Genomic DNA, 115,343 nt, shown 5'->3' with positions numbered 1-115,343 from the left:
GTCGTGCTGCACGCCCACCTGCGGCACGAGGTACGCGTTGTCGTTGGTGCCTTCGTCGATGCGCGCGCGCACGAACATGCCCGGCAGCAGCACACGGTCGGGGTTCGGGAACAGCGCGCGGATCGTAACCGAGCCGGTGGTCTGGTCGACCGTGACGTCGGTGAACTGGAGCTTGCCCTGCTGCGCATAGGTGCGGCCGTCTTCGAGCACGAGCGAGACCTTGGCCGCATCCGGGCCATTGGTCTTCAGGCGCCCGGACTCGACGTCGCGGCGCAGCTTCAGGCCGTCGAGGCTCGACTGCGTGAGGTCCACGTACATCGGGTCCATCTGCTGCACGGTGGACATGAGCGTCGCCTGGCTCGCCTGCACGTAGGCGCCCGGCGTGACCTGCGAGATGCCGACCTTGCCGGTGATGGGCGAGAGCACATCCGTGTAGCCCAGATTGATCTGCGCGGTGTCGACCGCGGCCTTGCCCGCATCGACGTCGGCTTGCGCCTGGCCTTGCGCGGACACCGCGTTGTCGTAGTCCTGCTTGCTGACCGCATTGGCCGCGACGAGCACCTTGTAGCGCGCGACGAGTGCATTCTGCGTGACGAGATTCGCCTTCGCCTTCGCAAGCGAGGCCTTGGCGTTATTGAGCGTGGCGATGTACGGCGCCGGATCGATCTTGTACAGGCGCTGGCCCGCCTTCACGACCGCCCCTTCGGTGAACTCGCGGCGCAGCACGATGCCGTCGACCCGAGCGCGCACTTGCGCGACGAGGAAGGCATTGGTGCGGCCCGGCAGCTCGCTCACGACCGGCACCGAGGTGGGCTGGACGGCGACGACGCCGACTTCGGGGGTTTGCGGCGGCGGCGCGGACTGCTTTTGCCCGCACGCTGCGAGCACTACGGCAGCCGTCGCGAAGGTAATAAGGCGGAATGGAACCCGTTCGACGCGCATGGAGCGACCTCTGTCTATAACTGACAATAAAAGCAGCGTGCGGCACCCTTCCCGAAGAAGGACGACGACGCACGCCAGCATCTGGCGATACCTGACGGAAAACCCGGCACTTCTGGAATGGCGCGAGACCGGTCAGCAACATCCGTCCGGGCGACTTCTCAGCGCGCAACGTTAGTGAACAGCGCGCATTGGGGTTTCTACGACCATTTGGCCAGTGACGGATATTAACCGGACATCAATTCTTGAGGTGCCCAGGTGGTGGGGTGGTATTATAGATACATTCGCGAATGAATGTATAAGAACGAATCATTCCGCTAGAACGTTCACTCAAGGGCCTTCGGCGCACGGCGTCCCTATTACAAATCAACGCTTTGCCGATCTGGCTCTTAAATGATTTCCAACCCTCATAACCCACATACTGAGCAGTAACCCGCCATGGTCCGACGCACGAAAGAGGAAGCGCTGGAGACGCGCAACCGCATTCTCGACGCCGCCGAGCACGTCTTTTTCGAAAAAGGCGTCTCGCGCAGCTCGCTCGCCGATATCGCCCAGGCAGCTGGCGTCACGCGCGGGGCGATCTACTGGCATTTCGAGAACAAGGGCGATCTCTTTACGGCCATGTTCGACCGCGTGATCCTGCCGCTCGACGAGATGAAGGCGGCCACGGTCGACCCGGACGAGCCCAACCCGCTCGGGCGCATCAAGGAGCTCTGCGTGCTGTGCCTGCGCGACACCGCCACCGACGCGCGGCGGCGCCGCGTGTTCGAGATCCTGTTTCTGAAGTGCGAGTTCGTGGAGGAAATGGGGCCCGTGATGGCGCGCCATCAGGGCAACATGCGCGAGGGTCTCATGCGCATCGAGGAAGGCTTGCGCAACGCGATGTCCAAGGGGCAACTGCCGCCCAATCTCGATGCCCCGCGCGCGGCGCGCGTGCTGCATTCGTTCATCACGGGCGCGCTGCGCGACATGGCGACCCTGCCGGACATGTTCGACGTGGCGCACCACGCGGAGCAGCACGTCGAGGCCATGCTCGACGCGCTGCGTTACAGCCCGGCGTTGCGCGTCGATCCGGCGGCGCAGGAATAGTGCCGCGAGGCGCGGCGCAGCGCGTGAGCCCGCGAAGGCGGCCGCGCTAGCGGCCGCCGCCCGGCCGGCATCAAGCCGTTACGTGACTTGCGCGTGCGCGCTGATTCGAGGCGTAGATGTTGTCGCGCTGCAGCGGCACGCCCGCTTCGAGCGCGGCAATCCATGCATCGGTGCTCGCGACCGCGGCGAAGCGCGAGTGCATCACCACGCTGAACACGCGATGGATCTCCGCGGCGCTCGCGGCGCCCGCCGCGTTCTCGTAGGGCACAGCGCCGGTCGCGTCCTCGAGGAACTCGACAGCGAGACCGGCGTGCGTCGCATCGAACACGGTCGACGCGTCGCAGTTGTGCGTCATGTAGCCGGCGACGGCCAGCGTGTCGATGCCGCGCGCGGTGAGCCATGCGGCGAGATCGGTGCCCGCGAAGGCGCTCGGCAACGCCTTTTCCACGTAATGATCGCGTTCGCGCGAGGCCACCACAGGGTGCAGCTCGGCGCCGACGCTGCCGCGCGCGAACAGCGGCGAGTCGGCGGGCGCGAAGTTCTGCACCACCACGACCGGCACGCCGGCGGCGCGCGCCGCATCGATTGCGCGGCCTACGTTGGCGAGCGACGTCTGGACGTCCGGATATTCGATCGGCAGATCGCCGGTGACGTACTCGTTCTGCACGTCGATGACGACCAGCGCACGGCGGGGGGTTGCGGACATGGCGATACCTCCTTCTTCGATATGAGCCTGGCGGGAATCCGGGTGGGAATCCGGTGGAATTCGCGGCTGACCAGGCGGCTCGGCTGCGATGGAGGCATTGTTGACCGGCGCGCCGCACGCGCACAGTGGCCCAATTGACAACTTTCGCTAGAATTGGGCCAAATGTGTGCAAACGCTGCACGCCCATGCCCTCTCTACTCGCGAGGCGATCGATGTCTACCGTTCCCCGTGCCCTGCCGCCAGCTTCCACGCCCCGTGCCAGCGCCGCAGCACAGCCGGCACCTGCCGCACCGACGGCACAGACGACCCCGGTCGCGCGCCGCATTGCCGTGGTCGCGTTCGATCGCGTCATCCCGTTTCATCTCTCGGTGCCCTGCATCGTGTTCGGCGAGCCGCGCCCGGAAGGTGGCGTGCCGCCGTTCGAGCTGATCGTTTGCGCGGCCGAGCCGGGGCCGCTCGCCACGACCGCGGGCTTTACGATCGGCGCGCCCTACGGCCTCGAAGCGCTCGAAGGCGCCGATGTGGTCGTCGTGCCGAGCTGGCGTGACGCCGAAGAAGTGCCGCCCGATGCGCTATGCGATGCGCTGCGCGCGGCACACGCGCGCGGCGCGGTGCTCGTGGGCCTGTGCTTCGGTGCATTCGTGCTCGCGCACGCGGGCCTGCTCGACGGCCGCCCGGCCACCACGCACTGGGCCGCCGCCGACACCTTCGCGCGCCAGTTCCCGCAAGTGCGCTTCGACCCGGACGTGCTCTATGTCGACGACGGCGACATCCTCACTTCGGCGGGCACGGCGGCGGGGCTCGACTGCTGCCTGCATCTGCTGCGGCGACTCGCCGGCACGCAGGCGGCGAACTACGTGGCGCGGCGGCTCGTGGTGCCGCCGCATCGTCAGGGCAGCCAGGCGCAGTACGTTCAGCAACCCGTGGCGGCGCGCGGGCGCGGCGACCGGCTTTCGAGCCTGCTCGACTGGATCCGCGCCCATCTCGACACGCCGCATACGCTCGACTCGCTGGCGCGGCGTGCGCTCATGAGCCGTCGCACCTTCACCCGCCAGTTCCGTCTGACGACGGGCGCCACCGTGAGCGCGTGGCTCCTCGGCGAGCGGCTCGCCCGCGCACAGCAGTTGCTCGAGACCACCGACCAGCCGATCGACGCCATCGCGCAGTGCGCGGGATTCGGCTCGGCCACGTCGCTGCGTCAGCATTTCGTGGAGGCGTTCAGAACCTCGCCGTCGGCATGGCGGCGGGAATTTCGCGGGACGTGATTGCGCGCGGACTCAGCCTTCCGCGAAGTGCCGCGCCACGTAAAACAGCAGGGCGACGAAGAAGATCATCGCGGCCCAAGCCCAGCTCGGCATGGCGTGCGGCGCGGGTTCGTGATGCAGCGTGCTTGCGGCGCGGCCCGACAGCGTGCCGCCCGCATGCGGGAGCAGATGCGCGCGCCGCGCGACCGCCGCGAGATTGATGGGCCGCAGAAACACATGCTGGCGCCGCGGCGTGTCCCCGCGCACGCGGTTCGGCGCCTGCCCGTGCTTGGCCGCCACTACGGCGCAAAACTCGGTGAAGAACTCGTCGGCGAGCTCGTGCAGGGCGTTTTCGATCTGGCGCGGCGGCAACTCGCCCAGCGGCCCGGTCAGCGTGGCCCAAACCGAATAGTCGATGCGCGTGCTCGCGCCCTCGCCCGCCCCCACGGGCTCCTCCTCGCGCAGCGCCACGTCGATCTGGCCGCGCAGCGAGCCGATGCCATCGGCACGCGCGCGAAAGCTCAGCACGCGGCGCGGCGTGAGCGGCACCGTCGCGACATCGCTGGCGATGTGAGCGCGCACTTCGTAGCGCGCGCGCAGCGGCCCGAGCGGCACGGTGAGCGTGAGCGCGTATTCGCCGGCGCCGAGCCGCCGGAACGACTCGCAATGCTCCAGACTCGCGCGCACGAGCGTGGCGTCCTGCAGCGCCTGCCAGACGGCAGACGGCTCAAGCGGAATCCTCAACGCGTCGTTCAGTTCCATGGCAGCTCCCCGGTGGCAGTTCGAGAAGTTCGATTGCGTCGCTCAGGTGACTCAGTTTGCCCGGGTCGTTCGGTTCGTTCGGTACGTCAGCACATCTATCGGCTGTCAATTTCGGTTCTTGAGGCTGCCGCGCGATGCCGGGCGAGCAGCGAGCCGGGGGCCGGGCGCGCTCCTGCCCCGGCACGCGGGCCGAGGCGCTCAGGAGGTCTGATCGATGCGGTCCACGAGCCCGAAGTGGAACGCCAGATAGCCCTTGATGCCGCGCACGGCATCGAGCGGCGCCTCGTAGCTCCAGGCCACGTCCTCGATGCGGCCGTCCTCGGTGTGCAGGTGGTAGTAAGACGCCTCGCCCTTGTGCGGGCACGCCTCTATGCGCGCGGAGCGTTCGAGCCGCGCCATGTTCACGTCGGCGCGCGGGAAATAAAAGACGTCGGGATTGCCGGTTTCGATGAGCGTGAGCGCCGCGAGCGTGTCGGCGATGGTGATGCCGCCGTGGATCACGCGCACGCGGTGACGGTTCACGACAATGTCGATGCGATGGCCGGCATCCGGTTCGACCGCCATAGTCTGCTCCCTGATCGATGGGCGCCGCCGCGCTCAAAAAAAGCCACGGCAGCCCCGTGGCTTCATTATCGGCGAAACTCTGGCGGCTTGCGCGAATTCGAAACGCCGCGCGCCGCCCGGGCTCACCAGACGAAGGACGCGCGGGCGCTGCCGTTCGACCCAACGGTCACAGCACTGGTCTTGTCGACGCCGTTATGGCTCACGTGCACGGTATAGCGCCCCGGGCGCACGCGCACGAGCATGTACGGTCCGCGCGAGGTCGCATCGAGCACGCTTGCGCCGTGGGCGTCGACGATCTGCACATGCACGTCGGCGAGGAACTCGGCATTGCGGCCCGTGAAGCGCAGCGAGAGCGGCCATTGCGAGCGCGCGGCCTGCAGCGCCTTCGACTCGTCCTGGCCAACACCGCCCGACACGAATTCGACGCCGCCCTGTTGCTGCACTTGCGGCATGCCGCCGCCATTGGTGTTGCCGGCGCTCGAATTATCGGCGGACGTTCCGCCCACCGTGCCGTTCGTGGGATTCATGCCGTTCATTGCGCCATTGGCGCCGCCTTGCTGCTGCATCGGCATTTGCTGCATCGGTGCGCCGCCTTGCTGCTGCATCGGTACTTGCTGTACCGGTGCGCCGCCTTGCTGCTGCATCGGCACTTGCTGTACCGGCGCGCCGCCTGGTTGCGGCGGCACCTGTTGCCCCGGTGCGCCGCCCTGCTGCATCGTCGGCACGCCGCCTTGCTGCACCGGCGCGCTGCCTTGCTGCGCTGCCGCGCCGGCCGCGAAACCGAGTGCCAGGGTAGCCGCGAGCGCGACGCTCGAAACGACGGGACGCGTTTTACGGAACCTCTTCATCGTGACTGCTCCTTACAAGTTGCTTCGGTATACAACCGGCGCAAACCGCATGCCCGTTTGATCGGACAACAGCGGACGAGAGCAGCACCCAAAAGACCCCGCAGATCCCGCAGATCCCGCAGATCCCGCAGAAAAGAAAACTGCCGCCGGGGCGCAAAGCCCACGGCGGCAGTGAAAAAGCGGCCAGGAAATCCCGGTATGCGAACGAAGCAAGGGCCTGTTCCCGCTAATAACAGGCCCTCGGCCGCTGGAGCGATTCGAGACTTCGATCAGCCGAGATCGACCGGCACGAAGATCTGCGCGTCGTCGCGCTGGATCAGGAGTGCGATGCTGTTGCCCGCTTTCGCGATCATCTGCTTGAGCTGATCGGCGCTCGTCACCGGGCGGCCGTTCACGGCGAGGATCACGTCGCCGGGCTGGATGCCGGCGTTTTCCGCCGCGCCGGCCGCCTGTTCGACGAGCAGGCCGTGATCGACCGAGCTGTTGCTCTTCTCTTCCGGCGTGAGCGGACGCACCGCGACGCCCAGGCGTCCCTGCATCTGCGACTGCGGCGTGTCGTTCGAGGCGACCTTGCTGTCGGTGAGCGCGCCGATCGTCGCCGAGAAGTCCTTGGTCGACTTGTCGCGCCACACCTGAATGTCGGCCTTCGTGCCCGGCTTCATGCCCGCGATCAGCGAAGGCAGGTCGGACGAGTCGCCCACTTGCTCGCCGTTCACGGCAAGAATCACGTCGCCGGGCTTCAGGCCCGCCTTGGCGGCCGGGCCGTTCGAATCCACCGAGCTCACCAGCGCGCCGCGCGGCTTGTCCATGCCGAACGAGTCGGCGAGCGTCTGGTTCATCGACTGCACCGCGACGCCGAGGCGCCCGCGGTTCACGTGACCGGTCTTGACGAGATCGTCCTTGACCTTCATCGCCTCATTGATCGGGATGGCGAACGAAAGGCCCTGGAAGCCGCCCGTCTGCGAGTAGATCATCGAGTTGATGCCGATCACTTCGCCCTGCAGGTTGAAGAGCGGGCCGCCCGAGTTGCCGGGGTTCACCGGCACATCGGTCTGGATGAACGGCGTGTAGTTCTCGTCGGGCAGCGAGCGCGACTTCGCGCTGATGATGCCCGAGGTCACGGTGTTGTCGAAGCCGTAGGGCGAGCCGATCGCCACCACCCACTGGCCGACCTTGCTCTGGCGCGGGTCGCCGATCTTCACGGTCGGCAGATCCTTCGCGTCGATCTTGAGCACCGCGACGTCGGACTGCTTGTCGGCGCCCACGACCTTGGCCTTGAATTCGCGCTTGTCGGTGAGCTTCACGGTCACGACGTTCGCGCCGTCCACGACGTGCGCGTTCGTGAGGATGTAGCCGTCCGGGCTGATGATGAAGCCCGAGCCGAGGCTCGTGCTCGGCGTGTCGGGCTGCATGCCGCCGCCGTCGCCGCCGCCCATGCCGGGCATGCCGCCGTAGAAGTGCTTGAAGAACTGGTAGAACGGATCGCTCGGATCGATCGGCAATTGCTGCGCACCGCCGCCGCCACCGCCGCGCAGGGCCGTCTGCTTCACCACGTGCTTCGCACTGATGTTGACGACCGCCGGGCCGTAGGTTTCGACGAGGCCTGAGAAGTCAGGAATGCCGGTCTTGGCCGCGGCTTCGGCGGGCATCAGCGCGGCGGCCTGCGCCTGCGTGATGACCTGCGGCGGCGGCACGTCGCGGCGCCCGGCCACGTAGCCCGCCGACAAAGCGACGGCAACGGCGATGGCCACGGCACTGCGGGTAAAGACTTTGGTATTCATAGCGGACTCCTTGCGCGGGATACTGTCACGACGTAACGAAGGTTAAGCGCTATCGCTTAAAGGAGTCTTAAGCGGGGAACCAAACCGCAAAGTCCCGTGCGCAGGGCGTTTGCGGGGGCTTTCGGGATGCGCCGCGAGGGCCGCGGCGCGCCCGTCACGCGCGTATTGAAAGCAAAAAGGAAGCCTTGATGCACGCAACGCTCAAAACCGCACATCCACCTGCAAGCCGCCCGCCGGCGAATCGCCGAGCGTGATCGTAGCATCGTGCTGATCGGCGATGCGGCGCACGATTGCAAGACCGAGCCCCGTTCCCGATACATCCGTGCGCGCGCGGTTCGCATTCGCGCCCACGCGATAGAAGCGGTCGAATACGCGCGGGCGCTCGTCGACGGGAATGCCCGGTCCGCTGTCCTCAATGCGCACGAGCGGATGCCCGTCGTTCACGATGAGCCTCACGTCCACGCGTCCGCCCGCAGGCGTGTATTTCGTCGCGTTGTCGAGCAGGTTGTTGAACATCACGCGCAGCGCGTCGGCGTCGCCGTGCACGTGCGCGTCGACGCTCTCCTCGATGCCGAGGTCCACGCCGCGCTGCTGGGCGAGCGGCGCATAGTTGAGCACGCAATCATCGAGCAGCGCATGCAGGTCGACGCTTCGCGCGCGCGCGTGACCGTCGGGCTCGGAGCGCGCGAGCGCGAGCAGCTGCTCAGCCAGGCGCGTGGCGCGCGTCACGCCCGCCTGCAGGTCGCCGATCGCCTCGCGCCGCGTTTCGTCATCCCTTGCGCGCGCAACGAGTTGCGCCTGAATCTGCACGGCCGCAAGCGGCGTGCGCAATTCGTGCGCGGCGTCGGCCACGAAGGCCCTTTGCGTATCGATCGCCTGGGCAAGGCGCTCGAGCAGCGCGTTGAGCGCATGCACGAGCGGCGTGACCTCGCGCGGCAGGCGCTGCTCGGGCAGCGGCTCGAGCGCCTCGGGGTGGCGCGTGTCGAGTGCGCGCGCGACGCGCGAGAGCGGCTTCAGGCCCCGCCCCACCACCATCCATACAGCCAGGCCGAGGAACGGCAACAACACGATCAGCGGCCAGAGCGTGCGCAACGCGACGTTCGCGGCGAGCCGGTTGCGCACCGTCATCGGCTGCGCGAGCTGCACGACGTTGTCGCCGACGATCGCGCCATAGACGCGCCAGTCGCCGCGGTCGGTGCGCTCGGTCGAAAAGCCGAGCTCCGCGCGCGGCGCGAGCGGCGCACGCGGATGCGAGTAGTACATCAGCACGCCATTGCGGTTCCAGATCTGCAGGACGATGCCTTCGGTGCCGGTGTCGCGCGAGCTGAGGATCTCGTTGAACGGCTCGGAGGGCAGCGCTGCGGCAATCTCCTGCAACTGGTAGTCGAACAGCTCGTTGGCTTCGGCCAGCGCCTGGCGATAGATCAGCCAGCCCGCGAGGCTCACGCCCGCGACCACGATCGCGAGCAGCCAGAACAGCAGTTGTCTGCGAATCGAACTCATCGGGCGGCGCTCGTCCTCACGCGTCTTTCGCGATCATGTAGCCGAGGCCGCGCACGTTGCGGATCAGATCGGCGCCGAGCTTCTTGCGCAGCGCGTGGATATAGACCTCGACCGTGTTGCTGCCGATCTCCTCGCCCCAGCCGTACATCTTTTCTTCGAGCTGGGTCTTGGAGAGCACCGCGCCGGGGCGCGCGAGCAGCGCCTCGAGCAAGGCGAACTCGCGCGCGGAGAGCGCGACGGGCGAGCCGTCCTGGGTCACCTGGTGCGAGGCGGGATCGAGCGTGATCGAACCGTGGCGGATCGTGGAATCGCTGCGGCCCGACTGGCGGCGGATCAGAGCGCGCATGCGCGCGCCTAGTTCGTCGAGATCGAAGGGCTTGATCAGGTAGTCGTCGGCGCCGGCGTCGAGGCCCTTTACGCGGTCGGCGATCGCGTCGCGCGCGGTGAGGATCAGCACGGGCAGCGCCACGCTGCGTGCGCGCAGGGTGCGCAACACGTCGAGGCCGTCGCGCTTGGGCAACCCGAGATCGAGCAGCATCAGATCGTAGGATTCGCCGCTCGCGGCCGAGAGCGCGGCCTCGCCGTCCTCGACCCAGTCGACCGCGAAGCCTTCGCCGCGCAGCGCTTTGCGCACGCCCTCGGCAATCATGCGGTCATCTTCGACTAGCAGTATGCGCATCGTAATGAATTGGCCAGGCGGCACGCGCGGCGCCGCGCCTGAAGTGAATGACGATGGCTGCATTCTAGCGCCTCGACACGCGCCGCACGGCGTCCGGGCTGACGCCAGGCGCCGCGCGCCAGGCTGGAGCGGCCGCGCGCGCAGGTGCGAACAAGGTGCAAGCGAGGCGCAATCGAAGTCCAGGCGAAGTGCAAACGGTTGGCGCACGGACGCGCCCCGCCGTGCGCTGACGCGACCTTTTCCCACATTTCTCGCCGTCGATACGCGCACGCCACGCGAGGTCTTTACAATGTGCGCTTTTGCGGCGCGCGGCGCCGCGATGCGAACGCGCCCTTTCAGTTGTCTCCGGTTGGCCTGCAAGGCGACGCGCGCATCGCGAAAGCCACGCGCCAGCCGTTTTCCGCGTCCGCGCACGACACTCGCGAAAAGCCCGCCCGGGCGAGCAGCGCCGCGCGCGGCCCCCGCATTGCCTGCCCTCGTCCAACGCTCTTCATGCCGCCTGTTTCGCTGTCCCGACTTCGTACCCTGTTCCGCCCGAACACACCGCGCGCCGCGCGCGCGGCCGTGGCCACCGCAAAGCCCCCCACCGCCATCTCGGCCGCCGCCCCGACCGCCATCGTCACGGCCGCAACCATCGGCGTCGACGCGCGCCGCCGCCGTGCGCCGCGCCCCCTCGCGCTCGCGCTCGCCTGCGCGGCGCTCACGGCGGCCTTTGCCGGCGCGCCGGCCTGCGCACAGCCCGCAGGCGCGCGCGTGCCCACGGTCAACGTCAGCACCGTCTTGCCGCCCAGCGTGATGGCCGGGCTCGAGCGCGCGCACGTGCCGCTTTCGTCGGTGAGCGTCGTGATCGAAAAAGTGGGCGACCGCCAGCCGAGCGTCGCCGTCAACGCGGGCCAGCCGATGATGCCCGCCTCGACGATGAAGCTCGTCACCACATGGAGCGGCCTCTCGATGCTAGGGCCCGACTACCGCTGGAAAACCAGCGCCTACACCGACGGCGACGTGGACGCGAGCGGCACGCTGCACGGCAACCTCTACATCAAGGGCACCGGCGACCCGAAGCTCGTCCCCGAGGAGCTGATCGATCTCGTGCAGAAGATCCGCGCGACCGGCATCGTGCGCATCGAAGGCTCGCTCGTGCTCGACAAGAGCGAGTTCGACGCCTCCACACGCGACCTGCCCTCGTTCGACGGCGACAACAGCGCGCCCTACAACGTCGGCCCCGATCCGCTGATGTACGCGTTCAAGGCGCTCTCGTTCACGTTCTCGCCCTCGCGCGACGGCGTCTCGATCGGCGTGGTGCCGCCTGTCGCGCAATGGCAGATCGACAACCAGATCCGCGAGCGCCCAGGCAAGTGCGGCGGGCTGCTGCCGAGCCCGCAGGTCACGCCGGGCGCGAACGGCATCGTCACGGCGAGCTTCGCGGGCAACTACGCGTTGCGCTGCGGCGACCGCACGCTCAACATGGCCGCGCCCGTCGATCACAGCACCTTCTTCGCCGACGGCTTCCTCGCGCTCTGGCAGCAAGCGGGCGGCACCTTTGCGGGCACGACGCGCGAAGGCGTCGTGCCGCCGCGCGCGCGTCTGCTGGGCGTGCATCAGAGCCCGCCGCTCGCGGACGTCGTGCGCGACATCAACAAGTTCAGCAACAACGTGATGGCGCGCAACCTGTTCCTCACGCTCGGCGCCGTCGAGGAGAAGCCGCCCGCGACCACGGCGAAGGCCTCCACTGCCGTCACGGCGTTCCTGCGCAAGAGCGGCCTCAACATGCCCGAGCTCGTGCTCGACAACGGCTGCGGCCTCTCACGCGAGGAGCACATCAGCGCGCTCTCGCTCGCGAGTCTGCTGCAAGCCGCCAACGCGAGCCCGGTGGCGCAGCCGTTCATCGACTCACTGCCGATCGCGGGCGTGGACGGCACCATGCGCAACCGCTTGAACAACGCGGGCGTGGACGGCAACGCGCACATCAAGACTGGCACGCTGCGCGACGTGCGCGCGATCGCGGGCTATGTGGCCTCGCAGCACGGCGAGAGCTGGATCGTCGTGAGCCTCATCAACGACCCGCGTGCCGAAGCCGCACGCGCCGCGCATGACGCGCTGCTCGAATGGGTCTACCAGGGCATGCCCGAGGAGAAACCCGTGTACGTCGACCCGCATCCGAAGCGCGCGCCGAAGGCGGCGCGAGCCGGCCACGTGACGAAGGCGGAAAAGACGAGCCAGGCCGCCGAGCGCAAGGCCGTGAAGAAGCAGCGCGGCGCGCATTGACGGCATGGGCGCGCGGGACGGGCGGCGCGTCGGCAACCTGCGCCGCTCGTTCGGGGCGCAGGCCTGGACTTCCAGCTTGCCCTCCCATCCTCGCCGCTTAGTCTGCCCGCTTAACCTCCCCGCTTGACCTGCCCGCTTACTCCCCACGCTCTCCACTCACGATCTCCCGTCGCGCTCGCGTGCCCTCTTCCGTGCGCGCCACTCACACGGATCTGCTTGCTGATCTGCGCGCACTTCGCGCCGCCAGGCAGCCCGAACGTGCCTGTCGAGCCGCTGCCCGGATCCTGCTCAAAGCCGCGCCGCTCGAAGATTTCCTCTAGCAAAGCCCCGCGCGCCGCATGCGTCGGACGTGTACTCTGACGGGCAAAGTCGGGTAGCGCGCAAGAATATGCGCACACCCACGGCTAACCGCACCATGTCTGGACCCACATCAACGCGCATGTTGACGAGCTGTGTGTGGGGTCCCGCCTGGTGCGATCGACAAAACACAACAATGCCGCGCTGACTCGCCAGTGCCGCTCACGGGACAAGGAGGACGACATTCGTGCAGTTCGACGCTGAATGGCTGTTGCTCGCCCTCGCTCCCGTCTTTCTCGCCTGCATCGGCTGGGAGGCCTGGCATCTCGCCCGCAACCGTCCCGGCGCCGCGCTCTATAGCTGGCCCGACACGCTCTGCAACGCCGCGCTCGCGCTCATGCACCAGGGCACCGACAAGCTCGCATGGCTCGTGGCCATCCCCGTCTACGCGTACGTCTACCGCCATTGGCGCATCGTCTCGTGGCAGCCCGGCCTTGGCGCATGGCTCGCGCTCTTCGTCGCCCAGGACCTGCTCTATTACGTGTTCCACCGCGCGAGCCACCGCGTGCGGTGGCTCTGGGCCGCACACGTCGTCCATCATTCGTCGGAACGGCTCAACCTCTCCACCGCGTTCCGCCAAAGCCTCATGTACCCCGTCGCGGGCATGTGGATCTTCTGGATCCCGCTGGCCGTGCTCGGCTTTCCGCCGAAGCAGATCGTCGGCATCGTGCTCGTCAATCTCGCGTTTCAGTTCTTCGTGCACACCCAGGCCATCGGCAAGCTCGGCTGGCTCGAATACGTGCTCAACACGCCGTCGATGCATCGCGTCCATCACGCGCGCAATGCGCGATACATCGATCGCAACTATGCAGGCGTGCTGGCGATCTGGGACCGCCTGTTCGGCAGCTACGTCAAAGAGGACGCGCACGAGCCGCCCGTCTACGGCATCGTCAAGCCGCTCGACACCTATAACCCGCTCAAGGCGAGCTTTCACGAATGGCTCGCCATGGCGCGCGATTTCGCACGCATGCCCGACTGGCGCACGCGGCTTGCCGCGCTATTCGCGCCGCCGGACTGGTGCGCGCGCCGGGACGCGGCACAGGTTGGCTCGGGCTCACGTGGGATACGAACATGCGTGTCGGAAAACAACACCAAGGGTGACATCGGGTCGCACAAAACATGACAGATTGCGTAGGCTGATGGCGAGGACCTTGGGGGACCACGCCACTTCGACTCAACAACGAGCGGCAAGACCTGGCGACACAGGCATCAGAAGCATTGGCAGCATCAGAAGCTGGCATCAGGCAATGGCAACACAAGCCACAAACAGAGGAGATGAAGTGAATATGAAGCAACAAGGACCGAGACACCGTACGCTCGTGCGCGCCACCCAGATCGCTCTCGCGAGCGCCGCTTTCGCGCTCCTCGCCGCTTGCGGCGGCGGTAGCGGCAGCAGCAGCAGCGCGAGCACGCCGCCGCCGTCCGGCGTCAACCTGCAGGTGGTGGCATTCGGTACGAGCCTCACCGACGCCGGCACGTATTCGGAGCAGATTCTGCCGGGCTTCGGTGGCGGCCGCTTCACGACCAACCCGGGTGAAGTCTGGGCGCAGAAGGTCTCCGAGTATTTCGGCAATTCGCTGACGCCGGCCTTCGAAGGCGGCTTCGGCGTGCCGTTGACGGCAACGGGCGGCCTCGACTACGCACAAGGCGGCGCGATGGTCTCGACCGGCGGCGTGGCCAATACCAGCGCCGTGATTCCGGGCCCGAGCGAGCAGCCGCTGACCTGGCAGGTCAGCCAGTATCTGGCGCAGCACGGCAGCTTCAATGCGAATCAGCTCGTGCTCGTCGAAGGCGGCGCGAACGAAATCCTGGCGCTACTGGACAACAAGGGCGCAGGACTCACCGCGTTCGCCACCGGGCTCGCCAAGGCCAACTTCGCGGCGGCCGCCAGCGACCCCGCGACCCAGCAAAAGGCCCTTCAGCAACTGGAGGCGGAAGGCTTTACGGCCGCCCAGGCCCAGGCGCTGGTGCCCGCCGCCATCGCGCTGACCATCGTCACCACGGACCCGAACGCCAGCACGGACTTCGCGTCGGTCCTGCCGATCATCACCGCTGCCGGCACGCTCGCCAACCTCGTCAACACGCAGATCGCGGGCACGGCCAAGGTCGCGGTCGCGACGGTGCCCGACATCGGCAAGGCGCCGGCGGCGCTGGTCGCCGATTCGAGCGTCGGTGCTACGCCGGGCTCCGCGAACGCGCCCGACCAGGCACTCTCGCTCGTTTCGGCCATGTACAACCTTGCGCTGCTGCAGGGTCTTCAACCGTCTCTCGCGGCCAAGAAGGTCGTTCCGATCGATACGTTCTCGTGGTTCGACCAGTCGATCCAGAACGCGGCTAGCCTCGGCTTCACCGTGACGAACACGGACACCGCCTGCAACCTCACGCAGATGGAAACCGACGCCACCAACTATGCGCTGGCCAACCCGCAGGCCACGCTCGGGCTGCCGCCCACGACGCCGCAACCCATCCTCGACGCAGCGGCACAGCAATACGGTCAGGCCTTCGGCTCGTCGCTGTTCTGCTCGCCGCAGACGCTGAAGGCGGCCAACGCGCCCACGACTTACATGTTCGCGGATCTCTTCCACCCGACCACCGCGCTGTACGCGCAATTCGCCACGTTCGTCGAAACGCAGCTGGCTGCCGCAGGCATCGGCAAGGCACCGCAGTAAGCCCCACGCACCGGGAAACCCGGTGCAAAACAAAACACCCCACGGCCCGCCAGGGTCGTGGGGTGTTTTCATTGAGCAAGCGAAATCTTGCTCAGCCCTGCTGCGCCTCGAAGGCGGCAGCCGCGCGGCCGAGGCGGTCGTTCACGGCGATCCACTCGAGGGTCTCGGGCAATTTTTCGATGAGGATGCGCGAGACGTTCGCGCGGTCGAGCGCGCGCAGCAGGCTGTAGAGCTCGCGCGCATAGACCTGCGGCTCTTCCGGCGCGGCCACGAAATGCACGTTCGCCGCGCTCGCCCATGCGCCGGCGCGCGAGCCGCGCGCCACCAGCGCCACCGTTTCGCCCGCGTCGCGCGCGGCGGCGAGCAACGGCTCCAGCGCCTCGAACGGCAGCAGCGCGAGCGGCGTGCGCGGCGCGTAGTGCGCCTTGAGCGTGCCCGATGCGCGCGGCGCCGTGGCGTCCGAGCCGTCGGGCAGACGCGGCGCCTCGCCCAGCACGCGCGCGATATCGAGCGGGCTCACATGGCCCGGTCGCAGCAATGCCGGGAAGCCGCGCGAGAGATCGAGAATCGTCGACTCGATGCCGACGTCGCATGCGCCGCCATCGAGCACGTGCACCGTCGCGCCGAACTCGTCGCGCACATGCTGCGCCGTGGTCGGGCTCACGTGGCCGAAGCGGTTCGCCGAGGGCGCCGCTACGCCGCCATGCCCGCCGCGCCGCTCCGAGAACGCGGCCAGCAGTTGCTGCGCCACTGGATGCGAGGGACAACGCAAGCCCACCGAATCCTGGCCGCCGCTCACTGCGTCGGGAATGCGCGCATGGCGCTTGACGATCAGCGTGAGCGGGCCGGGCCAGAACGCATCGACAAGCTTCTGCGCGGCCTCTGGCCACTCGGCGGCCCAGTACTGCGGGTCGCCGCCCGGCGGCAGATGCACGATCACCGGATGATTCGCGGGCCGGCCCTTCGCGGCGTAGATGCGCGCGACGGCTGCGGGGCTTGCCGCGTCGCCGCCGAGTCCGTAGACCGTCTCGGTGGGAAACGCGACCAGCTCGCCTGCGTCGAGCAATGCGGCGGCCTGCTCGATGTCGGCTGCGGTCAATTCAGGCGTGCCGGCGTGGCGGCCTTGCTGCTGATCGGACATGATGCGACCCAACTCAGCTCGTAGCGATGTGCAACAGGCGCGCGCAATCGCGTGCGGCCGCGCGCGCTTCGTCGAGCGTCGGCGCGGTGAAGTTCACGTGGCCCATCTTGCGGCCCGGGCGCGCCTCTTCCTTGCCGTACAGGTGCAGGCGCGCGGAGGGCATCGCCGCGACCTGGTCCCACGGCGGCATGACGGGCGCGGCACCTTTGGGCGCCTTCGCGCCACCGGCCCCGGCGGGGAACCACACGTCGCCGAGAATGTTGAGCATCACGGCTGGCGAGTGCTGGCGCGTGTCGCCGAGCGGCATGCCGGTCATCGCGCGCACCTGCTGCTCGAACTGGCTCGTCGCGCACGCATCGGTCGTGTAGTGGCCCGAGTTGTGCGGGCGCGGCGCCATTTCGTTGGCCACGAGCGAGCCGTCTTCGAGAATGAAGAACTCCACGCACAGCACACCCACATAGCCGAGCTTGGCCGCAATTTGCAGCGCAGCCTGCTGCGCCTGCTGCACGAGCGCCGCGCTTGCATCGGGCGCGGGCACGATGGTGTGCGAGAGCACGCCGTTGCGGTGCGTGTTCTGTGCGAGCGGATAGACCACGCTCGCGCCGCTCACGCCGCGCGCGATGAGCGCGCTCACCTCGAACTTCAGCGGCAGGCGCTTTTCCAGCACGCACGGCACGCCGCCAAGCGACGCATGCGCCTCGCGCACTTCTTCGGCGTTGCCCACGCGGATCTGGCCTTTGCCGTCGTAGCCCATGCGCGCGGTCTTGAGGATGCCCGGCAGCACGGCGGCAAGCGCTTCGTCGCCGATGGCGGCGAGCGCCTGCGACGACTCGATCACCACGTGCGGCGCGACCGGCACGCCCGCAGCGGCGATGAAGCGCTTCTCGGCGATGCGGTCCTGCGCGACGGCCACGCAGCGGCCAGCGGGGCTCACGAAGGTCGACTTCGCGAGCGCGTCGAGGCTCGCCGCGGGCACGTTCTCGAATTCGGTCGAGATGGCCGCGCACAGGCGCGCAAGCTCGATCAGCGCGGCTTCGTCGTCGTAGGGTGCGCAGATATGGCGGTCGGCGACGGTGCCAGCCGGGCTCGTCGCGTCGGGATCGAGCACGGCGACGCGATAGCCCATCGCCTGGGCGGCAAAGCAGAACATGCGGCCGAGCTGGCCGCCACCCACCATGCCCAGCCAGGCGCCGGGCAGAATCGGTGAAACCGGAGAGTTGTCAGGAGTCATCTTCGTGGTCGGTCGGGGCTGGCCGCGGCGCGCAGGGGACGTCGCGCGGGCCAGACCGAGGTTTAACGTCGCAATGGAAACGGGCGGGAACGCGCTGCCCCGCCAGTTTCCGCCTCGACGATGTCACTTCATGCGCTTATCGCGCGCCGCAATCACAGCGCCGGCAGCACCATCGCATGCGCCGCTTCGTTCTGGCGCACGCGGAAGGCCGCGAGCTTGTTCGCGTATTCGGAATCGGTCACGCTGAGCATCGATACGGCGAAGAGCGCCGCATTGGCCGCGCCCGCCTCGCCAATGGCGAAGGTCGCGACCGGCACGCCCTTGGGCATCTGCACGATCGAGTGAAGCGAGTCCACGCCTTTCAGATACTTGCTGACCGCGGGCACGCCGAGCACCGGCACCGTGGTCTTGGCCGCCAGCATGCCCGGCAGGTGCGCCGCGCCGCCCGCGCCGGCGATGATCGCGCGCAAGCCGCGCTCGCGCGCTTTTTCCGCGTACTCGAACATTTCGTCGGGCATGCGGTGCGCCGAGACCACCTTCGCCTCGTACGCGACGCCGAACTCCTGCAGGATCGCGACCGCGTGCTTCATCGTGTCCCAGTCGGAGCTGGAGCCCATCAACACGCCGACGAGCGGCGCCGCATGCTGGTGAGCCGTCTGAACTTCACTCATTGTGCTTCCTTCTTCCCTCTTTGCGCCGACTTACGCCAGCCTGTTTTATGCCAGCTTCTGACCTGTCAGGCGCTCGAGCGCCTCCTGATACTTCGCCGAAGTCTTCGTGATCACGTCGTCGGGGAGCTTCGGCGCCGGCGGCTCCTTCTTCCACGGCTGGGTTTCGAGCCAGTCGCGCACGAACTGCTTGTCGAACGACGGCGGGTTCGAGCCCACCTGGTACTGATCCGCGGGCCAGAAACGCGACGAATCGGCTGTGAGCGCCTCGTCCATCAAATAGAGCTGGCCGTTGTTGTCCAGACCGAACTCGAACTTGGTGTCGGCGATGATGATGCCGCGCGTGGCCGCGTAATCGGCGGCTTCCTTGTACAGCTTGATCGAAATCTCTTTGATGGTGCGCGAGAGCTCGGTGCCGATGCGGCGCTCCATCTCTTCGTACGTGATGTTCTCGTCGTGATGGCCCATTTCGGCCTTGGCTGCCGGCGTGAAGATCGGCTCGGGCAGCTTTTGCGCGTTTTGCAGGCCCGGCGGCAGCTCGACGCCGCACACCGCGCCCGTCGCCTGATAGTCCTTCCAGCCGCTGCCGGCCAGATAGCCACGCACCACGGCCTCGACGAGGATCGGCTCGAGGCGCTTGACCACCACGGCGCGGCCCTTGACCTGCTCGACTTCGTCGGCGGCCACGACGGTTTCAGGCGCTACGCCCGTGAGGTGGTTCGGCACGACGTGCTTGAGCTTCTCGAACCAGAAGTCGGCCATCTGGTTGAGCACCTCGCCCTTGCGCGGAATCGGCTCGCCCATGATGACGTCGAACGCCGAGAGGCGGTCGGTCGTGACGATCAGCAGCTTGTCGTCGCCCACGGCATAGTTGTCGCGGACCTTGCCGCGGCCGAGAAGCGGCAGCGAGCGGAGCGTGGATTCGTAGAGGGTAGACATCGTCGTGATTCGCTAAAAGGACAATCGAAAACGGGCAAATCCGGAAACATCGCGGCTGCGCAAAACGCGGCGTCAATCCGCGGCGGGGAGCCGGATTCTGAAGGTACTGCGAGGGTAAACCAAAAACTGGCCAAAAACCCAGAAAAGCCCATCGCCGTTCCCCCAAAACAGGCGGAAACGGCGATGTTTTTACTGCTTCGACGCGGCCGGACCCAGCCGGCGCGCCTGGCACAAAGGCCCGCTTTAGCGGACGATCTGTGCGAGTTCGCCCGACTTGTACTTCTCAGCGATCTTGTCGAGCGAGACCGGCTTGATCTTGCCTGCCTGGCCTTCGCAGCCGAACGCGAGGAAGCGGTCCACGCAGACCTTCTTCGCGGCTTCGCGAGCCGGCTTCAGGTAGTCGCGCGGGTCGAACTTCGACGGGTTCTCGTACATGTAGCGACGGATCGCGCCCGTGATCGCCAGACGCAGGTCCGTGTCGATGTTGATCTTGCGCACGCCGTGGCGGATGCCTTCCTGGATCTCCTCGACCGGCACGCCGTACGTTTCCTTCATGTCGCCGCCGAATTCGCGGATTTCCGCGAGCAGCTCTTGCGGCACCGACGACGAGCCGTGCATCACGAGGTGCGTGTTCGGAATGCGCGCGTGGATTTCCTTGATGCGCTGGATCGACAGGATGTCGCCCGTGGGCTTCTTGGAGAACTTGTAGGCGCCGTGCGAGGTGCCGATCGCGATCGCCAGCGCGTCGCACTGCGTGAGCTTCACGAAGTCGGCGGCCTGCTCCGGATCGGTCAGGAGCTGCTCGCGCGTCATGGTGCCTTCGGCGCCGTGACCGTCTTCCTTGTCGCCCTTCATCGTTTCCAGCGAGCCGAGCACGCCCAGTTCCGCTTCGACCGTCACGCCGATCGAGTGCGCCATTTCCACAACCTTGCGCGAAACGTCGACGTTGTACTCGTACGAAGCGACCGTCTTGCCGTCGGCTTCGAGCGAGCCGTCCATCATCACGCTGGTGAAACCGCTGCGGATCGCGGCCATGCAGACTGCCGGCGACTGGCCGTGGTCCTGGTGCATCACGACCGGAATATGCGGATACGACTCGACCGCCGCTTCGATCAGGTGACGCAGGAACGGCTCGCCCGCGTATTTGCGCGCGCCGGCCGAGGCTTGCATGATCACCGGCGAGCCGACCTGGTTGGCCGCTTCCATGATCGCCTGAACCTGTTCGAGGTTGTTCACGTTGAACGCCGGCAGACCGTAGCCGTGTTCAGCCGCGTGGTCGAGCAGTTGACGCATTGAAACGAGAGGCATTGTTGCTACTCCTATGATTTGAAACGAATTGCTGCGTGCCGCCGGCCGTCTTGCGCGACCGGTCGAGGGTGGCCTGGCGGCCACCGCCCGCGTACCAAGCGCAGGCTCAATTTCGTGATTTTATCGCGAAGCCGCTGCGTTCCCGCCGCCAAAAAAATGAACTGGCATGAAATTAGCGTATCAGGACGTCAATTCGGCGAGAAGATGCAAAAAGGGTTGACAGCCCGCGCGCTGCCTCTAGCCTGCGCGGGCCGCAATTGCATCGAAAAGAGGCCTAACTGGCACCTATCCGGCACCGATCGGATACCAATATGATACCAATCGATGCCGGCGGTCATTCACGCCTTTAGGCACCACCAGGCGCCAACCCCACGATTCCGCGAGTCTCAAAAATAAAGCGAAAAAAACTCCGCGAACTTAGAAGACGTCGCCAACCCGTACGATCTTCAGCGTGTTGGTGCCGCCCGGCTGGCCCATCGGCTCGCCCACGGTCAACACGACCATGTCGCCGCGCGCGGCGTAGCCCTTGCTCACCACGGCTTCGATCGCCTGCTGAAGCGCCGTGTCGCGGTCGTTGCTGGTGTCCAGATGCAGCGGCGTGACATTGCGATACAGCGACATGGCGCGCTCGCTGCCCACGCGCGGCGTGAGCGCGAAGATCGGCACGTGGGTCCAGTGACGCGACATCCACAGCGCGGTCGAGCCCGACTCCGTGAGCGCCACGATCGCCTTCGCGCCCAGGTGGTAGGCCGTGAAGAGCGCGCCCATCGCGATCGACTGGTCGATGCGCGTGAAGGTGCGGTCGAGGAAATCCTTGTCGAGCTCGGACTGCTCCGACTTCTCCGCTTCCACGCAGATCGCGGCCATGGCCTCGATGGTCTGCACCGGATACTTGCCCGCCGCCGATTCGGCCGAGAGCATCACGGCGTCGGTGCCGTCGAGCACCGCGTTGGCGACGTCGGAGACTTCGGCGCGCGTGGGCACCGGCGCGTGGATCATCGACTCCATCATTTGCGTGGCCGTGATCACGAGCTTGTTCGACTCGCGCGCCATGCGGATCATGCGCTTTTGCAGCGCCGGCACCGCCGCGTTGCCCACTTCCACGGCCAGGTCGCCACGCGCGACCATGATGCCGTCCGACGAATCGAGAATCTCCTGCAGCGCCGGAATGGCCTCGGCGCGCTCGATCTTCGCGATCATCTTCGGCTTGACGCCGTAGGGCGCGCCCGCGATGTTCGCGAGCTGGCGCGCCATTTCCATGTCGGTGGCGTTCTTGGGGAACGACACGGCGACGAAATCCACGCTCAGCGACATCGCCGTGCGGATGTCTTCCATGTCCTTGGCCGTGAGCGCAGGCGCCGTGAGGCCGCCGCCCTGGCGGTTGATGCCCTTGTTGTTCGAGAGCTCGCCGCCCACACGCACCGTCGTGTGAATCTCACTGCCGATCACGCGCACGACGTCGAGCACGAGCAGGCCGTCGTTGAGCAGCAGCACGTCGGCGGGCTTCAGGTCGCGCGGCAGGTCCTTGTAGTCGAGGCCGACACGCTCGTCGTTGCCGAGCTCGCACTCAGCGTCGAGGATGAAGGGCTTGCCCGGCTCGAGCATCGTCTTGCCGTTCTCGAACTTGCCTACGCGGATCTTCGGGCCTTGCAGGTCGGCCATGATGGCAACTTCGCGGCCAGCCTGGCGGGCACAGTCCCGCACCATTTCGGCGCGCTGACGGTGGTCATCGGCGGTGCCGTGCGAGAAGTTGAGGCGCACCACGTCCAATCCCGCACGGATCATTTTCAGCAGGATGTCCGGCGTGCTGGAAGCCGGACCGATGGTGGCAACAATCTTGGTGGCGCGATGCATGAGTCTCCTCGTCTGGAAAGGATCGCTGGAAAAACCATTGCTGCGAGATGTGCTGGCCGGCTCAGGCGCCGATACGGCGTGGCCGGAACGCGCACCGGTCATACCCGGCGTCGCTTTCTTCGAGGGCGCGGCGTCAGTCGGCGAGACTGGCGCGGCGTTTCCGATGCTTGTGTCCGGAGCCGCGGCGGGCGTCGCGTTCGCCCGTGCGGCATCTGCGAGGGGCGCTGCGCGCCCCTGCTCGTTTGCGTCTTTTACGTCACTTACGTCTTTTGCGGCCCCGGCCGCGCTGGCGCGAGCAGGCCTGACGGTAGCGGCCTTTGCCACCTTGGCTACCTTTGCCGCTTTACCGGCCGGGGCGCGCGGCGCCACTTAACCAGCCGCCCGGGCTTCGAGCACTTCGACTGCCGGCAGCTTCTTGCCCTCGAGGAATTCGAGGAACGCGCCGCCGCCAGTCGAGATGTAGCTGACCTTGTCGGCAATGTTGTACTTCGCGATAGCTGCGAGCGTGTCGCCGCCGCCGGCGATCGAGAACGCGCCCGAATTGGCGATCGCGCTCGCGAGCGTCTTCGTGCCGTTGCCGAACTGGTCGAACTCGAACACACCGACCGGGCCGTTCCACACGATCGTGCCCGCTTGCGCGAGCTGCGCCGCCAAGGCGTTGGCCGTGACCGGGCCGATGTCGAGAATCATGTCGTCGTCGGCCACATCGGCCACATTCTTCGTCTCGGCCTTGGCCGTCGGCGAGAATTCCTTGGCGGTCACGACGTCGGTCGGGATCGGCACCGAGGCGCCGCGCGCGCGTGCCGCTTCGATGATGGCCTTCGCCTCTTCGACGAGATCGGCTTCGGCGAGCGACTTGCCGATCTTCAGGCCCGCGGCCAGCATGAACGTGTTGGCGATGCCGCCGCCGACGATCAGCTGGTCGACCTTCTCGGCCAGCGACTTGAGGATGGTGAGCTTGGTCGAGACCTTCGAGCCCGCGACGATCGCCACGAGCGGGCGCTTGGGCGCGCCGAGCGCCTTGCCGAGCGCGTCGAGCTCGGCCGCCAGCAGCGGGCCCGCGCAGGCGATGCCCGCGTACTTCGCGAGGCCGTAGGTGGTGGCTTCGGCGCGGTGCGCCGTGCCGAAAGCATCGTTGACGTAGATGTCGCAGAGCTTCGCCATTTTCTGCGCAAGCTCGTCCGAATTCTTCTTCTCGCCCTTGTTGACGCGGCAGTTTTCGAGCAGGACCACGTTGCCCGGCTCGACGTTCACGCCGTTTTCGACCCAGTTGGCGACGAGCGGCACGTCGCGGCCCAGCAGCTCGGAAAGGCGCCTTGCGACGGGTACGAGCGAGTCTTCCGGCTTGAATTCGCCTTCGGTCGGGCGGCCCAGGTGCGAGGTGACCATGACGGCCGCGCCGGCGTCGAGCGCCGCCTTGATGGCCGGCACGGAGGCGCGCACGCGAGTGTCTTCGGTGATGTTGCCCTGGTCGTCCTGCGGCACGTTCAGGTCGGCGCGGATGAACACCCGCTTGCCCTTGAGCTTGCCTTCGGAGATCAGATCGGAGAGACGCAGAACCTTGTTCATGGACATGTCATCTTGATGGTGGGAAGGCGGTGGCAACGCGATGCGCGCAACGAGGGCGCGGGCGGCGAAGGCGCGGTGGGCGCGGCGCGGGATCCGCGCGGCTGCCCTTTCCTCACCCTGCTGGCGCCGCTGCGGGTCGCTGCTCGGCGCCGGGCGCGAGGCCAGCATCGAATTGCGAGATCGGTATTTTAGCCGATAGCCAGGATGATCTGAGGCGTGCTCAGCGAATCTCGCGTATTTGCGCGAACGCCGCGCCGACCTTACGCGACCTTACAGTTGCGGCACCCGCATCCGGCCCCGATGGCGGAGCAATCTGCCCCAACGCCAGGAGCGCGTCCCGAAACCCCGCCGCACGCGCCCGCGAGCGCCCGTAGGGTCCTGAAATGACGTTAAAATGATTCTCTTTGCCTTGCGCGCGCGTCAGTGACGCGTGCAGCCTGGCATGGCGCGACAGACAACGAGAAATGCGCGCACTGGCGCGCGCTGGTCTGACGGCCCGCCGCCTGCGCCCCATTGATACACAGAGAATCATCCTCATGAGCGAACTCAAGGAAATGCCGCTGGTCGAGTTGAAGGCCAAGGACCTGCCCGCGTATTGCCCGAATCCGTCGATGCCGCGCTGGAGCAATCATCCGCGTGTCTTTATCGACGTGACGCACGGCGAAGCGAAGTGCCCGTACTGCAGCACCCGCTACAAGCTGCGTGACGGCGAGGTCGTGCACGGCCACTAAGCCGGCCATTAAGCCGGCCACTTCGGCTACTCGAGGCGCGCCTGCGGGCCAGCACCGGCTTCGGCCGGGGCGCGTGCACGCCGGCGATGTTCTGGATGCCTCGCGTTGTGTCGCAGCGCACGCCCTGGCCGCGTTCCTGTCTCCCCTAACCGCGTTTCGCCCGCACGCACTGGCCCGAAGTAGCCAGAGCGCGCACGAAATCCTTGCCCTTTTTCCGGACCCTGACTCCCGATGCGCCGCGCGCTGGTAATTGCACCGAACTGGATCGGTGACGCACTGATGGCGCAGCCGCTCCTTTCGCGGCTCGTAAAACTGCATCCGCGTATCGATATCGATGCGCTTGCGCCCACCTGGGTCGCGCCCGTGCTCGAGCGCATGCCCGAGATACGCGACGTCTACGCCACCGACCTCGCCCACGGCAAGCTGCAGCTGCTGCGCCGCTGGCAACTGGCCGGCGACCTGCGCGCCGAGCGCTACGACGCGGTCTATGTGCTGCCGAATTCGCTCAAGTCCGCGCTGATCCCGTGGCTCGCGAACATTCCGCTGCGCATCGGCTACACGGGCGAGAGCCGCTATGGCTTGCTGAACGTGCGCCACACGAATCCGCCCAAGGACGAGCGAGCGCCCATGGTCAGCCACTACGCCGCGCTGGCCTACGCGCCCGGCGCCACCGTGCCCGACGACCTGCCGATGCCGCGCCTCGAGGCGGATCCGAACGAGGCCTCGCGCGTCTCGGCGCGCTTCAATCTCGACACGCGCGTGCCGTTGCTGGTGTTCTGCCCGGGTGCCGAATACGGTCCCGCCAAGCGCTGGCCGCCCGAGCACTTCGCGGCGCTCGCGCGCATGGTCGGACAGTCGTTCCCGTATACGCAGATCGTCGCGCTCGGCTCGCCCAAGGACGCGCCGCTCGCCCAGGCCATCGCCGACAAGGCCCCGAACGTGCGCAACCTGTGCGGCCAGACCGCGCTCGGCGAAGCCTGCGCGCTCATCGCGCGCGCGAGCGCCGTGGTCACCAACGATTCGGGCCTCATGCACGTGGCCGCGGCGCTGCGCCGGCCGCTGGTCGCGCTCTACGGATCGACGGATCCGCGCCACACGCCGCCCTTGTCCGAGCTTGCAAAGGTACAATGGCTCCATCTCGACTGCAGCCCATGCTTTGCGCGCGAGTGTCCGCTCGGGCATCTGAACTGCCTGCGCGAACTGAGCCCGGAACAGGTCTTCGACGATTTGCGCGGTATGCTGGTCGCCCAGCGCTAACCGCGCCGAGCCCGGCGCGGGAGGCGTGCCGCGCGTGCCCTGCCCGGTTTTTGCCTTCAGCCCGCCTGCTGGCTGGCTGACAACACCTGGCACCCGGCACGCCTCACGCGCTTCGCACTGCGGATGTGCGGCACGCCACCGACGCGGTGCCTCGAGCGCGCGCCCAATTCAGGTAACGCGCAACGAAACGGGGCGTCACAGGCCTGTCTCGCGATCGCGGCATGCTCGCGGCTGCCAGCCGTAGCGCATGTCTCGCGCATCGCAACTGAAGCCATCGCCGAAGCAAACGCCAACCCGCGCAAGTAGCGCATCAGATCAACGAGCCATGCCACGTTTTGCCCACATCTTCGAAGCCGCCGCGGACACTCTCAACGCGTACTATCAGGCCATCGCGGAGGTCAATATCGACGCGTTGATGGGTCTGTGGATCGACGAGGAGTTCGTGAGCTGCATCAGCGCCGAAGGCGCGCATCTGCACGGCCTGTCCGACATTCGCGCCGGCCTCGCCGCGGAGTTCGAAGCGGCGCCCGTGTCGATCGAGCCGCTCGACATCCGCGTCTACGACAGCCTTGGCACGGTGGTCTATGCAATCGTGGAGGCGCATCGCCCCGTGGATCCGAACGCGATTCCGGCGATGGTCTTCACAACCTATGTGATGGTGCACGAGCGCGGCGAGTGGCGCATCGCGCACATTCACGCGAGCCGCATGCCCGACGACGCAGCCAGCCAGTTCTCCGCGAAGCTGCGCCACGGTCAGGGCGCGCTGCACTGATAGAAGCGTGGCGGCGCGCCACGAAGCAGGACAGCAGTCGTAGAAAGTGAAAGCGCAGTAACAAGCAACAAGTTGCACAGGACCAGAGTCAGAGCGCTGCATGGGGCTGGAGCAAGTGCCAAGGCACTCACGCCAGCCAACAATGAAACGCCTGCTCTGATCGACAGGGGATGGCCATGAGCACGACTGGCGACGAAGCGGCGATGAGCCCAAGAAGCGACGAAGCGGCAAGACGCACCGCTTCGTCTGTCCTGAACGGTGCGGGCAGCTACGCCCAGGCCGGCTCGACCTATCGCGCGCCCTTCTGGCTGCCAGGCGCGCACATCCAGACCATCGTTCCCGCGCTGTTCTCGCACCTGCCCCTGCCCGCCTATCGGCGCGAACGCTGGGGCACGCCCGACGGCGACTTCATCGAGCTCGACTGGGTCGACGCGCCTCGCGGCGCCACTGCGGGCGCCAATGCAAGAGCGACGGCGGGCGCCCCGCCCGATGCCCCACTCTTCGTGCTGTTCCATGGCCTCGAAGGCAGCTCCGGCTCGCACTACGCCCGCGCGCTCGCGGCGGCCGCGCATGCGCGCGGCTGGCACGCGGTGATCCCTCACTTTCGCAGCTGCAGCGGGCCGATGAACCTCCTGCCGCGCTTCTACCATCTCGCCGACGCCGCCGAAGTCGACTGGGTTCTGCGCCGCCTCGCCGCGCGTCACGCGGGCCCGCTCGTGGCGGCAGGCGTTTCGCTCGGCGGCAACGTGCTGCTGCACTGGCTCGCGCAACAGCGCGAGGACGCGCGGATCATTGCCGCCGCGGCCGCGATCTCCGCGCCGCTCGACGTGCACGCGGGCGGCAAGATGCTCGCAAGCGGCTTCGGCATGATCTACACGCGCAGCTTCCTGAAGACGCTGAAAGTGAAGGCGCTGCAAAAGCTCGAGCAGTATCCGGGCCTGTTCGACGCGCAAGCCGTGCTGGCGACCCGCAACATGTACGAATTCGACGACGTCGTGACCGCGCCGCTGCATGGCTTTCAGAGCGCGCACGACTACTACACCCGGGCGACGGTCCGCCCGAAGCTCGGCGAGATCGTCGTGCCCACGCTGCTCATCAATGCGCGCAACGACCCGTTCCTGCCCGGCGACGTGCTGCCCGCGCGCCACGAAGTGAGCGCCGCAGTCGAGCTCGATCAGCCCGAAGGCGGCGGCCACGTCGGCTTCATGACGGGACCGTTTCCGGGCCGCAGCGACTGGCTCGCGCAGCGCGTCACCCGCTATCTTTCGCCTCACCTCCCCACGACTCATGGATGACATCGTCAAGCAGGCGCTCGCGCGCTGGCCCAACGTTCCTCATTGCACCGGCTGGCTGCTGCTCGATGCGCGCGGCCACTGGCGCCTGCGCGACGAAGCCGACCAGGCTCAAGGTGCGCCCGGCACGCCGATCCGGCACGAAGCGCTGATCGGCTTCATCAACCGCAATTACGAGCGCGACGCAAACGGCCAGTGGTTCTTCCAGAACGGGCCGCAACGTGTCTATGTCGAGCTCGAATACACGCCGTGGGTCGTGCGCCTCGCGCGCGCGAACGGCGGCGCGCTGACGCTCACCGATCAAACGGGACAGCCATTCGAGCCGGCCGCCGTGTACGTGGACGAGCGCGGCAGCGTGCTGTTCGAGCGCACTTTGCCGGGTACGGCAGGCGGAAGCGCCGATGTGGCCGATGCCGCCGAAGTCGCCGAAGTCGCCGCTCCCGCGCATGCGAGTGTGGCACTGCTGCACGATCACGATCTCGACGGCTTCACGGACCACGCGACGCTCGCGGATGACGGCGAGAGCGGCGTGTTTCACTGGCGCGCCGGGAGCGCGCTGCCATTGCAACCCATCGCACGCGAAGACGTGCCGGCGCGCTTCGCGTTCGTGCTAAGTCCGGAGCAAGCGGAAAAGGCTGCGCGCTGAGCGCTGCGTTGAGGCACGGCCTGGCGCTGCGCCGAGTGGCCCGGGTCATGCGGGCGCGGCGATCGGCTGAGGCGATCGCCTGAAAGCGCCGTCACCTATCGACGCTCAGACGCGATGAGCTGAGGCGGCAAGTGCTATGCGCCAATCGGCCCGTACCGCTCATCCGCTGTCCTTGTCCTCCGCGCGCTCTTCCTTGTAGCGCGCCTCGAATTCGTGCAGGCGCGCGTCGATCGTCGACAAATCGTAGAACCCCACCGACTTCATGTCGCGCGCCTCCTTGAGCTGCCGGATCGCCGACGGCCACGCCCCGTCGAGCGCGAACTTCTCGGCAAGCGCGCGCCGCTGTGTGAGCAGATCGCCCAGACCCGCGCTCGACTGCGCGAGATACTGCCACCACGCCCCCTGACCCGGCTCGGACTCGGTCTCGCTGCGCGCGAGCGTCTGCGCCTCCTTGAAGCGGCGCGCGGCGATCAGCGCCTGCAACAGAGCGTCGGTGGCCGCGTGCGACGCGGGCCACGCCGCATGCGCGGCCTGCGCGAGCCGCACGGCTTCGTCGGTGCGGCCCGCGCGCCGCGCGATCTCGGCGGCCAGCACGTCGAGGCTCGGCGAACTAGTCGGGGAACCGCTCGGCAAACCAGCCGGCGAACTAGTCGAAGAACTACGCGGCGAACCACGCGTCTTGCCGCCATCCCCCGCCTCGAACCGGGCGAATGCCGCGCGCGCATTGGCCAGCGACGCCGCTGCATCGTCGTTGCGCTCGACCTGTAGTTGCGCAAAGGCGATGCCGTACCAGTTCGCCGCCACGTTGAGCGCGACGCGATCGTCAATCTCGGCGCGCAGGCGTGAAATCTCGTCGAGGTAGTCGCCGCGCGAGCGGTCCTGCAGCACGCGCACACGGGCGCGCACGAAACCATATTCGGGCGACTGGCGCGGCTGCCGATAAGCCGCACGGCGGGCGCGATCCTGCATGTCGGCGATGCGCGAGACGGTGAGCGGGTGGGTGCGCGCATAGGCCGGCACGCCGGCGTCGCTCATCGACGCACGGTCGAGCCGCTCGAAGAACGCCACCATGCCCCACGGATCGTAGCCGGCGCCGGCCAGCAACTTGAAGCCGACGCGGTCCGCCTCGTGCTCGGCGGCGCGCGAGAAGCGCAACTGGCTGTCCACGGCATAGGCCTGGCTGCCGATGGCGATCGCACTGCCGAGGTCGCCGCTTCTCGCCAGCACGCCCGCGAGAATGCCGAACAGCATGCCCGCGAGCGCGGCATAGCCGCTGCGCTCGTTTTGCGAGAGCATGCGCGCGATATGCCGCTGCAAAACATGGCCCATCTCGTGGCCGAGCACGGAGGCAAGCTCCGACTCGGTCTGCGTGGCCACGATCAGCCCCGTGTTCACGCCGATAAAGCCGCCCGGCAGCGAGAACGCGTTGATCTGGCCATCGCGCATGGCGAACAAGTCGAAGTCCGGCCGATACCCGCCGATGAACTGCGCCGATGCCGATGCCGCGAGTCGCGCCGCAACCGAATCGAGATAGTCGCGCACGAGCCAGTCGCCGATGTAGTCGGGGTCGCGCCGGATCTCGCGCATCACGCGCTCGCCGATGCGACGCTCGGCCTGCGGCGTGAGCGCGCCGCCTGAGCCGTCACCGAGATCGGGCAGTTGCGGGACCCAGGCCGGCGAGCGTGAGCTGGCGTTGCCGGAGGTGCCGGCAGTGCCTGACGGATTTGCGGATTGCCCCGTTCCGGACGCGCCGAAGCGGCTCTGCGCGCCGCCATAAGTGCCGAATACGCCCTGTGCGATCGAAGGGGGAATGACGGGGGCGGCCACGTCGTCGAGCGGGCCGCTCACGAGCGCGGACGCATTGGGTGCGGGCGTAGCGACGCCCGGCGCCTGCGCGTACGCTTGCGGAGGAATGGCGAGCGTTGCGCATAGCGAGGCAGCAAGCAGCCGTTTCAGATGCATCGATGACAGGATCGAGGAATGCAGGACGCCGGCCCGGCGACCTGAACACATCGTATGCCGCCTGCGCCGACAGGCTGATTGTAAGCCGGCGCGGCAACCCGCGAACGCTGCGCTATCTGGACGAATGCACCCGCTCTTTCGCCACGGTCTTGCGCATTGGCTAGCGGTTGCCCAAGTCGAACGACGGGGTCGGCCCACTCGGCTCGCGTTCGGACGCCAGCCATGCTTCGAGCGCGAGTCTCACACGCTCGACCACCTCGGCCCAATCCTCCGGCTGCGCCTGGCGAAACAGCCGGGTGCGCGGATACCAGGGCGTGTCGTCGCGATCGAGCATCCAGCGCCAGCAGCCGTTATAGCGCGAGAGGAGCCACACGGGCTTGTCGAGCGCACCCGCGAGATGGGCGACGGAGGTATCGACGGTAATCACCAGGTCAAGTTGCTCGACAATGGCCGCCGTATCGGCAAAATCACGCACGTCGTGCATCGGATCGAACGGACGCAGCGCCGCCGGCAGTGTTTCGATCTGGGGTTGCGTCGTCTCGCCTTTTTGGAGACTGACGAACGTCACGCCCGGCACGCGCAGCAATGGCAAAAAGGCGGATGCGGCTAGCGAGCGGCGTCGATCGACTCTGTTCAACAACAGGTCATGGGCGCGCGGATCGCCGGCCCACACGAGCCCGATTTTCCGCCCATGCGGCAAGCGCCCCCGCCACTGCGTCCGGCATGCTCGCGGTACGTCGAGATACGGCATCGACGCGGGGATGGTCTCGAGCGTCGTACCCATCCAATGAGGCAAGCTCAACATTGCGCAGCCATAGTCGTGGTGGGCAACCGCCTGCCCGCTCATCTCGATACAGGCATCGACCCCGTCAATCCGCTCGAACAGCCTGCGCAATCCCGGCTGGACCACGACCGTGACCTTCGCCGCGCCAAGGCGCTTGAGCATCGGCAAATAGCGGCAAAACTGGAGGCTGTCGCCGTAACCCTGTTCGGCCCACACGCTGATGGACTTGCCGGCCAACGGCTCGCCTCTCCACTGTGCGAACGGCAGCACAACGGCCGCACGTTCGAGGCGTCTTTCGTACAACGCCCAGCCTTCGGCGAATTGCCCCGTCCTGAGCAAGACGTGCGCTAGATTGAATTGGGCCTCCAGATCGCCGGGGGCGTGTTTCAGGCAATGGCGATAAAGCTGCTCCGCTTCGCTATCCCGCATGCGGGTTTGCATCGCGATGCCAAGATTAAAACTCGCTTCGGCAAAATCCGGCCGGATAGCCAGCGCCTCGCGCCAATGCGCGCTCGCCTCATCCATGCGGCCGAGCGCTTGCAACGCGGCGCCCAGGACGTTGTGCGCTTGTGCGTCGTCCGGCCGGAGCTCGAGCAGCGCGCGGCAAGCCTGCTCCGCCTCGGCCCAGCGCGCCTGCACTTTGAACAGGCACGCGAGAGCGAATTGAGCACCGGCGTGACGCGGCTCGATTGCCAGCGCGTCGCGATACGCGCGCTCGGCCTCCTCCCAGTGCCCGAGTTTTTCCAGCACGACACCGAGATTGTTATGGGCGTTGCAATGCCCGCGATCCATTGCAACGGCACGGCGAAAAAAAACCTCCGCGTCCGACCAATGGCCACAGGCAAACGAGAGGCCGCCAGCGAGATTCAACGTCTGCGCCGACGGATGCCCCGACGCGATCATCGGCTGCAATATTGCGAGGCCTTCCGCATAGTGGCCGCCCTTGTAAAACGCGACGGCGGCTTCAATGCGCGCCTCGTCTGTCGGTTCCCGGCCTAAGGCACGACGTTGCGCAAAAGCGTCGTCATGGCCTTCAGACATCGCCGCCCCATTCTTCACCGGACGGCCAAGCAGCGCCTGCACGCGGGCCAGGTTTGCATGGATGCCCGCGCGATCCGGCGCGATCGATAGCGCCCGACGGTAGCAAGCCTCGGCCTCAGTCAAGCGGCCGACCTCTTGTAGTAGAGCACCGAGGTTGTTGTGCGCATCACAGCTGCCAGGGTCGACCTCGATCGCGCGCCGCCAATGCGCTTCAGCGTCGTGCAGGCGTCTCATCGAGAAACAGCACGCGGCGGCCAGATTCAGTATTCGCGCATCCGGCCGTGGGCCAGTCAGCAATGGCTCTATCAGCGCGAGCGCCGCTTCGCAGCGACTCGCGCCGTACAGCGCCGCTGCACTCGCATAAAGGCCGATGGCTTCGTTGAGCTTGTGCGGATCGTCGGACGTCACTTGAACTACCCAAAAATAAGGCTTCTTGCGGCTTTCGGAATACAGCGGCGACCCCATCAGCGCCTCACATTGCCATGCTCGTAGATTGACCGAACACTTCCGTGGCGCGAGGGTGTGCTTGAATATTTCCCGTAATATATCGCCGCGAAACGCCGGATCCCCGCTTACAATTTCTGAACCTTGGGGCAACATCAAACTCGATAGCAAAATCCACACGCCCTGACCGGCACGTCAGAGACCGATATCTGTCGTCAGGCCGCTGGCATGCCGGAACGCCCGAGCCTCGGCGAACAGTCGGGCGTGTCGATCGAGAACCCGGCGGCATTTGCGACAGCACACGCTGCAAACTCGGCCCCAAGGACATTCGAGATTTTGTGAAACCTCGCTACACTGAGGTTGTGCTGTTCACTGGGTAACGCCAGGCGCGACGCCGCAGCCAGCATTCTGGCGAGCCGGACCATCCGATGTCATCGGGCCTGCAAAGCAGCCCCCTCACGAAAGAATTCACCATGCCCGAACTCACGCATTTCGACGCCGCAGGCGACGCGCACATGGTCGACGTCGGCGGCAAGGCCGAGACCAAACGCATCGCCGTAGCGAGCGGCACGATCCGCATGCTGCCCGCCACGTTCGCGCTGGTGCGCGACGGCAACGCGAAGAAAGGCGACGTCATCGGCGTCGCGCGCATCGCCGCCATTCAAGGCGCCAAGCGCACCTCCGATTTGATTCCGCTGTGCCATCCGCTCGCGATCACACGCGTGAAGGTCGACTTCGCGCTCGACGAGACACTGCCGGGCGTGCATTGCACGGCGCAGGTGGAAACGCTGGGCCGCACGGGCGTGGAGATGGAAGCGCTGACCGCCGTGCAAGTGGGCCTCTTGACGGTCTACGACATGTGCAAGGCAGTGGACCGCGGCATGACGATCACCGATGTGCGCGTGCTGGAGAAGCACGGCGGGAAGTCGGGGGATTGGGTGGCACAGGGTTAAGGCGTTGTTTCGTAAGCCATAATTCGACGCTTCACGAATTCTGCATCACAGTCCCGCCCTTGTCGCGTTTCGGGAACTCCACTCGCTTGCGGTGCGAAAAATCGATCTTGTCCAAATTCTGTCCAAGTGGAGACAGGAAATGGCATCAATCAGACGCCGGGGCGACAAGTGGCAGGCACGGGTTTCGCGTATCGGCTTCCCAATAGAAACGAAGACTTTTGCTTCCCGACAAGACGCAGAACGATGGGCGCGATCCATCGAAACAGAGATGGATCGGGGAAGCTTCGTCAGCCGCAGTGAAGCCGAAGCCAACGCCCTGCAAGACATCATCGAGCGTTACATCGATGAGGTTTGCCCCACGCAGCGCGGGGGAGCGGACGACATAGTGCGACTTCGGGCAACCTGTCGCACCAAACTCGCGAAACTTAGCATGGCCGCATTGACTCCCAAGGCAGTTGCGGCTTATCGGGACGAACGTCTGAAGAAAGTCAAGCCAGCTACGGTGACGCGAGAACTAGCGTATCTGTCGGCAATCATCAATCACGCGCGTCGCGAGTGGGACATCAACGTCACAAACCCGGTCACGCTGGTTCGCAAGCCACAAGCGCCGCAAGGCAGAGATCGTGTATTGTCCGCCGACGAAGAAACTCGCCTTCTTGCGGCCATGGCCCCGACCGGACGGCGAAGTATATGGCTGCTTCCTGCGGCCATTCTCAGCTTGGAAACGGCCATGCGACGCGGCGAACTGCTTGAGCTACGATGGATAAACGTCAACCTTGAAGCGCAAACTGCGCATTTGCCGATCACGAAGAATGGGGCTGCGCGAACCGTCCCACTGTCCCAAAGGGCAATCAGTACCTTGACTGACCTGCCCCGTTCGATTGATGGTCGCGTTATTCCGGTCAAGGGCAACACATTACATGCAGCCTTCAGAAAGGCGTGCAAACGTGCGGACATCAGAGACTTCCACTGGCACGACCTACGGCACACCGCGATCACCCGATTGGCGAAAAAGCTGCCGAACCTGATCGAACTGGCCGCAGTCTCTGGGCACCGGAACTTGGGGATGTTGAAGCGGTACTACCATCCATCCGCCGCAGAGTTGGCACGAAAGCTAGGCTGACCAGTTTTGGGGGCGACATGTGCGAATTGTCGCCCCCGAGAGTCAAAACGGAAGGGCGTCATCCATGGCTTCGAAACCGCCCTTCTTCGGGGCCGCCAAGTGAAACGTGAACTTATCCTCATTTGCTTCGATCCACTGCCACCCCAGATCGGTTACTTGAATACCGGAGTATGGTTCACCGCGTTCGTCCTCAATCTCTACCGTGTCAACGAACTTCTTGCCCTTCAGTCGCCGTAACCCAAGGTTGAATCCGAGGTTGTTCAGTCCCGCGCGCTCGCAATCGTTCCTAACCGACCACACGGACGTGGCTTGGTCGTCCTGAGAGACACTGCCCGCTGTCACCGCGAGAACGTTCAGTTCTTGGGATGAAAGGCCGTCAACAGCGGCGACACCGACTTGATCCGCCATCTCTTCCAGGACCTCGCCCTGCTCAAGCATGGCCTTCAGCCGTTCTGTCAGACTGCCCTTGAACGCCTCAAAGTCGCGTGAGGATTCTGTTTTGTAGGTGACGATGGCCCGATGCTGGATGTCGAACGGAAACCGCTTCCCGGCCTTTTGGCGCTCATCGGAACAGACCATCACGACGGGCCGCCCGGCAGCATAAGCGAACCCAAGTTCATACCATACGTTGGGGTTGTCTTCCGTGATGTCTGCGAGGCACACAGCAGCGCGCTTGATATTCTTCTCGATTGCCTCAACCAGCACCGTCGCGGACGAATCTTGATCGACCCGATAAGCCGTCATTCCAGCGGCCTCAATTGCGGGCTTGTACAGATCGTCGAAACGCTTGTTGTAGAGGTCGCTGAACGGTTGGATCACGAAGCATGTCGGCATGGGTACCCTCAGTTGTTTGCCGGAATTCTGGACAATTTTACCGATACTCTGCCCAAAAGAATCCCCGCCCGATCTAGGTGTACAACTCGTCCCAGTCCTCACCGAGCGCCCATCTCAGCGCCGACAGCTTGCCGTTAATCATTCCCCACTCGAAGTCCGACCAAGGACCATAGTTACCCTCGCCTAGCTTTCGCTCCGCCTTCTTCGCCGCCTTCAGCGCACCATTCCAAATTTCCTCGACGGTATGGGTCTGGCCGTTCAGCTTCTTTTTGGTCCATTCCTCTCGACTGACGATCTTATGTTTGCCTTTCTCAACCTGCCAAGCAAGGTACTTGTGCCGGTTGTACCAGACTTGCGTTGTCAGCCGGTCCATAGCATCTAACATCTCCGTAAGACTTCTCGGCTCTTGGTCCCATTCCTGCTCCCACATCGCATAGGTAACGCGCATAGGGTCGATACGCCGCAAGCACTCGGCCAAGTTGATGAAGTACATTGACTTGATCTTCGAAAACGAACCGGCCAAGTCAGGGTGTGGCAGCTTCTGATTGCCGTTGGCGATGCTGAAGTCGTGCTTGTTATGTGTGACGAAGGCGAACCGCTGTCCCGCGCCACCCATCGTCCGCACACACTCGAAGTACGTTTCGATCAGCACGGCGTCAGCCATCGAGTTCTTGTTTTCATGATGACATGGAGCATTTCGATGCAGCGCACGGTCTGCCGCCCGAAGCTTTACCGCATCACTTGCTTCGATGATCGCTGATGCGGACAGGACCGCCGCGATCCGCGTCAGTACGCTTTCTGCGGCACCACCCAAGATGGGAATACGGTGATCCAAGTCTGACAGGTAGTCCAGCACCCGGCCCTTTTTCCGCTTATCGCCATCAGCCTTGCGGATGGCGCTCTTCACTTGATCGAAGTGTGCCGAAAGGCTCTTCGCGCTTGATTTGGCGACCCGGCCACGGTTTTTATGGAATTCATCGATAACGATGCGCGGTACTAGCAGCGTCACCCGTCCATCCGAAAGAAGCCCCTCTAGCAGGTCCAGCAAAGGAGTCTGCTTTGCGTCTGCCGCAAGGTCCAGCCAAACGCTGGTGTCGATGAGCACATTAAACATGGCTGGGGAGCGTTATTGAAAGCGGCGGATCGGCGACAAGATCATTTCCTCGCGTCGTTGGTCACAACGATGCCAGTTCGATTGACGCCGGACCGACGACTCTCACTGTTACCGGTTGCATCTGTTCGAAATTCGCTTGAAACCAGTCCCTCAACGGCGCGTATCCATAAACGCGCGGCGTGCTGTTGGAGTTGGTCGTCCTGTCGAATCTCCCCTGAACGAGTGCCTTCTCAGGACCGCAGTAGATGTCGATCCCAGACCCTTGTGGTCCGAATAGATGCTGGTTCTCGACAGTGACGTTGAAGAACCCGTTCTTGTAGTACGTCGGCTGTAGAACGAACTGGAACGACGGCGCAGACGCGGACATTTCGGCGTCAATGTCGGACGCGGCATCATCGGCATCAAACTCGAACTGGTCCTCGTCATCCCCATCGTCTTTCGTGCTCTTGCTACGCATCCCGTTCCACGGCGGGGACAGCGTTTGAATGATGCTGTCTTCCAGTGCCGCAGCGAAGTTGATATTGAATTCGCCATAACGGTGCAAGCCGAGGTCTGGAAGAGCCAGAATATCGACCTCCAGACCGGCAGACAGCAAGGCACGGATCGCGTCGTTGTTCCGCCTGTTGGTACGTTGCGATTCGCTTGGTTTCAGGTACGACGCGAGACGGCCCCGCAAAGTCTTGGTTGTCTTCCCAACGTACATCACCTCGTCACCGCTGATGAAGGCGTACAGGACGTTTGCATGATCCACCTTGTCGGCAAGCTCAAGGTGAAGACTTCCATCTCGCAATCGCCAGCAGCCAACTGGCGCAAACCCTATTTCGAAAAGGCGTTTCATCGCCCCTCCATCGACAGATCGGCCACCGGCTGGATCGCCTCTCTTGCTTCCAGATCGTACTTCGCCGCTATGAGCGAAGCCCATCGCCGATGCTCGTCGTTCGATTCATGGAAATGAATCTCTGTTTGATAGCGCGGCCACTGACCGGCTTGCCGAATCAGGTAGACGACTTCAGCTTCAATCGTTTCGATGTCGAGACAGCCGCGCTGCTCTGTTGGATCACGATGACACCAGATGTCTAGATGCGCCTCTGAGAACGCGTGTCGCCAAGCGTAGCCGTAGTAACCATTTTTCCCGGTTGCCCGCCAGCCTTGCCGCAGCCGGTCTCTGATCGGAATGGTTGCCTTGCCTACATAGATTGGCTCACCGCCAACGCTGACGATGTATATCTTGGGGAGATTGGATGCCGCTAACCCCGAGAATCTGTCGGTCCCTCCAGGACATCGCACCGTGAATCGATTCGCGTCGAATGACAGCTTGTAGCGCGCAATCTCCTCAATTTCCATAGTCCCCGCTCCCGCCGCTCACTTGGGATCAAACGCCAGTTTCGATCTATGAACCGGCGCGGACACGTCGTATTTCTGCACCACATCGCCCACCAAGTTAACGAACCACTGCGCAGCCTCAGGCGACACGACTATGCTTCGAAGCAATGTCTGCAAGGGTACGAGCGCCGACATGCCATCAGGTAGATCATTGGCGTCAAAGTCCTCATGGAAGCGATCAATAATGACTCGCACTTCCTTTTCATACTCATACGCCTTCAGCTTGTATGCAAACACGTTCGAATAGGGCTTGAAGACTAGCTCCGGGTCGCGCCAGTGTTTGACGTATTCGACCTTGGCAATGTTGATTGCGTATTGCAGCTTTGCGACCTTGATCGAGTCACGCAGCCTTCCCACTGTCGTCGTGATTGCGACAGCGGCGGAAGACTTCCCGTACAAACTCCACATCGCCATGCTGTCGTCCGAACTTGCGTGCCAGCAGTTCACGAAGACGCGCTGGCGTAGCTGGTTTTTAAACTCTGCTACGGACGAGTTGATTTGATTCTTACGGAAAGCTTCTTCTATCGCATGCTTTATCGATTCCGTGAACGCGCCTTCATACTTGTCAGCAAACTGGTCACCGCGACAAAAAAACAGCGTCCCGTTATGGAGCAAATCGAGGAATTTGGCTGCATCAAGGTAACGCCACAAGACCGTATCCTCCGTGAGCCCCTTCCCGATACTCGGTACGCCTTTGAAGATCACCGCCATGTTGCACGCTCCTCTTGCTTGCCCGCCATTGTTGTTACAGGCCGATGCTCACTTTATCAGGCCGCGCACCTAAACTGACAATCAACTGTTCGGCGATCTCGAAGCCGCGCAACTGAGCCAGCCATCGGTCAGGGATTCCATCGATGCCGAAGCGAATTCCCGCCAACCCGCACGCGACCGCCGCAGTCGTGTCTGTATCCGAACCGAACAGGATCGCAGTTCGTGCAACGTCTTCAAACGAATTCTCTTCCAGTGCCTTCTGGGCCGACCAGACAGTGTCAAGTACATAGCCGGTGCCACGCCGCTGGTCCGTTTTCGGGAAACGTCGCAGCACGTCGAGTTCGGCCACAAATGCCTGTCGTTCCGCTTGATCGGGCCACCCGTCGTAAATTTCCTCAAGACGCTGGTCTGCTGACGACCAAGGATCGGCCAACTTGTGCAGATATCCGCGTGCGACAAGGCAGTAGAACGCGCATGCCACCAACGACCGTGGATGTGCATGCGTCGGCAACGACTGAAGATTCGCATCCCGGACCAGCGCATCGTCGGGACCGGTGTGCCACAGGGCAAGCGGCAGAGTCCGCATGAGGGAGCCATTGCCGTTATCCATCACCGACGCGCCGCCAGATTCATGTGGCGGCACACCATCGCGAAGCCGTCCTATGGCGGTGGCGGTCTGGATACCACAGTCGAACACATCGCCATCGACGGCCATGTAACCGTCGTCAAGCCAGCGTACCAATCTGTCGGAGAAGTCAGTGAGCGAGAATCGACCACGTTCCAGAAGGCTGGCTAGTAGACACAGCGCCTGTGCTGCGTCATCTGACCATGTGCCGATAGGGACGCCCGCGTGTGAGCGTCGGTATCCGTCGGGCGGCGTCATCTCGATCATGTCGCGCGACGGAAGCAGATTCGGCGTCTTAAATTCGAATGGCACGCCCAAAGCGTCACCGACCAACAAACCAATCACACCACCAATCCGGGCATCGGAACACGGGCGCAGCCCGAGATACCCCTCGTTTTCGTTCATCTGATCTCCCCCGTAGTCACAGCACTGTACTGGAACCTCGCGCCATCTCCGACCCGGCGGACCAAAGAAAAACCGCCATCAGGCGGTTGCCATCAGGCGGTCTTGGGTGAGTGCCGGGACTCCGCACGTTACATCGCGGCCAACGTCTGAATCCGGGCCTCAGTGACTTTCAGCAGACAGGCGGCATCGCCACACGCGTTGCGCTCCTTCAACCACTGGCGCTGTTCGTCCTTGAGCGCATTCGGGTCGCTTGCTTTCGCGCGGGCGGCGCTGTAAGCGGCGGTCAAGCGTCGATCGGCATTTGCCGCTTCCGGCGTCGAACAGATCAGTTTCTCGATCTTGGACGCGGCATGTGAACAGTCAAAACTGGCCTGAATGACTGTGGCAGCCGGAGATGCATCCACCGGCGACGCCCCCGCCGCAGTTTGTGCTTCGACGCTCACGGCTGCACTGGCGCTCACGGCTGCACTGGCGTTTTCGGCCTCAGCCGGAATGGTCGATGTCTCGCTCGCCGCTTGCGGTTCCGGCCCTGCACTTGCACCTTCCGCGTTAGAGTTTGCCAAAGGGTTGCTGCCGGTCGTGCCAACGCTTACGGGGGCAACAGGGGTAGCAGATGCCTCAACGGACTGCGCTGCTTGTTCAGGATGGCGCTCTGGACCGCCATCCAATCGGTGAACGCCGTACAGCACGACCGCCAAGAGACAAGCCATGCCGCCGAACGCAAACGCGGCCATGAAGAACGGCGGCCCCATTTCCAGCTTCATTTCTTCGACGTACAGGTCGGTCATACTGCGCGCGATGATCATGTCGGGCTTCATGTCATGGCGCACAGCGGCCCCAAGCGCGAACGCACGCATGCCAATCCACGGAAATGCAAGAGCAAATGCGACGCATATGGCCGCGTACTTTAGACCCATGAACCCCAAGGTGAAGAAGGCCACTACGCCGAAGATCACCGCTCCGACGACTCCAACGATCCAGCCGATAACTCTCGCGTCTTTTCTGTCACGCGCTTTCGCTTTTTCGGCGGCTTCGGTTGCCTGCGCAGCAGCGATGGCGGCGGCAAAGTCTGCGCCGCAGTGACGGCATCGAATGGCTTGATCCTGAATGGTTTCGAAGCAATATGGACATTTTTTCATATAGGTCTTCCTCGTTTTGATGCGGGCTGCCGGTTCGCACTTTGTGAAACTCACCGGCCTTACCCGATAGCGACATCCCTCGACTTGCTGAGACCGAATCGCGCTGCGGATACGCATACTACCAAATCGGTAGTATTTGAGACGAGCCAAAACCTGACGATCTTTGTCTTCAGCTACTTGAAGGCAAGCATGTCGGTTTTCGCTCAACGGCTCAAGGCAGCACGCCTACGCATCGGACTATCTCAAGAACGGCTTGGAATCGAAGCCGGACTTGATCCGATGTCGGCCAGCGCACGGATGAATCGCTATGAGGTTGGAAAACGCGTCCCTGACGCACCGCTTGTCGAACGAATCGCAGCAGTGTTGGGCGTTCCGGTCGCCTACCTTCATTCAGTCGATGATGACGAAGCCGATCTGCTTCTGAAATTTCACCGCCTGAATAAGAAGCAACGCGCCAAGGTCCTCGCCCTTATCGACGAACTGTCCGGGTAACAGGGCGTTGACTATCAAACATCCACCAATTTCCGCGCCCGTATGACTCACTGACGGCTGCCCTTTGCGCTTTGACGCGGTCTGCACGGCCCGTGAGGCACGACATTCATCTCCGTTTTAGCCGTTCTTGACGTTTCGGGTCGGCAAGGTGAATCCAACTCGCCCAGTTCTGGGTTCGGCGACGGGTAGAACGTGCCGGGAGCAATTAGATTCGATTGCCCTTCGTCAAATTGCAGCCCTCGCACAGCAACTGGATATTTCTCACAGTGTTGCTTCCGCCTCGCGAAAACGGAACGATGTGATCGAAGCAGAGCTTTTCACGGGTTCCACATTCCACACAGCGTCCGGCATCGCGCTGCCAAACCTCACGTTGCACCACCCTTGGAATCGCCTCTCGCCGTGGCGCGGGCGGAAGGGCTTCCGGCATTTGCGAAGCATCCACTGACAACGGCATAGCCGGTTCTACGATTTGGCGGCACACATCCGGTAAGGGCGCAGCGTCTCGCAGTGCCTTTACGAATGCGACTGTATCGTGCAGTTCCGCTTCCGTCGTTATGAGGAGCTTGAGTGCTGGAAACCCTCGACTGAGTCCGGGAGACGGGTAGGTGTTGCTGTGCCGACCGGACTCAGCGGGGTACTCAAATGCGATCTCCGGGATCGTCTGCCCGTCTGGGGGATAGGGCAGCCAAACATATGCGGCTCCCCGAGACGGCTGATCGATTTGCAGGACGATTCCCGTTTTTGGCCCAAGGTTCCACGCTAGTACCTTCGACGTTCGGCGCGAAACCATGCCGAACTCCCCGAGAAATCGATCAATCACCCTTTGTATCAACTGGTTCTTGTGTTCCATGCGATCAACTGTTTTGAATTGTTGTTCCGTGAACGTCACGGGTGCAGCCCTTTGGCCTCTGGTAACAAGTAATCAACTTCGCAGCGGACGCCGCTGTCATCCCCGATGACGATCCTACGGCTCGCTTTTATGCGCCGCGCGACTTCCGGCGATCAGGCCAGTCAACCAGTGCGCACGGGACGCCGTCTGGTCCAAGCTGGCCTTGTTCGACCGATTCGTTCTCAACAGCCATTCCGGCACGGACACGCATGATGGTCTGACGGCTGGTCTTCATCTCTCGGGCAATCTGTGCGACCGACAAACCGGCATTCAGTTGGTCGATGACGGTCGAACGCTGCGCTTCGGAAAGTGCGGACGGACGCCCGAACGTCTTCCCTTCTGCCTTTGCGCGACGAAGACCGGCTTGAGTACGCTCAATCAGCAAGTCGCGTTCGAATTCAGCGACGGCGCTAATCACACCCATCGTCATCTTCCCCGCTGCGCTGGTCAGGTCCACGCCGCCAAGCGCGAGGCAGTGAACGCGAACACCGATGGACGCCAGTCGTTCGACCGTGGACCGAACATCGATGGCGTTTCGGCCAAGCCTATCGAGCTTCGTCACGATGAGTACATCAGAGTCTTCCAGACGGTCCACCAGCTTCGCGAAGCCCTTCCGATCGAAGGCTGGAACCGACCCACTGACTGTTTCGGTTATGACGCGTTGCTTCGCTACTGAGAATCCGGCTGCTTCGATTTCTTGTACTTGATTGTCCGTCGTCTGGTCGGTGGTCGATACCCGGCAGTAAGCGAAGATTCGTGTCATTGGCACCTTGATATGTCCGTAATGGGAGTACGAATTGTACAGGGTGTACGAAACGCACGCAAGCTATTTTTTGGACACTCGAAAGATGGATGTACCGAAACACTCGATTTCGGACATGGATAAGCCCTTCGCCGACGCACCGAAACCTGAACGACAAGAGGATAATCAGACTTTTCAGATTCCAGCCACCCATCGACATGAGTTCAGGTTCGAATGGTTTAGACGTGATCGAGTCGTTCATGGCTGCGGCAGCAAACACCGACATTGTTGCATCGCGCTATGAAGTACTTGAATCGGCGTCCGTTGCGTTTAGCGGAATCGGTGACGAATTGCTAGTCGCGGGCGATCTCTTCAAAAGCGACCGACTCCTTGCTGCGGCCCTTCTAGTCAACCTTGCGTCGGAGCTTACAAGTGGGATTGTGATGCTTCTTCGGTCAAAGCGAGAGTACCCGGCAGGAACACTTCTCAGGCAACTTATCGAGATCGAATATCTCGCGTTCCAAGCCTATGCTGACCCGTCGCAGCTTAAAAAATGGTACGGCGCAGACCCGGCAGCCCTACGTCGGCAGTTCACGCCGCAGGCTATGCGCAAGGCGTCAGGCGGAGTTTTCCGCGATCAAGAGTATTGGCATCATTGTGAAGTTGGCGGGCACCCGCATCCAAGAGCACGAATGCTTATGCGAAAGTATGCGTCTCGCCTGTCACCCGACGCCTATCTACTTCCCGATTCGGTACAGCACGTGCGTCGCCTATGGACATCGATACGACTGCTGACGCCGCAACTGGATGGCGGTGACGGCATCTTGGATCGACATGCGAAAGGGCTGACTTCCGCCTTGGCGAACTGGGAGCGCGTCGAGAATCCCCGCGTTCTCGCGTATGACGGAATCGATGGTTGAACGGGTGAGCACTACACGTGTACCGATACTTCCTTGATGGCATGGTCCATCCCGAACGGGCACAGGTCCCGGATCGCCGCATCTCAGCGAAGTTCAGGCATGTGGCATCCGGTGTCGATGCGAAAGCGGACGTTCGAATTCTTCTGAATCAGGTTGCCGTATGGGTGGAAACCGAAGTTGAATGGAACCCGCTGGACCTGCGGAATGTTGTCAAGAATCTGGTCCAGTTGGAGATGGACATGGTGGGCTACGTTCTGGGCCTTACCTACGATGTCGAGATACGGCGCGCAATTTGCTCGGAAGTGGGCCTTGATATCGTCTTCGGCATCAACGTTCCATGCATTAGCGAACTACACCGGGAGGTCGATCTAGACGCTCGAATAGCGGCCATGCGTCCGAAGCTTATCGGCGAATCTGGCGTCTTCCTCCACCGTTGCTTGCGGGACCTTATAACCGCGATGAAGGAGCCAGACGATGTGGCGTTTCACTGCTATCGGGCCATCGAATCGCTACGACAGCACTGCATCGTTACCCGATCACTGGACCCGAAGGACAAGGCGACGCAATGGAAGACCCTGCGCGAGATCGCTGGATGCGACGAGTCTGCCACAAGGCTACTGGAAAAGGCGGCGCAAGCGCCACGTCACGGAGAACCCGAAGTCGTCCCTGAAGCAGATGCGGTCAAGGTGTTGACGACAGCGTGGACCATCGCGGACGGCTACATCCTAAACTGCTGATGCCGCCGCCAGTCCGACATCGGAACCAAGTGGTACCAGTTGAACATCATGGATCGCGCCCTTCGGTCGCGCCACGCTCCTGAACCCGACGACACGTCAACTGAATGATTCGGGTAACGAAGCAACTGATGGACAAAGGGGTAGCATCCGTGATATAATGTCACTTCAGTTTGATTTGCCAGTGTTCACTGGTGAGCCAAGTTGTTCTACGGCTGCCACCCTGCGCAGCTTCTGCAAGACACCTCCCCCCTCCCTTGATTGTCGCGCCACAAAGGCACTTCATTGGATTCGCGCTTCGCCATCGCGCCGATCAATGACCAACAGGTCGCTGATTCGCAATCACCGGCAAGTACCGGTTTGCGGTGACATCGACCAGCACACGCACCAAGGCCGCAGGCCGAAGCGATGAGTGCAAGTAGGAGCGGCGATGCGGCAGAAATCCGATCAAACCTGATCGCGATCCACTGAGGTAGGAAACAAGCAGGAAGCAACCGGGTACTTGCACGTCACTTCGACCAGTTCACACGTAATGGCCGTAGAGCAGCGGAGGCCAGCAACGTGGGACGCGCAGCGTCCGAGATTTGTTCACGAATGAAGTTCTGCGGTGTTCGTGAATTCGATTGCACGAAGTGGCCGCAATTCATGTGAAGGCCGCAGGCCGAGGTTTGTCGATCACCAATCGCGCCAGATGTGACCGATCAGAACCTATCGGGCACAACGAAGTTCAGGAACAAGCAGAAAGCCAGTCGATCTTCGATTGTCACATCAACGAGTTATGAATTCGACGGCACGAAGTGGCGGCGATTCATACGGAGGCCGCAGGCCGACCGGCGTTGTCGATGAGATGTAGCTGGACCAGCCGAAATGATGACCAATCAAGACAGGTAATGAGCAGGAAGAACCGCCCCTCATCTGCGACCTCGACCAGTTTCACGTGATGGTCCGAGCGCAGCGAGGGCCAGCGACGTGTTCGGACGCGTAGCGGACGAACTGACCTGCCGCCGAATGAAGATCAGTTCATGAATTCGACGGCGCAGCGCGACGGCGATTCAGGGAAGCCGCAGGCCGAAGTTGGTGCTGACATGTCGCCGAACAAGACCCGATCTTGATCGGTCAACTTCAGATCCAGAAGGAAATCAACCAGTCCTCATTCAGCGCATCAACTCGTCATGAAATAAAGGATTGGTACGGGAGCGACCGAGGGGAGCGACCCGCCTGCACATCGCAGGCGTTAGAAATGAAGTCCAACTGGATTCCAAAGCACGAAGTGGCAGCGATCCACCGGGGCCGGAGGCACCGGTTCTTGTTCATCAATCGGGCGGCGATGAAGAAGCAATCAGGTCCTGATCGATGAACAATCTTTTCTCGTCCGCTGCGCGTCCGAGTACGTTGCTGGCCGCCGCTGCGCGTCAGCCATCACGCAAACTGGTTCCTTCGGATAAATAGGACATGCCGGAACTTCACATCGACGACAAGTCATCATTCTTCGTTGATGTATATGTATTACATGGAAATCCCGCAAAGCCTTACTGGATAAGGATTTTCAATTTCAAAAGATGCGGTAAAACCGCAGTTTTTCAGAACAACCTGCTCGGCATTTGGAGCCGAATGCGAATGACCTCGGCACTAAGACCTGTCGTTGAATGCATGAGTCCGTTCGCTGTACCGCTGCCAGCAAAACAATATCAACCCAGATGCACAACAGCCTCAATGAATTAAAGGCACTGTCAGAAGCAATCAAAAATACCGTCGTCGATCCTGACCTCATCGATTATCCACATCTCTTCGTCAAACGGACTTATCCCGATGATGAAATGGGATCGTATGATGGTCCAACTGTCCGCGTCGATCCTTATATCGTCCCAGAAAAATACACTGAAACAGACTTCGCATCACCGGTTTATCGTAGTTCGACACCACGCAACCTGAAACCATTCTCTGGCATACACAAGCCCGTGCCGAAATCAAGATTGAAAGCCGTAGGCTGGAAAAGACCCAAAGGATCGGACGTGGTTACCTGCGTTGAACCAGACGAGTGGATCGACCTCGATACAGGAGAAATCCTGACAAAGGCGATGGCACGAAAGCGTGGCGCGATACCATACTCATCGATTTCATTGCGGATGATCACCACACAAGTGGTTTTCAATCAATGCCCGCCTAGCAAGCATGACTTTCTGAGTTACATTTTAAAACTTCGCAGCAGACGTGGTGGACTTGTGACCGATCTGAAATCCGTCCTCGATAAGTGGATTGATTACAAGCACCCCAACATCCATTCAACGGACAGATCACGAAAAAGGAAATCACTAGAGAAATTCCTGTATAACTATGCCATTATGACGAACAATCAGATTTTTATGCAGGAACTACAGGTCATGGCAAATACAACCAAGACTGACAATGTGCGCGAGGCTGCCCGCTTCGTCAACGTACTGCCGGTAAAAGGAAAGCCGGGCTGTGGCATCTGTCCTAGCCTACGTCCAGACTGAAATGGTCAGCCACGCACACAATCGCACCACGACTTCAGGCTACCATCGTCAGCGGGTATAACATTGTCACCGTCACCACCATCGCCAACAGTGTCACCGACACTGTACAACGGCCAGTGTCCGCAGTGGTGACGGCGGACCATCGCGGGCCAGTCACGCAATCAATGCGACGTACCGTTGCGCGGCCACTGTAGCGGCTGTCGGCCCCGTGCACACCAGTGCCTAGAGTCCAGTGCAACAGGTGACAGGCACAATCATTGAAGCATCGCCACCACTGAAAGCAACAATCACTCACGGAGTAGCCGGTTGGCATCCGTCATCGCAGATACCGGCCATCGAAATTCAGGTATCATTTTCATTGGGGACCATACATAGCAGAAGAAGCAATCAACTATGCCAATCATCAAGAACTTCGGTTTTCTCTGGGAAAAGAAATACATTCATCGCGGTTCGGGCGGAAATGGAAACAACGGCCACCTGAAAGGCACTGCAAGTGGAAAATGCATTGCCGACTTCCGAGAGCAAATCGGCGTATACGTCCTATATGACCGCAATCAGGCTATCGTATATGTGGGCCAAGCTGGAAACGGCAATGCAACACTCTTCACGCGACTGAAAAACCATATGAACGGGGCTTTATGGAACCGATGGGAATACTTTAGCTGGATTGGCTTCCGCGATGTCAACGCGAATGGCACACTGAGCGACAAGCAATCTGTTGAATCTGGTGTTTCTGGATTTAAACACTCTGATGCGCTGAACGAGATCGAAGGTATACTGATTGAAATCATCGAACCTAAACTTAATAAGCAAGGCGGGAAACTGAAAGGTGCAATTGAATACTTTCAATATGTTGACGAAAAATTCGGGGAAATCTCGAATCACGACCTGTATGCCGAAATACTAAATCTTTCAAAGATCGTTGAATCGATCAAGAAGTAATACATCTACGTGCCAATCACATCGATGACCGCACTGCACTAATCGCCTAATCGGAACGCGGGTAGCGCCAGTAACCGAATCGCCACACTCATCGCGAAGGTGGCATCGGTAAGCAGGTGAGTCTCTGCCGGAATCATACTGTCCACGACGCGACGAGAGAGATTCGACGGGTCGTCAATAGAACGGTAGTGCGTGAGTGGATTACGTAGGTTCATCAGACGCCGTAGATCGCCCGCGTCCCGCTGCGTGATGACATCTCGCGCGACGCACCGATTCAACGTGTCGTTGAACGAAACCCGGTCTGGCAACTCTTCGGCATCAAGCCCAAGGGTCAGGTGTGCCGCAAGCATATGTTCGGCAAGACCTTGGCAAAGCAGCACCGTCGCAACGTAATTGCCATGAACGAAGCTAGAGCGTGCTTCCGTCCACGCGGCCAAGGCCGTCTCGCCACCCGGCATCATTGTCCCTGATGAACCGAGTGCAGCGGAAAGGTCCGCAAGCTGCCGGAACCGCGCAACCTTACCCGCCAGATCGTCGTGTAGGTCTGCAAGCAAGATGCGGAAAACGTCCACGTCCTTGACGGTGGACAATAGTTCGGACTGGACCTGATCTGTCATGGCTTGTTGCTTTACCGTCGCTTGCCCGTCCGAATCTCTTCGCCGATGCGCTGTATCTCTGCATCAGCGGCCCGCCATTCAGCGTCAGCGGCGTCCAGTTCATTGAGATCATCGGTGGACGGATTCCCCGTTCCGTGTGGGCGAAACTGCTTTGTGACGTTGATGAAGGCTTTTTGCCGCCGTTCGAACGCCCGACGCTCGCGTTCGAGTGCAGTTTGTTCTTCAACGCGCTGCTCTTCCGGGGTCATCGCCATCTCCTGTCAGGAAAATCGAGGGTGCACACTATATGCCTACGCTCGTCATTCGGCATTCGGATCGATGGTGAACGTCAGCGTTTCACCTTCCCCAGTCAGAAGGGAGATCGAGCGTCGCTGCTTCTGCGTCACCCGCGCTGGTAGATCACCAACCGTTGCGAGATCAGTTTGAGTCCAGATATAAATTCGTGCTTCGGTATAGCCCGGGCACGATAGCGTGTAGGCCAACGGCTTGGTCGGTGCAACGCCGGTCGTTCCGAATGTCGCGTGGCATGGGCCGCCGTACAGTAGTTGGCCGTTGCGGGATGTCCAACGCACCTGCGACGTGAAGTCCGAGATGGTTGAAGCAACAGCCATCGACGGCAGGACGGCAGCAAGAAGAAGAATTCTTTTCATATTGTTATCTACAAGGCTGCGGACCCGATGGCGACCGTCACTTGATGCCGTAATAGCTGCCAAGCGCATCGGCCAATAAGTTTCCAGCAGCGCCGATCCCGATACTCCACGCGCCGTCGATTGCCTTCGCGGACATTTTTCCCATCCAAGCCTTCACCCTTGGTCCGAATTGCTTCGTCTCGGCTACGGCCTTTGAGTCATCATCATCCACGGCGACTTTCAGTTCGTTTACGTCGATTTCGCTGACGCCCGTGTCCTTGAAGGCTTTCGCCAGCGCGGCGAAGTCGCCCTTGGTCACGGTGTTCGTAATCGTCGTTTCGTTGCTGTTCCCGATCACGACCGTCACGTTGTCACCAAACACCGCTGATGAGAACATCCCAGCCGCATCAATGCCTCTCGCTGCTTCCTTCATATTGTCTTCCGCCACGTCACCTAATTCGCCTTGTAGATTGAGAGCGAAGTCCAGTAACCGCGAGCGGACTTCGATGAGCACGCTCATTACCTGAGTTGGTGCCATCTGGGTCCATGCACTTTCAAGCCACACGCCGTCCAAGGCTTCCGATAACTTCCCGTAGAACTCCGGCGCAAGTCGATGAATCAAGTGACCGGTTGGCTTCGATGCGTATTCTTCCAGCACACGTATTGATTCGCGTAGCTCGTTCTGCATCAGATACTTGCGCTCCTTGTCAGACAGATGTCCTGTCGGCAACGTTTGATCTTGGTAGTACCACGCGATGTTGCGCAGGTTGCCAGCCAAACGAACGGGAATGACGCGGTAAGCGGGTACCGGCGTGCCGCCCGCGTAGCCGTTCAGTTCGTCGTTCACCCATCCGGCAAGCTCCTTGTGTCCGATATGGTGCATCAGCACCTTGGTCTTCAGAAGTGCATCCGTCAGCGAACCGTCCTTGTCGCTCAACAACGTTACGATGTCTTTTAGCAGTTGCATCTCGACCTTGCGTCCGAACGGGATGGTCAATTCTACGTGAAGGACATGACTGACGAGAGCAACGCCGCCTGCATCACTTTCGACGGACAGGCGACATCGCGTGCATCGAGACTGATGCATGCCGGTGCAGCACGTCGTCGCGCTACGGCGCATGTCCAAGGATGCGTCCGCGACGCCCAGAAGTGCTAGGTCGCTGGCAGACAGCTTTTTCAGATCATGTGGCATGGAGTCTGGCAAAGATGCTATGCAGCTAGGCAACCACTCGCGTAAACTTTGGGCGGCGTAGGGCGGGATTGTTGTCCAAGTCTCGTCCAAACGCTGTCCAAATTCTTCAATCAATTTGGACAAGATCGAAATTCACACCGCCTCTAAGTGATTGATTTTAAAGGCCGTGCAGGTCGGCCTCCTGACGGTCTACGACATGTGCAAGGCGGTGGACCGAGGCATGACGATCACCGATGTGCGCGTGCTGGAGAAGCACGGCGGGAAGTCGGGGGATTGGGTGGCGCAGGGGTAAGGCACTGCGCGGCGCGTTCGGCAGCGCCGCGGCGAGCGAAGGCTCAGCCGCAGCGCAAAACCCTCAATCGTCCGAATCGTCGTCGTCTTCGTCGACTTTCGTTGTGGGCAGGCCGTACTTCTTGACCAGCTCTGCCTTGAAACCCGCGAGCGTCGGCTCGTCGTCGCACAGGCTGTAGAGCGAGGCCAATTGCGTGGGCCAGTCATGAAGCTCCAGCGCGAAGATCTTCAGGCGCTCGACCGTGTCGAACGCACCATCCTTATTTCCGTCGAGTGCCTGCAACACGGCATAGCGGCGCAGGACGGTCTCGCCCGGCAGCAGCGCAATCGCGCGCTCGTGCGCAGCGAGCTTGGTCGCGAGGTTCGCGGCGTTGATCGGCATGAGGGTCGCCATGCCGTAATCGCCCCATGCGCGGAACAGCAACGACGGTTCCTCCGCATACTCTTGCGCGGGATGCGAGCCGTAGTACAGCACTTCTGCGCGGTTGTAGTCGCGCACCACCGGCCACAGCGACGCGATCCCACCGAACACGACCACCGCATACACGGCGCGCGTGACGCCGGGGGACACGAAGCGCAGCGGCTTCGTCTCGAGCAGACCGAACACGAACATCGCGGGCAGCAGGAAGAACATGTACTGCTGCGGATACTCGACGAGCGCGTGCATGACCAGCGCGCCAATCAGCGCGAAGCCGAAAATGCGCTCCGCCGTATGCGGCACGCGCAGCGCGCGCACGAACCAGGCGACGAGCCCGAGCACGACGATCGCGCAGCCCAGCACGCCGGTCTTGGCAAGCAGGTCGATGAAGATGTCGTGCGAGTTATTGGCGATCTCGACGCCGCCCAGCGTGCGTGCAAGCTCGAACTGATGGATCGGGAAATCTCCCCAGCCCACGCCCAGCAGCGGATGCGTCTTGAACATCGTCCAGCCGTAGCGCCATAGGGCGATACGCGGCGCGATCTGGCCGGCGTCCTTGAAGCGGTCGGCCGCCGACTGGTCGAGTTGCAGCTGATAGTGGACGTTGGCCCAGCGCACGAGCCCATTCACGGCGAAGAAAATCGCGAACAGCACGACCGGCACGACCCAGGCACGCGCGCTGCCGGCCCACGCACCTGCGGCGGCGGTATTGCCTGCCTCGTCTTCGGCACGCACGCCGCGTGTGGCGGACAGCGCCATCCAGAGCCCCGCGACCACGATCACGGCCATCTGCAGCCACGGGCCGCGCGACACGGTGAGCGCCAGGCCGCCCGAATAGATGACCGAAAGCACGACCCACAGCAGGACGTTCAGCCGGCGCGTCTGCACGAGATACAGCGCCGCTGCCGTCGCGAAAGCGATGTAGGTCGCGAGGTGGTTGGCTTGCGCCATGTTGCCGAACGGCCGCCGGTCGAACTGCACGTTATAGGCGACGACGAGCGGCGTGACCTTGGCTTCGAGATGCAGCAACTGGATGACCTGGCAGAACACCGCGAACAGGCCACCGATCACGAGCGCCCAGGCGCCCCACACCATCGCCGCGCGCGTGAGGTTCACGCGCGTGATGCCGTAGCCCGCCTGGACGGCCATGAAGGCGGCCAGCAGATAGCCCGCGCCCAGCCAGTTCATCGAAGGTTGTGCGAGCGGCAGCGCGAAAGTCTGCACGATGAGCAGAAAGCCGAAGGCAAGCGGCACGAGCGCGACTACGGGCGATCTGAAGTCGGTGGCCGGCCGCGCGGAACGCACCAGCAGCCAGACCCCGGCGCCGACCATCAGATAGAGCGCGAGCGCGGCGAATTCAGCATAGAACGTCGGGATCGGATAGGTGTGTGCGACGACTGCATAAGGCAGGATCAACGCAACGGCCAGCAAGACGAACGTAAGGTAACGCGCAAAAGGAGAAGGCATGGGAATGGGGGGCGTCAGCAACCGGCGCACTATACAAAACTTTTCCCTCCCTGTGCTGAAGGTTTGCGCACAGCAGCCGGACGAAATTCGCCCGCACGTGCCATGGCTTCGATATTTGCGCCGCGCATTGTGCGCCAGCCCCTCATTGGTGCAGCGTGCGTAATGCATAGCGGCACGCGAGCGAGCGAGCACCGGACGCCGTCATGGCGTCCGGTGCGCTTGCAAGCGGTCACGCGTGCCTCATGCGTGCCTCATGCGCGCCTTCTGCGTACCTTAGGGTGCCTCACGCGTGCCTTATGCATACCTTATGCGTGCTCAGGCGCGGCACTCCGGCGGCGCCAGGTTGGCAGGCAGCGTGGCCGCCTCTGCAGGCGCCGGTCCCGTACCCGGCTCGCCAAGCGACGAAGCCGACTTGCCGCCCGCGAAGCACTCCCACGTGAGCGTGCCACCCTGCACACTGCCTTGCGCAAGCGCCACGCGCGCCGTGGGCGAGTCGGCGTTATCGGGCACCGATGGCACCAGCACGATCGTATTGCTGCCCTCGGGTGCGATGCGCGCGGTGAACGCCACGGTGATCTGACCGGTTGTGTCGTCCACCCGCACCGAGGCGACGTTGCGCGTGGCCGGCGGCACCATGTAGCCCGCGCCGAACGCATTGCCGCTCGCGGCGTTCTCCGCCACCGCAAGCCGCGCAGCGGAAGCGAGCGAGAGGCCCTCGCCTACCCGGCTGCGCGCGAGATAGTCCTGATACGCAGGAATGGCATACGCGGCGATCACACCGACGATGGCGAGCACGATCATCAATTCGATGAGCGTGAAGCCAGGCGCGGCCCAGCGCCTCGCGAGACGCACGAACGCCCGGCAGGACTGCACGAGCGAAGCCGCGGCGTTGGTAGCGAACGCATGCGTTGCAAGGGCGGGCGTGGCGAAAGCATGCGCGGCAAAGGCGCGCGAAGCACACGGCCGGGCGGCGCGCGCAGCGCGCGGGCCGGAAGCTGAAACGGATGGAGATACGATCATCATCAGGGCTCCTGAAACGAGAAACGCCTGCTCACGAAAAGGTGAACAGGCGCTTCGATCGTATCGGCGACACCATCGGTGCAGCAGTCGGCCAGATGGCTTAGGCGCGGTGCTGTCGGTGCATCGATTGGCGCGATGGTCTACGCCGTGGCCCGCACGGTGGTCCGCTCAGAACCGCCGGCAAGGCGCCATCATCGCGCTCAATGCGAGCCCGGCGCGCGCCGCTCATTGCGGCGCCTGAGCAGATGGCCGAGACCGACCACGAAGAGCGCGCACGCCACGCTCATGCCATATTCGGCGACAGGCGTATCGAGCAGCGGCCAGCGGTCGCCGGCCGGATCGTTGATGATCAGCCCGCCCGCGATCCAGCCAAGCAGCGCGGCGCCCAGCGTCACCACCACCGGATAGCGGTCGAGGAGCCTCAGCACGAGCTGGCTGCCCCACACGATCAACGGGATGCTGACCATCAGGCCGAAGATCACAAGCGCGATGCGGTGGCGCGGGTCGGCGGCTTCGGCGGCGCCCGCGATGGCCACGACGTTGTCGAGGCTCATCACTGCATCCGCAACGATGATGGTCTTGATCGCGCCGATCAGCTTGTCGGAGGGCTTCACGTCAGCGTGCTCGAGATGCGAAGGCGCAAGCAGGCGCACGCCGATCCACAGCAGCAGCAGGCCGCCCGTGAACTTCAGATACGGCACGTTGAGCAGCACGACCGCGAAGGCGATCAGCACGACGCGCAGCGCGATCGCGCCGACGGTGCCCCAGACGATGCCGCGCACGCGCTGCTGCGCAGGCAGGTCGCGGCAGGCGAGCGCGATCACCACGGCGTTGTCGCCGCCGAGCAGGATGTCGATGACGATGATCTGAATAACCGCGCCCCAATGGAGCGACGTGAAGAACTCGAGCATGAAGGCGGGAACGTGAGTACGGCGATCAGGCGCGTCCGATCGCAACCGAAGCGGAGCACGCCAATAAAAAAGCGAGGCAGCCATGACTGGCTCCCTCGCCTTTATCCGGAAACCTCGCGGAAACCTCGCGAAAGGATTCCGCAAGCATATCAAAAAACGCCTGCGCCCAGCGCGTAACGGACGCGCGGGCACCGGTGAATTTTGAAATTTACAGCGTCGAAATTACAGCACCGACTTCAGCAGACGGCCCATTTCCGACGGGTTGCGCGTCACCTTGATGCCGCAGCCGTCCATGATTTCCAGCTTCGCGTCGGCCGTATCCGCACCGCCCGAGATCAGCGCGCCGGCGTGGCCCATGCGCTTGCCCGGAGGCGCCGTGACGCCCGCGATGAAGCCGACGACCGGCTTCTTCATGTTGTCCTTGATCCACTCGGCAGCATTGGCTTCGTCCGGACCGCCGATTTCGCCGATCATGATCACGGCGTCCGTATCCGGATCGTCGTTGAACATCTTCATGACGTCGATGTGCTTCAGACCGTTGATCGGGTCGCCGCCGATACCGACTGCCGACGACTGGCCGAGGCCGATCGCGGTCAGCTGGGCAACCGCTTCATACGTCAGCGTGCCCGAGCGCGACACGACGCCGATGCGGCCCTTGCGGTGGATGTGACCCGGCATGATGCCGATCTTCAGCTCGTCCGGCGTGATCGTGCCGGGGCAGTTCGGGCCGAGGAGCAGCGTCTTGCGGCCTTCGCGGCGCATACGGTCCTTCACTTCGATCATGTCGCGCACCGGAATGCCTTCCGTGATGCAGATCGCCAGATCGAGGTCGGCCTCGACGGCTTCCCAGATCGCAGCAGCAGCGCCTGCGGGCGGCACGTAGATGACCGAAACGGTCGCGCCGGTAGCGTCCTTCGCTTCACGCACGTTGGCGTAAATGGGGATGCCTTCGAAGTCCTCGCCGGCCTTCTTCGGGTTCACGCCCGCGACGAATGCTTCGCGGCCGTTGGCGTACTCACGGCAGGCACGGGTGTGGAACTGACCGGTCTTGCCGGTAATGCCCTGCGTGATGACCTTGGTGTCTTTGTTGATCAGAATCGACATGTATTGACCTCTGTTCGCTTGACGCCGCGCGTCGCGTCGTCCGCCTTGCAGCGGGCTTCGCGCCGGCACCGCGCCATTCGTATCCGCTGAAAATTACTTGCCTTCGGCAGCCGCGACAACCTTCTGCGCAGCCTCTTCCATGCTGTCCGCCGAGATGATCGGCAGGCCCGAGTCGGCCAGCATCTTCTTGCCGAGGTCCTCGTTCGTGCCCTTCATGCGCACGACGAGCGGCACCTTCAGGTCAACGGCCTTCGACGCCGCGATCACGCCTTCCGCGATCACGTCGCAGCGCATGATGCCGCCGAAGATGTTCACGAGGATCGCCTTCAGGCCCGGGTTCTTCAGCATGAGCTTGAACGCTTCGGTGACCTTCTCGGTCGTCGCGCCGCCGCCCACGTCGAGGAAGTTCGCCGGTTCGCCGCCGAACAGCTTGATGGTGTCCATCGTCGCCATCGCGAGGCCCGCGCCGTTCACCAGACAGCCGATGTTGCCGTCGAGCGAGATGTACGCAAGGTCGAACTTCGAGGCTTCGACTTCGGCCGGATCTTCTTCGTCCAGATCGCGGTAAGCGACGATTTCCGGATGACGGAACAGTGCGTTCGCGTCGAAGTTGAACTTCGCGTCGAGTGCGATGACCTTGCCGTCGCCCGTGACGTTCAGCGGGTTGATTTCAGCCAGCGACGCATCGGTTTCCCAGAATGCCTTGTACAGGCCCTTCAGGATTTCACGCGCTTGCGCAATCGAGCCAGCCGGCACGCCGATCTTCGCGGCGAGGTCGTCGGCCTGAGCGTCGAGCAGACCGGTCGACGGATCGACGATGACCTTGTGGATCAGTTCCGGGTGCGTTTCGGCAACTTCTTCGATGTCCATGCCGCCTTCGCTCGAACCCATCAGAACGATCTTTTGCGACACGCGATCAACGACGAGGCTGACATACAGTTCCTGCTTGATGTCAGCGCCTTCTTCGATCAGCAGACGGTTGACCTTCTGGCCCTCCGGACCGGTCTGGTGCGTGACGAGCTGCATGCCGAGAATCTGGTTCGCATATTCGCGCACTTGATCCAGCGTCTTCGCCACCTTCACGCCGCCGCCCTTGCCGCGACCGCCCGCGTGAATCTGCGCCTTGACGACCCACACCGGGCCGCCCAGCTCTTCAGCGGCCTTGACCGCGTCATCCACCGAAAACACCGGCTTGCCGCGCGGTACCGCGACGCCGAATTTCCGCAGGATTTCCTTACCCTGGTACTCGTGAATCTTCATGCGTGATTCCTTCAGTCTGAGAGTTGGAGTGAACTTCGTTTCCGCTGTTGTTATTCATGCACGACGGCGTCGGCGTTGCCCTCTTGGCTCTGGCCTGGCTTGTCGCGCACGCTGGCGGTCTCCGTACCACGCTCTATTGAACGCGGTGCATGGCCATACCAGCGCGGATAAAACTGCTTGACCGCCTCGCCGTCGAACCGCAGCGCGTGGCAGCGGCCGAGCTGGAAAGGCGGCTTTTCGCCGGCGGCTGCGCCGTCGGCAGTCTTGCCGGATTCCGGTCCGGACTCTTCGCCCGGCGTTCCTTTCGATGTATCCCACACTGCTCCAACGAACGCCTGGATAGCGACGGTCGGCAACACGCCCAACATTTCGGTGAGGTGCGTGCAACCGACGGTGCCGGCAAGGAGCCGGCCCGCTTCGCGGCGGAAATTCTGGAGGAGATTGAGCCCGATAAGGGCCCGATAGGCGGGATTGGCGTTCTGGCACTGACCGTCATATGGCACCCAGTCGGACGACGCTTCTGCGTCGACGACGTTGAGCTTGCGATCGATCGTGATGCGGAGCCAGAGTTCATGGATCGGCAAACCGTTGGGCCGGACACCGGCGGCGAGCGGCACGTCGCGTGGCTTATGGTCGGTCAGGCACGCGTCGATGTCCCATAGACCGTCTTCGCGCTCATAGGCAACCGCCCGGATAGCGCGCTGATGACGCAACTGGCGAGGCGCTGGCGAAGAAAGCGGCATGCTAGAGGTAAGACCGGACAGGAAAACTTCCCGATTTTAGCATACCGGGTATTTGAGACAGCAGCGAACCCACAGTGCCCAGCGGGGCTTGGCCGCAAGCGATTTTTGAGCCAGCCGAATCAGTTTTCCGGCCACTCGCCGTCGAAGCTGTCTTCAATGCCCTTCAAAATCTTGCCGATGATCGACATCGAAAAGCCGCGCGCGGCCAGAAAACGGGCCTGACGCGCGCGCTCGGCGGACGTCTCGGGCAACTGGCCGTACTTCTTCTGCCAGACGGCACGGGCACGCGCGAGCTCGGTCTCGCGCAATTGCGCGTTCACTTCTTCGATGAGCGCGTCGCCCACGGCATGGCGCTTGAGCTCGCTGACGATGCGCCCCGCCCCCACGCGCGCGGCGCGGCGATACACGACGCTTTCTGCAAAGCGTGCGTCGGAGAGCCAGCCTTCGCGTTCGAGCGCGTCGAGCAGCGCTTCGAGTTCGTCGGCGTTTTCGGTATAGGGCATGAGCTTGCGCGAAAGCTCCGCACGGCTGTATTCGCGGCGCGAGAGATAGCCGAGTGCACGCCCCTTGAGCGAGCGCTCGGGACGCTGCTTGCCCGATGTCTCGTTCTTGCGGGCGTTGCGCGACATGCGCGAGGTGGAGCTGCGCTCGAAGCGGTCGGCTTGCGGCGTCGGGGGTTCGTGGTGCGGCTCGGGTTGCGATTCGTGTGGCGCTTCGGACGAACCCGCTGCGGACGCGTCGAAAAATGCTTCGAACGGCACTTCGAACACCGCCCTGCCTTCGTCGTCCAGATCTTGGGGGGGTGAATGCGCAAAGCCGCGAGCGCCCGCATGGACGTCGCGGCTTTGCGTGTCGGCGCATTGCGTGTCGGCGCATTGCGTGTTGGTGCGTGCGGCGGCGCGGCGCGTGGAGCGCCGCGCCTCACGCGGGTGTTCCGCCTCGTCCGAAGCTGAAGAAGGTGCCGCGGATGTTGCCGCAGAAGTGGCGGCCACATCATGCGGCACGGAGGCGGACCCACCCTTGCGCATCACGGTAGTGCTGACTCTCTGGCGCCGATTTCAGGACTTAACTTCGGGGCTTATTCTTCGTCCGCGACTTCGACTTCGCCGGAATCCTTGACGCCATCAGGCATCGAGCTCACGCCGAGCGATTCGCGGATGCGGTTTTCGATCTCACGAGCGATGTCCGCATTCTCACGCAGGAATTCGCGCGCGTTATCCTTGCCCTGGCCAATGCGCTCGCCGTTATAGCTGTACCACGCACCGGCCTTATCCACGATCTTGGCCTGCACGCCGAGGTCGATGATTTCGCCCTGACGCGAGATGCCTTCGCCGTAGAGGATGTCGAACACGGCTTCGCGGAACGGCGGCGAGACCTTGTTCTTCACGACCTTCACGCGCGTTTCGCTGCCGATCACTTCGTCGTTCTTCTTGATCGAGCCAATACGGCGAATGTCCAGACGCACCGACGAGTAGAACTTGAGCGCGTTGCCGCCCGTGGTGGTTTCCGGGTTGCCGAACATCACGCCGATCTTCATGCGGATCTGGTTGATGAAGATGACCATGCAGTTGGTCTTCTTGATCGTGCCCGTGAGCTTGCGCAGCGCCTGCGACATCAGACGCGCCTGCAGACCCGGCAGCGAGTCGCCCATTTCGCCTTCGATTTCAGCCTTCGGCACGAGCGCCGCGACCGAGTCGATCACGATCATGTCGATCGAGCCCGAACGCACGAGAGCATCGGTAATTTCAAGCGCCTGCTCGCCCGTGTCCGGCTGCGAGATGAGCAGCTCCGGCACATTCACGCCGAGCTTGGAAGCGTATTGCACATCGAGCGCGTGTTCCGCGTCGATAAACGCTGCCGTGCCGCCGAGCTTCTGCAATTCGGCGATCACTTGCAGCGTGAGGGTGGTCTTGCCCGACGATTCCGGACCGTAGATCTCGACCACCCGGCCGCGCGGCAGACCGCCCACGCCGAGCGCAATGTCAAGGCCGAGCGAGCCGGTGGAGACCACCTGGATGTCCTCGACCACATCGCCGTCGCCGAGTCGCATGATCGACCCTTTGCCGAACTGCTTTTCGATCTGCGCGAGCGCGGCGGCCAGCGCCTTGCTCTTTTCAGCAGTCAGCCCAGCCGAGCCTTTCTTGCTATCTTCCATGAATCGTCCTTTGCTATGATGAACGGCGTCTCGTGACGATGCGCGAGGCTCATTTGAGCAAGCGCACACGAACGCAGACACTGTATAAAAAAACAGTAGTTTTGGCAAGCCCGTTTTAGTAACCGTGCGTGCCGAAACCGCGAATTTTCGGAGACCGCCGCCCGACGCTCACCGGGCTCGCCCCCTGCCGGGAGCGCTGCGCGCAAACGCGAAGCGCAAAACGAGCAGCCAAGCGCGGGCTTCAAAGCGCTTCGATGGCGACGCTGGCGCACATGCGAATCCTCATTGCCGAAGACGACAGCATACTCGCGGACGGCCTCGTCCGATCACTCCGCCAGTCGGGCTATGCCGTCGATCACGTGCGTCACGGCGTGGACGCCGACACAGCCTTGTCGATGCAGTCGTTCGACCTCCTGATCCTCGATCTGGGCCTGCCGAAAATGCCGGGCCTCGAAGTGCTGCGCCGCTTGCGCGCGCGCAATTCCACCCTCCCCGTCCTGATCCTCACCGCCGCCGACAGCGTGGACGAACGCGTGAAAGGCCTCGATCTCGGCGCCGACGACTACATGGCCAAGCCCTTCGCGCTCAACGAGCTCGAGGCGCGCGTGCGCGCGCTCACGCGGCGCGGCGCGGGCGGCGGCCCCACGGTCGTGCGCCATGGCGCGCTCGCGTTCGACCAGGTCGGGCGCGTGGCGCGCATCAACGACCAGGTGCTCGATTTGTCGGCGCGCGAGCTCGGCGTGCTCGAAGTGCTGCTGCAGCGGCTCGGGCGGCTCGTCTCGAAGGAACAGCTCGTCGATCATCTGTGCGAATGGGGCGAGGAAGTGAGCAACAACGCCATCGAGGTCTACGTGCACCGGCTGCGCAAAAAGCTCGAAACGGGCGGCGTGCGCATCGTGACCGTGCGCGGGCTCGGATACTGCCTCGAAAAGGAGGCGAATCCGGCGAACGCGCCTGTGAACACACCGGCTACGGCCACGGCCAATTCCGCAGCGGCGGCGCGCACCGATACGCCAGGCGCCAATGTTCCGGGCGCCGATGCGTCGGGCGCCGCTGCGCCACCCGCCATGCCCGCCAGCCACTACTACAAATAGCCAGGCGCAACGATGGCCGAGCCCGCTCCCGCCGCACGCCCCGCGCCGGCCACCTCAGGTGCCTCGCCAAGGTCCGCCGCGCGGTCCGCAGCCGAGGCCGGCGCGCTCGACGACGAAGCGCGCGACGCCCGCTACGCCAACCCATTCGCCCCGCCCGACGAAGCCGAAGCCGCCGCGGCGCGCCCGCGCTCGCTGTTCGGCGAGATCCTCGACTGGATGCTCGCGCCGCTGTTGCTGCTCTGGCCGATGAGCATCGCGGTCACCTATCTCGTCGCCAAATCGATCGCCAACGGCCCGTTCGACCGCGCGCTCGAAACCGACGCCTACGTGCTCGCGCGCCAGATCCATCCGGTCAACGGCGTGGCGGAGCTGACGCTGCCCGACTCCACACGCGACTTCCTGCGCGCCGACAACGTCGACAGCGTGTACTACCAGGTGCTCGGCAGCCGCGGCGAGCTGGTGGGCGGCGACCGCGAGATGCCGCTGCCGCGCGACGACGACCGCCCGCCCGCCGGCCTCGTGGAGTTCCGCGACGACATGCTGCACGGCATCGACATCCGCGTGGCCTATACGACGGTCGAGCTGCCGAATCTGGCGGGCTCGCAACCGGTGCTCGTGCAGGTGGCCGAGACACTCGACAAGCGCCGCACGCTCGCCAACGACATCATCAAGGGCGTGATCCTGCCGCAGTTCGTGATCCTGCCGCTCGCGATCCTGCTGGTCTGGTTTGGGCTCTCGCGGGGCCTTGCGCCCTTGCACGCGCTGCAGTCGAACATCCGCATGCGCCGCCCCGACGACCTCTCGCCGCTCGAAGCGCGCCGCGCCCCGCCCGAGATCGAACCGCTCGTCACGTCGTTCAACGACCTGCTCACGCGCCTCGAACAGAACATGCAGCTGCAAAAGCGTTTTATCGCCGATGCCGCGCACCAGATGAAGACGCCGCTCGCGGGCCTGCGCACCCAGGCCGAGCTTGCGCTGCGCCAGGACGCGCCCGCCGAAGTGCACCGCTCGCTCGAGCAGATCGCGACGAGCTCCGAGCACGCCGCGCGGCTCGTCACGCAACTGCTCGCGCTCGCGCGCGCCGAGAACCGCATGACGGGGCAAATCTTCATTCCTGTCGACATCGCCGACGTGGCCCGTCACGCGGTGCGCGACTGGGTGCAGCCCGCACTCGCCAAGCAGATGGACCTGGGCTATGAAGGCCCCGAGCACGATTCGCACGACCTGCACGATGAGAGCGGCGAGCACGGCGCGCAGAAGCGCGCGGCGCCGGCGCCAGTGCAAGTCGACGGCAACCCCGTCATGCTGCGCGAGATGCTCTCGAACCTGATCGACAACGCGATCCGCTACACGCCCGCCGGCGGCCGCATCACGGTGCGCGTGCGGCCCGAGCCCGCGGCGCACGCGGTGCATCTGGAGGTGGAGGACACCGGCATCGGCATTCCCGCAGCCGAGCGCGAGCGCGTGCTCGAACGCTTCTATCGCATCCTCGGGCGCGACGGCGAGGGCAGCGGCCTCGGGCTCGCGATCGTGCGCGAGATCGCGACGATGCATGGCGGCACGCTCGCCATCGAAGACAACGTCTATCAGCTCGAACCGCGTCTTGCCGGCACGCTGGTGCGCGTGACGCTGCGTCTGCGCAGCGCAAGCTGACGCCTGGCCGGTCGAAACTGACGGCAGAGCCGCCAGAAGCGAGGATGGGACTTACCCTTAGCCTGCGCGCACCCAACCCGCATGAATTCGACAGATAGAGACAGCTAGGCGAACGTTAGCGGCGGTTCGTCGTTAATTGCCAGAAATTAACGAATCATCGAACGCCCGGGAAGCGCCTCAAAAAAGCCTCTCCGCCGTCAGAACCCCGTAAGTTTCCATTCCAATAATGCTTCGCAGGGCCGCCTGTCGGGCGGCTCCTACCAGCACGTCGGCATATCAATAATGGAGACACATATGGCAACCGTTGGCGGACAAGTCTCACACACGCCGATGACCAGCGACGAAAAACGCGTGATCTTCGCGTCGTCGCTAGGCACGGTGTTCGAGTGGTACGACTTCTACCTGGCCGGCTCGCTCGCGGCCTACATCAGCAAAAGCTTCTTCTCCGGCGTGAACCCCACCGCGGGCTTCATCTTCACGCTGCTCGGCTTTGCGGCGGGCTTCGCGGTGCGGCCGTTTGGCGCGATCGTCTTCGGGCGCCTCGGCGACCTCGTGGGCCGCAAGCATACGTTCCTCGTCACCATCGTCATCATGGGCCTGTCCACCTTCGTGGTGGGCTTCCTGCCGGGCTACGCGTCGATCGGCATTGCCGCGCCCGTGATCTTCATCGGCATGCGCCTCTTGCAGGGCCTGGCGCTCGGCGGCGAGTACGGCGGCGCGGCCACCTACGTGGCCGAGCATGCCCCGCCCGGACGCCGTGGCTTCTACACCTCGTGGATCCAGACCACGGCAACGCTCGGCCTGTTCCTCTCGCTGCTCGTGATCCTCGGCGTGCGCACGACGGTGGGCGAAGAGCAGTTCGGCGCGTGGGCGTGGCGCATTCCGTTCGTCGCGTCGATCCTGCTGCTCGCGGTTTCGGTGTGGATCCGCCTGCAACTCGACGAATCGCCGGCGTTCAAGCGCATCAAGGCCGAAGGCAAGATCTCGAAGGCGCCGCTCTCCGAAGCGTTCGGCCAATGGATGAACCTCAAGGTCGTGATCCTCGCGCTGATCGGCGTGACGGCGGGCCAGGCCGTGGTCTGGTACACGGGCCAGTTCTACGCGCTGTTCTTCCTCACGCAGACGCTCAAGGTGGACGGCGCGAGCGCCAACATCTTGATCGCGCTGGCGCTCCTGATCGGCACGCCGTTCTTCCTGTTCTTCGGCGCGCTCTCGGACAAGATCGGCCGCAAGCCCATCATCATGGCCGGCTGCCTGATCGCCGCGCTCGCCTACTTCCCGCTCTTCAAGGCGCTCACGCACTTCGCGAACCCGGCGCTCGAAGCCGCAACGGCACGCGCGCCGATCGTGGTGATCGCGAACCCGGACGAATGCTCGTTCCAGTTCAACCCGGTGGGCACCTCGAAGTTCACGAGCTCGTGTGACATCGCCAAGAGCGCGCTCTCGAAGGCGGGCCTGAACTATTCGAACGTGGCCGCGCCGGCAGGCACGCTCGCGCAGATCAAGGTGGGCGACACGACCATCGACACGTTCGACGGCAAGGCGCCTGGTGCGAAGGAGGCGGGTGCGACGTTCGAGAAGACGCTCTCGGGGGCGCTGAAATCGGCGGGCTATCCGCACAAGGCCGACCCGGCGCAGCTCAACTGGCCGATGACCGTGGTGATCCTGACCATCCTCGTGATCTTCGTGACGATGGTCTACGGACCTATCGCGGCGATGCTGGTGGAGATGTTCCCGACACGCATCCGCTATACGTCGATGTCGCTGCCCTATCACATCGGCAACGGCTGGTTCGGCGGCTTCCTGCCCGCGACGGCGTTCGCGATCGTGGCGGCCAAGGGCGATATCTACTCGGGGCTCTGGTATCCGATCATCATCGCGCTCGCAACCTTCGTGATCGGCATGCTGTTCGTGAAGGAAACCAAGGACTCGGATATCTACGCGCAGGATTGATGCCTTTGTCTTTGTAGCCCTCCGCCGGCAGGGGCCTCTGGCTTTGAGTTCTGCCATGCCTCCTCGCTGGTGGGTTCGGAGAATCTTGAAAAAAGATGGCGACAGGGGTTGACAGCCTCAGCTGGCACATACATAATTCGTCTTCTTCGGCGAATTAGCTCAGCCGGTTAGAGCGACGGAATCATAATCCGCAGGTCCGGGGTTCGAATCCCTGATTCGCCACCATCTATTTGAGAAGCCGCTGTCCCGCAAGGTTCAGCGGCTTTTTCTTTGTCTGGCACTTGTCAGAATCTCTCGCAAGTCATTGATTTTAAAAGACTTGTGCGAATTAGCCCCGTTTCCACGCTTTGTTCGACGGTTCGAACCTGGTACAAAGCGCTGGTACAAAGACCCCCGCGCTTTTACCATCCCGCGATGGAAAAAAACGTGGCACGGCTGCCTTATCTACATAAACCGCGAGACCGCAACGGCTGGACCTTTCGCGTCGGCATTCCGCAGCGCTTGCGTCCGTATGCCAATGACCTGCGTGAGTTCAAGCGGACGCTTGGCCCCTCATTTCAAGAGGCGCTGCGGCGCTACCCCTCCATCGCCCACGAGTGGGCCCAGTGGCGCGCCACGCTTGAGCACCAGGCCAGCGCGGCGGACCTGCCGCAGGTGATTGCCGACCATCCGCCCGTCACCTACAAGGCGCTGTCCGCGCGTGAGCACAGGCTGCTGAACTATCTCGTCGACGGCTGGGAGCATCGCTCCCTCGACGCCCACGACATGGACGTGCAGACCATGACCGATGACGAACTCACGGACCATGAGCGCGACCTGAAGGAACGGCAGACAGACCTTCAAGCGGGTCTGCGGCGCATGACGGCACCGGACTGGTGGGTGGAGGAAGTCGAGGAGCACCTCGCGGTCACACTGGGAATCAGGCTGCATCCGGACTGTCCGGACCGACGCGACTTCTTCTTGCGCATGGTCGGCGCCGAACTGAAGGCACTCAAGCTGAGTCTGGAGCGTTTGGCTGGCGCTGCCTACCACGCAACGCCACCCCGCCCGGCCGAGCCACTCGACGACGAGCAATCGGTGTCAGTTGGGCCAACCCTACTTGATGCCTACCGCATCTGGAGCAACCTGCGCACCCGCAGCGGAGGCACGAAGACGGTCAACGAGTATCGCGCGTATGCAGAGAGCTTCGCGCAGTTCGCCCTTCAAGCTCCGCTGGACCGGGCGTCCCTGGCTGCCATCACGACGCAAACAGGCATTGGCCGGCGGTGGCTCGAACATATTGCGTCGGAGCGCGGCGTGCAGCGCCCCACGCTGAAGAAGTACCGCAGCGCGTTGAGCACCTTGTTCACCGTGGCCATTGAAAGAGAGTTGGCGAGCCACAATCCGTTTTCGTTCCGGCTGGATGGCCTGCAGTTGCGCGGCACACAAGCGGAGGAACAGAAGAGCAACAAGAAGAAGCGCAACCCCCTGCCCCAACCGGTCATCGACCAGTATTTTGCAGGCCCGCTGTTCGCCGGCCCCGGCTTCGACAGGCGGCTTGCTCCGGCCGTGGCCTATTGGCTCCCGCTGTTGCTGCGCTTCACTGGTGCCCGACCGCTTGAAATTGCCTACCTGATGCCAGAGGACATCGTGCTATCCGACGACAAGGCGGTGGCACACGAGGCCGGTCATGGCGGGGCCAGTTGGATTTACATTTTTGCCGACGAGCGCGGCGTGGACGGCATCACACGCCCCGTCAAAACCGGCGTCAGCTTGCGGCGCTTCCCGGTGCCCCGCATTCTGCTCGACTTGGGCTTTGCCGATTACGTGCGCAGCGTGCCCCGAGGACAGTGGCTGCTACCCATGCTAGTGTCCTCGGCCAGCCCCGAAAACCGTGCCCGTTACGCACTGAACGCCCTCGGCGACTACCTGCGAACCACGCTCGAAATCGTCGACCCGCAGCTCGTTACCTACAGCTTCAGGCATACCTTCATTGACGAAGCGCGAGAGGCTCGCATCCCGACAGAGGTACGCGACAACCTGGTCGGACACGCGGAAGGTGACAACCGGGCCAAGAATGCCGGAGAAGCCTTCTATGGCGCCCACTGGTATCCCGCCAAGCCTCTGCTGGAGGCCGCTGCCCAGCTCGGTGCCATACATCGCCTGCCGCCCAACTTCCCGACGTGGGCGGAATTCCAGCGCCGGCGGCCGGACTTTTCGAACATCAAGCGCGCATCGAAAGCGCTGCCAAGTCAACGTGGCCGGTCTGCGAGCCCCTGACGACGCAGGAAGACCATCATACGCACCGCGCTCGAATCGAGGGGACAGCCGCCGAGCCCGTCGTCTGAGGGTAGGCATGGGCTCATGCTTGGAAGTATCTGGCCAACCGTTCACTGATGGTGCTGTGTGGGTGGTGAGCCTTACTGTATGAACGCCTTCGACTTGAACGTTCGCATGGCACCGCAGCAAACTGATGAGGAAATCGAGGTCGGCGCACCGCTGGGTGCGCCGCGTAGCCACGGTTGCGCGCTTAGGCATTCCGACGTTACAACCAAACGTCCATTGGCATAGCTACGCTCACCCAAAAATATTGAGAAAAACAGCCAATAACTCCACTTCCCCTCATCGTTTAAAAACCGGGTTCTATAGCTCAATGAGCATCCAACTGAATCGATGCTCCGAACGGAGGAGAGGGGTTGACCCCCGCGCCCGTTTCGAAGCGCCAAGCGGGAAGTCGGGGCGCAGCCTGGGTGTTCAGCTAGAGGGCGACTGGAACGGGATGAGTCCGTTATATAGTCTGGCTGTGCGTGTGCGCATCATCGCGACTCACGCGCCCTGACGCGGTGACACCGGCTCCGAAGCGGCATGTCCAGCAAGGGTAAAGCACGTGGCGCAAAGCTGACCCGCTTTGCCCTTGGGGATGCTTTGCCCTTCCACAGTTCTTCCTCACCAAAACAGCATAAATAAAAGCCTATAAATATAAGAACTTTTGAGGAACTACGACTCATGCACACGCCATCACAAATATGAATGAAGTGAAAGCCCACCAGTTGGTGGGCTTTCGTTTGGCCGTGTGGTTTTTTCGCAGGGCTTGATGCCTGAGAGAGAGCCGGCGGCGGTGAGCCGCCGGCATCCGAATCATGAATCAAGGTAGGGTGCGAAGACCCGCGCTCGGCAACCGAGCATTTGCCTCTCCTTCACTGATGGTTCATCAAGGTGCCACCCCTGATTTCCACCCCACAGCGTTCCTGCCATCCCCGTCCCCGGTGCCACCCGATGAGAGGTTGATAGACAGTGCTGCGGACGGTGGGCGTCTTTTCATCGACGCCCGTTCCCCTTGAGCCCGGTGCCACCCGGGCTCTCGTTCATCACGAGTCTCGTCACGACTCTTCCGACTCGACCGTTGTATACCAACGGCCGGCCGCTCAACCGCACGCTCCAGTTTGCATCTCGGGACTGACCCACCATTGCTGGTGGCCCGACCTTCATCGCGAGCAGTTGTCTTATAGGCGTTGGTTTCCGGGGTAGCCATCTCCCCGGACCGCCGCCCATTTTGCCTTCGTTAGATATGTCGAGCTTGGCGAGCAGACCACCAGTCCCTCACGAACCGTTTTGCTTTCGGGCGCATCCCCCGATTTCACACCCCCGAACCCATTAAGCGGGGTGGTACTCATCGCAACATTCTCGGCTCGTTTCCAGGAATTCCAGGCACTTCAGGCCCTAGCTGGTTCTTACTCTCCCCATGCCCTCGCGGGCACTTACACGCTTTTGCTCTCGGCGAGGCGAAGCACTTCCGGGCGCGACCCCGGTCATCCTTCACTCCCGTGCCAGACTCCTCCACCGATTCCAACTCGGTTTCATGTCCGGCCCTGCAGGCTTCGACCCGTCAACATACTGTTGACCGGCCTCGCGCTGCCCTGCCTGTCTACGTGGGGGCTTTTCGTCGTGCATCTGGGCCTTTTCAGGGGCACCAGGTAGCACGCCGACGGCGGGCTTCAACGGCGCGAAATCGCGCCGCCATACCGCATTCAACAAATCAGGAGCTCGCACCGGATGATGAGTCCGGTGGTCACAGGCATTACGCCCCGGCCGCGCGAAATCGCGCGGACCGTCCGTTTCCGAATCGCACGGGTTATCCGTGGCATTCATCATGAAGTAGAGGCGGGGGATTACTCCCAACGGAAACCGTTGGGGATTACTCCCCGCCCCCCTTCCGGCACGTGACGGGCGCCTTTTTGGGACGCATCACGCGCTGCGGCATCGGTGGCAAACCGATGAGCGCCGGAAGAAATGACGAGATAGTGAGCAAGGTCGGTTGGCGGCCGACCTGCTCACTGCATGACGATGAACGTTGGCAATGGCAGGCGTTGGCAGCGCCTCTGACCTTGTGCGAAGTGTTGGCACAATTCGCAACTGTCCTAGGACGTATAGCAAACAGCCATCTCCAATTCCCACCAGCCCCTACCAACACAACCTCGTCTGATTCGCGCTTTCCAAAAAGCTTTGTCTCAGATGTATTCCCATCCGACCGAGAGGCCGCAGCAAGCTCGCTGCGCCGACCTCAGTTCTCCGGACCGGCATTGTTATGGGCGATACTACGGCAAGCAGTCCGACTGAAGATGTCCTTACCAACAAAAGGGAGAGCCAGCCGTGCGCATTAGGTCCGTCCGCATCAAGAATTTCAGGTCCTTCGAAGACCAAACCGTCGAATTTGACCCGCATACCTGTCTAGTGGGTGCAAACGGTGCTGGAAAGTCCACCGTGCTGTGCGCTTTGAACGTGTTCTTCCGCGAGACCCAAAACGCGTCTACCGACCTCACCGCCCTACAAGCTGAAGATTTCTATTCCAAGAATGTCAAGGAACCAGTTGAGATTACTGTCGAATTCACAGACCTCAGCAAGGACGCTCAAGAGGATTTTTCCGACTACTTCAGGCAGGGCGTGCTCGCGGTCACCGCGAAGGCCACGTATGACGAGAACACGCTAACGGCGCCTGTGAAGCAGTATGGGCAACGACTCGCTATGCCTGCCTTCGCCCCATACTTCAAGGCAATGAACGACGCCGCACCGGCGGCGGAACTGAAGGCCATCTATCAGGGATTGCGGGAACAGTTCAAAGACCTGCCGCAAGCGACCTCCAAGGACGCAATGGCCACCGCTCTCCAAGAATACGAGACCGCTCGTCCCGATGCCTGCGAGCTCATTCCAAGCGAAGACCAGTTCTATGGCATTAGCAAGGGAGCCAACCGACTCGCCAGGCATGTGCAGTGGGTCTACGTTCCGGCCGTCAAGGACGCAAGCGAAGAGCAAGCGGAGGCGAAGAATAGTGCCTTTGGCCGCCTCTTGGCCAGAGCCGTTCGCGGCAAAGTAAACTTTGCCGATGAACTTAAGAGAATTTCCACAGCCGCACAAGAGCAATATCAAAAACTACTCGAGCAAAACCAAACTGCTCTTGATGGAATTACAGAGTCGCTGGAAAAGCGGCTGTCAGAGTGGGCGCACCCAGAAGCTGGATTGAAGGTGCAGTGGCAGCAGGACCCCAAAAAATCGGTACAGGTCGAAGAGCCGCTTGCAGGCGTGCTGGCGCGCGAGGGGAAATTCGAAGGCCAACTTGCGCGTTTCGGCCACGGACTGCAGCGCTCGTTTCTCATCTCGCTTCTGCAGGAATTGGCTGAAAGTGGTGGTGATGGCCCCACTCTAATTCTAGGATGCGAAGAGCCGGAGTTGTACCAGCACCCGCCGCAAGCACGCCATCTTTCGAACGTGCTTCGAACCCTGAGTGCGAAGGGCGCGCAAATTCTCATTACTAGCCACAGCCCCCACTTTGTCTCTGGTGATGCCTTTGAGAACATTCGCTTGGTGCGCCGAGTTCCGGGAACCGCAAGGTCAGTGGTAAGGCAGTATGCCTACGAATCCTATGCATCCGCCTTCGCCGTAGCAAAGGGGCAAAAACCGATGCGCCCGATGGGAGCAATGGCAAAGGTAAGCCAAGTGCTTCAACCGGCTTTGAATGAGATGTTCTTTGCACAGCGATTAGTACTAGTTGAAGGCTGGGAAGACGTCGCTTATATCCACGCATGGCTAAATCTATCGGACCGTTGGAGTCTTTTTAGGGCAAGAGGTGTGCATATCGTACCGGTCCAGGCCAAGCATGCGCTCCTGCAGCCGCTACTCATCGCCAAGGGCCTTGAAATTCCGGTGCTAACCATCTATGACAGCGACACTGGCACCGATAGGCCTGAAGAGCACAAGCGCGACAACTCGGCACTGCTCAGAGCCCTAGGGGGAAATGCGGACCAGCCGTTTCCCGAGGAGACGATTTGGTCCGCAGAATACATCACGTGGTCGTCCAACATGGGAGCCACGGTGCAATCTGAGGTCGATGCGGACGCGTGGGCAAACGCAGGTAACTTCGCGAGCGCAGAATGTGGCATGGCCAAAGATTTGGGGAAAAATTCATTGCACATTGGCGCTCGTCTCGCATGGCTTTGGGATAGGGGGCACAGACCTCCGTCTCTGGAAAAACTGTGCGACGTCGTAGTCAGCTTCGGTTGAAACACAGCGTCAACGCGACATCAGAGCATTTCGAGACTGAGGGAGCCAGCACAATCTGCCTCAGTCCGCACAAATCCTTGCGCATGCCGCACGCCATGTGCGGCACTACCGCACAACTCGCTCGGTAGGTTTGGAGACAAAGCGGCGATTCTGTCGAATCGCGAAAAAATTTCAGGTGGTCAGGCTTTGCGTCTGTCCACCTGAAATTTTTTTAATGGGTTCATAGTCTGCCAACGTCCGCTTGTCTCCAAATCGACCGTCACGGAGGACAGTGCCTATACGAGAGGTATCTGACTACAAAACATCAGGAGCCTCTCAATGACTACAAAGATGGACCCTCTCGACATCGCAGTCCCCCGCAACCAGACCGCTCTTATGCAGCACCTCCAGCTTCTTGCCGGCAGAGAAGGGCATCGAATCTGGTGCGGCGGCGTGATAGGCCGCGAGAAATTGCCCGCATTCGTCGCAAAAATGGCGGCACGTTACCCCATCACGCGCAACACTAGGCAGCGCACTTATGACCGCACAAGGGGTATCGCCGTGACGCACTTCGTGGCCTTCCCTGTGGGCAACGAAGTTCATTGGTGGCTGCTGTCCGATGGTGGTGTCGGCGGACTTGCCGACATGAAGAGTGAAGACGCGCGGGTAGCGCGAGACGCAATGTCAGCTGACGGGCATATCACCTTCCGCGACTATGTGCTGCTCTATGCGACGAAGCGCGAGTGGCGGGAGGTCGAGAGCGCGAAGGCTGGAAAGCGCAAGGGCTTTTACAAGCAGACATCGACCTGGACCTGGAAGCTGCGTGGGGACGTGATACGAGAGCTGCGCCGGAGCATCGAGGACTGCTGCGAAGGTCTGGAATACGGAAGCGAAGGCGGCAACGGCCAAAAACCGTGGGGCTTGCGGGGGTTGCTCGCCTCGATGCGAGCTCGCCCCCTTTTCTCGGCCGTCCGGTCACAGGTCTTGGCACTACATCGGGACGCACTGGAACTATGGAAGCCGCGTCAGGCGCTTTGGTGCGCGCGGCATCCAGCGTTGGCCCAGCAGTATGGGCAGCATGCGGGCGCCCTCACCCCGATTAACGAGCTGCTGGCTACGCGTATGCCGAAGATGCGCCGGATTCGTGTGTTCGACGAACAGCCCATCACATTGCGCGACCTGCTGCCGGCGAACAGCACACCTTCGGCAGCACCGAAAGTGGAGGCGATGCAATGAAGAACACCCTTCACTTCAAGCAGCGAAAGGGGGGCAATACCGTGCAGTTGGTACGCTATAGATATTGTGCAGACCGCAAGCGCAGCATTACCGTCACTGTTGGCTCGATTCCAATCGATGCAGACCCCGACGACGTCCGTCCCTTCCTCCGCCTCGCCAGGACAACGAGGCTACATGGTAGCGATGCCGTCACCGAAAGCCTGACCGACGACGACCTCGTGTTGGTCAGGGCTTGGCTTCTGCGGCATGGCGACCGCCGGGCAGACGAGCGCCGTAAGGCTCGCGATGCCCGTGTTGAACGCGATGTTCTCGAACGCATACGGGGGAGCGGCGACGCTGGCGAAGACCCACTCGCTCATGCCGTCACGCTACTTCCAGCGGCGGGCGAATTGCTTCTCAAGCTTTCCGCTGAATGCCAGGCTCGTGGACAAGACCCATGGCAGCTATTGCGACAGTCCTACCTTAGCGTGCAAGCCGCCACCAAGGAATTCGAAAGGCTGGCCAAGGAGGCGGGCATCACCAAGAAGCGACGCCAGACTGCCGACTCCGAATCGGAGAAATTGAAGTAAAGCTTCGCAGGGAGGCAGCCATGGAATACACGACGAGGCTCGTCAAGGCAGTGGTGCCGACATGAGGCGGCGCAATATCTTGAGGACGATTTCCCAAACCAGGTCGTCCTCACCATATTGAACGGGACCACAATCTCGGAGCGATGCCCCGCTGACCATGACGGTCGCCCACGCAGCGGCGCCGTCCAACTCGATGTTCAATTGTGCCATCGGCGTGGACAATACCCTTGACCGCACTGTTAGCCGCCGAACGCTCACCGTCATTTTCTGGGTCGGCCTTGCTGCCGGGTCCAAAGGTTGGAGTTTCTTGGAGTAGGTCTCGAGAGTCATGAGCATCGCGAGTAGGCACCGCTCGCCGTCTGCCTTTGGGAGCGGGCTGCTTGACTCTACGTCTATTTCGCCGTCGAGTTCAGACGGGACTGATAACTGGACGGACGGATTCACACCCTCATGGCATACCGTTGCCCGCCACCGAACGCAAAGACGATGGGACCTAGCCCTCGGAGCCCGCTGCTGGGTACTCATTTGTGTTCTCTGTCGGTCGTATTTTGACTATCTCGATTGGCACACAGCATCGAAGCCACCGAGACGGCGCCCCTCGCCCAGCTAGTCATCCGAAGGTCTCGCACAAGCGCTGCGCCAATAGGACTTGCACTGCCTGGTCGCCCAGACCAACGCCTTCCTGGCACCGGATGAGCTTCGTCGGGCAACTCTCGAAGCCATCCTTCCTGTCGTCGAGCGCCAACCACTTTCGCAAGTGGTACCGTGCCACGTATCGCAGCACCTGCGCCCCTCTGGTGAGCTGGGAGAACGCTGATGCCGGTGACAACTGACCTTCGTACGTCGACCCGGCCACCCTGGCTCGCAGTGAGTGCAATGGAAGCGCGTCCCGGGCTTGCTGAAAGCCGACGACCGCGACCCAAGCTGTCGACAATACGAGTTCCACATCGGGATGCGGTGCCAAAAGTGCATCCAACACCGGCGCAAACTCGAACAGCGTTGCCCGGGGGGCGCACGGCACGATGCAGCCCTCGGTCACATAGACGTCACTCGCATGCAGAACGTGGTCGTAGTCAAGAAAGAGCACCTTCCGCACTGAGGTACCTTCGGTCTGCCTCATTCCTCGGCTTTCTCGAGCAACTCGTCGGTGACATCCCTGTAGCGGGTTATGTTGTTCATACGACACCAACCGTCCCAAACGTACCCGGCCTCATCTGACAACCCACAGGGTCCGCAGAGATGATATTTTCGACCAGAGCGGGTGATTCCCGTTCGCGTCTTAAGGTCTAGCTCAACGATGGTTGAGCTGGCTCGACCATGGCCGTTGGCTCGTTCGCCTGCAAAATGCAGCGCCCCGGAAGCGGTCCGAAAGATGCACCATTTATAGAGAGAAATTTCCGGCCGCTCGTCTACCGGCGACGCCTCCCAGATTGCCATTGACTCCCCTCTCACGCCTCGAAACAGCTTGGCCCATCTGCATGGATTGCAGCCGAGCTAAGAGCCAGACTACCTAGTCCCGCCCGCGTAGCAATTCGTCGACGTCGATATCTTCGTCGAGTTCGTCCCAGTGCAGCGCTCGACCAGATTTGGAAATTCGAACGCATTGACGCTGAGCAACTGAGGCTCGCGCTAAGCGAGGAAACCGAGCCAACGGCACTTGAAGTTCGCGACCGTCTTGCAGGATTACCGTCAAGCTGCTGTCGTCAACGAGAACTCGGGTGGCCAATGGATTCATGGACTTGATGCGATGACTGCACAGCAATGACGTTCAGGGTGACCACAAGCATGCACGCGTGCGCAAAATCTGGCCCCTTACCGGCCTGCCGCCAAGATATGGGTGTAGCGACGTTGCAGCGCATCCCAGTCCCTATCGAGTTGCCCATCAACGCGCAGAAACCCTTCTGGCGGACCTGACAAGCCGGGAAATCCCAAGCGGTCAAGCACTTGGCTCGCCGACATCACCACAGCCTGCGCCTCCAGCGGATGCAGCCCATTCTCATGCTGGAGCGCAGTTCGTGCGTGGGCCAATGTTGCCATGCGTGCCTGTGGCGTCAGTCGAACGGCGTTCATGACCAGTCGTTTGGCATACCACTCCAACAAGTCCACACGCCATTCCACCTCGCCTGGCAATTCATGGGGTGAGACCACAACGTCCCTGCGCCCCAACCGCACGGAGACCTTCCCTCCGAATCCTGCGAGTACCGCGCGAGTCGTAGCCGGTACGTAGTTCACCAAGGCTTCGCTCAAATCCTCCCTCCTACTCGATGTGGGCCAACCCAACGCTATGGTCCACGCGTGTGTGCCGCCAAGCAACGACTTTCGATTACGAAACCTCCTGGCCATGTCGTAGCGACGCCGGGGGCAAAGGCATACGCGGTGTTTCCCAGTGGCGGAGCGGCACAAGACGGTCCCTATACGTAGTGATTTCGACGTGGGTCGAATCTACTGAGGTCACCATGGAGAGCAACAAGAGGAACCGAGGCGGGCGCCCCGGCGTTACGGTAGACGATGTGAAGCACGCCGTCGCAGCGCTGCGACAGCAAGGACGGCCTATCGGGCCCGTGAACATTAGACTGGAATTGGGGCGCGGCAGTTACGGCACTATCGTGCGCGCTCTGCGGGCACTTGGACTGACGCCTACGCCTAGACCCAAGCGCAAATCGTCACGATAGCGCCTTTCGGCGGCCCCAATGGGGCCGCCTCTCGCTACCGCCTTGCCATCAGCCAAACCCACAATTGGATTGACCAGGAATGGACACGACGAGCACCTCTGCTATGTCATCTTTGGTCATCGGCCTGACGAGGCCAGTCGCAATGCTGCTGCCGTGGGATTTCTGCGCGGAAAATTTTGTCGCCCCTGCGTCCCGATGTTGAAGTGCAGTCCGTTACGACTTGGCCACGAGACCAGCAACCTTGGCAAAGGTTTCGGCAAACCTATCTGACGCGGGCTTCGTCGCCGTCCAGTAAGTCGTCCAACGTATCATTTTGAGGTTCCGGATAAGTGCCGCAATAGCAGACGGCTCGGCATCAAGCATGTAGAGCTTGCGCAACGTCTCCTCTCTCGGTCGCTTACCGTTTGGTAACGGCCTCGCAGCAAGGAGATACACCTTGGTGGCATCGTCGAGGTAGCTCTTGCAGTGAGCGTTAATTGCCTTGCTCTCGCCCTTGATTACAGCGACTTTCGCTTCCAACGGAATAGACGCCGGAATCATCCCATTCAGCTTGCTTAGGAAGTCGAGAAGGACAAAGGCGGGGCCTCCGGCAGCTCCACCTAGGCCGAGTTCCGCTCGAATGGCCTGCTTGTCGCCTTCGGTCAGCCGCACCTTGAAATCGCCCGCGATTTTGTGGTTCCCCAGCAGTTTGAATCTCAGCATCTTCTGGGTATTGGCGAGGAGTATAAACATCTCAAGCGCGCCCCACACTATGCGCCCCGCCGAGTCTGTCGCCATGAACAGCAGAAAGACGAACTTACCCTTGCCTTCTGCGAGTGCAAAGGCAATGGATGGTTCGTGCCGGTTGACCGCCTCCAGGAAAGCTGGGTGCAGCCCTTTGAAGTTGAAGTCCATCGTCAACGCATTGTCCTCTTATAAACGGGAACGGGAGGCATAAACTAGTGCTGATTCACCGCTCCTATATCGGCAGATATTCAAAAAACTTGCGGCGTCTGACAAAGACCACACACCGTTCAACATCCGTCTCCAGCCAGATTTCTGCGCAGAAATAAGGAAGTTTTCGTCTATCAGACGCATCGCCTATCTGAGGTGAGGGAGCAATCACCTGCGGGGCCGCAGCAAAACGCGTAGACCGCCAATCCTTATGCTGCCGGCCGCAGTACCTCGACGAGGTGCTGCAATTTCTGAAGCAACTCGTCAAAGGTGATAACTAGCACAAACCTGAGACTATTCCGGAACAGTTCGAACGACTTCTGCTGTGCCCTGTCGGTGAGGTTTCTTCCTGCGATGACTACCCCATTAATTGCGTAGGCCTCTAACGACAAATCCTGTGAACTTTCCTTTAGTAGGGGCAAGTTCTTTTGCAGATTGTGTGCCTGGTCGAGGACCTGATTAACCGCCCCCGATAGCTCTCGACTCGGCGCATAAACTTTGCTCCGATAAGCTGCCTTTTCGAGTAGTGCAGTTTTCGGCGTTTTAATTTCAACCAGACCAAGGTTGCCGGTTGCGGCGGCCTTCATAGCAAAATCGCTAATCTTGTCACCTGAACCATCGAATTTTCTGCCTCCGACAGAAAATTGTTCACCAACCTTCACCACTGGGAATCCAAACGCGAGCCTTAGAACAAACTGATTGTCACGAAAGAATTCCTGCCAAGCCGCTTCGTTCAACTGCTTCGAAAGCATCTCCTGCATTCTTTCAACTAGCGCTTCTAGGCTAACAATTTCGATTTCGTGCGATAGCGCCAGCAACTGTGCTGCATTTGATTGGTTCAGTTGCTTGCATGCGCTTGTCACAGTGGCGACTACCGCCTGCCGGTCAGCTGCGGACAGCGGAACGTCTTTGGGTGGTGTCGCGCCGAGTGCCTGAACAATAGAATCCTTTCGATATCGAGGACTCTTAATCGGATATTTCTTTGCATCGACAGAATTGAGCAGTGTGTTGCTTACATATGCAACCTTCTCCGAGCTTGCAACCTGCAACGCCTTTTCGTGTGCGCGATTGACTGCCTTTCGCGTTTCATCGAATAGCTTTGCAGAAATCGAATATGTCGAGCCTTTGTAAGTCGGGGACTCGCCTTTCCCCTTGAAAATCTTTAGTGTTTTGACACCGCTAAGTTCTTCAACCGCATCGGTGATGAATCGAAGGTCGTAGTTCAACCCCAACCCGAAATATGGGTCCCGAACAAATCCCGATGGCAAATCTTGGAAAAATTCCTTGATGTCGTCCAGGTTCTGAGGCCAAGTCACGTCATCGTTATCACCGTCGTCATCGTCGAAGGCAAACCAACCGGGGATAGTTCGAAAACCGGAAAACGTAATTGCGCGAAGGCGGTCGTACTTTGGCTGCAAGAAGGACGGGCTTGCTGCGTTCGTATTCAGTGGATAGGTCGAGACTATCTTTTTTTCACCGTCCCCATCAGCCAGCAACAAGGCCCTCTTGGGTGCAACGAATCCGTCAATCCACTGCTTGGCAATGTCGATAGCTTTTTGCGAGGGCTTATATTTGAGCTCCCACCTTGCTGCGTTAAGCTTCTTAAGAATTAGCTCTGCACCGTCCTCTTCGGTTGCAACATTTCCCGTTCGAAAGCGATTTATCGGCATCGTACTTTTTCCTTCTTGTTCATTATTTGAGCAATGTCGGAGATGTTACCTAGGAATACCACCGCAGCCCCCTACAAGCAGCAGTCGAGGTGCCCGGTCGTCTAGCCACAAGCCGCGAACGCCGTGACACGACTATTGCAGGCGTTCAATAGCAAGAACATCGACCAACAATTGCTTCTCATCTTTTGGAACGCCCATTCTGGAATTTTTGCGTGCCGCCGCCACGAGTTCTTGGAGGTATACCGCGTCTTTCCCCAAGCGGACCGTCGCAGAAATTAGTAGCTTCAAGGTGCTCACTGCAGCAACCCGAGGCATGTTGCTCCGAATGTAGGAACGAGCCTTGTTCTCGTCGATGACCACAGATAGCCCCCGCTGTTGAGCTACTACCAATGTCGCGCTCTCCCCCGCGTCTAACCGTTGGCCCAATGGCGCCTGAATGAGGCTCAGAAAGCTTGAATATTCCTCTTCCCCCATTCTCACCCGTTCAATGAACCCGGCATTCTGAAGAGCCTGTAGTTCCTCGGTGTGGCAGAGCCCAGGAATCGGATGCCGAGAAATCTCGCCGAAAACCTTCTCCTCGACAATGCAAGGCAGGTCGAGCGTACTAAAGACCTCAGCAGCAGCACAGCATCCAAGCAGATTAATGAGAACGCTTGCATCCAGAACAAGCTGCCCGTTAGGCATGTGGTCACGAAACCAGCTCAAGCGTCTCCCCCTGTCCGTCCTGATAGCCTTCATCCAATGCTTTTCGCACCGTCAGTAAGTCAAGCTCCAGCATGGATGCAATCTGCTGCTCGGTCAGCAACTCACGCGCATGGGCAGCCGCAGCCAGCAACATCGTGCGTGCAGTGAACCTTGGCGGCTCCGGCGTAAGGCCAAGCTCATCTCTTACTGCTGCTTGATGCTTCAGGCTGAGTCCGTCATCCTTGAGTCGTTCATAGGTGCCCGGTGGCAGCAGTTTGAGAGCCACCATACGTCGAACTAACGCTTCCATTGACACATTGAAGTACAAGGTCATCGTCAGCAACTCGCGCACAGTGAATCGCCCCACAAGCTTTTTTAGTTCAGCAGCCTTCTTGCGCATAGTAGCCGCCGGCATAAGCAAGCAGCTACCGAAGACGTCGCAGAACCGCTCTTCCCTGTCTTCAAATGAATCATCCTCGAAGTGCACGGTGAGTCCCGACTTCCTTAGAACCGCATGGGCAAGCTCATGCGCTGCAGTAACTCGCCGCCTGTAAATCGGATGTTTCAGGTTGACGAGAACAAAGCCGCCAACCTGCTCCGAGAACGCCATAGCTCCGCTGATGCGCGAAGGCAGAGGTCTCTCGAATACCCGAAGGCCAAGCTCCGACTCCAGCAGGGCATTTAGGTCTTGAATAGGACCCATCCCAAGGCCAAGCCTGGCTCGCACGGCCAAAGCAGCATCTTCCGCCTGCTGTTCTATTGGCTCCTCACGCGATAATGGTACAAAGGGGATGTCTACACGAGGTGCTGGCATACCCACCAAGGACTCTAGCTGAACCACCGACGTGGCCAGCCTATTCAGCATCGAAGCTACGAGTCCCTCATCATCTACCCCACCGCGTTGTGGTGCGCTGCTTCGGAACTGGACCTGCATCTCAACCGGCGCAGACCCGTCGTCAAGCAAGTCGATTTCTGAAGCGCCATACAATTCCGCCATGGCGCGCAATTCGTCCATGCTGACCTGACGCTTACCTGCTTCAATGGCTACAACGGTCGTTCTTGCCATGCCGAGTGCATTAGCAGCGGCCTCCTGGGTCAAACGACTAATCGTTCGAGCAGATTTCAGGCGTGCGCCAAGCACTTCGGGTCGAACTTTCAGTTCGAATTCCATTTCAATCCCGTGCGAGTTGTGCCGCCCAAGACGACCTCCCGTTGTACTCCAGGAAGCCTGTCCATTCGCGGCTGTGTTGTTCAAGCATTTGGTCTAGCGCCCCCCGCACTTCGCTTTGCGAGCGCCCCAAATATTCTGCGAGACTGGCCGCCTCCGCAGCGACACGATATCGCGCACCAGCACCAGCAAGGTCAGCTAATCGCTGCATGCTTCGGGCCGCGTTGCGTGCGATGTCATGGTATGCCCCGGGAGTGAGCAGTTTGTCGTCCTCGACCATGGCCTGTTCGAGTGACTTCGCATGTAAGTCGGTCACTTTATAGTCGGTCGTGTCCACGATATTCGCTGCTTGCAATGACATCCGCCGCAGCAAGCAGTTGCCACAGACGCCACAATGCACCTTCTTGCGATTACGATTCGCGTGGCGCGCATCATACGAGCAGGAGGGATGTTCAGCTAGCCACGTTTGACTGTCCGGCTGAACTTGCAACAGTTTCCCGAGCACCTGCCCTTTCGTCTGAAACAGCGCGGGATGAACGAAGGTTACGTCACGCCCGCTCAGATGTTTGAAGAACCGTCCGAGACGCGTCGTGAAACCCGGATGACAGCTCCTGTGTGGAGCCTCTGCCCCTAGTCTGACCAACGAGCCACCCAGGCTACCCTGGCCATTCTCAGGAATAACGACCTCACCGCCACCGGACAACACCGCAGCATAAGCTGCCAGTCCGTCGTACAAGAATGGGCGCGTACGGAAACTCTGTTCGGAGTGACTACGCTCACTCACTCTTGCAGAGACCGGGATTGGGACAAGCCTGTGTTTGGCAAGCCGGCCAATCGACTTCAGCGTGCCCTCCACGCTTCCCGACCGCAAGTGGACGGGAATGACATCCATTTCCGTGTCACCCGTCCGCAGCAGTTGGCTTTGTGCGAAGCTATCCAGTCCATGGCTGAACGGAATAAAAACACGACGCCTGTCAGGCGAGTCGAGAAGCGGTCTTTGCCCAGACTGAGCCGGCTTCCTTTTCCTCTTCACGAAATAAAACTGCCATGCATCGCCAGTTAGATACTGGAGGGCGTCCATCAAAGCCGATGCAACTTCGTCGCGCCTCCAAGTAGCAAGTTCGTAGACCGGCACAGTCAACCGGAGTTGACGCGCCCAACCGTTACCATGCTTGCGGCGGACGGACCTGTCAGCGTACTTGACAGCGCCAAGAAGCACCGTCAGGTCACACGAAAGGGGGCTTACTTCCGTAAAGCAAACCTCGTGCAGCAATCCGGCCTGAATGGCCAACCCCTCACCGAGGGGTACTTGTGAATGATTTCCCTTGATGAGAAACGAACCAGACTCGACGACGGTGACGGTGCCTTCGGTCGGAGGCAAGAAATTATGGTTCACGCTCACAGTCCCAGCGGTAGCTCAGTGGATAAGAGTTCGTCGACGGACTTGTTAGCGCGTTTCGGGGGACGGCTGACTTTGACGGAGAAATCACACAGCGTGAAAGCTCGCTCGAGTACGTTTCGCACTTGCCTCGCCTCATCCAGACTATGGGTCGAGGAAATTCGTGAAACCATGTGCTCCAATTGGTCGCGGGCGTGTAGTTCGCCTACCGCGTTGGTTACCTGATTCCGAAAACTGTCCGACATCCCGTGTATCGCCAGCACCCCAAGCGCAATTTCGCAAGTCGTACGTGCCACGACTGAGAGTGGGCCTTCTTGAATTCGATGCAACGCCAACTGCATCTTCTCCTCGCCGTCATCGAAGAGGTCGACATAACTCTCATTTAGAACATTGTCGACGGCCTGCAGGCCCGTGTCGTCGTTGGTTGCTAGGTCACCTTGCACCGTAGCAACAATCAGAGGCGCGAGCTCCTCTGGAGTCCAGCGGTCTTTCGACAGACGCCGAAGTACTCGCCCCCAAGAGCGAGACAATGGAACCGTCTTGTGCAAGTCGTCGCGCATATCGACTTTCCTCCGACAATGTCAGGGACAGTATAGACGACAAAATGACAATGTCAAACAAACACGAACTCACAGCATGACAATGTCAGATTGGCACAAATGAGTCGGATACGATGCCCATGGCACACCTCAAGGCAGTACGTGGCTTGTCGCGGAATGTCAATTCTGGTACAAAGACCCAGTACAAAGCGCGGAAAGGCGATTTCTCTAAGTCATTGATTAATAATGACTTGCGCACTGAATGTGACTTTCAGGGTCTCCTCCCTGATTCGCCACCAAATGCGAAAGCCGCTGTTCCGCAAGGAACAGCGGCTTTTTCTATTTCAGCGATCCATCAACGCCCGTTCTGGTCTCGTTGATTCAGCTCCGTCATTCGGTCAGTGGTAGTCATCCTCGCGCTGATGACGAACGGCAAGAATCGTGATGTACCGATTCACCTGGTCAGCCGAAGCCGCCTCGCCTGCTGGTTCGCCTTCAATTTCGAACAAGGCGACATAGCCCGAGCCACCAAATGAAATGACCAATTCGCGCAGGAATGGGTTGGCATCGTCAACTTTGCGGCATGTGAATGGAAAACTGCTCAGCAGATCCGCAGCCTTGCGGATAGCTTCGAGCGCGCGTGCCGCCGCCTCCACATCGCGCTGGAGCAAAAATCCATAGAGCCTTTCGAGATCGTCACGCGCGCCGCGTGTGTAGCGGACACGGAAATTCACCCCGCTTTCCTCGCCGCGTTCAGCATGTCTTCAAGCTGGTTGTGCACGTCATCGGCGTCGAAATACTCGTTGTCGCGATGGGCCTGCTCCCGTGCATCGAGCCCTCGCAAGACGAACTCGCGCTGCATTCGGCGACGTGCGACACCCTCCCGCAATGCGGCCTCCATGAATGCGGACAACGATTCATTTTCATGGAGCACGTCTTCGGCGGCCTGGCGCAGTTCGGGGTCAACGCGCAATGGGGGCATGGTTGCAGTCTTCATCGGGCTCTCCGCGCATCACAAATGTAATGCGTATGGTAGCACGCAGGAAGCGCCGATAAATGCCTGCCCGCTGCGGCCACCCGTCCGCAACACGCAGCGCTACAGAACCTTCCTCCCCCGCTTCGCCTCATACATCGCCTGATCGGCGCGATCGATCAGGCCGGTCATCTCCACACCGTCCTCTGGCAGCACCGCGATCCCCACGCTCACGCCCAACTCGATCGGCCGCCCCTCGAACTCGAACGGCTCACGCACCTTCTCCTCGATGCGCCGGCTATGCGCCTCGGCATCCAGACGCGTGCCGATACCGGGGAGGATCATCGCAAATTCATCACCGCCCACGCGCGCAGCCGTATCCACGCGTCGGCAATTCTTCGCGATGCGCGCAGCTGTCTCCTTGATGGCCGCGTCTCCCGCCCGGTGGCCGTAACGGTCGTTGATCGGTTTCAAGCCATCCATGTCGAGATTGAGCACGCCCAGCCCGCCCGCCGAACGCGCCGCCAGATCGACCGACTGGCGCAGACGGTCGTAGAACAGCGCGCGGTTGGGCAAGCCCGTGAGCGCGTCGTGCGTGGCTTGCATGTAAAGCTCGCTCGTCTCGTAGCGCGCGGCATGGAACATCGCGGCCGCGATCAGCCCGGAGATCAGCGAGAGCGCTTCGATATCCTCTTCGCCGAATGCGCCCACTTCGGGCGCCACCACTTTCAGCACGCCCACCGTGGTTTCCAGATGCTTGAGCGGCGTGACGATCATCGAGCGCAGCCCCGCGCGCCGGCACGCTTCGCGATCCACGCGTGGGTCGGTCTCCGAGTCGTCGCAGCGCAGGATTTCGCCGGTGCTCACGCACAGCCCGGAGAGGCTCGTCTCGCGCGCGAGACGCAGCCCCAGCATGTTCTCGACGCTGCCCGAGGCCGCGCGATACACCATCTCGGCGCCTTCGGCGAGCTCGACCGCGGCGCCTTGCGCGCCGGTTAGCTGTTCGGCCCGCTGCGCGACGAAGGCCATCACACCGCCGAGGTCGAGCCCGAGCCGCGCAATGTCGGATTGCGCGCGGATGATTTCAAGCAGCGTTGCGTTATCGAGTCGAGGGGAGCCGTCTTTCATTGCGTCAAACGTTTGCGGAATTTGCCGGACTGCGGTGCGGGATTGAAGTACATGAGGGCGCCGAACAGCGCGGTACTGGCACGACGCCCAAGAGAATAGCAAACCCCGACGTCCTTTCCCTCACCCTTCGATACGCTCGCGCGTCACGCGCAGCAGCGCCGCCATTGCGGCGCTCGCCGCGTGCGCATCGCGTTGGCCGATGGCTTCGAACACCGCCGTGTGATCGGGCAGCGCCGCGTTGAACACGTCCGCGCGCTTCGCGTTCACGCGCAACTGGCCTTCGAGCGTGCGCTCGATCAGCGTGCCGAGTGGCACCAGCAGCTCGTTGCGGCACGCCGCCAGCACGGCCAGGTGAAAGCGCAGGTCGGCGCGCACCCATTCGTCCACGTTGCGCGCTTGCGCCATCGCGCTGTGCGCGTGCTCGAGCCGCTCGAGCGCGTGCGCATCGTGCGCGCTCGCGGCCAGTCCCGCCGCGAACGGTTCAATCATCTCGCGCATTTCCTGGAGCTTGAGCGCGAACGCGAGCGGCGGCGCGACGCGCGCGTACCAGTCGAGCACGTCGGCGTCGAGCAGGTTCCACGCCGCGCGCTCGCGCACCCGCGTGCCCACCTTCGGACGCGATTCCACGAGTCCCTTCGAGGTGAGCGTGCGCAACGCCTCGCGCAACACCGTGCGGCTCACCTCGAAAGCCGCCATGAGTTCGGCCTCGCGGGGCAGTGTTTCGGCGGGCGCGTAGTCGCCGCGCAGGATCGCGCTGCCGAGTTCGAATGCCACCGTGCCATGCAGATCGCGCTGAATCGCCGTTCTCCTGGGTGTTGTGTTCGTCGTAAAAGCCCAGATACTGGGAGCTTCCGCGAAATAGTACTATTAATAGCACTTAAAAGCGATTTTTGCAGTAGCATGGGCTCCTCGACGTGATGCTTCATCGAACAGGAGACACCACATGAAAATCACCCGGCTCGAAACCTTCGTCGTGCCGCCTCGCTGGCTCTTTCTCAAGATCGAAACGGACGAGGGGATCGTCGGCTGGGGCGAGCCTGTTATCGAAGGCCGCGCGCACACGGTTGCGGCCGCCGTCGACGAGCTCGCCGACTATCTGATCGGCAAGGACCCGCTGCTCATCGAAGACCACTGGCAAGTGATGTATCGCGGGGGCTTCTATCGCGGCGGCCCCATCTCGATGAGCGCGATCGCGGGTGTGGACCAGGCGCTCTGGGATATTAAAGGCAAGCATCATGGCGTGCCCGTGCATGCGCTGCTCGGCGGCCAGGTGCGCGAGAAGATCAAGGTCTATTCGTGGATCGGCGGCGACCGTCCGAGCGACGTCGCGAACAACGCGCGCGCCGTGGTCGAGCGCGGCTTCAGGGCCGTCAAGATGAACGGCTCCGAAGAGCTGCAGATCATCGACACCTTCGACAAGGTACAAGGCGTCATCAACAACGTGGCGGCGGTGCGCGAGGCCGTGGGGCCAAACGTCGGCATCGGCGTGGACTTCCATGGCCGCGTGCACAGGCCGATGGCCAAGGTACTCGCGAAGGAGCTCGATCCGTACAAGCTGATGTTCATCGAGGAGCCGGTGCTCTCGGAGAACGTCGAGGCGCTGCGCGACATCGTCAATCAGACGAGCACGCCGATCGCGCTGGGCGAGCGCCTGTACTCGCGCTGGGACTTCAAGCACATCCTCGCGGGCGGCTATGTGGACATCATCCAGCCCGATGCCTCGCACGCGGGCGGCATCACCGAGTGCCGCAAGATCGCCGCCATGGCCGAGGCCTACGACGTCGCGCTCGCGTTGCACTGTCCGCTCGGGCCCATCGCGCTCGCGACCTGCCTGCAGATCGACGCGGTGAGCTACAACGCGTTCATCCAGGAACAGAGCCTCGGCATCCACTACAACAAGGGCAACGATCTGCTCGACTACATCAGGAACCCCGAGGTCTTCAAGTACGAAGACGGCTTCGTGTCGATTCCGCAGGGCCCTGGCCTCGGTATCGAGGTCAACGAGGAGAAGGTGCGCGAGATGGCGAAAACGGGCCATCGCTGGCGCAATCCGGTGTGGCGTCACGAGGACGGCAGCGTTGCCGAGTGGTGATCTCGAAGCGATCGAATTAGCCGGCGTGATCGTGAAAGAGGCACCGCGTTGCATGGCCCCAGCGCGCCGGGGAATCGGCCACGTTTGCAGCCGTGCCATACGCGTTACGTGACACCGTGGCGGCGGTGCGTTTCAGCGCCGTAACGTTTGAGGCCCCTTTACGGCCTGACAGCCGCACCACGCCTTCGAGCGGGTGCAGCGAATGGCGCTTTCGCACATAGCGAAAGCGCCTGCGAAGGCCTGCCGCGCAAGGCGCCGGCGCCCTTCGCGCATCATCCGCACGCAATGTGCGGCGCGACCTGGCCCTCTCTGGCCTGCTCCTTGCTGAAGTCCCTGCGAGCCCCCTACCCCGCCGCAGAGGGATACACATGGACGCGATGCTCCCCGACTATCTGATCCGCGAACAGGCCGCCGTCGGCGCCCTGGTCGTCTTTGGCTTGTTGCGCGTGATCGTGGCCGCCGTCGCGTGTACGCGAGGCTGGCGCATCCTCGTTGTCGAGCAGAGCTTCATCGGCATCGCGGTGCTGTGGTGCGCGCCGCAGCTCGTCGACCTGATCGTGCACCCTGCGTCGGTGCTCGCGCTCGCCGAGCTCGAGGGCAAGGCCATCGGCTGCGCCATCGCCCTCTTCTTCTCGCCCATCCTCAGTCACCGGCTCGGCTACGAGTGACGCTGCGCTCGCGCACGGCGTCACTGCGCGCCAACGCGCGAGCAATGCACAGGCGCGTATCCGATGCACAGGCGCGTGTCGATAGCCGGACTTCGCCCGGCGTTTCAGCCCTGCAACACATAGCCCGGCACACTGTGCCCGAGCACGGCCGCGACGATGAGCACGGCCATCATCACCAGTGCCTCGAGATGCAGCACGTTGACAAAGCGGCGCGCCGCGCCCGTCGACGCCGCGCGGCGCAGCTCGGGCAACACCGCCATGCGGTTGAAGCCGCCCAGCAGCAGGGCCAGCACGACGAGCGCGAGCTTGGCGATCAGCACGTGGCCCCACGTGCTCGATGCGAGCGCGTCGAGCGAGCCGCCGGTGCCACGCACAGCGTTGAACACACCCGTCGCGAGCACGAGTCCCACGGCGAAGAGCGCCACGTTCGCGACCTGCTCCGATGTGCGGATCAGCACGCCGCGCGCCGTCGACGCGCCCAGCGCCGGCAGCACGGCCAGCCCGCCGGCCATCACGATGCCGCTCCATGCGCTCGTGCTCAGCACGTGCAACGTGTGCAGGCCGAGTGCCGCAGAGGCGAATCCGGCATCGGCGGCATGGCCGAGTCCCGCGCGTCCGGCGGCTGTGGCAATGAGCGCGAGCCATAGCACGCCGTCACGCAGCGGACTGGCCGACATCAGCGCCGTGACGAGCACCACCAGCGCGCCCACGAACGCGACGCTCCATGCGTGGCCCACGTGTGTTTGCGCGAGCACCGTCGGCACGACGCCGAACGACCCGGGCAAGGTCCCGCCGCTGATCGACGCGCTTTCGTACAACAGCCAGATTGCGAGCGCGATCACGAGTACGAGCGAGCCCGCCCGCAACGATGTTTGCGCGCGCAGCCATGCGGGCCGCGCAGGCGCGACCGCGCTGCGCGCGTCCTTCTCGAGCCACGCGCCATAGAGCGTCGAGCCCAGCGCAAACGCATAGGCGATGTTCACGAGGGCGGCCATCGCGACCTGCCCGATCCACAGCCAGTCAGCTTTCATCGGACCGCGTCCTCCCGGCGTTCATGACAGACGAGGAGCGGGGCGAGGCTTGCGGCGCGTGCCAGCAGCATCGAAAAGGAAAGTGCAATTGGAGTCATCGAGACGAGTGGCAAGGAAACAACAAGAAAACAAGGTGGAATCGATATCGACGTTGGCGCAATCGCGCAAGCTCGACGCAACCACGTGACGCAACCGTGGCGCAACCGCGCCGGCGTGCTCGCGGGTGCGCCATTTCGCGACGTGCCTGCCTTCGATAGCCGCCGCGCCGATCGGTTCAACTACGCTTGCAACACCCCCGATGCGCATGGCATGCAGTGACGCGCAAGCAGGGTCAATCCCGAGTCACGGATCGGCCAACAGGTGCAGAATCATAACCGGCGACGTTGCGACCCTCTGCCGCAATCGTGTCCGGACAAGCCCGCGTAGGCGGCTCCGTGGCGCACGCGGCAAATAGTCACTATCAGGCCGCGATGATAGAATCGGCTGCGTCGCCGCGGCGCGCACGGTCTTCTGCTTTCATCGCGCGCAGCCTACAAGCCGGGTCGTTCGAAGCCTGGTCAGGTCCACGATAAAGAATGGAGTCACGCGTGTCCCCAAGACGTATCTCCAGACCGCTCATCCCGCTCGCCGCGCCGCTTTTGGCCGCATTGCTGTTCGGCACGACCGGAATCTTCAGCGCAGCGTCCGCCCAGACCCCACAGCCCAAGGCCCCCGACACGATAGAAGCACGCGTGCAGGGCTGCACCGCCTGTCACGGCTCGCACGGCCAGGGGACCGACAACGACTACTTCCCGCGCCTCGCCGGCAAACCGGCGGAGTACCTGTACAACCAGTTGATGAATTTTCGCGAGGGCCGCCGCAAGTACCCTCCGATGAATTACCTGGTCACCTATCTCTCCGACGACTACCTGCACGAGATCGCGACGTACTTCTCGCAGCAGCGGCCGCCCTATCCGCCGCCTTCGAAGCCGACGGTCGGCCAAAGCACGCTCGCGCACGGCCGCGAGATCGTGCTGCACGGCGACCCGGCGCGACAGGTGCCCGCGTGCGCGGCCTGTCACGGCGCGAAGCTCACTGGCATGGAGCAGGCCATTCCGGGTCTCGTCGGCCTGCATTCTGACTACATCAGCGCGCAGATCGGCGCCTGGCGCTCGGGCTCGCGCCACGCCAAGGCGCCCGACTGCATGCATGAGGTCGCCACGCGCCTCACGGATGACGACGTGAACGCGGTCGCGGCCTGGCTCTCAACGCAAAGCGCGCCGCAAAATCCCGTGCCGGCAGCGGCTGGCTCCTTGAAGACGCCGCTCGCCTGCGGCAGCGAACCGCAATAAGGCGCCGGGGGAGACAGCCATATGAACCGCAAGTCGCTGTACGCACTTTCCGCAGTCGTCATCGCCACCGCCGCCGCGCTCGTGCCGGTGCTGTGGACCGGCAACGACTATCTGCGCAACAGCTCGGCCCAGGCGGCCACGCCCGTCGACCAGTCCGACCTCATCAAGAAGGGCGAGTATCTCGCGCGCGCCGGCGACTGCGTCGCCTGCCATACCGTGCGCGGCGGCCAGCTCTTCGCGGGCGGCCTGCCGATGGCGACACCGTTCGGCACGCTCTATACGCCGAACATCACGCCCGACGACCAGTACGGCATCGGCAAGTGGAGCGCCGACGACTTCTATCGCGCCATGCACACGGGCCGCTCGAAGGACGGCAGCCTGCTCTATCCGGCCTTCCCGTTCACGAGCTACACGAAGGTCTCGCGCGCCGACTCGGACGCGATCTACGCGTACCTGCGCTCGGTGCCGCCGGTGAACGTGCCGAGCCGCCCGCACGAGCTCAAGTTCCCGTTCAACAACCGCAACCTGCTGATCGGCTGGCGCACGCTGTTCTTCCGTGAAGGCGAGTACAAGCCCGACCCGACCAAATCGGTCGAATGGAACCGTGGCGCGTATCTGGTCGAGGGCCTCGGCCACTGCGCCATGTGCCACACGTCGATCAACATGATGGGCGGGCCGGTCAACTCGTCGGCGTTCGCGGGCGGCCTGATCCCGCTGCAGAACTGGTACGCGCCCTCGCTCACCTCGAGTGAAGGCGGCCTCGGCGATTGGGACATCAAGGACATTTCGAGCCTGCTGAAGACCGGCGTCTCGGAACGCGGCGCGGTGTTTGGCCCGATGGCGGACGTCATTCATAACAGTCTGCAATATCTCTCGGAAGACGATATCCAGGCGATGGCGACGTATCTCAAGACGATTCCGCAAAAGAAGGAAGCGCCTGAGCAGATGCAGATGGAAACGTCCGAAGCGTTCGGAGGCGAACTCTTACAACAAGGTCAGAAGATCTACCATGACCAGTGTGCAAAGTGCCACGCGGAAAACGGCCTCGGCATGCCGCCGAACTTCCCGCCGCTCGCGAACAATCAGTCGATCCAGATGAAATCGGCTGTGAATCCGATCCGTATGGTGCTCAACGGCGGCTATCCGCCCAGCACGCAGGGCAATGCCCGCCCGTACGGCATGCCGCCGTTCGCACAAGCGCTGTCCAACCAGGAGGTGGCGGCGGTCGTGACGTTCATCCGCATGACGTGGGGCAACAAGGGCACGCCGGTGTCCCCGCAACAGGTGGCCGATCTGCGCTCCGCGCCGCTCGACTGACGCGCGTTTGCTATAGTGGCGTCTGCCTGACAAGGGCGCAGCCGGCAAAACACCGCCCGCTGCGCCCTTCGCTATTGCTGGAGCAAGAAGAACAAGGAGTTGTCGTCATGAACGCGGGTGAGCGTCTGAACAGCATTACGCACCTCGTGGGCGCGTTGCTGTCGGTCGCAGGGCTGGTTTCGCTCGTCACGCTCGGGGCGCTCGATCACGACGCGTACAAGGTCGTGAGCTTCGCCGTCTATGGCGCGATGCTGTGCGCGCTGTACACCGTCTCCACGCTGTATCACGGCGTGCGCGGACCGCGCATCAAGGCCGTGCTGCAGAAGTGCGATCATGCCGCGATCTATCTGCTGATCGCGGGCAGCTATACTCCGTTCTCGCTCGTCACGCTGCGCGGGCCGTGGGGCTGGTCGCTCTTCGGCGTAAGCTGGGGGCTTGCCGTGCTCGGGATCGTGCAGGAGCTCACGCTCGGGCGCCGCACGCGCGTGCTTTCGATGGTGCTCTACGTGGTGATGGGCTGGCTCGCGCTGGTCGCGGTCAAGCCGCTCATCGGGGCGCTGCCGCCCGCGGGCACCGCGTGGCTGGTGGCAGGCGGCATCGTCTATAGCGTCGGCATTTATTTTTTCGTCAACGACGAACGCATCCGGCACGGACATGGTATCTGGCATCTGTTCGTGCTCGCCGGGAGCGTCTGTCAATTCGTGAGCGTCGCGGGCTACGTCGCGTGATGCGCCCCGCCGGGGCCAAATCGGGCAACTGCGGGGCAACCCCGGTCAGCCACCGGGCGGGCCGAGGCACACGAAGCAAATGCGAAGACCATCGCGCGGCGGCCGCAGTGTCCGCGGCCTCGCGATGCAACTTTACGCCAGCCGGCGGGTCTGCATAGACCGCCGACACGCGGCGCGCGCACTGGCGCGCCGTCCGAATGAACGCGAGCGGGCGCAACCGCAGCTCTCGCGGCGCGCCGTAACCGCCAGCGCCTCGCCACTCGCGCCACTGCAATACAACAGGTCTTTATGTCTTTCGATTCTCTCGGCTTGTCCGAACCGCTGGTCCGTGCTGTCAATGAACTTGGCTACACCACACCCACGCCCATCCAGTCGCAAGCCATTCCCGCCGTGCTGAACGGCGGCGACCTGCTCGCCGGCGCCCAGACCGGCACCGGCAAGACCGCCGGCTTCACACTGCCCATCCTGCAGCGTCTGACCGACATGCCGCCGGCCGCTACGGCCAAACGCGTCGTGCGCGCGCTCATTCTCACGCCCACGCGCGAGCTGGCCGCCCAGGTCGAGGAAAGCGTACGCGCCTACGGCAAGTATCTGAAGCTGAAGTCGACGGTGATGTTCGGCGGCGTGGGCATCAATCCGCAGATCGACGCGCTCAAGCGCGGCGTGGACATCGTGGTTGCAACGCCGGGCCGTCTGCTCGACCACATGCAGCAAAAGACCATCGATCTCTCGCACATCGAGATCCTCGTGCTCGACGAAGCCGACCGCATGCTCGACATGGGCTTCATCCACGACATCAAGCGCGTGCTCGCCAAGCTGCCGCCGAAGCGCCAGAACCTGCTCTTCTCGGCCACCTTCGCCGACGAAATCAAGGCGCTCGCCGACAACCTGCTCGACTCGCCCGCGCTCATCGAAGTCGCGCGCCGCAACACCACGGCGGAAACCGTCGCGCAGAAGGTCTACCCCGTCGATCGCGACCGCAAGCGCGAGTTGCTCACGCATCTGATCCGCCAGCACAACTGGTTCCAGGTGCTCGTGTTCACGCGCACCAAGCACGGTGCGAACCGTCTCGCCGAGCAGCTCACCAAGGACGGCATCAGCGCGCTCGCGATCCACGGCAACAAGAGCCAGTCGGCCCGCACGCGCGCCTTGAGCGAATTCAAGGACGGCACGCTGCAGGTGCTCGTGGCCACCGACATCGCGGCGCGCGGCATCGACATCGACCAGTTGCCGCACGTGGTCAACTTCGACCTGCCGAACGTGCCCGAAGACTACGTGCACCGCATCGGCCGCACCGGTCGCGCGGGCGCGACGGGCGAAGCCGTGTCGCTCGTCTGCGTGGACGAACATCAGCTCCTGAAAGACATCGAAAGGCTCATCAAGCGCGCGGTGCCGCAAGAGGTCATTGCGGGCTTCGAGCCGGACCCGAACGCGAAGCCCGAACCGATCCTGCGCCGTGGCCAGCAACAAGGCCGCGGGCAGCGTCAGGGGCAAGGCCAGGGACGCGGTGCGGCAGGCAATGCAAGCAATGCGGCAGCAGCCAAGCCCGCACAGGGACGCGAAGCACGTGGCGGCAACCGTGAGGGTGGCCGCGAGGGTGGCCGTGACGGCAACCGCGCGCAGACCGCCAACGGTGGTGGCAATCGCCAAAACAACGGCGGCAACAACGTTGGCAACAACGGCGGCCAGCGCCCGGCCAAGCCTGCCGCACCGAACGGCGTGCGCACTGCCAAGCCGGTGAAGCAGCAAAGCGCGAATCACGGCGCACCGGGCGCTCGTGGCGAGCACACGCGCCGCGAAAGCCAGCGCGGCGTCGCGCACGAAAGCCAGCGCGGCGTGTCGCATGAAAGCGCGCTCGGCCGTGCGCAGCGCAAGCCGCAATCGAATCCGGGCGCACTGCTAGGCGGCCGTCCGGGCGGCAACGCGCGCCGTCACGGCAACGGCCAGCGCGACCGTTAATCTCGATTAGCGCTACGCGCGAGCAATACCTCGCGCAACCGTACGCACAAAGGCCCGCTTTTTAGCGGGCCTTTGCGTTTTCTGCTTTGCACGCGCCCACTGGCGCGTGCAAAGGGCGTGCCTCAGCGGAAGAACACGTGCTGTGTGATCTTCGCGAGCGGATAGTGCACGCTCGGCTGAATCTTCGCGGGAATGTCGAGCGGCTTGAGCAGCATCTTCACGCACATGTCGGCGGAAAGATTGTGGCGCACGAGCTTGTTCACGCGCGCCGTGAGCTCACGATTGTAGGCGTGATCCTTCACGCGATCGGGATAGCGAATCGCGAACACGTGACGCAATGCGATCTCCGAATCCTCGTTCTTGATCTCCATCACGCGACGCATGAGCGCACCGAGCACGGCAAGACGCCCGTGCCCTTCGACCTGGTTGTACTTCTTGAAATAGCGGAAAAAGTGCTTGTAGTGGCGCACTTCGTCGCTGCGGATGTTGTCGGTGATTTCCTTGAGCACCGGCTCGTTCGAGCATTCGCCAATCGCCCGATAGAGCGTAGCCGTGCCCGTCTCCACCACGCAGCGCGCGACCATTTCGAGCGCCCGCGTACGCTCGAACTCCTCGAACGAGCAGGTCTTCGAATACTCTTCGAAGAAGTTGTGGAAGGCCGTGTCCCAGTCGAACTCGGGCCACACGTACTGGATGTAGGTCTTCAGCGCGCGGCCATGCTGAAGCTCCTCGTGCTCCCATTCATTGTTGAGCCACTCCGAGACTTCCGGGTCGCCGTTGAAGAAGATGTTGAGGTTGCTCGTGTAGAGGTCCGAGCCGCTTTCGATGAACGAGGACGCACAAAGCAGCAGCAGCAAGTCTTCGTTGCTGCGGGCTCGCTGACGGTCAATCCGCGTAAGGTCGATATCTTCGATGCGCCAGGGCATCACATGGCGAGGCTCAATGTCGTTGCGCATTCTGTCGTGCTCCAAAGCGGTATCTCTGTGCGCGGCGCACCACCGGTTTGACGACCCGGTCTTGCGTTCCCGCCGCGTAGTGAAAGGTACCAGCCGTGATTACTTCATCTTAGCTGTGGTTTCGCAAAGCTGCAGTCTGAGAGCACAGACCGATCCCGCTTGCCGCAGTTCCGGGAAGAGTCGACTTGTAAGGCGCCTGCGAGCGGATTGTCATGCCTTCATCCGGCACTCATGGGCATCGCGGCAAGGGCATCGACCGCTTCGCGCAAGGCGCATTGCGCCGCGCCTGCCCGTGCCCGATCCCCGCAAAGCGCCAGCCGGCGGGCCTGACACGGCCTTCGACGCGCCTGAGAACGCGCGCTCGCGGCAAACGCGCGCGCGACATCGTATGCCGTTACACCCGCCGCGCGCCGGAACCGAGGAATCCCTCCACGCTGCCCGCTTGACGGCCCCGCGCGTGCACGAGTTGATGGGGCACGAGTGCGCACCCGCGCGATCGGAGAACCGTGCGCGCATCTGCACAGGCACCGGATCCGGGTCGCTGCGCATGCCGCGCTGCGGCAAGAACTTGAAGTGAAATCAAGGATCTGCGCGCACGGCACCACCGCCGCCGCGGACACGGAATGTCAAACAGAATATTTTTGGGGTGTGATTTGTACAACGCAGGGCGGTTGACTACACTCCAGTTCCCCGGCGCCGATCCGGGCTGGATGCCGTTTGGACTGTTTGTCGCCACCTGCCGGATGCGTGACGCATGACAGCCAAAGGACCGCACATCCGGCACCTCGCGCGCTGTTGCAGGCTTTCGCTCACGCCCACCGCATGACTGTCATCAAGCCGCCCCGCGGGCCGCGATGGATGACCTCTGATGCGGCAACATGGAGAGAACGATGCTGAGTCCGCATGAATTCGCCACCCTGCTGCTAGTGAAGGACGCCCCCAACCAGATCGACATGGAACGCGAAGAACTCGACGCCCTCCTCGAACGACAGCTCGTCCAACTGGAGCGGCTCGCTTCCGGCCTCCAGCAATGGCGACTTACAGAAATTGGCGACTCCGCGTTGCGCGCCATCAAACGATTTTCATGACGGGACGGGCAGGCGGTGCTCACGCGCCGGCCTGATTCCCCTGCCGATGTCTCGCTAATTTTTCTCGACCCGCGCGGACGCGGGAATCGTCCGCCAGCGTGGTTTGTCGAGACCTTCCCCGATGCAGGCGCACGGCTGTAGACGTACGCCTGCAGTGCATGGTCACGCGGACCCGCGCGCTTCATGCCCGCGTGACCATTTTTTTCCGCGCCCGAGCATCCATAGGGTGCGCGGGGCGGGGCGCTTGCCCTGCCCGGCGCGTGGACGCTCTATGTTGATTCCCGTGCTACCCGCCTCGCCCCGCCTCGCCTCGCCCTGCTGCGCTCAGCCCCCGCGCAGGGTCGAATCGGCCGACGCGCGCCAGGAGAGCGCCTGGGCGCGCTGCTCGTTGAGATACGTCACCCAGTCATTGCGTGCCTGCGCGTTTGCGCCCGCGCCGTGGGCGGCGTATTGCTGCGCGAGACCCGCCTGGAAGCTGCAGAACTGCGCCTGCGGCAGCTTGCCGTGGCGGCTTGCCACCCAGGCGTCGTACACCGCCGAATAGACGGCCTGCGTGTCGGCGCCGTAGTCGGTCTGCTGGCCGCCGCACGTCTGCTGCAATTGAGCGAACGGCGGCGCGCGCCAGCCGCCCACGAGCCCCGACGTATTGGCGCATCCGGCACACCCGACGGCCAGCACCGCTGCGCCGATCATCGCAAGTCCACGCATAGCGTTCCCCTTGTCCTCATTGCCCTTGATCTGCTGCTTTCGACCGGTTCCGATTACGCACACTATTGTCGCATCGCGCGGCGCGCGCGACACCCTGGCCGTACGGCCAAAGCGCCATGGAGCGTCCAGGCCGCCCGCGCGCCCACCCGCCGCAAGCCCCGATGACAAGGTCGCCGCGCCCGTCGGCCGGGCCCCACAAAAGCACGTATCATGGCGTTTTCAACCTTCCCGCCTTGCCGGCTCACGCGGCCCCGCCGCCTGGCCTGGCCGCCCTGCCTCCCGCACTTTCGTCTTGCGCATGATCGACCATCTCATCTGCGACTGCGACGGCGTACTCGTCGACAGTGAAGTCATTGCCGACCACGTCCTCTTCGATACGCTCAGCCGCACCTTTCCCGGTGTCGACTTTCGCGCCGCCGTGGCGAGCGCATTCGGCCAGCAGACCTCGCGCTTTCTCGCGGACGTCGCGGCACGCTTCAATCTCACCCTGCCCGAGCATTTTCTCGAGACGATCGATCACAACTGCGAAGTCGCCATCGCCGAATCGGTGAGCCCGATCAACGGCGTGCGCGACGCGCTGCGTCAGGTCACGCTGCCGGCCGCCGTGGTCTCGAACAGCCGGCTCACGCGCGTGCACGCTTCGGTGCGGCGCGCCGGGCTCGACGCGATCTTCGGCGAGCGCATCTTCAGCGCCGAGCAGGTCGAGCGGCCCAAGCCTTATCCGGACGTCTATCTGCACGCGGCCTCGGCGCTCGGCGTGGAGCCGGAGCGCTGCCTCGTCGTCGAGGACAGCCTTGCGGGCCTGAACGCCGCGCGCGCGGCGGGCATGAAGACGATCGCCTTCGTCGGCGCGAGCCATATCCCGTCGGGCTATGCCGACGTGCTGCGCGAGATGGGCATCACGCGCATCATGAAGCACATGGATGAGCTGCCTGCCCTCGTCGAGGCCGGCGTGCGCGGCGAATTCGGCGATCAACAGTCGTAACCGCCAGTCGTAACCGCGCTCACCACCACAATCCGTGACCACGCATCACCGCTGCGAGGGGTACGGCGGTGCGCACTGCGCGCCCCGGCGTTTGCAAGCGTAGAACGACAAGCGGCGCGTGGGCCGCAAGGCCACGCGCCGTTATCGCAACTGTGATGCTCGCGGTGTCCTGGCCAGCGCGCCCCAAAGCGCTTTCCGGCCCGGCTCCGGGCGCCTTATGCAGGCTCGGCGCAGCGCTCGCGCGCCTGCGCGAGCGCCTCGCGGAACGCCACCAGCTCCGCGATCGTCAGCATCGGCAGGTTGTGCCGCTTCGCGAAGTCGTCGACCTGCTGGCCGCGCGCCATCGTGCCATCCGGATTCATCAGCTCGCACAGCACGCCGGCAGGCGCGAGGCCCGCGAGCACGGCCAGATCGACGGTGCCTTCGGTATGGCCGCGGCGCGCCAGCACCCCGCCCGGCTGCGCGCGCAGCGGAAACACGTGGCCGGGGCGCACGATGTCGGCCGGCTTCGCATTCGGGGCGATGGCGGCGCGGATCGTCGTCACGCGGTCGGCGGCGGACACGCCCGTGCTCACGCCATCGCGCGCCTCGATCGACACCGTGAACGCGGTGCGGTTGCGGCTTTCGTTGTGCGGAACCATGGGCGGCAGCTCGAGCGCGCGCACCTTCTCGTCGGACAGGCACAGGCACACGATGCCGCTGCATTCGCGAATGAAGAGCGCCATCGTCTCGGGGGTGAGACGTTCGGCGGCAAGCACGAGATCGGCTTCGTCTTCGCGGTCGTGGTCGTCCTGCAGCACGACCGGACGGCCTTCGCGCATGGCCTGCAGCGCGGCGGCAATACGGGGCGGCACCGGTTCGGTGTCGAGCAGGGGAAGATCGTCGATGGCGTCGAGCAGCGGCTCGACAGATACAGCATTGCGGGTAAAGGACATGTGAAACGCTCCTCGCAAGAGTTGGGCGAAAAACGTTTCAGGGCATTGCAAACAGACAGGAATCCCCGGCGCGCGGGATCGGGCGCGCGTGGCCGGAACACGACGCCAGGGCGTCGCGCGCAAGGCCGGCGCGGGCCGAAAAGCCGCGGCGGATGGGCAAACATGACCATCTGCACATCTTCTTCCATCCGGACTATGACCGTCGGCTCTGGCATCGCACCAGATCTGCTGACCCTGCGCGAAAAACCTCGCGCAGGCGCTCGCGGGCTCGTCGGCCTTGCCTTGCGGCGCGGCCGACATACCGCCGGTGGGGAATTTCACCCCGCCCTGAAGACGCACTGATTACCGGTTGAACCGGCCGGCAAAGGATACAACAGAGCGCGCCGTCGTGCAGCGCGGAAAAAAACTCGTCAGCAGCCGCCGCGCGCCGCGTCTTGTGCATGGCGGGATGCCCGAACGCGCCGCTGGTGGGCGCGCGCGTGGATCCCCCGTGAAGTACGCGGTGTATGCCGCAGTGCGCAATATCGCACTCATTCAGGCTGCGCGGGCGCAACCGCCTGGACGCCACCCGGCAGCGGCGAGTCCCAGCGCGGCGGCGTTTCGGCGTTGAGCGTCACGCGAAAGGCGCGCGCCTCGGTGTCGCCGGGATTGCGCAGGCTGTGCGGCTGGTCCGCGTCGAACACGATCGCATCGCCCGTCGCAAGCAACTGGCGCCGCTCGTGCACGCTCACCTCGAGCGTGCCTTCGCTCACCACGAGGTTCACGGTCGTGCCCGGCGCGCGGGGCCTGCCGGGCTCGGTATGCAGCGGCGCGATGCGCAGCTCGTGGAATTCGGCGGCGGCGGGACCGTCCTCGGGAAAGAGCGCGCGCGACGAGTAGCGTCCGTCGGCGCTCACGCGGCGCGACGCGCGCTCGGCAGGCAGATGCTCGAAACCGCTCACCGCATGCCGCCGCAGAAACGCCGACACCGAAACCTTGAGCGCCGCCGCCACCTTGCAGAGCACCTTGATCGACGGCACGCTGCGCGCAGACTCCACTTGCGCGAGCATCGCGCGCGAGACGCCCGATGCGCGGGCGAGCGCGTCGAGCGAGAGCTGGCGCTCGGCGCGCAGGCGCGCCAGGTTCACGCCAACGAGATATTCGAGCGCATCGAAAGGACCATCGGCGCGCGCGGCAGCGTTGGATCCCGCGGACGGATGAGCAGCCAGGTCCTGCTCATCCCGTTCCTCAGTTCTCCGATCGATGTGCGGATCGACGATCTGTCGATCATCAGCGAGATGATTCGCACTCCGATACGTGACCGGACGATCGGCCTGCGCGTCCCTCACGAGCGCGAGCGTTGAATGCATGGCATGCCTCCCAGACGCGCCGTGAAACGGCGCAAGTGCTTGAATGGAGGCAAGACTAGCATCGCGCCTCGCCACGCCCAACGAAGTTATCTTCACACTGATATCAGCATTGCAGAGCGCGTTGACGGGAATGCTTTTGCGTCGTGGCGATATGTGCGCACGCCGCGCGCGCCCAGCCGCCGCGGCGGGCGGATGGCTACCGCCACGCGCGGCGGGCCGCAGCCTCGCCCCGCTCAGCAGGCGTCCTGCCGCACGGCCATGCCCGCGGCGCGCAGCGGCGCCTTGCGCGCGTCCAGGCGCGCCGCCGCCCACGTGAGGATGAGTGCTGCAATCGCGACGGCCGCGGCCACCCATGGCAGCGCCGCGAGCGCGATGCCGTGCGTGATCGCGAGGCCACCGAGCCATGCACCCATCGCATTGCCCATGTTGAACGCGCCGATGTTCAGCGTCGATGCGAGGTTGGGCGCGGCGGACGCCTTCGCGACCACGCGCATCTGCAGCGGCGGCACGGTGGCGAAGGCAGCGATGCCCCACACGAACACGGTGATCGCGGCAGGCACGCTCGCGTGGCTCGTCTTCGTGAAGATCGCCATGACCACGGCGAGCGCGGCAAGCTGCGCATCTCGGCGACTTCGGACTTCGGCCGCAATCTGCTGATGAAATGGCTCGACGAATTCCGTGCGCTCTACCCCGAAGTGCGCTTCGCGCTGACACTCACCGACACCATTTCGAATCTCGTCCTCGAGGACATCGATCTCTCGATCCGTTTCGGCACGCCGGCGGACAGCTCGCTCGTGGCGCGGCCGCTCGCGCCGAACCGGCGCGTGCTGTGCGCCTCGCCCGCGTACCTCGCGCGCAAGGGCGTGCCAGGCGAGCCCGGCGATCTGGCCCGATTCGATTGCATCGTGATCAGCTCGGTGGCCGGGCCCGTGAACGAATGGCGCTTCACCCGCGACGGGCACACGCAGACTTACACGGTGCCGATGGAAGACGCGCTCGAAACCACCGACGGCGCGGTCGCGCGCCAATGGGCGCTGTGCGGCTACGGTCTCGCCGTGAAATCGATCTGGGACGTAGCCGACGACCTGCGCGCCGGGCGCCTGAAGATCGTCATGCCGGACTGGCGCTACCCGGACGCGCCGCTGCACGCGCTCTATCACCGCAACCGCTTTCTCGCGCCGCGCGTGCGGGCGCTGCTCGAGTTCCTGACCGAGCGCTTCGCGCAGACCGCCGGCGAGCTCAATGCGCTCGTGCCGTGCACCGACGATGCGATGCCCGCTGAGCGGCGACGCCGTGCGCAGCGGACACAGCGCCGGCCCAACCGCGCCGGCGCATAAGGCTATAATGTTGGATTGCGCTGAATGACGATTCGCGCCGCAAACTGGCGGCAAAAATACGCAAAAGCACGCGAATCGCCCCTATTGGGTACACCACGGGGGTGCACCACGGCCCGCGCGGCCTGGCCACCCGTTTCAGCCCTCTTTATCACCGTAGTCCCGAAGTGCACGCGTGCATCAACCGGACGACGCCCCCAGGTAAACCACTGCGAACGGCGACCCCGATGACCAAGAAAGTTTATGTAAAGACCTTTGGCTGCCAGATGAACGAGTACGACTCCGACAAGATGGTCGACGTGCTCGGCGCCGCTGAAGGCCTCGTGAAAACCGATACGCCCGAAGACGCGGACGTCATTCTCTTCAACACTTGCTCGGTGCGTGAAAAGGCCCAGGAGAAGGTGTTCTCCGACCTCGGCCGTGTGCGCGAGCTCAAGGAAGCGAACCCGAACCTGCTGATCGGCGTAGGCGGCTGCGTGGCGAGCCAGGAAGGCGCGGCCATCGTGCAGCGCGCGCCCTACGTCGACCTCGTGTTCGGTCCGCAAACCCTGCACCGCCTGCCGCAGATGATCGACGCGCGCCGCGCCTCGGGCCGCGCGCAGGTCGACATCACGTTCCCCGAAATCGAGAAGTTCGACCACCTGCCGCCCGCGCGCGTGGAAGGCCCGAGCGCGTTCGTCTCGATCATGGAAGGCTGCTCGAAATACTGCAGCTACTGCGTCGTGCCGTACACGCGCGGCGAGGAAGTCTCGCGCCCGCTCGACGACGTGCTCACGGAAGTCGCCGGCCTCGCCGACCAGGGCGTGCGCGAAGTCACGCTGCTCGGCCAAAACGTGAACGCCTACCGCGGCGCCCTCACGCAAGGCGCGCAAGACATCGCCGACTTTGCCACGCTGATCGAATACGTCGCCGACATCCCCGGCATCGAGCGCATCCGCTACACCACTTCGCATCCGAAGGAATTCACGCAGCGCCTGATCGACGCCTATGCGAAGGTGCCCAAGCTCGTGAGCCATCTGCATCTGCCGGTGCAGCACGGTTCGGACCGCGTGCTGATGGCGATGAAGCGCGGCTACACCGTGCTCGAATACAAGTCGGTCATCCGCAAGCTGCGTGCGATTCGCCCCGACCTGTCGCTCTCCACGGACATCATCGTGGGCTTCCCCGGCGAGACCGAAGAGGACTTCGAGAAGACCATGGCGCTCGTCGAGGAAATGAAGTACGACACGAGCTTCTCGTTCATCTATAGCCCGCGTCCGGGCACGCCGGCTGCGAACCTGCACGACGACACGCCGCGCGAAGTGAAGTTGAAGCGCCTGCAGCATCTGCAGGCCACGATCGAAGAGAACGTGCAGCGCATCAGCCAGTCGATGGTCGGCCGAGTCGAGCGCATTCTGGTGGAAGGCCCGTCGCGCAAAGACCCGAGCGAGCTCTCGGGCCGCACCGAGAACAACCGCGTCGTGAACTTCCCGGCGCCGCTCGCCTCGCACGCACGCCTGATCGGCCAGATGATCGACGTGAAGATCAACCACGCCTACCCGCACTCGCTGCGCGGCGAGCTCGTGCTCGCGCACGAGGACACTTCGGCGCTCACGCACTGATCAGCGCCTGAACGGAGTTCACTGATACCTTGAAGCCCAATCAGCAGCATCTGGAATTCACCGCGCCGCGCGACGACAACGCGCGGCTCGCAAATCTCTGCGGCCCGCTCGACGAAAACCTGCGGCAAATCGAACAGGCGCTCGACGTGACCCTCGCGCGGCGCGGCCATCGCATCTCGATTCGCGGTCGCGGCGCGAAACTCGCGCTCGCCGCGCTCGAAAACTTCTACAACCAGGCGCGCGATCCGCTTTCCGTCGACGACATCCAGCTCGCGCTGGTCGAAGCGCGCCATCCTGCCAACTTCGCGGGCAACTCCGCCAACGATGCGCGCGCGAGCGGCAACGGCGGGCTGCGCAACAATGGCGCCGATGCGGTGGAAATCGACCCACGATTCCGCGGCGACCCCGATCACCCGTTCGACGAGCCCGCGCGCGAAGGCGTCGATGTCGAGGAACTCGGTCCGAAGCTCTACACGCGCCGCGCCGACCTGCGTGGCCGCACGCCCGCGCAGCGCGAATACCTCAAGCAGATCATCTCGCACGACGTGACCTTCGGCATCGGGCCGGCGGGCACGGGCAAGACCTATCTCGCCGTGGCCTGCGCCGTGGACGCGCTCGAGCGCGACCAGGTCAAGCGCATCGTGCTCACGCGTCCGGCCGTGGAAGCGGGCGAGCGCCTCGGCTTCCTGCCCGGCGACCTCGCGCAGAAGGTGGACCCGTATCTGCGTCCTTTGTATGACGCGCTCTACGACCTGCTCGGCTTCGACAAGACCGCGAAAATGTTCGAGCGCCAGATGATCGAGATCGCGCCGCTCGCGTACATGCGCGGACGCACGCTCAATCACGCGTTCATCATCCTCGACGAGGCGCAGAACACCACGCCCGAGCAGATGAAGATGTTCCTGACGCGCATCGGCTTCGGCTCGAAGGCCGTCGTGACCGGCGACGTCACCCAGATAGACCTGCCGCGCGGCCACAAGAGCGGGCTGATCGAGGCGCAGCACGTGCTCGCCGACGTGCGCGGCATCGCGCTCACGCGCTTCACGAGCGCGGACGTCGTGCGCCATCCGCTCGTCGCGCGTATTGTCGAGGCCTACGACGCGCACTCGAATAAGGATGACGGCAACGGCGACGCGCGCTGATGCGCACGCCCGAGACGACAAGCAACGACGCACCATGCCCCGCGCACCGAAACTCAAACTGAACGTGCAGTTCCCCGCCGCGAAGGCGTTTCCCGAGCACAAGGCCGCGCTGCCACGGGCGACCGTGGCGGCATGGGTGAAGGCCGCCCTGTTCGCCGACGCCGAGCTGACTGTGCGCTTCGTCGACGCCGAAGAAGGCCGCACGCTCAACCGCAGCTATCGCGGCAAGGACTACGCGACCAACGTCCTTACCTTCGCTTACGCCGAGAGTGAGGACGATCCCGTGACAGGCGACCTGATTCTCTGCTGCCCGGTGGTGGAGAAGGAAGCCGCCGAACAGGGCAAGCCGCTTTCGGCGCACTACGCGCACCTGCTCGTGCACGGCACGCTGCACGCGCAAGGCTACGATCACGAGGACGACGCCGAAGCCGAAGAGATGGAGGGCATCGAAACCGAAGTCCTCAACTCGCTCGGCTTTCCCGATCCGTACAAGTAAGGCCTCGACTGGTCTTTCCCGCCCTACCCCGTCCGATATGAACGACAAGCGCGCGAACGATTCCGGTGATGTTTCCGAACCGCTGGTGGAAAGCGGTGCGCCCTCCGGCGGCGCGCCCTCCGGCGGAGCGCCCTGCGGCGAGACGCCCTTTTCCGCAGGAGGCAAACCCTCCGGCCGGGCGTCCCCGGGCAGCACGGCGCTGCCTTGCCCCGGCTATCCGCCTTCGCTCGGCGAGTCGCGTCTGCTCACCGAAGACGAACTGCGCGCGTCGCTCGACTGCACGCTCCAGCAATGGGACGGCACGAGCGACATCTGGCTGTTCGGCTATGGCTCGCTGATCTGGAATCCGGGCCTGCCGACCGTCGAAAACGTGCGCTCGCGCGTGCACGGCTACCATCGCGGGCTGTATCTGTGGTCGCGCGTGAATCGCGGCACGCCCGAGCAGCCGGGCCTCGTGCTCGCGCTCGACCGTGGCGGCTCGTGCGCCGGCGTGGCTTTTCGGCTGGCCGCCGATGGCGTCATGCCGCATCTGGAAGCGCTCTGGCGCCGCGAAATGCCGATGGGATCGTACCGGCCCGCCTGGTTGCCCTGCGCGCTCGCCGACGGCCGGCGCGTTGCGGCGCTCGCCTTCGTCATGCGGCGCGACGTGCCCACTTACACGGGCAAACTCGATGAAAACACGGTACGCACCGTGTTCGGCTGCGCCGAGGGCCGCTACGGCACGACGCTCGACTACGTGCGACGTACGGTGGTGGCGTTGCGCGAGAGCGGCATGCCCGACCGGGCGCTGGAGCGGCTGCTCGCGCGCTGCGCGTGAGTCAGGCGAGCGCCGAGCTCGCCCCCCCGCTCGATGGCGCGCACGCCACCACGCTTCACACGCATCGCACAGATAGCCTCAGTCGCTGCCGTACTTCGGCGAATGCGGACCGTAGAGCAGTCCGTTCGGCGGCCCTGCCGACAGCAGCTTCTGGCTCGTCAGGCCCGCCACCTCCTGGCTCTCGTCGGAAAGCGAATGCGCAACCTGCTTGACCGCGGCCTGCACCAGCATGCCGATCACGCTGCCGCTGCCAAAGTCCACGTTGCCCAATTCCTTGCCGTTGGCGCTCGCGCTGCCTTCCCAGAGCACGTCGCCATTACCGAGACTGACGAGCTTGGCCGACGCCGCCACGACCGTATTGCTGTCCACCACCTGATACACGGAGCCGTACTGCGTCACCTTCGTATAGAGGGCTGCATCGGCGCCGAAAATGTCACGCAGCTTCTTTGGCGACGTGGCCTGCATTTCCGCGGGCATCGTCATGCCGTTCTGGCGGAACGTTTCGGCCACTTCGGCAACGGGCAGTACGTAGTAGCCTGATTCCGCGAGTGGCATCGTCATCTGCGAGAGCATGCCGTTCGTGGCGTTCACATCGGCGGTCTCGTTCAGCGGCGGCAGCACGAGAATCGATTTCGGCTTTGCGCTCTTGAACGCGGTGTAGTCGTAGCCTGGAGTGGACTTCTGCGGCCCCGCGCACGCCGCGAGCAGTGCGGCCAGCGCGAGCACCGGCACGCATTTGAGAAACGAAAAGTTGAGCATGATCAGTCGCCTACTTCGAAAGGTTTTTCAGCAAGAAGTCCATGTAAGCGGACGATTCGGGGAAGGCTTCCTTCTCCGCAAGCAATTCCTGCTGCGCCTGCTGGCCCTTGCCGACGCTCGCGTAGAGCGCGCCAAGGTGAGCGTGGAAGCCTGGCGGCGGCCGGTTACCCTTTGCGCGGATCTGCTGAAGTGCCTGTTCAAGCGCCCCGATCTGCTCCTCGGGGCTCGCTTGTCCTTTCAGGTACGCATAGACCTGCGGCTGATAGGCGTCCCATTGATAGAGCGTGGGTTGCGAGCGTGTTGCGCAGCCGGCAAGCAGCGCGCCGGCGACAGCCAGGGCGACGCCGAGCGGCACGCCGGCGCGCCGCCGCATATGAGTGGTTTTCGTCATGTGTTGGTCTCTTCTTCTAACCGGGTCGATTTGCGCCGCCGTCACTTCACCGCGGCCAGCGCGCCTGAGTCGACGCGTTCGGCGAGGCGATTGACGGCTTCCTGGATCGCGAGGTCGAGCACCTTGCCGTTGAGCGTCGAGTCGTAGCCCGAGGTGCCGCCGAAGCCGATCACCTCGCGGTTCGACAGGCTGTATTCGCCCGCGCCCTGCGCCGAAGCCACGACTTCCGAGGTGACCGTATCGACCACATTGAGGCTCACCTTCGCGTAAGCCACCTGGCTCTTGCCGCGTCCAAGAATGCCGAACAGCTGCTGATCGCCGACTTCCTTGCGGCCGAACTCGGTCACATCGCCGGTGAGGATGTAGCGCGCGCCCTTCACTGCCTGCGCCTGCTTCGTGAAGCCGGCTTCCTGACGGATCTCGTCGAGGTTGTCGCGGTCGAGCACGTTAAAGCGCCCGCTCTGCTGGAGCGCCGTGATCAGGATGGTTTTGGCCTGACCGCCCAGACGGTCGATGCCGTCCGTGAAAATGCCGCGCATGTAGCTCGAACGATTGTCGAACTTGCCGACCGCGACCGGCACGGGTTTGCCCGCGTAGGGCGTGCTCGCCACCGCCACTTGCGGGACGGCGAGCGTGCGCGACGCTTCGGTCGCACAGCCGGTCAAAATGACGAGTAGCGGCGGCACGAGCCATGCCGCGCACAGCTTCGCACGCCTTTTCGATAACACTTGCACAATGAGTCTCCTCTCGCAGCTGGACCGGACCGCTTGTCCGGCCATCAACACGCAGGACGACGATGTCCCGCACCAAGAGGCGAATTAGAGCGTCATCGCTGAAAGGAGATTGTCAAACATCTCTCAGGAAATGACGCTCGTCAAAGTGGTGCCCAGAATCGTTTAAATCCGACGCCAAGAACTAGTGCGAACCAGGGCGAGCGCCCGCAAAGTGCCGCGCGCATTGACACCGGCCGGCGCGCGTTGTGGAAGCGGCGGCCACCGGGTGTTCTCGACCGCGCGGGTACCCCGCATCTGCGTTAGGATGGATCTGCGGGCATGCCCTACACGGGCGCGCCACACGCATGTTGTATCCTTTCCTATCCGCAACAGCGCGCCCAGCCCTCAAGAGGCCCAGGGCGCACCACCATGAACGACTCCTATCCCAGTCGACGACAAACCGACAAACCGCAGGAAAAGCGCTCCCTCCTCGAGCGGCTGACCGACTTCATCTCGCCCGAGCCCGACTCGCGCAGCGAGCTTCTCGAAATCCTCCAGGACGCGCACGCGCGCAATCTGATCGACGCCGATTCGCTTTCGATGATCGAGGGCGTATTCCAGGTGTCCGAGCTCTGCGCGCGCGACATCATGGTGCCGCGCGCCCAGATGGATGCGATCAACATTGCCGAGACCCCCGACGAGTTCATCCCTTTCGTGCTGGACAAGGCGCACTCGCGCTATCCGGTCTACGAGAGCAACCGCGACAACGTGATTGGCGTGCTGCTCGCGAAAGACCTGCTGCGCTACTACGCCGAAGAGGAATTCGACGTGCGCGGCATGCTGCGCCCGGCCGTGTTCATCCCCGAGTCCAAGCGCCTGAACGTGCTGCTGCACGACTTTCGCCAGAACCGCAATCACATCGCCATCGTCGTGGACGAATACGGCGGCGTGGCCGGCCTCATCACGATCGAGGACGTGCTCGAGCAGATCGTTGGCGACATCGAGGACGAATACGACTTCGACGAGGAAAGCGGCAACATCATCGCCTCGCCCGACGGGCGCTTCCGCGTGCGCGCGCTCACCGAAATCGAGCAGTTCAACGAGGCGTTCGGCACCCATTTCTCGGACGATGAAGTCGATACCATCGGCGGCTTCGTCACGAACCATTTCGGGCACGTGCCGCATCGCGGCGAAAAGGTGCGCATCGACGACCTGATCTTCGAGGTGCTGCGCGCCGACGCCCGCCAGGTGCACATGCTGCTCGTGCGCCGCGATCCGCTCGCGGGCCAGCGCGAAGCCGCGCTGCAGCCGCCGGGGACCTGACGCCCCGCGCGAGATGCGCGAGATGCGCTATCGGTGCGATCCGTGCTCTACGCGCTTCGGACGACGCCGGCCCTAGGGCCGGCGTCTTGCTTTGCGGCGTGCATAGCCCGAGCAGCGCACGATCCGCCCCCAAACGTCCGCCCCGACGCCACACATTGCCGACGCGCGAAAATGCTATCGTTGCGCTCGCTGCACGCACGGCGCGTGCGGCGAACGTTTTGCAACCCGCGCCCCGAGCGCCCCTGCAGTCGGACTGCAGCGCCCACGCACATCCATGGCTGAACCGATCGATTCCCGCACGCGCAACGGCGCGCGCGCCGCTGACACCGCCTCCGCCGGCAAAGGCGACGCCGCGGCGCGGCGCGCCCTGCCCGCCTGGCACTACCTGGCCGCCGCCGCACTGGGCGCGCTCAATACGCTCTCGTTCGCGCCCACGCCGCACGGAGGCTGGCTCGAAATCGCGATCTTCGCGGGCTTTTACTTCTGGCTCACGCGCACCACGGGCTGGAAGAGCGCGCTCTTCACCGGCTGGGCGTTCGGCTTCGGCAACTTCGTGAGCGGCATCTGGTGGCTCTACGTGAGCATGCACTTCTACGGCGGCATGCCCGCCGTGCTCGCGGGCGCGGCGGTCGTGCTCTTTTCGCTCTACCTCGGCCTCTATCCGGGGCTCGCCGCGCTCCTCTGGTCGTTCTGCGCGGGACACGCGAGCAACGCGCGAGAGCGCAACGGCACGCTGCCGTTTTCGCCGACATGGCACGGCGCCTTCGCATTCGCGAGCGCCTGGGCGCTCGGCGAATGGGCGCGCGGCTATGTCTTCACCGGCTTCCCGTGGCTTTCCAGCGGCTACGCGCAGGTGGACGGGCCGCTCTCCGGATTTGCGCCGATCGTCGGTGTCTATGGCGTGGGCTGGGTGCTCGCGCTCGTCGCGGCGCTGGCCGTGCAGGCGCTCGTACACGTGCGCCGAGCGCGCCCGGATGCGCTCGCGCCTTCCGCCGGCGGCACGCAACGCCGCGGCATCGCCACGGCCGCCATCGCCACCGTGGCCACCGTGGCCGTGATCGCCGCGGGCTTGCTGTTGCCGCTCGTCAACTGGACGCACCCCGAAAACACGCCCCTGAACGTGCGCCTCCTGCAAGGCAACGTGAAGCAGGACATGAAGTTCTCCGAATCCGGCCTCACGGACTCGCTCGCCGAATTCCAGAAGCTCATCACCGAAAAGCCCGCCGACCTCGTCGTCACGCCCGAGACCGCGATTCCCGTGCTCATGCAGGAAATCCCCGAGAAGTTCGGCCGCGATGTCCGCGCCTTCGCCGACGGCACCGGCACCTCGATCCTGTTCGGCGCCGTGGGCGGCACGGTCACGCCCGACGGGCGCGTGGTCGACTACACCAACAGCCTGTTCGGCATCACGCCCGGGCAGAACGGCCTGTACCGCTACGACAAGCACCACCTCGTGCCCTTTGGCGAATTCGTGCCGTGGGGCTTCCGCTGGTTCGTGAATCTCATGAACATCCCGCTTGGCGACTTCGCGCGCGGCGCCCCCGTGCAGCCGCCGTTCCTCGTGCACAACCAGCCGGTGGCCGTCGATATCTGCTACGAGGACATCTTCGGCGAGGAAATCGCGCGCACCGTGCGCGAGAGCCCGACCTCGCCGGGCATCCTCATCAACTCGACGAACCTCGCCTGGTTCGGCGACACCATCGCGCTCGACCAGCATCTGCAGATCGCGCGCATGCGCTCGCTCGAAACCGGCCGGCCGATGCTGCGCGCGACCAATACGGGCGCCACCGCCGCCATCGACGCGCACGGCAACGTGATCGCGCGCCTGCCCGCCTTCACCGTGGGCTCGCTCGACGTGCGCGTGGAAGGCACGCAAGGCTTCACGCCCTACGTGAGAAGCGGCAACGACATCGTGATCGCCGTGTCGCCGCTGTTGCTGGCGCTCGGCTTCGCGTTCGGGCCGGCACGGCTGGGGCGCAAGAAGGCGTGATGACGTGTGAAGCGGCAGTGCCTCGCGCGGCTGCCGCTTCTTCGTTACCGCACCGGCAATCGATGCCGTTGCGGCGCGGCATCAACAGCGAAATCCCCCCGGAACCCCGCCGCGGTCTCAACGCCCCGCCAATCCGGTAAAATTCAACGTTTTAGCACCGGGCCGCCCCTCCTGACGGGGGGCCGGGACCGCAGCACGCAAGGGACGCCGCCACGCGCCGAACGCAGCGCCTGGCCGTCCTTGCCGCCGCAGCCCACGCCTTTCGCCCTAAAAGACACTGCAGGCACACATGCTCACGTTTCAGCAAATCATCCTGACGCTCCAGTCTTACTGGGACAAGCAGGGCTGCGCGCTGCTCCAGCCGATCGACATGGAAGTCGGCGCCGGCACCTCGCACGTCCACACCTTCCTGCGCGCGATCGGCCCCGAGCCGTGGCGCGCGGCCTACGTGCAGCCCTCGCGCCGCCCGAAGGACGGCCGCTACGGCGAGAACCCGAACCGCCTGCAGCACTACTACCAGTACCAGGTGGTGCTCAAGCCCGCGCCGGAGAACATCCTCGACCTGTACCTCGGCTCGCTCGAGGCGCTCGGCTTCGACCTGAAGCAGAACGACGTGCGCTTCGTCGAAGACGACTGGGAGAACCCCACGCTCGGCGCCTGGGGCCTCGGCTGGGAAGTCTGGTTGAACGGCATGGAAGTCACGCAGTTCACCTACTTCCAGCAAGTGGGCGGCATCGACTGCAAGCCGGTGCTCGGCGAAATCACCTACGGCCTCGAGCGCCTCGCGATGTATCTGCAGAAGGTCGAGAACGTCTACGACCTCATCTGGACCGAGTGGGAAGAGGAAGGCCCGAACGGCCCCGAGCTGCGCCGCCTCACCTACGGCGACGTCTACCACCAGAACGAAGTCGAGCAATCCACGTACAACTTCGAGCACGCGAACGTCGACCTGCTGTTCACGTTCTTCAACGCATACGAAGGCGAAGCGAAGCGCATGATCGAGCTGCAGCTCGCGCTGCCCGCCTACGAGCTCGTGCTCAAGGCCGGACACACGTTCAACCTGCTCGACGCGCGCGGCGCGATCTCCGTGACGGAGCGCGCGGCGTACATCGGCCGCATTCGCGCGCTCTCGCGCAGCGTGGCGCAGTCGTACTACGAATCGCGCGAAAAGCTTGGCTTCCCGATGCTCGGCAATCCGGTGCACGGCGTGCCTGGCCTGACCACCGACGAACAGGACGCCGCGATGCCCGCCTGGGCGCCGCCGCTGAAGGTCGAACGCAAGTTCGACGAGGAATGACCGGATCTCTACAACAATGACGCAAGCTCATCACGCCACTCTCCTCGTCGAACTGCTGACCGAGGAACTGCCGCCGAAGGCCCTCGCGCGCCTCGGCGACGCGTTCGCCGAAGGCATCGCGCAGCGCCTCGCCGCGCGCGACCTGATCGAAGGCGACCTCTCGTTCGAACGCTTCGCCACGCCGCGCCGTCTCGCCGTGACGATCAAGAACGTGCGCAGCGTCGCGCCCGAAAAGCAGGTGCGCGAAAAAGTGCTGCCCGTTTCGGTCGCGCTCGACGCCAATGGCCAGCCCACCGCGCCGCTCGCGAAGAAACTCGCCGCGCTCGGCTTCCCCGACTTCCCGGTGAGCGACCTCGAACGCGCCAGCGACGGCAAGAACGAAGCGTTCTTCCTGCGCTACTCGGCGCCCGGCGCCACGCTCGCCGACGGCCTGCAGGCCGTGCTCGACGAAGTGCTCGCCAAGCTGCCGATCCCGAAGGTCATGACGTACCAGCGCCCGGACGGCAGCAACGTGCAGTTCGTGCGCCCGGTGCACCGCCTGACGGTCCTGCACGACGACCAGATCGTGCCCGTCACGGCATTCGGCATCGACGCCGGCGACACCACGCGCGGCCACCGCTTCCTCTCGCATGGCCCGGTTGCCATCACGCGCGCCGACGACTACGCGCACACGCTGCAGCACAAAGGCCGCGTGATCGCGAGCTACGCGGACCGCCGCGACTCGATCCGCGACCAGCTCATCGAACAGGCCGGCGACGATAAGGTCGTCATGCCCGAAGCGCTGCTCGACGAAGTGAACTCGCTTGTCGAATGGCCGGTCGTGTACGCGTGCAAGTTCGAGGACGAATTCCTGCAAGTGCCGCAGGAATGCCTGATCCTCACGATGCAGACGAACCAGAAGTACTTCGCGCTCACCGACGACGCAGGCCGCCTGCGCTCGCGCTTTCTGATCGTCTCGAACATCGAGACCGAAACGCCGGACGAGATCGTGGAAGGCAACGAGCGCGTCGTGCGCCCGCGTCTCGCGGACGCCAAGTTCTTCTTCGAGCAGGACAAGAAGAAGCCGCTCGCCGAGCGCGTGCCGTTGCTCGCGAACGTGGTCTATCACAACAAGCTCGGCTCGCAGTTGCTGCGCGTGGAGCGCCTCGAAGCGCTCGCGGGCGCCATTGCCTTGATGTGCCGCGCCAATATCGCGCTCGCCGAACGCGGCGCGCGCCTCGCCAAGGCCGACCTGCTGACCGACATGGTGGGCGAGTTCCCCGAGCTGCAAGGCACGATGGGCACCTACTACGCGCGCCACGACGGCGAGTCCGAAGAAGTGGCGCTCGCGTGCACCGAGCACTACCAGCCGCGCTTCTCCGGCGATGCACTGCCGGGCACGGTCACGGGCACGATCGTCGCGCTCGCGGACAAGCTCGAAACGCTCGTGGGCATCTGGGGCATCGGACTCGCGCCGACTGGCGAGAAAGACCCGTTCGCGCTGCGCCGCCACGCGCTGGGCGTGCTGCGCATCCTGGTCGAGAAGCAACTGCCGCTCGACCTCGTCGAACTGCTGCGCACCACGTACACGCAATTTGCCGGCATCGAAGCGGTGACGGAATCGACGCGAGCCATCTACGAATTCTGCATGGACCGCCTGCGCGGCATGCTGCGCGAACGCGGCTACGCGGCGCAGGAAATCGACGCCGTGCTCGCGCTGAACCCCACGCGCCTCGACGACATCGTCGCGCGTCTCGACGCCGTGCGCGAATTCGCGGCGCTCGAGGAAGCGGCCTCGCTCGCGGCGGCCAACAAGCGCATCTCGAACATCCTCAAGAAGTCCGAGGGTGTGGAGGACGCTGGCGTGCAGAGCACCCTCTTCGTGGAAAACGCGGAAAAGGCGCTCTTCGCGCAGCTCGAACAGGTCGCGCCGCGCGTGCAGACGCAACTGGCCGCGCGCGAGTACACGGGCGCGCTCACGGCGCTCGCGGCGCTGCGCGAAACCGTCGACACGTTCTTCAACGACGTGATGGTGAACGCGGAAGACCCCGCGCTGCGTGCGAACCGCCTCGCGCTGCTCAAGGCGTTGCATCGCCAGATGAACAGCGTGGCCGACATCTCGCGCCTCGCCGCATGATGGCCGTCGTGACCCTCAACTGAAGACGACGCCATGCCGACCAGCACCAGCCGCAAACTCGTGATCCTCGACCGCGACGGCGTGATCAACGTCGATTCCGACGCGTTCATCAAGTCGGCCGACGAATGGATCGCGCTGCCGGGCAGCCTCGAAGCGATCGCTCGCCTGAACCAGGCGGGCTATCGTGTCGCCGTCGCGACGAATCAGTCCGGCATCGGCCGGGGCCTGTTCGACACGACGGCGCTCAACGAAATGCACGCGAAGATGCAGCGCCAGGCCGCCGCGGTGGGCGGGCGCATCGACGCCGTGTTCTTCTGCCCGCACACCGCGCAGGACCATTGCGACTGCCGCAAGCCCAAGCCCGGCATGCTCAAAATGATCGCCGACCGCTTCGAGATCGATCCTGCGGAAACGCCCGTGGTAGGCGATTCGCTGCGCGACCTGCAAGCCGGCGCGGTGCTCGGCTTTCCCACGCACCTCGTGCTCACGGGCAAGGGCGAGAAGACGCACGCCGCGGGCGGCCTGCCCGAAGGCACGAAAGTGCACACCGACCTGCGCGCGTTCGTGCTCGACTTTCTCGCGAACGAGTCGGCTTAACACCGCCCTGGCCCACTACAGCCCTGCCCTCCGAACGGTCCAACCGATGCGCTTCATCCGCTCCCTGCTGTTGTTCATCTACCTGATCGTCTACACGATCCCCTACGCCATGGCGTGCTTCATCGCGTTCCCGTTCATGAACGCCGCGCGGCGCTACTGGATGGCCGTGGGCTGGTGCCGTTCGACGCTGGTCGTCGCGCGCTGGCTCAACGGCATCCGATACCGCATCGAGGGCATGGAGAACCTGCCCAACGGACCGGCCGTGCTGCTCTCGAAGCACCAGTCTGCCTGGGAGACGTTCGCGTTTCCCGCGTTGATGCCACGGCCGATGTGCTACGTGTTCAAGCGCGAACTGTTGTACGTGCCGTTTTTCGGCTGGGCGCTGGGCATGCTGAAGATGGTTCACATCGACCGTAAAGAAGGCAAGTACGCGTTCGCCTCCGTGACACGCCAGGGCAAGGCGCGCATGGCCGAAGGCGCGTGGGTCATCATGTTCCCGGAAGGCACGCGCACGCCTGTGGGCAAGCAGGGCAAGTACAAGACCGGCGGCGCGCGCTTTGCGATTTCCGCAGGCGCACCCGTCGTGCCGATCGCACACAACGCGGGACACGTCTGGCCCCGCAACTCGTTCATGAAGTATGCGGGTATAGTCACGGTGTCGATCGGCAAGCCGATCGAGACAACCGGACTCACGCCTGACCAGGTGAATACGCGTGTGGAGCAGTGGATCGAAGCCGAAATGCGTCGCATCGATCCGGATGCCTATCGCGAAACGGACGGTGCAACGGCAGACGCCGCGAGGATTTGACGCTCCAGCGGTAAACCGGCCGAGCGCGCCACACACGCCATCCCGCAACAAGCCTGACGATGCAGAAGTCAACTCCGCCGCGCCCTTCAGCGGCGCTCGATAACGGGCAACTCGATTTGCCGCTCTTTGCGGAGCCGGCGCCGGTTGGTACGCCCTCGCCTTCGTTGCCTTTTTTTGCTGCTCCTGCTCACACGCAGTCGCCTTTCAAGGCGCCCTCAGGGCCGCTTGCGCCTGATGGGACGCGGCTGCGCACGCTCGAACTAGGGGCGCGCACG

At 63.3% G+C, this 115,343-nt stretch carries 104 protein-coding genes, 1 tRNA gene, 2 pseudogenes and 1 riboswitch (2 of these 108 cut by a window edge); of the genes and pseudogenes, 47 read left to right on the top strand and 60 right to left on the bottom strand.

Annotation, left to right across the window (positions count from 1 at the left end; genetic code table 11):
* On the bottom strand, positions 1-942 hold the 5' portion of the coding sequence (locus tag EYW47_RS08215) for an efflux RND transporter periplasmic adaptor subunit (RefSeq protein WP_133194378.1). It extends 321 nt beyond the left edge of the window; 942 of the gene's 1,263 nt are visible here — the first part of the coding sequence; it begins with the start codon at positions 940-942; its stop codon lies off the left edge, out of view.
* A gap of 435 nt (positions 943-1,377) precedes the next feature.
* Between EYW47_RS08215 and EYW47_RS08210 the strand changes: the two genes are divergently transcribed.
* Positions 1,378-2,028, top strand: a complete 651-nt coding sequence (locus EYW47_RS08210) for a TetR family transcriptional regulator (RefSeq protein WP_133194377.1) — start codon at positions 1,378-1,380, stop codon at positions 2,026-2,028.
* Between the two features lie 70 nt (positions 2,029-2,098).
* Here the strand turns inward: EYW47_RS08210 and EYW47_RS08205 are convergent, their stop codons facing one another.
* Positions 2,099-2,734, bottom strand: a complete 636-nt coding sequence (locus EYW47_RS08205; RefSeq protein WP_133194376.1) for a cysteine hydrolase family protein — start codon at positions 2,732-2,734, stop codon at positions 2,099-2,101.
* Positions 2,735-2,946: 212 nt separating this feature from the next.
* On the opposite strand from EYW47_RS08205, the gene EYW47_RS08200 reads away from it, so the two are divergent.
* A complete protein-coding gene (locus EYW47_RS08200) occupies positions 2,947-3,999 on the top strand; it encodes a helix-turn-helix domain-containing protein (protein WP_133194375.1) in 1,053 nt (350 codons plus the stop codon).
* 12 nt (positions 4,000-4,011) lie between these two features.
* On the opposite strand, the gene EYW47_RS08195 is transcribed toward EYW47_RS08200, so the two are convergent.
* From EYW47_RS08195 to EYW47_RS08165, 6 genes are all read right to left on the bottom strand, one after another.
* Positions 4,012-4,740 (bottom strand): SRPBCC family protein, encoded by a 729-nt coding sequence (locus EYW47_RS08195; protein ID WP_133194374.1) that lies wholly within the window; start codon positions 4,738-4,740, stop codon positions 4,012-4,014.
* 198 nt (positions 4,741-4,938) lie between these two features.
* Positions 4,939-5,304 (bottom strand): DUF427 domain-containing protein, encoded by a 366-nt coding sequence (locus EYW47_RS08190; protein WP_133194373.1) that lies wholly within the window; start codon positions 5,302-5,304, stop codon positions 4,939-4,941.
* Between the two features lie 122 nt (positions 5,305-5,426).
* Positions 5,427-5,840 carry a carboxypeptidase regulatory-like domain-containing protein gene (locus EYW47_RS08185; protein WP_133194372.1) on the bottom strand — a complete coding sequence of 138 codons (414 nt, stop codon included), beginning with the start codon at positions 5,838-5,840 and terminating at the stop codon, positions 5,427-5,429.
* A gap of 581 nt (positions 5,841-6,421) precedes the next feature.
* Positions 6,422-7,933, bottom strand: coding sequence for a DegQ family serine endoprotease (locus EYW47_RS08175; RefSeq protein WP_133194370.1), 1,512 nt, complete (start codon positions 7,931-7,933; stop codon positions 6,422-6,424).
* A 201-nt stretch (positions 7,934-8,134) separates the two neighbouring features.
* Positions 8,135-9,436, bottom strand: coding sequence for an ATP-binding protein (locus EYW47_RS08170; RefSeq protein ID WP_133194369.1), 1,302 nt, complete (start codon positions 9,434-9,436; stop codon positions 8,135-8,137).
* 16 nt (positions 9,437-9,452) lie between these two features.
* A complete protein-coding gene (locus EYW47_RS08165; protein WP_133194753.1) occupies positions 9,453-10,115 on the bottom strand; it encodes a response regulator in 663 nt (220 codons plus the stop codon).
* Between the two features lie 492 nt (positions 10,116-10,607).
* Here EYW47_RS08165 and dacB point away from each other — a divergent pair, with 492 nt between their 5' ends.
* The 3 genes from dacB (at position 10,608) to EYW47_RS08150 (ending at position 15,406) form a co-directional block, all read left to right on the top strand.
* A complete protein-coding gene (dacB, locus tag EYW47_RS08160; protein WP_165976524.1) occupies positions 10,608-12,380 on the top strand; it encodes a D-alanyl-D-alanine carboxypeptidase/D-alanyl-D-alanine endopeptidase in 1,773 nt (590 codons plus the stop codon).
* 544 nt (positions 12,381-12,924) lie between these two features.
* A complete protein-coding gene (locus EYW47_RS08155; RefSeq protein WP_133194368.1) occupies positions 12,925-13,860 on the top strand; it encodes a sterol desaturase family protein in 936 nt (311 codons plus the stop codon).
* Positions 13,861-14,023: 163 nt separating this feature from the next.
* Positions 14,024-15,406 carry an SGNH/GDSL hydrolase family protein gene (locus EYW47_RS08150; RefSeq protein WP_133194367.1) on the top strand — a complete coding sequence of 461 codons (1,383 nt, stop codon included), beginning with the start codon at positions 14,024-14,026 and terminating at the stop codon, positions 15,404-15,406.
* 91 nt (positions 15,407-15,497) lie between these two features.
* Here EYW47_RS08150 and EYW47_RS08145 read toward each other — a convergent pair whose 3' ends face one another.
* The 7 genes from EYW47_RS08145 to EYW47_RS08115 all read right to left on the bottom strand — a co-directional run bounded on the left by EYW47_RS08145 (position 15,498) and on the right by EYW47_RS08115 (position 24,116).
* Positions 15,498-16,547: an L-threonylcarbamoyladenylate synthase gene (locus tag EYW47_RS08145; protein ID WP_133194366.1), complete on the bottom strand. Its 1,050-nt coding sequence runs from the start codon at positions 16,545-16,547 to the stop codon at positions 15,498-15,500.
* A 13-nt stretch (positions 16,548-16,560) separates the two neighbouring features.
* Positions 16,561-17,778 (bottom strand): 5-(carboxyamino)imidazole ribonucleotide synthase, encoded by a 1,218-nt coding sequence (locus EYW47_RS08140; RefSeq protein WP_133194365.1) that lies wholly within the window; start codon positions 17,776-17,778, stop codon positions 16,561-16,563.
* Positions 17,779-17,930: 152 nt separating this feature from the next.
* The gene (purE, locus tag EYW47_RS08135; RefSeq protein WP_133194364.1) at positions 17,931-18,449 is read right to left on the bottom strand and encodes a 5-(carboxyamino)imidazole ribonucleotide mutase; all 519 of its coding nucleotides are present in this window, start codon (positions 18,447-18,449) and stop codon (positions 17,931-17,933) included.
* A 45-nt stretch (positions 18,450-18,494) separates the two neighbouring features.
* Entirely contained in the window at positions 18,495-19,385 is an 891-nt protein-coding gene (locus EYW47_RS08130; protein ID WP_133194363.1) for a phosphoribosylaminoimidazolesuccinocarboxamide synthase, read from the bottom strand.
* 243 nt (positions 19,386-19,628) lie between these two features.
* On the bottom strand, positions 19,629-20,693 hold the full coding sequence (gene fba, locus EYW47_RS08125) for a class II fructose-bisphosphate aldolase (RefSeq protein ID WP_133194362.1): 1,065 nt from the start codon (positions 20,691-20,693) through the stop codon (positions 19,629-19,631).
* 417 nt (positions 20,694-21,110) lie between these two features.
* Positions 21,111-22,547, bottom strand: coding sequence for a pyruvate kinase (gene pyk / locus EYW47_RS08120; protein WP_133194361.1), 1,437 nt, complete (start codon positions 22,545-22,547; stop codon positions 21,111-21,113).
* Positions 22,548-22,916: 369 nt separating this feature from the next.
* Positions 22,917-24,116: a phosphoglycerate kinase gene (locus EYW47_RS08115; RefSeq protein ID WP_133194360.1), complete on the bottom strand. Its 1,200-nt coding sequence runs from the start codon at positions 24,114-24,116 to the stop codon at positions 22,917-22,919.
* Positions 24,117-24,652: 536 nt separating this feature from the next.
* Between EYW47_RS08115 and EYW47_RS08110 the strand changes: the two genes are divergently transcribed.
* The 5 genes from EYW47_RS08110 to EYW47_RS08090 all read left to right on the top strand — a co-directional run bounded on the left by EYW47_RS08110 (position 24,653) and on the right by EYW47_RS08090 (position 28,814).
* On the top strand, positions 24,653-24,847 hold the full coding sequence (locus EYW47_RS08110; RefSeq protein ID WP_028217833.1) for a zinc-finger domain-containing protein: 195 nt from the start codon (positions 24,653-24,655) through the stop codon (positions 24,845-24,847).
* 231 nt (positions 24,848-25,078) lie between these two features.
* Positions 25,079-26,104, top strand: coding sequence for a lipopolysaccharide heptosyltransferase II (gene waaF / locus EYW47_RS08105; protein WP_133194359.1), 1,026 nt, complete (start codon positions 25,079-25,081; stop codon positions 26,102-26,104).
* Between the two features lie 325 nt (positions 26,105-26,429).
* The gene (locus EYW47_RS08100) at positions 26,430-26,876 is read left to right on the top strand and encodes a nuclear transport factor 2 family protein (RefSeq protein ID WP_028217835.1); all 447 of its coding nucleotides are present in this window, start codon (positions 26,430-26,432) and stop codon (positions 26,874-26,876) included.
* A 176-nt stretch (positions 26,877-27,052) separates the two neighbouring features.
* Positions 27,053-28,171 carry a YheT family hydrolase gene (locus EYW47_RS08095; RefSeq protein WP_240763603.1) on the top strand — a complete coding sequence of 373 codons (1,119 nt, stop codon included), beginning with the start codon at positions 27,053-27,055 and terminating at the stop codon, positions 28,169-28,171.
* Positions 28,164-28,814 (top strand): DUF2946 family protein, encoded by a 651-nt coding sequence (locus EYW47_RS08090; RefSeq protein ID WP_133194358.1) that lies wholly within the window; start codon positions 28,164-28,166, stop codon positions 28,812-28,814. Before EYW47_RS08095 ends, EYW47_RS08090 begins: the two co-directional genes overlap by 8 nt.
* Before the next feature lie 159 nt (positions 28,815-28,973).
* Here the strand turns inward: EYW47_RS08090 and EYW47_RS08085 are convergent, their stop codons facing one another.
* Together EYW47_RS08085 and EYW47_RS08080 are read right to left on the bottom strand one after the other, a co-directional pair.
* Complete coding sequence (locus EYW47_RS08085; RefSeq protein WP_133194357.1) at positions 28,974-30,776, bottom strand: M48 family metalloprotease; 1,803 nt, start codon at positions 30,774-30,776, stop codon at positions 28,974-28,976.
* A 160-nt stretch (positions 30,777-30,936) separates the two neighbouring features.
* Positions 30,937-33,201: a tetratricopeptide repeat protein gene (locus EYW47_RS08080; RefSeq protein WP_240763602.1), complete on the bottom strand. Its 2,265-nt coding sequence runs from the start codon at positions 33,199-33,201 to the stop codon at positions 30,937-30,939.
* Between the two features lie 317 nt (positions 33,202-33,518).
* On the opposite strand from EYW47_RS08080, the gene moaC reads away from it, so the two are divergent.
* On the top strand, positions 33,519-33,998 hold the full coding sequence (gene moaC, locus EYW47_RS08070) for a cyclic pyranopterin monophosphate synthase MoaC (RefSeq protein WP_133194356.1): 480 nt from the start codon (positions 33,519-33,521) through the stop codon (positions 33,996-33,998).
* Positions 33,999-34,137: 139 nt separating this feature from the next.
* Positions 34,138-35,121 (top strand): tyrosine-type recombinase/integrase, encoded by a 984-nt coding sequence (locus tag EYW47_RS08065; protein WP_133194355.1) that lies wholly within the window; start codon positions 34,138-34,140, stop codon positions 35,119-35,121.
* Positions 35,122-35,163: 42 nt separating this feature from the next.
* On the opposite strand, the gene EYW47_RS08060 is transcribed toward EYW47_RS08065, so the two are convergent.
* The 7 genes from EYW47_RS08060 to EYW47_RS08030 all read right to left on the bottom strand — a co-directional run bounded on the left by EYW47_RS08060 (position 35,164) and on the right by EYW47_RS08030 (position 41,332).
* Entirely contained in the window at positions 35,164-35,955 is a 792-nt protein-coding gene (locus EYW47_RS08060) for a nucleoside 2-deoxyribosyltransferase (protein WP_133194354.1), read from the bottom strand.
* Positions 35,956-36,028: 73 nt separating this feature from the next.
* Positions 36,029-37,069, bottom strand: a complete 1,041-nt coding sequence (locus tag EYW47_RS08055; RefSeq protein WP_133194353.1) for a PIN domain-containing protein — start codon at positions 37,067-37,069, stop codon at positions 36,029-36,031.
* Positions 37,070-37,130: 61 nt separating this feature from the next.
* Positions 37,131-37,907 (bottom strand): GIY-YIG nuclease family protein, encoded by a 777-nt coding sequence (locus EYW47_RS08050; RefSeq protein WP_133194352.1) that lies wholly within the window; start codon positions 37,905-37,907, stop codon positions 37,131-37,133.
* The gene (locus EYW47_RS08045) at positions 37,904-38,413 is read right to left on the bottom strand and encodes a hypothetical protein (RefSeq protein ID WP_133194351.1); all 510 of its coding nucleotides are present in this window, start codon (positions 38,411-38,413) and stop codon (positions 37,904-37,906) included. Before EYW47_RS08045 ends, EYW47_RS08050 begins: the two co-directional genes overlap by 4 nt.
* A gap of 18 nt (positions 38,414-38,431) precedes the next feature.
* On the bottom strand, positions 38,432-39,163 hold the full coding sequence (locus tag EYW47_RS08040; RefSeq protein ID WP_133194350.1) for a DUF2971 domain-containing protein: 732 nt from the start codon (positions 39,161-39,163) through the stop codon (positions 38,432-38,434).
* A 34-nt stretch (positions 39,164-39,197) separates the two neighbouring features.
* Positions 39,198-40,193: an ADP-ribosylglycohydrolase family protein gene (locus EYW47_RS08035; protein WP_133194349.1), complete on the bottom strand. Its 996-nt coding sequence runs from the start codon at positions 40,191-40,193 to the stop codon at positions 39,198-39,200.
* A 128-nt stretch (positions 40,194-40,321) separates the two neighbouring features.
* The gene (locus tag EYW47_RS08030; RefSeq protein ID WP_165976514.1) at positions 40,322-41,332 is read right to left on the bottom strand and encodes a lysozyme inhibitor LprI family protein; all 1,011 of its coding nucleotides are present in this window, start codon (positions 41,330-41,332) and stop codon (positions 40,322-40,324) included.
* A gap of 189 nt (positions 41,333-41,521) precedes the next feature.
* Here EYW47_RS08030 and EYW47_RS08025 point away from each other — a divergent pair, with 189 nt between their 5' ends.
* Positions 41,522-41,824 (top strand): helix-turn-helix domain-containing protein, encoded by a 303-nt coding sequence (locus EYW47_RS08025; RefSeq protein WP_133194347.1) that lies wholly within the window; start codon positions 41,522-41,524, stop codon positions 41,822-41,824.
* Between the two features lie 205 nt (positions 41,825-42,029).
* On the opposite strand, the gene EYW47_RS42655 is transcribed toward EYW47_RS08025, so the two are convergent.
* Both EYW47_RS42655 and EYW47_RS08015 read right to left on the bottom strand, forming a co-directional pair.
* The gene (locus EYW47_RS42655; RefSeq protein ID WP_377784917.1) at positions 42,030-42,251 is read right to left on the bottom strand and encodes an HNH endonuclease; all 222 of its coding nucleotides are present in this window, start codon (positions 42,249-42,251) and stop codon (positions 42,030-42,032) included.
* 550 nt (positions 42,252-42,801) lie between these two features.
* A complete protein-coding gene (locus EYW47_RS08015; RefSeq protein ID WP_133194346.1) occupies positions 42,802-43,476 on the bottom strand; it encodes a recombinase family protein in 675 nt (224 codons plus the stop codon).
* 239 nt (positions 43,477-43,715) lie between these two features.
* Here EYW47_RS08015 and EYW47_RS08010 point away from each other — a divergent pair, with 239 nt between their 5' ends.
* From EYW47_RS08010 to EYW47_RS07995, 4 genes are all read left to right on the top strand, one after another.
* On the top strand, positions 43,716-44,375 hold the full coding sequence (locus tag EYW47_RS08010) for a hypothetical protein (protein ID WP_133194345.1): 660 nt from the start codon (positions 43,716-43,718) through the stop codon (positions 44,373-44,375).
* 17 nt (positions 44,376-44,392) lie between these two features.
* On the top strand, positions 44,393-45,112 hold the full coding sequence (locus EYW47_RS08005; protein WP_133194344.1) for a DUF8168 domain-containing protein: 720 nt from the start codon (positions 44,393-44,395) through the stop codon (positions 45,110-45,112).
* A 1,694-nt stretch (positions 45,113-46,806) separates the two neighbouring features.
* Complete coding sequence (locus EYW47_RS08000) at positions 46,807-47,604, top strand: hypothetical protein (RefSeq protein WP_133194343.1); 798 nt, start codon at positions 46,807-46,809, stop codon at positions 47,602-47,604.
* Positions 47,605-47,997: 393 nt separating this feature from the next.
* Positions 47,998-48,546 carry a GIY-YIG nuclease family protein gene (locus EYW47_RS07995; RefSeq protein WP_133194342.1) on the top strand — a complete coding sequence of 183 codons (549 nt, stop codon included), beginning with the start codon at positions 47,998-48,000 and terminating at the stop codon, positions 48,544-48,546.
* Positions 48,547-48,584: 38 nt separating this feature from the next.
* On the opposite strand, the gene EYW47_RS07990 is transcribed toward EYW47_RS07995, so the two are convergent.
* Genes EYW47_RS07990 through EYW47_RS07975 form a run of 4 tightly spaced genes read right to left on the bottom strand, consistent with a single transcriptional unit; the run spans position 48,585 to position 51,107 of the window.
* The gene (locus EYW47_RS07990) at positions 48,585-49,163 is read right to left on the bottom strand and encodes a hypothetical protein (RefSeq protein ID WP_133194341.1); all 579 of its coding nucleotides are present in this window, start codon (positions 49,161-49,163) and stop codon (positions 48,585-48,587) included.
* Positions 49,164-49,174: 11 nt separating this feature from the next.
* Positions 49,175-49,411 (bottom strand): hypothetical protein, encoded by a 237-nt coding sequence (locus EYW47_RS07985; protein WP_133194340.1) that lies wholly within the window; start codon positions 49,409-49,411, stop codon positions 49,175-49,177.
* 51 nt (positions 49,412-49,462) lie between these two features.
* Positions 49,463-49,813, bottom strand: coding sequence for a hypothetical protein (locus EYW47_RS07980; protein ID WP_133194339.1), 351 nt, complete (start codon positions 49,811-49,813; stop codon positions 49,463-49,465).
* A 37-nt stretch (positions 49,814-49,850) separates the two neighbouring features.
* Positions 49,851-51,107, bottom strand: a complete 1,257-nt coding sequence (locus EYW47_RS07975) for an AbiTii domain-containing protein (protein WP_240763601.1) — start codon at positions 51,105-51,107, stop codon at positions 49,851-49,853.
* A gap of 34 nt (positions 51,108-51,141) precedes the next feature.
* On the opposite strand from EYW47_RS07975, the pseudogene EYW47_RS07970 reads away from it, so the two are divergent.
* Positions 51,142-51,276 (top strand): annotated as a pseudogene (locus tag EYW47_RS07970) (cyclic pyranopterin monophosphate synthase MoaC); the annotation flags it as partial.
* Positions 51,277-51,339: 63 nt separating this feature from the next.
* On the opposite strand, the gene EYW47_RS07965 reads toward EYW47_RS07970, so the two are convergent.
* From EYW47_RS07965 to recA, 8 genes are all read right to left on the bottom strand, one after another.
* Entirely contained in the window at positions 51,340-53,160 is a 1,821-nt protein-coding gene (locus EYW47_RS07965) for a PglL family O-oligosaccharyltransferase (protein WP_133194338.1), read from the bottom strand.
* 315 nt (positions 53,161-53,475) lie between these two features.
* Positions 53,476-54,033 (bottom strand): pilin, encoded by a 558-nt coding sequence (locus tag EYW47_RS07960; protein ID WP_276322938.1) that lies wholly within the window; start codon positions 54,031-54,033, stop codon positions 53,476-53,478.
* 347 nt (positions 54,034-54,380) lie between these two features.
* A complete protein-coding gene (locus tag EYW47_RS07955) occupies positions 54,381-55,091 on the bottom strand; it encodes a TerC family protein (RefSeq protein ID WP_133194337.1) in 711 nt (236 codons plus the stop codon).
* 222 nt (positions 55,092-55,313) lie between these two features.
* A complete protein-coding gene (gene sucD, locus EYW47_RS07950) occupies positions 55,314-56,195 on the bottom strand; it encodes a succinate--CoA ligase subunit alpha (RefSeq protein WP_133194336.1) in 882 nt (293 codons plus the stop codon).
* Positions 56,196-56,288: 93 nt separating this feature from the next.
* The gene (gene sucC / locus EYW47_RS07945) at positions 56,289-57,455 is read right to left on the bottom strand and encodes an ADP-forming succinate--CoA ligase subunit beta (protein ID WP_133194335.1); all 1,167 of its coding nucleotides are present in this window, start codon (positions 57,453-57,455) and stop codon (positions 56,289-56,291) included.
* A gap of 50 nt (positions 57,456-57,505) precedes the next feature.
* Positions 57,506-58,198, bottom strand: coding sequence for a DUF2889 domain-containing protein (locus EYW47_RS07940; protein ID WP_133194334.1), 693 nt, complete (start codon positions 58,196-58,198; stop codon positions 57,506-57,508).
* A 119-nt stretch (positions 58,199-58,317) separates the two neighbouring features.
* On the bottom strand, positions 58,318-59,190 hold the full coding sequence (gene recX, locus EYW47_RS07935) for a recombination regulator RecX (protein ID WP_240763600.1): 873 nt from the start codon (positions 59,188-59,190) through the stop codon (positions 58,318-58,320).
* An 86-nt stretch (positions 59,191-59,276) separates the two neighbouring features.
* The gene (recA, locus tag EYW47_RS07930; RefSeq protein ID WP_133194332.1) at positions 59,277-60,353 is read right to left on the bottom strand and encodes a recombinase RecA; all 1,077 of its coding nucleotides are present in this window, start codon (positions 60,351-60,353) and stop codon (positions 59,277-59,279) included.
* A 272-nt stretch (positions 60,354-60,625) separates the two neighbouring features.
* On the opposite strand from recA, the gene EYW47_RS07925 reads away from it, so the two are divergent.
* From EYW47_RS07925 to EYW47_RS07890, 8 genes are all read left to right on the top strand, one after another.
* Positions 60,626-61,447 carry a response regulator transcription factor gene (locus EYW47_RS07925; protein ID WP_133194331.1) on the top strand — a complete coding sequence of 274 codons (822 nt, stop codon included), beginning with the start codon at positions 60,626-60,628 and terminating at the stop codon, positions 61,445-61,447.
* A 12-nt stretch (positions 61,448-61,459) separates the two neighbouring features.
* Positions 61,460-63,100, top strand: coding sequence for a sensor histidine kinase (locus EYW47_RS07920; protein ID WP_133194330.1), 1,641 nt, complete (start codon positions 61,460-61,462; stop codon positions 63,098-63,100).
* Positions 63,101-63,394: 294 nt separating this feature from the next.
* A complete protein-coding gene (locus EYW47_RS07915) occupies positions 63,395-65,053 on the top strand; it encodes an MFS transporter (protein ID WP_133194329.1) in 1,659 nt (552 codons plus the stop codon).
* Between the two features lie 148 nt (positions 65,054-65,201).
* A tRNA-Met gene (locus EYW47_RS07910) sits at positions 65,202-65,278 on the top strand.
* Between the two features lie 189 nt (positions 65,279-65,467).
* Positions 65,468-67,312 (top strand): site-specific integrase, encoded by a 1,845-nt coding sequence (locus EYW47_RS07905; protein ID WP_133194328.1) that lies wholly within the window; start codon positions 65,468-65,470, stop codon positions 67,310-67,312.
* 2,370 nt (positions 67,313-69,682) lie between these two features.
* On the top strand, positions 69,683-71,587 hold the full coding sequence (locus EYW47_RS07900) for an ATP-dependent nuclease (RefSeq protein WP_133194327.1): 1,905 nt from the start codon (positions 69,683-69,685) through the stop codon (positions 71,585-71,587).
* Between the two features lie 318 nt (positions 71,588-71,905).
* Positions 71,906-72,802, top strand: coding sequence for a hypothetical protein (locus EYW47_RS07895; protein ID WP_133194326.1), 897 nt, complete (start codon positions 71,906-71,908; stop codon positions 72,800-72,802).
* The gene (locus EYW47_RS07890; protein WP_133194325.1) at positions 72,799-73,371 is read left to right on the top strand and encodes a hypothetical protein; all 573 of its coding nucleotides are present in this window, start codon (positions 72,799-72,801) and stop codon (positions 73,369-73,371) included. The genes EYW47_RS07895 and EYW47_RS07890 overlap by 4 nt, the downstream gene beginning before the upstream one ends.
* A 610-nt stretch (positions 73,372-73,981) precedes the next feature.
* Here the strand turns inward: EYW47_RS07890 and EYW47_RS07885 are convergent.
* The 9 genes from EYW47_RS07885 to EYW47_RS07845 all read right to left on the bottom strand — a co-directional run bounded on the left by EYW47_RS07885 (position 73,982) and on the right by EYW47_RS07845 (position 82,457).
* Complete coding sequence (locus EYW47_RS07885; protein ID WP_133194324.1) at positions 73,982-74,491, bottom strand: HAD domain-containing protein; 510 nt, start codon at positions 74,489-74,491, stop codon at positions 73,982-73,984.
* Between the two features lie 390 nt (positions 74,492-74,881).
* Positions 74,882-75,106, bottom strand: a complete 225-nt coding sequence (locus tag EYW47_RS07880; RefSeq protein ID WP_133194323.1) for a DUF2442 domain-containing protein — start codon at positions 75,104-75,106, stop codon at positions 74,882-74,884.
* Between the two features lie 77 nt (positions 75,107-75,183).
* Positions 75,184-75,618, bottom strand: coding sequence for a hypothetical protein (locus EYW47_RS07875; RefSeq protein WP_133194322.1), 435 nt, complete (start codon positions 75,616-75,618; stop codon positions 75,184-75,186).
* Positions 75,619-76,256: 638 nt separating this feature from the next.
* Positions 76,257-76,937 (bottom strand): hypothetical protein, encoded by a 681-nt coding sequence (locus tag EYW47_RS07870; RefSeq protein WP_133194321.1) that lies wholly within the window; start codon positions 76,935-76,937, stop codon positions 76,257-76,259.
* 248 nt (positions 76,938-77,185) lie between these two features.
* Positions 77,186-78,646: a Shedu immune nuclease family protein gene (locus tag EYW47_RS07865; protein ID WP_133194320.1), complete on the bottom strand. Its 1,461-nt coding sequence runs from the start codon at positions 78,644-78,646 to the stop codon at positions 77,186-77,188.
* A gap of 132 nt (positions 78,647-78,778) precedes the next feature.
* Positions 78,779-79,351 (bottom strand): PIN domain-containing protein, encoded by a 573-nt coding sequence (locus tag EYW47_RS07860; RefSeq protein WP_133194319.1) that lies wholly within the window; start codon positions 79,349-79,351, stop codon positions 78,779-78,781.
* Positions 79,335-80,501, bottom strand: a complete 1,167-nt coding sequence (locus EYW47_RS07855; RefSeq protein WP_133194318.1) for an XRE family transcriptional regulator — start codon at positions 80,499-80,501, stop codon at positions 79,335-79,337. Before EYW47_RS07855 ends, EYW47_RS07860 begins: the two co-directional genes overlap by 17 nt.
* Before the next feature lies 1 nt (position 80,502).
* Positions 80,503-81,894, bottom strand: a complete 1,392-nt coding sequence (locus EYW47_RS07850) for a hypothetical protein (RefSeq protein ID WP_133194317.1) — start codon at positions 81,892-81,894, stop codon at positions 80,503-80,505.
* Positions 81,895-81,896: 2 nt separating this feature from the next.
* Positions 81,897-82,457, bottom strand: a complete 561-nt coding sequence (locus EYW47_RS07845) for a hypothetical protein (RefSeq protein ID WP_113045572.1) — start codon at positions 82,455-82,457, stop codon at positions 81,897-81,899.
* Positions 82,458-82,576: 119 nt separating this feature from the next.
* On the opposite strand from EYW47_RS07845, the gene EYW47_RS41325 reads away from it, so the two are divergent.
* Positions 82,577-82,816, top strand: a complete 240-nt coding sequence (locus EYW47_RS41325) for a hypothetical protein (protein ID WP_133194316.1) — start codon at positions 82,577-82,579, stop codon at positions 82,814-82,816.
* An 18-nt stretch (positions 82,817-82,834) separates the two neighbouring features.
* Here the strand turns inward: EYW47_RS41325 and EYW47_RS07835 are convergent, their stop codons facing one another.
* The 4 genes from EYW47_RS07835 to EYW47_RS07820 form a co-directional block, all read right to left on the bottom strand.
* The gene (locus EYW47_RS07835; protein WP_133194315.1) at positions 82,835-83,170 is read right to left on the bottom strand and encodes a type II toxin-antitoxin system RelE/ParE family toxin; all 336 of its coding nucleotides are present in this window, start codon (positions 83,168-83,170) and stop codon (positions 82,835-82,837) included.
* Entirely contained in the window at positions 83,167-83,433 is a 267-nt protein-coding gene (locus EYW47_RS07830) for a YlcI/YnfO family protein (RefSeq protein ID WP_133194314.1), read from the bottom strand. Before EYW47_RS07830 ends, EYW47_RS07835 begins: the two co-directional genes overlap by 4 nt.
* Positions 83,434-83,532: 99 nt before the next feature.
* On the bottom strand, positions 83,533-84,537 hold the full coding sequence (locus EYW47_RS07825) for a sensor domain-containing diguanylate cyclase (protein ID WP_133194313.1): 1,005 nt from the start codon (positions 84,535-84,537) through the stop codon (positions 83,533-83,535).
* A 120-nt stretch (positions 84,538-84,657) separates the two neighbouring features.
* A complete protein-coding gene (locus tag EYW47_RS07820) occupies positions 84,658-85,377 on the bottom strand; it encodes a FadR/GntR family transcriptional regulator (protein ID WP_240763625.1) in 720 nt (239 codons plus the stop codon).
* Between the two features lie 103 nt (positions 85,378-85,480).
* On the opposite strand from EYW47_RS07820, the gene dgoD reads away from it, so the two are divergent.
* Both dgoD and EYW47_RS07810 read left to right on the top strand, forming a co-directional pair.
* Entirely contained in the window at positions 85,481-86,629 is a 1,149-nt protein-coding gene (dgoD, locus tag EYW47_RS07815; protein ID WP_133194311.1) for a galactonate dehydratase, read from the top strand.
* 368 nt (positions 86,630-86,997) lie between these two features.
* Positions 86,998-87,297, top strand: a complete 300-nt coding sequence (locus EYW47_RS07810; protein WP_133194310.1) for a hypothetical protein — start codon at positions 86,998-87,000, stop codon at positions 87,295-87,297.
* 104 nt (positions 87,298-87,401) lie between these two features.
* Here the strand turns inward: EYW47_RS07810 and EYW47_RS07805 are convergent, their stop codons facing one another.
* Positions 87,402-88,328, bottom strand: a complete 927-nt coding sequence (locus tag EYW47_RS07805; RefSeq protein WP_133194309.1) for a CopD family protein — start codon at positions 88,326-88,328, stop codon at positions 87,402-87,404.
* Positions 88,329-88,903: 575 nt separating this feature from the next.
* Here EYW47_RS07805 and EYW47_RS07800 point away from each other — a divergent pair.
* The 4 genes from EYW47_RS07800 (at position 88,904) to EYW47_RS07785 (ending at position 93,663) form a co-directional block, all read left to right on the top strand.
* The gene (locus EYW47_RS07800; RefSeq protein ID WP_133194308.1) at positions 88,904-89,659 is read left to right on the top strand and encodes a c-type cytochrome; all 756 of its coding nucleotides are present in this window, start codon (positions 88,904-88,906) and stop codon (positions 89,657-89,659) included.
* Between the two features lie 21 nt (positions 89,660-89,680).
* Complete coding sequence (locus EYW47_RS07795; RefSeq protein ID WP_133194307.1) at positions 89,681-90,976, top strand: c-type cytochrome; 1,296 nt, start codon at positions 89,681-89,683, stop codon at positions 90,974-90,976.
* Positions 90,977-91,083: 107 nt separating this feature from the next.
* Positions 91,084-91,704 (top strand): PAQR family membrane homeostasis protein TrhA, encoded by a 621-nt coding sequence (gene trhA, locus EYW47_RS07790; RefSeq protein ID WP_133194306.1) that lies wholly within the window; start codon positions 91,084-91,086, stop codon positions 91,702-91,704.
* A 288-nt stretch (positions 91,705-91,992) separates the two neighbouring features.
* Positions 91,993-93,663, top strand: a complete 1,671-nt coding sequence (locus tag EYW47_RS07785) for a DEAD/DEAH box helicase (RefSeq protein ID WP_133194305.1) — start codon at positions 91,993-91,995, stop codon at positions 93,661-93,663.
* A gap of 122 nt (positions 93,664-93,785) precedes the next feature.
* Here the strand turns inward: EYW47_RS07785 and EYW47_RS07780 are convergent, their stop codons facing one another.
* Positions 93,786-94,619, bottom strand: a complete 834-nt coding sequence (locus tag EYW47_RS07780; protein ID WP_133194304.1) for a ferritin-like domain-containing protein — start codon at positions 94,617-94,619, stop codon at positions 93,786-93,788.
* Between the two features lie 890 nt (positions 94,620-95,509).
* Between EYW47_RS07780 and EYW47_RS07770 the strand changes: the two genes are divergently transcribed.
* Positions 95,510-95,707 (top strand): hypothetical protein, encoded by a 198-nt coding sequence (locus tag EYW47_RS07770; protein ID WP_028217863.1) that lies wholly within the window; start codon positions 95,510-95,512, stop codon positions 95,705-95,707.
* 324 nt (positions 95,708-96,031) lie between these two features.
* On the opposite strand, the gene EYW47_RS07765 is transcribed toward EYW47_RS07770, so the two are convergent.
* On the bottom strand, positions 96,032-96,415 hold the full coding sequence (locus EYW47_RS07765) for a hypothetical protein (protein WP_133194301.1): 384 nt from the start codon (positions 96,413-96,415) through the stop codon (positions 96,032-96,034).
* A gap of 298 nt (positions 96,416-96,713) precedes the next feature.
* On the opposite strand from EYW47_RS07765, the gene EYW47_RS07760 reads away from it, so the two are divergent.
* Complete coding sequence (locus EYW47_RS07760) at positions 96,714-97,400, top strand: HAD family hydrolase (protein ID WP_133194300.1); 687 nt, start codon at positions 96,714-96,716, stop codon at positions 97,398-97,400.
* 215 nt (positions 97,401-97,615) lie between these two features.
* On the opposite strand, the gene ribB is transcribed toward EYW47_RS07760, so the two are convergent.
* From ribB to EYW47_RS41755, 3 genes and pseudogenes are all read right to left on the bottom strand, one after another.
* Entirely contained in the window at positions 97,616-98,335 is a 720-nt protein-coding gene (gene ribB, locus EYW47_RS07755; RefSeq protein ID WP_133194299.1) for a 3,4-dihydroxy-2-butanone-4-phosphate synthase, read from the bottom strand.
* Between the two features lie 172 nt (positions 98,336-98,507).
* Positions 98,508-98,674, bottom strand: a riboswitch (FMN riboswitch).
* Between the two features lie 191 nt (positions 98,675-98,865).
* Positions 98,866-99,684, bottom strand: a complete 819-nt coding sequence (locus EYW47_RS07750) for a helix-turn-helix domain-containing protein (protein ID WP_133194298.1) — start codon at positions 99,682-99,684, stop codon at positions 98,866-98,868.
* 233 nt (positions 99,685-99,917) lie between these two features.
* Positions 99,918-100,298, bottom strand: a pseudogene (locus EYW47_RS41755) (MFS transporter); the annotation flags it as partial.
* Here EYW47_RS41755 and EYW47_RS07740 point away from each other — a divergent pair.
* The 5 genes from EYW47_RS07740 (at position 100,251) to EYW47_RS07720 (ending at position 105,074) form a co-directional block, all read left to right on the top strand.
* Entirely contained in the window at positions 100,251-101,021 is a 771-nt protein-coding gene (locus EYW47_RS07740) for a substrate binding domain-containing protein (RefSeq protein WP_240763599.1), read from the top strand. The pseudogene EYW47_RS41755 and the gene EYW47_RS07740 sit on opposite strands and share 48 nt — an antisense overlap.
* Positions 101,022-101,245: 224 nt before the next feature.
* Entirely contained in the window at positions 101,246-102,619 is a 1,374-nt protein-coding gene (gene miaB / locus EYW47_RS07735; RefSeq protein WP_133194295.1) for a tRNA (N6-isopentenyl adenosine(37)-C2)-methylthiotransferase MiaB, read from the top strand.
* Between the two features lie 29 nt (positions 102,620-102,648).
* Entirely contained in the window at positions 102,649-103,761 is a 1,113-nt protein-coding gene (locus EYW47_RS07730; RefSeq protein ID WP_133194294.1) for a PhoH family protein, read from the top strand.
* Positions 103,762-103,795: 34 nt separating this feature from the next.
* Positions 103,796-104,257 carry an rRNA maturation RNase YbeY gene (gene ybeY, locus EYW47_RS07725; RefSeq protein ID WP_133194293.1) on the top strand — a complete coding sequence of 154 codons (462 nt, stop codon included), beginning with the start codon at positions 103,796-103,798 and terminating at the stop codon, positions 104,255-104,257.
* A gap of 37 nt (positions 104,258-104,294) precedes the next feature.
* Complete coding sequence (locus tag EYW47_RS07720) at positions 104,295-105,074, top strand: gamma-glutamylcyclotransferase (RefSeq protein WP_133194292.1); 780 nt, start codon at positions 104,295-104,297, stop codon at positions 105,072-105,074.
* 78 nt (positions 105,075-105,152) lie between these two features.
* Here the strand turns inward: EYW47_RS07720 and EYW47_RS07715 are convergent, their stop codons facing one another.
* Genes EYW47_RS07715 through EYW47_RS07705 form a run of 3 tightly spaced genes read right to left on the bottom strand, consistent with a single transcriptional unit; the run spans position 105,153 to position 106,928 of the window.
* Positions 105,153-105,833, bottom strand: a complete 681-nt coding sequence (locus tag EYW47_RS07715; RefSeq protein WP_133194291.1) for a DUF799 domain-containing protein — start codon at positions 105,831-105,833, stop codon at positions 105,153-105,155.
* Between the two features lie 10 nt (positions 105,834-105,843).
* Entirely contained in the window at positions 105,844-106,206 is a 363-nt protein-coding gene (locus tag EYW47_RS07710) for a DUF4810 domain-containing protein (RefSeq protein ID WP_133194747.1), read from the bottom strand.
* Positions 106,207-106,265: 59 nt separating this feature from the next.
* Positions 106,266-106,928 carry a CsgG/HfaB family protein gene (locus EYW47_RS07705; RefSeq protein WP_240763624.1) on the bottom strand — a complete coding sequence of 221 codons (663 nt, stop codon included), beginning with the start codon at positions 106,926-106,928 and terminating at the stop codon, positions 106,266-106,268.
* Between the two features lie 438 nt (positions 106,929-107,366).
* On the opposite strand from EYW47_RS07705, the gene EYW47_RS07700 reads away from it, so the two are divergent.
* The 7 genes from EYW47_RS07700 to EYW47_RS07670 form a co-directional block, all read left to right on the top strand.
* Positions 107,367-108,260, top strand: coding sequence for an HlyC/CorC family transporter (locus tag EYW47_RS07700; RefSeq protein ID WP_133194289.1), 894 nt, complete (start codon positions 107,367-107,369; stop codon positions 108,258-108,260).
* Between the two features lie 274 nt (positions 108,261-108,534).
* Positions 108,535-110,250, top strand: a complete 1,716-nt coding sequence (gene lnt, locus EYW47_RS07695; RefSeq protein ID WP_133194288.1) for an apolipoprotein N-acyltransferase — start codon at positions 108,535-108,537, stop codon at positions 110,248-110,250.
* A gap of 289 nt (positions 110,251-110,539) precedes the next feature.
* Positions 110,540-111,547 (top strand): glycine--tRNA ligase subunit alpha, encoded by a 1,008-nt coding sequence (glyQ, locus tag EYW47_RS07690; RefSeq protein ID WP_133194287.1) that lies wholly within the window; start codon positions 110,540-110,542, stop codon positions 111,545-111,547.
* Between the two features lie 16 nt (positions 111,548-111,563).
* The gene (gene glyS / locus EYW47_RS07685; protein WP_133194286.1) at positions 111,564-113,663 is read left to right on the top strand and encodes a glycine--tRNA ligase subunit beta; all 2,100 of its coding nucleotides are present in this window, start codon (positions 111,564-111,566) and stop codon (positions 113,661-113,663) included.
* 33 nt (positions 113,664-113,696) lie between these two features.
* Positions 113,697-114,260, top strand: a complete 564-nt coding sequence (gene gmhB / locus EYW47_RS07680; protein WP_133194285.1) for a D-glycero-beta-D-manno-heptose 1,7-bisphosphate 7-phosphatase — start codon at positions 113,697-113,699, stop codon at positions 114,258-114,260.
* A 46-nt stretch (positions 114,261-114,306) separates the two neighbouring features.
* A complete protein-coding gene (locus EYW47_RS07675) occupies positions 114,307-115,068 on the top strand; it encodes a lysophospholipid acyltransferase family protein (protein ID WP_133194284.1) in 762 nt (253 codons plus the stop codon).
* A gap of 59 nt (positions 115,069-115,127) precedes the next feature.
* On the top strand, positions 115,128-115,343 hold the 5' end (the start) of the coding sequence (locus tag EYW47_RS07670) for a M48 family metallopeptidase (RefSeq protein ID WP_133194283.1). The gene runs 681 nt beyond the window's last position; the window shows 216 of its 897 coding nt (coding positions 1-216); the start codon lies at positions 115,128-115,130; the stop codon falls past the right edge of the window.

The sequence above is a fragment of the Paraburkholderia silviterrae genome, assembly GCF_004353915.1.
Classification (GTDB): Bacteria; Pseudomonadota; Gammaproteobacteria; order Burkholderiales; family Burkholderiaceae; genus Paraburkholderia; species Paraburkholderia silviterrae.
This window is presented reverse-complemented; position numbering and strand designations above follow the sequence as displayed.

Bases quoted from the DNA above. Each gene is read 5' to 3' on its own strand.
- EYW47_RS08210 (WP_133194377.1), top strand. From the start codon at position 1,378: ATGGTCCGACGCACGAAAGAGGAAGCGCTGGAGACGCGCAACCGCATT.
- EYW47_RS08205 (WP_133194376.1), bottom strand. From the start codon at position 2,734: ATGTCCGCAACCCCCCGCCGTGCGCTGGTCGTCATCGACGTGCAGAAC.
- EYW47_RS08200 (WP_133194375.1), top strand. From the start codon at position 2,947: ATGTCTACCGTTCCCCGTGCCCTGCCGCCAGCTTCCACGCCCCGTGCC.
- EYW47_RS08195 (WP_133194374.1), bottom strand. From the start codon at position 4,740: ATGGAACTGAACGACGCGTTGAGGATTCCGCTTGAGCCGTCTGCCGTC.
- EYW47_RS08190 (WP_133194373.1), bottom strand. From the start codon at position 5,304: ATGGCGGTCGAACCGGATGCCGGCCATCGCATCGACATTGTCGTGAAC.
- EYW47_RS08185 (WP_133194372.1), bottom strand. From the start codon at position 5,840: ATGAACGGCATGAATCCCACGAACGGCACGGTGGGCGGAACGTCCGCC.
- EYW47_RS08175 (WP_133194370.1), bottom strand. From the start codon at position 7,933: ATGAATACCAAAGTCTTTACCCGCAGTGCCGTGGCCATCGCCGTTGCC.
- EYW47_RS08170 (WP_133194369.1), bottom strand. From the start codon at position 9,436: ATGAGTTCGATTCGCAGACAACTGCTGTTCTGGCTGCTCGCGATCGTG.
- EYW47_RS08165 (WP_133194753.1), bottom strand. From the start codon at position 10,115: ATGCGCATACTGCTAGTCGAAGATGACCGCATGATTGCCGAGGGCGTG.
- dacB (WP_165976524.1), top strand. From the start codon at position 10,608: ATGCCGCCTGTTTCGCTGTCCCGACTTCGTACCCTGTTCCGCCCGAAC.
- EYW47_RS08150 (WP_133194367.1), top strand. From the start codon at position 14,024: ATGAAGCAACAAGGACCGAGACACCGTACGCTCGTGCGCGCCACCCAG.
- EYW47_RS08145 (WP_133194366.1), bottom strand. From the start codon at position 16,547: ATGTCCGATCAGCAGCAAGGCCGCCACGCCGGCACGCCTGAATTGACC.
- EYW47_RS08140 (WP_133194365.1), bottom strand. From the start codon at position 17,778: ATGACTCCTGACAACTCTCCGGTTTCACCGATTCTGCCCGGCGCCTGG.
- purE (WP_133194364.1), bottom strand. From the start codon at position 18,449: ATGAGTGAAGTTCAGACGGCTCACCAGCATGCGGCGCCGCTCGTCGGC.
- EYW47_RS08130 (WP_133194363.1), bottom strand. From the start codon at position 19,385: ATGTCTACCCTCTACGAATCCACGCTCCGCTCGCTGCCGCTTCTCGGC.
- fba (WP_133194362.1), bottom strand. From the start codon at position 20,693: ATGCCTCTCGTTTCAATGCGTCAACTGCTCGACCACGCGGCTGAACAC.
- pyk (WP_133194361.1), bottom strand. From the start codon at position 22,547: ATGCATCGCGCCACCAAGATTGTTGCCACCATCGGTCCGGCTTCCAGC.
- EYW47_RS08115 (WP_133194360.1), bottom strand. From the start codon at position 24,116: ATGAACAAGGTTCTGCGTCTCTCCGATCTGATCTCCGAAGGCAAGCTC.
- EYW47_RS08110 (WP_028217833.1), top strand. From the start codon at position 24,653: ATGAGCGAACTCAAGGAAATGCCGCTGGTCGAGTTGAAGGCCAAGGAC.
- waaF (WP_133194359.1), top strand. From the start codon at position 25,079: ATGCGCCGCGCGCTGGTAATTGCACCGAACTGGATCGGTGACGCACTG.
- EYW47_RS08100 (WP_028217835.1), top strand. From the start codon at position 26,430: ATGCCACGTTTTGCCCACATCTTCGAAGCCGCCGCGGACACTCTCAAC.
- EYW47_RS08095 (WP_240763603.1), top strand. From the start codon at position 27,053: ATGAGCACGACTGGCGACGAAGCGGCGATGAGCCCAAGAAGCGACGAA.
- EYW47_RS08090 (WP_133194358.1), top strand. From the start codon at position 28,164: ATGGATGACATCGTCAAGCAGGCGCTCGCGCGCTGGCCCAACGTTCCT.
- EYW47_RS08085 (WP_133194357.1), bottom strand. From the start codon at position 30,776: ATGCATCTGAAACGGCTGCTTGCTGCCTCGCTATGCGCAACGCTCGCC.
- EYW47_RS08080 (WP_240763602.1), bottom strand. From the start codon at position 33,201: ATGTTGCCCCAAGGTTCAGAAATTGTAAGCGGGGATCCGGCGTTTCGC.
- moaC (WP_133194356.1), top strand. From the start codon at position 33,519: ATGCCCGAACTCACGCATTTCGACGCCGCAGGCGACGCGCACATGGTC.
- EYW47_RS08065 (WP_133194355.1), top strand. From the start codon at position 34,138: ATGGCATCAATCAGACGCCGGGGCGACAAGTGGCAGGCACGGGTTTCG.
- EYW47_RS08060 (WP_133194354.1), bottom strand. From the start codon at position 35,955: ATGCCGACATGCTTCGTGATCCAACCGTTCAGCGACCTCTACAACAAG.
- EYW47_RS08055 (WP_133194353.1), bottom strand. From the start codon at position 37,069: ATGTTTAATGTGCTCATCGACACCAGCGTTTGGCTGGACCTTGCGGCA.
- EYW47_RS08050 (WP_133194352.1), bottom strand. From the start codon at position 37,907: ATGAAACGCCTTTTCGAAATAGGGTTTGCGCCAGTTGGCTGCTGGCGA.
- EYW47_RS08045 (WP_133194351.1), bottom strand. From the start codon at position 38,413: ATGGAAATTGAGGAGATTGCGCGCTACAAGCTGTCATTCGACGCGAAT.
- EYW47_RS08040 (WP_133194350.1), bottom strand. From the start codon at position 39,163: ATGGCGGTGATCTTCAAAGGCGTACCGAGTATCGGGAAGGGGCTCACG.
- EYW47_RS08035 (WP_133194349.1), bottom strand. From the start codon at position 40,193: ATGAACGAAAACGAGGGGTATCTCGGGCTGCGCCCGTGTTCCGATGCC.
- EYW47_RS08030 (WP_165976514.1), bottom strand. From the start codon at position 41,332: ATGAAAAAATGTCCATATTGCTTCGAAACCATTCAGGATCAAGCCATT.
- EYW47_RS08025 (WP_133194347.1), top strand. From the start codon at position 41,522: ATGTCGGTTTTCGCTCAACGGCTCAAGGCAGCACGCCTACGCATCGGA.
- EYW47_RS42655 (WP_377784917.1), bottom strand. From the start codon at position 42,251: ATGCCGGAAGCCCTTCCGCCCGCGCCACGGCGAGAGGCGATTCCAAGG.
- EYW47_RS08015 (WP_133194346.1), bottom strand. From the start codon at position 43,476: ATGACACGAATCTTCGCTTACTGCCGGGTATCGACCACCGACCAGACG.
- EYW47_RS08010 (WP_133194345.1), top strand. From the start codon at position 43,716: ATGGCTGCGGCAGCAAACACCGACATTGTTGCATCGCGCTATGAAGTA.
- EYW47_RS08000 (WP_133194343.1), top strand. From the start codon at position 46,807: ATGCACAACAGCCTCAATGAATTAAAGGCACTGTCAGAAGCAATCAAA.
- EYW47_RS07995 (WP_133194342.1), top strand. From the start codon at position 47,998: ATGCCAATCATCAAGAACTTCGGTTTTCTCTGGGAAAAGAAATACATT.
- EYW47_RS07990 (WP_133194341.1), bottom strand. From the start codon at position 49,163: ATGACAGATCAGGTCCAGTCCGAACTATTGTCCACCGTCAAGGACGTG.
- EYW47_RS07985 (WP_133194340.1), bottom strand. From the start codon at position 49,411: ATGACCCCGGAAGAGCAGCGCGTTGAAGAACAAACTGCACTCGAACGC.
- EYW47_RS07980 (WP_133194339.1), bottom strand. From the start codon at position 49,813: ATGAAAAGAATTCTTCTTCTTGCTGCCGTCCTGCCGTCGATGGCTGTT.
- EYW47_RS07965 (WP_133194338.1), bottom strand. From the start codon at position 53,160: ATGCCTTCTCCTTTTGCGCGTTACCTTACGTTCGTCTTGCTGGCCGTT.
- EYW47_RS07955 (WP_133194337.1), bottom strand. From the start codon at position 55,091: ATGCTCGAGTTCTTCACGTCGCTCCATTGGGGCGCGGTTATTCAGATC.
- sucD (WP_133194336.1), bottom strand. From the start codon at position 56,195: ATGTCGATTCTGATCAACAAAGACACCAAGGTCATCACGCAGGGCATT.
- sucC (WP_133194335.1), bottom strand. From the start codon at position 57,455: ATGAAGATTCACGAGTACCAGGGTAAGGAAATCCTGCGGAAATTCGGC.
- EYW47_RS07940 (WP_133194334.1), bottom strand. From the start codon at position 58,198: ATGCCGCTTTCTTCGCCAGCGCCTCGCCAGTTGCGTCATCAGCGCGCT.
- recA (WP_133194332.1), bottom strand. From the start codon at position 60,353: ATGGAAGATAGCAAGAAAGGCTCGGCTGGGCTGACTGCTGAAAAGAGC.
- EYW47_RS07925 (WP_133194331.1), top strand. From the start codon at position 60,626: ATGCGAATCCTCATTGCCGAAGACGACAGCATACTCGCGGACGGCCTC.
- EYW47_RS07920 (WP_133194330.1), top strand. From the start codon at position 61,460: ATGGCCGAGCCCGCTCCCGCCGCACGCCCCGCGCCGGCCACCTCAGGT.
- EYW47_RS07915 (WP_133194329.1), top strand. From the start codon at position 63,395: ATGGCAACCGTTGGCGGACAAGTCTCACACACGCCGATGACCAGCGAC.
- EYW47_RS07905 (WP_133194328.1), top strand. From the start codon at position 65,468: ATGGAAAAAAACGTGGCACGGCTGCCTTATCTACATAAACCGCGAGAC.
- EYW47_RS07895 (WP_133194326.1), top strand. From the start codon at position 71,906: ATGACTACAAAGATGGACCCTCTCGACATCGCAGTCCCCCGCAACCAG.
- EYW47_RS07890 (WP_133194325.1), top strand. From the start codon at position 72,799: ATGAAGAACACCCTTCACTTCAAGCAGCGAAAGGGGGGCAATACCGTG.
- EYW47_RS07885 (WP_133194324.1), bottom strand. From the start codon at position 74,491: ATGAGGCAGACCGAAGGTACCTCAGTGCGGAAGGTGCTCTTTCTTGAC.
- EYW47_RS07880 (WP_133194323.1), bottom strand. From the start codon at position 75,106: ATGAATCCATTGGCCACCCGAGTTCTCGTTGACGACAGCAGCTTGACG.
- EYW47_RS07870 (WP_133194321.1), bottom strand. From the start codon at position 76,937: ATGGACTTCAACTTCAAAGGGCTGCACCCAGCTTTCCTGGAGGCGGTC.
- EYW47_RS07865 (WP_133194320.1), bottom strand. From the start codon at position 78,646: ATGCCGATAAATCGCTTTCGAACGGGAAATGTTGCAACCGAAGAGGAC.
- EYW47_RS07855 (WP_133194318.1), bottom strand. From the start codon at position 80,501: ATGGAATTCGAACTGAAAGTTCGACCCGAAGTGCTTGGCGCACGCCTG.
- EYW47_RS07845 (WP_113045572.1), bottom strand. From the start codon at position 82,457: ATGCGCGACGACTTGCACAAGACGGTTCCATTGTCTCGCTCTTGGGGG.
- EYW47_RS41325 (WP_133194316.1), top strand. From the start codon at position 82,577: ATGGCACACCTCAAGGCAGTACGTGGCTTGTCGCGGAATGTCAATTCT.
- EYW47_RS07830 (WP_133194314.1), bottom strand. From the start codon at position 83,433: ATGAAGACTGCAACCATGCCCCCATTGCGCGTTGACCCCGAACTGCGC.
- EYW47_RS07825 (WP_133194313.1), bottom strand. From the start codon at position 84,537: ATGAAAGACGGCTCCCCTCGACTCGATAACGCAACGCTGCTTGAAATC.
- dgoD (WP_133194311.1), top strand. From the start codon at position 85,481: ATGAAAATCACCCGGCTCGAAACCTTCGTCGTGCCGCCTCGCTGGCTC.
- EYW47_RS07810 (WP_133194310.1), top strand. From the start codon at position 86,998: ATGGACGCGATGCTCCCCGACTATCTGATCCGCGAACAGGCCGCCGTC.
- EYW47_RS07805 (WP_133194309.1), bottom strand. From the start codon at position 88,328: ATGAAAGCTGACTGGCTGTGGATCGGGCAGGTCGCGATGGCCGCCCTC.
- EYW47_RS07800 (WP_133194308.1), top strand. From the start codon at position 88,904: ATGGAGTCACGCGTGTCCCCAAGACGTATCTCCAGACCGCTCATCCCG.
- EYW47_RS07795 (WP_133194307.1), top strand. From the start codon at position 89,681: ATGAACCGCAAGTCGCTGTACGCACTTTCCGCAGTCGTCATCGCCACC.
- trhA (WP_133194306.1), top strand. From the start codon at position 91,084: ATGAACGCGGGTGAGCGTCTGAACAGCATTACGCACCTCGTGGGCGCG.
- EYW47_RS07785 (WP_133194305.1), top strand. From the start codon at position 91,993: ATGTCTTTCGATTCTCTCGGCTTGTCCGAACCGCTGGTCCGTGCTGTC.
- EYW47_RS07780 (WP_133194304.1), bottom strand. From the start codon at position 94,619: ATGCGCAACGACATTGAGCCTCGCCATGTGATGCCCTGGCGCATCGAA.
- EYW47_RS07770 (WP_028217863.1), top strand. From the start codon at position 95,510: ATGCTGAGTCCGCATGAATTCGCCACCCTGCTGCTAGTGAAGGACGCC.
- EYW47_RS07765 (WP_133194301.1), bottom strand. From the start codon at position 96,415: ATGCGTGGACTTGCGATGATCGGCGCAGCGGTGCTGGCCGTCGGGTGT.
- EYW47_RS07760 (WP_133194300.1), top strand. From the start codon at position 96,714: ATGATCGACCATCTCATCTGCGACTGCGACGGCGTACTCGTCGACAGT.
- ribB (WP_133194299.1), bottom strand. From the start codon at position 98,335: ATGTCCTTTACCCGCAATGCTGTATCTGTCGAGCCGCTGCTCGACGCC.
- EYW47_RS07750 (WP_133194298.1), bottom strand. From the start codon at position 99,684: ATGCATTCAACGCTCGCGCTCGTGAGGGACGCGCAGGCCGATCGTCCG.
- miaB (WP_133194295.1), top strand. From the start codon at position 101,246: ATGACCAAGAAAGTTTATGTAAAGACCTTTGGCTGCCAGATGAACGAG.
- ybeY (WP_133194293.1), top strand. From the start codon at position 103,796: ATGCCCCGCGCACCGAAACTCAAACTGAACGTGCAGTTCCCCGCCGCG.
- EYW47_RS07720 (WP_133194292.1), top strand. From the start codon at position 104,295: ATGAACGACAAGCGCGCGAACGATTCCGGTGATGTTTCCGAACCGCTG.
- EYW47_RS07715 (WP_133194291.1), bottom strand. From the start codon at position 105,833: ATGCTCAACTTTTCGTTTCTCAAATGCGTGCCGGTGCTCGCGCTGGCC.
- EYW47_RS07710 (WP_133194747.1), bottom strand. From the start codon at position 106,206: ATGCGGCGGCGCGCCGGCGTGCCGCTCGGCGTCGCCCTGGCTGTCGCC.
- EYW47_RS07700 (WP_133194289.1), top strand. From the start codon at position 107,367: ATGAACGACTCCTATCCCAGTCGACGACAAACCGACAAACCGCAGGAA.
- lnt (WP_133194288.1), top strand. From the start codon at position 108,535: ATGGCTGAACCGATCGATTCCCGCACGCGCAACGGCGCGCGCGCCGCT.
- glyQ (WP_133194287.1), top strand. From the start codon at position 110,540: ATGCTCACGTTTCAGCAAATCATCCTGACGCTCCAGTCTTACTGGGAC.
- glyS (WP_133194286.1), top strand. From the start codon at position 111,564: ATGACGCAAGCTCATCACGCCACTCTCCTCGTCGAACTGCTGACCGAG.
- gmhB (WP_133194285.1), top strand. From the start codon at position 113,697: ATGCCGACCAGCACCAGCCGCAAACTCGTGATCCTCGACCGCGACGGC.
- EYW47_RS07675 (WP_133194284.1), top strand. From the start codon at position 114,307: ATGCGCTTCATCCGCTCCCTGCTGTTGTTCATCTACCTGATCGTCTAC.